The sequence below is a fragment of the Rahnella sp. AA genome, assembly GCF_002834385.1.
Classification (GTDB): Bacteria; Pseudomonadota; Gammaproteobacteria; order Enterobacterales; family Enterobacteriaceae; genus Rahnella.
On the sequence record NZ_PITQ01000001.1, the window covers coordinates 461,371 to 576,713 of the forward strand.

The window sequence follows — 115,343 nt, forward strand, 5'->3', positions numbered from 1 at the left end:
ACTGATAAGAGATTGCCGTCACCGCCCCCATTGCCAGTAACTCAAGAATGGCCGGTAATTTCAGGCTGATCCGGTTCGATGAATAGGTGAAATACAGCACCCACAGCACAGCACCGGTCGCCAGCAAAAACAGCGGCAGCACGCCTTTGCCTTTACACAGTATGCGGACCAGATTGGAATACAGTGCCCACGACACCGCCGCGCCCAGCGCCAGACTGTAGGCTACCGGATTGCCACGCACATTACGCATCAGCTGATGAATATCCAGCCCGTGACCGCCACTGATCGCCCATAACACACCGATAAAAGCCAGCACGACGCCCGGCCAGATCCACCAGCGCACCCGCAGTTTTAATAACGGAACGGCAAAGAGCAACGTCAGGCTCGGCCAGAGATAGTTGATAAGCCCGAGTTCCAGCGTTTGCTGGCGGGTATGCGCCAGACCAATCGCCAGCGAAAACGCCACCATATAAAAGACAAACAGCAGGCCACAGACGATCAGATAAGACGCAGATTCTCCGCGCAGCGACGGTTTCCCGCCCGCCATCCAGACCATAATTCCACTGACGGTATAAATTGACGCGGCGGCACCGAAAGGCCCCAGCGATTCAGACAGGCTGCGGGTGAGCGCCACGCTCATGCTCCACAGCAAAATAGCGAGAACGCCAAATAGCGTAGCAAAACGATCCATCGGAAAGGGTAGCCTCAGAAGAAGAAGGCTTTAAAGATAAGCGATTGTTGCGTTGGTGGAAACCGCAACAATCGACTTAACAGGCTCTTTAGGAGAATGCATTAAAAATAGAAACCGACTTCGAGACCCAGTGTGGACGTGGTGGTCGCAGGCTGGTAATAGCCGACGGTGCTTCCGTTCAGGTCGCCCTGTTTCTCGTCCGATTTACCGTATTTCTGGTGCACATAGCTGGCTTTCACAAAGACATCTTTGTTGATATTCCAGGTCAGGCTGGTAAAGGGCGCAAGCTTTGATTTCGGCTCCAGCCAGACCGCGCCCTGATTGCTGTGCGTCCAGGTTTTAATCGGGTACAGCGCGCCGCCTTCCAGGCTCAGTCGTGAATCGTCGGTCAGTTGCCAGTTTGCACCGAGCGAGGCTTTGGCATATGGCTGCAAAGACACTTCAACCGCGGTGTATTGTCGTGTGGCGTTTTCAGAGGCTATATACACGTTGTCAGAACGGATATTTCGCAACCAGACCTGGCCACCGAGCGCACCTTTCATATCGAAAGAAACGCTGTCGGATGCCCGGTAACGGTAGCCGCGAGTCATGTCCGCGCTGTAGCCGGTGTAATAGGTTTTCCCTTTCAGCGTTCCGTTCGGCACATTGGCCTGATCGTCAAGCGTACTGCCTTTATAATTGACGATCCCGAACATAACGCTCATGTCCCAGGCTTTTAATAAACCTTCTTTGGCATCGAGATAATTATTAGATCCGAAATTAACGCGCAGGCGCGGGCCATGTTCAGCAACATATTTACCGTCCATATTATCGACGGTTTCGTCCCACTTATAATATTCAGCACCATAACTGACATAGTGCCGCATCCCTTCAGTATTATTGCTTAACAAACTTTCCCCGGCCCGGGAAACCCCGGAAACCAATAAAGAGCTCGTGACCAGCAGGCTGGATACGGTCTTTAATTTACTCATTGTCATTTTTTATTTCTACTTGCAGGTGGATGGAGCTGGTTGCTTAGTAAGCAATAAGGCGATGCTAATGAACCGGAGGGGATAGATAAAGTAATTTATCGTTTTTTAAGAAAAAATCGATCTTTTGATCTGTGTTAAGTCAAATTAATGGATATATATAAGATGTATTTGATTTATAGTCTGTATATTAGTTTTGTTATTTGACTTAATTTGTAGATCTTTGATCGGATAATTTGACTTAAATAAGGTTTTTATTGCTGGTTAAATATTAATTTGTCTTAAGGAGTATAGCCGGTTTTCACACCGGCAAATATATTTTACTTAAGTAATGCTTATTGAGTCACAAGGACGCACCGCCACAAATGACTAATTGTTGACCGGTAATGGCGGCCGCTGAAGGAGTGAGCAAATAGCAGATTAAATCGGCGACTTCCTGTGGCTGAATAAAGCGCCCAATCGGCGGTAATTTAGGGGGGGAGCTTTTGCGCTGTGGATTATCCAGCATGGGCGTTTGCGTCGCGCCGGGTGCCACGATATTCACGGTAATTCCGCGCGGTGCCAGCTCCGCCGCCCAGCTTCTCGCCATCCCGATCATGGCCGATTTGGTCGCGACATACTGGCTGCGACCGGCAACGCCTGCAGACGTGCGGCTGCCAAGCAATACGATGCGACCGCCATCGGGCATCTTATCCACCAGCCGGTCGGCCAGTACTTCGGCAACGCCAATATGCAACTGCCACAGCGCCGCGCTGGCCTGCGTATCCAGCTGCCCCAGCGGTGCCGCTTTCATCATGCCTGCCGCGTGGATCAGCGCGTCAACGGCGGGCAGTGTTTCCAGCAGTGCGGTCAGTTTTGCCGTATCGGTGATATCGAGCGAGATTCCGCTGAAATTAGCGTGCGGGAAACTCACCTCCCGGCGCGCAAGCCCGGTGACCTTCCAGCCCTGTGCCAGCAATGTCAGGCACACCGTTTCGCCGATACCGGAACTGCAACCGGTCACCAGCGCATGTCTGACGGGAGTCTGATTCATGATTTATCCCCTGAATGCGGAAGCCGGAACTTTGAACACCGCTTTGCGCACAACGGCGGGGCGGCCCGTGCAGCACAACGCGCGGTGGGGTTCGCCGGGGGCGAAAGTCACAAAATCACCGTTGCGCAGCAAAATCTCTTTCGATAACTGAGGATCCGCGAGGATAAACAGATCAGGTTTACGCTCGGTGGCAGGCTGCCCTGTTACATTCCGCGTATCAAAACCAATGATCTCTTCGCCTTCCAGCACGACCTGAATATCCAGCCAGTCGTGATGAAATTCCGTGTGCCGCTCAGCCGCAGGCGACGTATTCGCGTTGCCTATTGTGCAAAACCAGTCAGCGCCCTCCGGCTGAAAACGCCCGTCTTCCCGTGCGCACAGGGCTTCCAGTGAGCACTCCGGTAAGGTCAGGATCTGACGAAGCGCATCGGGTAACGTGGCGAGTTCCAGCGCCTGTAAATGACCTGCAATCATGATTAGCTCCTAATTAAAAAGGCCCGCGGTAAGCGGGCCTGCGGGGATCAGCCTTTTACCCAGGATTCATCGACGCAGACGTATTTGATCGCCTGACGGTAGTAGGTGAAGGCGATATGCAGTTCACCGTTCAGCCCCTGTTTGATGCTGGGATAAGAGAATTCGCGGTTCAGTTTTTGCTGCGAATTGTTGGTCATGCAGTAGCCGTCGCCGGTTTCCAGGTCCCGCTGGTGCGGCCATGTGCGGCCACCGTCCTCAGAAATCGCCAGCGTCATCGGCGCACGCGGTGCGCCCCAGAACGCGCTGCGACCGCCGGTTTCCACCGGTGTTTCAGCCCGCGCATCGTCTTCTTCATCTTCAATTTCATCATACAAAGACGCACGACGTTCACTGGCATCTGCCGCGCTCATCTTGTTAAACACCAGCGCCAGATGGCCGTTGGCGAGCGTGGTCACCTGTATGGACGAATTATTATTGGGCAATTCCGTTGGCTGCGGCGCACTCCACGTATTGCCGCCATCGACCGACCTGCTCTGGTAGATAAAGTCTGCCCAGCGGCTGCGGTACAGCGCCAGCAGGCTGCCGTCGTGCAGCGGCGTAATATTCATGTGTACGCAGCCGGTGCTTTGCAGCACAGCGACATCGCGCCAGCTTTTGCCTTTATCGCTGGAAATTTTGACCGCGCTGTCATCATTGTTGCCGACCCATTTTTCACCGGGTTGCGTCCGGCAATAAAACACCGGCAGCAGCCAGTCGCCGTTCGCAAGTACCGTTACCGGCTGGCGAATAAACGTGCCGGGCTGACCGAGCAGCGTGCCAATTTCGCCCCAGCTTTTGCCCAGATCCTGCGACTGACGGAAACGCACAATCGCGGTGTCCTGATTCCCCGATTTCTGCGCGGTGTACATCAGCCAGAGCACATTATCAGGGGCGAGAAACAGCACCGGATTCTGTTCGGAACGGCTGGCATCCTCGGAGAGTTTTACCGGTTGGCCCCAGACCTGCGCACCTTTTTCCAGGCGTGACAGATAAATCGAGATATCCGCAATCCCTTCCTGAGTTCCGGCAAACCACGTACACAGCAGGCTGCCGTCGGGCAAAGGCAGAAGATTGGCGGCATGATTTTGCGGACAATCAGACGGCAACATGGCGTCCCGACGTGCGGTGTCGTTTTCCGGAATGTGGACTCTTCCGCTGCGTTCGACGGTTAGCGTTTCAGTGGTCATCTTTAAGCTCCAGACTTTTGAATAATTTGTGCATTTTTACTTTTCACGTTGCGCTGAGGGATCAAGCGGTCAATCACCATGATGGCGGCCGGAGTGACCAGCGCGATGTACATATTGTTGATACCAAAAGGATCACCCAGCACGTACCACACTGAGGTTACGACGCAGGCACCAATCAGGCCGGCATTTGCACCGCGTGCACTTTTGAAAAACGGCAGGTAGAAAGCCATGACCGCGACCACGGAAATTGAGAGGCGGATTGCGCGGGTGAAGAAGGAGAGTTTCAGCACTTCCGGCACCAGCAGTACAAAAATCAGCGGCAGGAAACCAATCAGCAGCGACAGCCAGCGGGTCATTTTGAATTCGCGCTCAGGCGTCGGATTGCGGTAAGGCACATAGAAATCTTTCACAATCAGCGAAGCGATAGCCAGCGCCACGGTACTGACGCTGACGAAAATCGATGCCACCAGCGACGTGGTCACCAGGCCCGCCAGCCACGGATTCATGTCCTGAATAAAGACCGGCAGCGCGTACAGGCTGTTCATGTCCGGATGCAGGAATTTCGCCGCCACGCCGATCATGCCAATCGCCAGCGCAATCGGTACGCAAAAGAAGAATGCGACCCAGGTTGCACGCTTGGCGGATTCCGCGCTTTTGGTGGAGGAAATGGCCTGAATGACGAATTGCGTACAGAAAATAGAACCGATGGTGCCGATCAGCCAGGCGAAGATGGTGCTGGCGCCGACGCTGCCGTCCCATGTCCAGTAGAAGTCAGGCATCTCTTTGACCATCGGCATTACGCCACCGGTCATGTGCAACGCGATACCTAAAATCACCAGTACGCCGATGTACTTGATAGCGCTGTGCAGCATCGTCACCCACGCCATGCCTTTCATGCCACCGAACGCGAAGTAGAACGTACTAACGACTGCGGTGATAAAGGCTGCCACCGGCAGATTGACTTTCAGCACCGTGGAAATAGCCGCAGCGCCGCTCACATAGTTCCCGACGTTCACCAGCAGCAGGGCGTAAATCATGATGATCGAAATGATATTTTTGGTGGTATTGCCGTACTTCTCGGCGATCGCACCGGAAATCGTGATTTTGCCGGTGTTATAAATGCGTTTGACCAGCAAAATCCCAAAAATCGGGAAGCCGATGGCCGCACCCAGAATCGACCATGACGCCGCAAAACCGGTTTCGAAAGCCGCCTGCGCCGTCCCGATGGTAGATTTTGCGCCGATATATTCCGACATCAGCAGCACGCCGACGATAAACGCCGGCATCGCCCGCGAGCCTTCCATGAAATCGCCGCTGGTTTTGCTGCGTAACCGGTACGTCAGCCAGGTAGTGAACAGGATGTAGGCGAGCACAATGCCAATAATAATTAACGTATCTGATGAGCTAAATTCTTTCATTTTTTCCTCACACAGCGCGTAGGGGACCCTGCCTGCGCACTTTCATGCGCAGGTGATCGGTAGATTCGTTCGGTAAGGCGCGTTTAGCCGCGCAAATTAAATGCTTTTATGACGGTCAGGATCTTCTGTGTATCGTCCTGCGTGAATTCCACCGGATACCGGCTTTCACCCACGTTAAACCCGAGCAGATTCACGGCTTTTTTAACCACGGCCGGCGAAAACGCAATGCTGTACAAATCAGTGCGGATCTTATTGATGTCTGCCTGCACCGCTTCGGCGGCGGCAGCGTTGTTTTCCTGCAGATGGCGGTAAACGGCGTTCACCTGTGCGGGGATAATATTGGCGATACCGGAAATACAGCCGGCGCTGCCTTCGGTGAAACCACGATAAATCAGAGAGTCCGGCCCGGTCAGTACGTCAAAATCAGTAAACTGGCGGCTGACTTCATGGAAACCGTGCAGGCTCTCATAAGAACCAGCGCTGTCTTTAATCCCTCTGATATTAGGGTGATCGGCCAGTACGCGTACCACATCTGGCGTCAGCGTATTGCCGGTTCTGGCCGGAATGTTGTAGAGATACACCGGCACTGTCAGCGCATCCGCGACGGCGCGGAAATGCGCAATCAACTCCTGCGGACGCAGCGCCGCAAACCACGGCGTAATCACTGACACGGCGCGCACGCCGAGTTTTTCAATCTGTTTTCCCAGACGAATGGTGTCGCGGGTAGAAATCTCGCCGACATGTGACATCACGCCGGTGTCATCACCTGCGGCCTCGAGACAAATCTCTGTGACCTGAATTTTTTCCTGCTCGCTGAGCATAAAAAATTCGCCGTTGGTGCCGTTACAAAAAATATTATTCCCTGCCTGTTTCTGGCGTTTTACCTGCTGGCGCAAGGTGTCGCCGTCGAGTTTTCCGTTAGCGGAAAAGGGCGTCACAATGGCGGTATAGACTCCGGTAATATTATTCATTTTATTCTCTTTACGTCGTTGTAATCGGATACGAAATAAGGGGTTAACGAATGCTGCGGTAAATTTCCGCTATTTGATTTTTGTCGACCGGCATCGGTACATTTTTAATTAAACGTTGTACCTCTATTGCCCCCTGCGACAAATAAGGAATGTCGTCAGGTGTGATATTCAGCTGGCTTAATTTGACCGGCAAATCCAGGCGATGGACCAGCGCGTCAAAATACTCCACCAGCGCATGGGATTTTTCTTCTTCACGTAATGTCGGGTCAGCGCCGGGAATTAAGTCATAGGCTTGCGCAAATTTATTCACGGCGGAAGGCCTGACAAAAGCCATACAAGGCGCGAGCAGAATGGCATTCGCGACCCCGTGAGGAATGTGATATTTGCCGCCGAGCGGATAGGACATAGCGTGAACCAGATGGGTGCCCGCATGGGCAATTGATGCGCCGCCGTAATATGACGCCCACAGCATATTCAGCCGCGCCTCCAGATTTTCCGGTTCGGCAACGGCCGTTTCGAGGCTTGCAAACAGCTTCTTCATGCCGACCAGCGCGAAGTTATCACTGACCGGGTTAGCAATGACCGACGTGAAGCATTCGAACAGATGGCACAGAGCATCGATGCCGGTAGACGCCGCGATGCGCGCGGGCATGCTGGTGGTCAGTTCAGGCACCAGCGCAACATAATCGGGCAGCATGACCGGCGTGATAATGCCTGTTTTGGTTTCCTTTTCGGGGATCGCCAGAATCGCGTTTGGCGTGGCTTCTGAGCCGGTGCCTGCGGTGGTTGGGATCAGTAACGACGTCGTACGGCGTTGCGGTTTTTCGCCCGCCAGCAGAGTGTCGAGCGTGACGGTTTCATCACCGGCGCACAAAATCGAAAGCAGCTTTGCGACGTCCAGCACGCTTCCGCCGCCGACGCCAATCACCAGATCGACCTGCGGCTGATTCAGCGTTTTCAGGATGGCGGCGACGTCATGCTGGCTCGGTTCCGGCGGCACACTATCAATAATGCTCACCTCGCAGCCTGCGTTATTCAGCTGGCCTGTCAGCGATTGCACCGGCGGCAGGCCAATAATGTTTTTGTCGCTGACCAGCAGAACCTGACGTTTCCCGGCCAGCAAGTAGCCGATGTTCTGTAATGACTGATAACCGCTGATGATCGTGCTGTCTATATTCATGCCTGTTTCCTGCCGTCTGAGTCTTTAGTAAGAGTGAGTTCAATCATTAAAGATCGACACTCCTCACATCGTCAGGGCAATTTATAGGCGAAATTGAAGTTGAATAATTTGAACTTGCTCACATATAATCAATCATGATTGAATATAATCATATCCAGCAAGATTAACCTGACCTGAATTTTTCACGGAGCCAAGATGGCCGAAACAGCAGCACCCGCAGACTCTCATCACACAGCCGGATTGCTGGTGATTGCCGACGATTTTACCGGCGCGAATGACACCGGCGTAGCGTTGGTGGCGCAGGGTATGGCGGTTTGCGTGCAGCTTGATGTCACTGATAGCGCGGCAGAAGCCCGCGCCGGTCGCGCTCTGATTTACAGCACGGACAGCCGGGCCATGAGCGCAACTGATGCCGCGCAGAAAGTTACGCAGGCAGTGCAGGCAGGATTACCCGTTCCCGGTGGGAAAGGTTGGGTATTCAAAAAGATCGACTCCACGCTGCGTGGGAATCTGGGGGCAGAAACCGAAGCCGCGCTGATGGCGCTTGACTGCCCGCTGGCGATTATCGCGCCCGCCGTGCCGCAACTCGGGCGTGTGATAAAAGACGGGCTTTGCTACGTGAATGACCGTTTGCTGACAGAAACTGAATTCGCCACAGACCCGAAAACGCCGGTCAGCACCGCCAGTGTCGGCGGGCGTCTGGCGGAGCAAACGGCGCTGCGCCAGCATCATGTCAGCCTTGAGGTGCTGCGCTCCGCTGATTTTCAGGCACAGCTTTTTGCACTGGCGGCCTCCGGTGTGCGCATTGTCGTGGCCGACTGCCAGACCCCGGAAGATTTAAATCTGATTATCCGGGCCGCAGAAAGTTTGCCATTCAGACCGCTGCTGGTCGGCGCTTCCGGCCTGAGCCACGCGCTGGCGCAGCATTGCCTGGCGCCACAAATTTTGCCCCGGCAAACGGCTACACGCACAACCGCGCCGTTACTGGCGGTTGTCGGCTCAATGAGTGAAATCGCTGCGCAGCAGATTGCTTTTGTACAACAACGCCGCCCCGTTTCGCTGGTTGATATTGACGTACTTCGGCTCTTTTCTGCGGATTCAGGCGAACTACTGGCGGCGCTTTCTGCTGAAATCCGCCATGCCGTCGGGGAGGGCAAACATTGTTTTATCCGTACCCGACAGAGTGAAGAGCAGCGGCATTCCGTTGCCCTGTTTTGCCAGCAAAAAAACATCAGCCGCCTGCAAATGGGTGAGCGCATTGCCGCCTTTCTCGGACAACTGATTCAGCACGTTTTACAACAACCGGAGACAAAACCGGGCGGCCTTTATCTGTCCGGCGGAGATATTGCGCTGGCCGTCGCCCGGGCGCTGGGTGCGAAAGAATTTGAAATCAAAGGACAGATCGCAGGCTGTGTTCCCTGGGGATTTTTGCCCGACAGCCCGTTTCACCGGTTGCCGGTCATGACCAAAGCGGGCGGGTTCGGTACTGAAAATACGCTACTTGAAGTTTTACGCTTTATTGAGGAGAAGTTGAGTGACTAAAATTATCGCAGTAACCATGGGTGATCCTGCCGGTATCGGCCCTGAAATTATCATTAAAGCGTTAGCTGAAGGTGAGCTTTCCGGCACACCGGCGGTGGTGGTCGGGTGTGCGGCGACTTTCCGCCGGATCCTGGCGCTCGGCGTCACGCCAGCCGCTGAACTGCGCATTATCGATGAAGTTTCACAGGCGCATTTCGCGCCGGGTGTGATCAACGTGATCGACGAGCCGCTGGCGGATCCGCAAGCGCTGGTACCCGGGAAAGTGCAGAAAGAAGCGGGAGATCTGGCGTATCGCTGTGTGAAACGCGCCACCGAACTGGCGATGGCCGGGCACGTTCATGCCATCGCCACTGCGCCTCTGAATAAAGAAGCCCTGTATTCTGCCGGGCATATTTATCCGGGCCATACCGAGTTGCTGGCAAAACTGACCCACAGCCGCGACTACGCGATGGTGCTTTACACCGATAAACTGAAAGTCATTCATGTCAGTACGCACATCGCCCTGCGTAAGTTCCTTGATACGCTGAATCACGAGCGCGTGGAAACCGTGATTCAGATGGCAGACACGTTCCTCCGTCGCGTGGGTTATGAAAACCCGCGCATCGCGGTGGCGGGTGTGAATCCGCATGCCGGTGAAAACGGACTGTTCGGCGATGAGGAAATTAAAATTGTCGGGCCGTCGGTTGAAAAAATGAAAGCCAAGGGCATTAATGTCACCGGACCTTGCCCGCCGGATACCGTGTTCCTGCAAACCTACGAAGGGATGTATGACATGGTGGTGGCGATGTATCACGATCAGGGGCATATTCCGCTGAAACTGATGGGGTTCTATGACGGCGTGAACATTACGGCGGGCCTGCCATTTATCCGGACGTCGGCAGACCATGGCACCGCATTTGATATTGCGTGGACAGGAAAAGCCAAGTCTGAGAGCATGGCAATCTCCATACAGTTAGCCGTACAGTTGGCGTAATCTTACGCCAGCGGCGCAAGGAAAAAGGAATCACGTTGACCGGACAAAGCCGTCTCGATCAGATTATGGATTATCTGAAAAGCCATAATCTGGTCACCGTCGAACAGCTGGTTGCCGCCATTGCGGCATCACCCGCGACCATCCGCCGCGACCTGATAAAACTGGACGAGCAGGGCGTCATCAGCCGCAGCCACGGCGGCGTGACGCTCAACCGTTTCATCCCCAGCCAGCCGACGACCAATGAAAAGCTTCAGCGCAGCCTGCAGGAAAAACAGGCTATCGCCGAAGTTGCCGCTGCCATGGTAAAACCGGGCGATGCCGTTGTTCTCGATGCGGGTACCACAATGCTCGAACTGGCACGCAATCTGACCCATTTGCCTTTGCGGGTGATCACCGCCGATTTGCGTATCGCACTGTTTTTGTCGGAATTTAAACAAATCGAAGTGACCATTATTGGCGGGCGTATCGACGACAGCAGCCAGTCGTGCGTGGGCGAACATGGCCGCCGGTTGCTGCGCAGCGTCTATCCGGATATCGCGTTTATCAGTTGTAACTCGTGGAGCCTGGACAAAGGCATCACCACGCCGACAGAAGAAAAAGCCGGGCTCAAGCAGGATCTTGCCGCTAACGCGCGCCGCCGGGTGTTGCTGGCTGACAGCAGTAAATATGGTGCGTACTCGCTGTTTTGCGTCATGCCGCTGACCGGGATGACTGACATCATTACCGATAAAGGTCTGAACGTCGAAATCCGGCAATCGCTCGACGATCAGCCGTTTACGCTGACGCTGGCCTGAAACCCGCCGCGGATTCGCGATAAAACAAAAAAAGGCCGGACATCCCGCGATGCACGGCCTTTTCTTTTATGCGACGATCAGACGGCAGGGAGGTTCCGGCCGTAGTAGATTTCCTGCATTTCTTTGTACAGCAGATCGGTGATTTCCTTGCGCTCCTGCGCGCTCAGTTCTTCCGGATTTGCATTGAACAGGTAATGCTTCAGATCGAATTCTTTCAGCAACATCTTGGTATGGAAGATATTTTCCTGATACACATTCACGTCCATCATCTTGTACAGCCCTTTCATGTCCTGCGACATAAAGTTCTGAATCGAATTGATGGAATGGTCGATGTAGTGCTTCACGCCATTAACGTCACGGGTAAAACCGCGAACGCGGTAATCGATGGTGACGATGTCCGATTCCAGCTGGTGGATTAAGTAGTTCAGCGCTTTCAGCGGTGAAATCACGCCACAGGTGGAGACTTCGATGTCGGCGCGGAACGTACACAGCCCGCCTTCTGGATGGCTTTCCGGATAGGTATGCACGCAGATGTGGCTTTTATCGAGATGCACCACCACGGAGTTAGGCAGCGGGCCCGGATGTTCGGTGGTATCGACATCACTGGGGTCAATCGGCTCTTCGCTCACCAGAATCGTGACGCTGGCACCCTGTGGTTCGTAATCCTGCCGCGCAACGTTAAGAATGTTTGCACCAATAATCGAACAGGTTTTGGTGAGGATCTCGGTCAAGCGGTTGGCGTTATATTCTTTGTCAATGTAGGCAATGTAGCCGTCACGATCGGCTGCGCTTTTGGCGTAGCAGATATCGTAGATACAAAAACTCAGGCTTTTGGTCAGGTTATTGAAGCCATGCAGTTTTAGTTTTTGCAATTTAGTTCACCCCCTTACGGATGCGTATCAGCGCGCAGCTGACAGGGCATTCAGTAAATACTGCGGCAAGGCAAAGCTGCCGTGATGAATCGCCGGATTGTAATAACGACAGGTAATGCCTGCGGCATCGAAGCGTGCCTGCAATGTCTGGCTGTCGATCTGGCGGTAAGCCGGGTTATTGGTCGCCCAGGCGAAGGTCATGATGCCGCCGTAATAGGTCGGGATCGCGGCCTGATAGAAACTGACATCACTGAAATAGTGGCTCAGTTTGGTGTGGCTGTTAACCGCTTCATCCTGCTGAAGGAAGCAGACGCCGTTTTGCGCCACGAAAATGCCGCCCGGATTCAGGCAACGTGCACAACCTTCGTAGAAGGCCGAGGTGAACAGGCTTTCTCCCGGACCGATCGGATCGGTGCAGTCGGAGATGATCACATCAAACGTTTCGGTGGTCTGATTCACGAAATTTACGCCGTCTTCAATCACCAGATTGAAACGGCCATCGTCGTAAGCACCGGCATTATGGTTGGGCAGATACTGGCGGCAAAATTCCACCACGCCGGCATCAATCTCCACCATCGTGACCGATTCCACGCCTTTATGACGGCAGACTTCGCGCAGCATTCCGCCGTCGCCGCCGCCGATGATCAGCACTTTTTTGGCATCGCCGTGCGCCAGTAGCGGGACGTGCGTCAGCATCTCGTGATAAATGAATTCATCACGTTCGGTGGTTTGCACCACGCCGTCGAGCGCCATCACGCGGCCCAGCGCCGCATTCTCAAAAATCACCAGATCCTGGTGTTCGGTTTTCTCACGGTACAACTCTTTTTCGACGCTGAAGTACTGGCCAAAATGGGCGTGCAGCGTCTCATACCATATTTCTTTGGGTGACGAGTTCCGGGACATGTCGTTGTTTCTCCTGAGCATTCGCAGCCATAAAAATGGGCGCACATGATAGCTAACTCTGCCTGCGCATGCACGGTTGAATTTCAAACAGATGAGTTTAGGTTAAGTGTAGCTGAGTCAGGTGTGGTGCGGATTACAGCGGGGAGGGGATAAGCTCCGGCATTATTTCGACGGAGCGATAACATGAAGATTTAGTTGGTATACGCCAGCAAACTCAGGGAATCACGCGCCAGAGACTTGCATTTGGTCGGTTTGGGAATAGCAATGCCGCTCAGATCACGGTAGCTGTCTTCGCCCATCGCCTGCATATTAAAACTATTGTAGTTAGCCAGATCCCAGCGGTTTTGCTGCGCAAAAAACACGATCGCCCGTTTGATTTGCGTATTCGGCAGTTGTTCATAACCACAATTATTTTTCAGATAGACGAAAACCGCGGTCAGATCCGCCAGATCTTCCGCTTCGGATTCGCTCAGCGCCTGACTGGCCGAAGAAAAACCGAGAAGTGACAGTAACAGCAAACACAGTGTTGTTCTTTTCATGGACGTGTTCTTGTTCTTTTAGATAGAAAGTTAAATGACTTGGCTCAAAGAATTAAAATGACGTTACCATATTTACATTGAGGGGCACCAAATTTCTTTTCCCGCGCTGGTGGCTTGACCTTCCCCTAAGGAGAGGGTTTAGGCTGTCCTGCTATTATGGCATACCCGCGCCATTTGTCTGATTATTACCCACCATAAGGACTGAGAATGAACCGTCGCGATTTCGTGAAGTGGACGACCCTGATGGGCGCGGCCACCACGCTCCCTGGCTGGAGCTGTTTTGTCCTCGCCGCCGAACGTCCTGCATTGCCTATTCCTGCTCTGCTGGAACCGGATGCGCGTAACGCCATTTCTCTGACGCTGCAGCGCGGGCAGAGCCAGCTTCTGCCCGGCGTGAATACCGAAACCTGGGGTGTGAACGGTAATCTGCTCGGCCCCGCGCTGCGCATCCGTCGCGGCAAACCGGTGAATGTCACCATCAATAACCGACTGAGCGTGGCCAGTACGGTTCACTGGCATGGTTTGGAAATTCCGGGTGATGTCGATGGCGGCCCGCAGGGCGTGATTGAGCCGGGTCAGGATCGTAAGGTCAGTTTTCAGCTCGATCAGCCCGCATCAACCTGCTGGTTTCACCCGCATCCCCATCAGACCAGCGGCTATCAGGTGGCGATGGGGCTGGCCGGATTAGTCCTCATTGAAGACGAAGACAGCGACGCATTACAGATCCCCAAACGCTGGGGCGTGGATGATATTCCGGTGATTTTGCAGGATAAACGTCTGAACGATGCCGGGCAGATTGATTACCAGATGGATGTGATGACCGCCGCCGTCGGCTGGTTCGGCCAGCATATGCTGACTAACGGCGCAGTGTATCCGCAGCACGGTATTTCGCGCGGCTGGGTGCGTTTTCGTCTGCTCAACGGCTGCAATGCGCGCTCGCTGCACATCGCCACCAGCGATCAGCGGCCAATGTACGTGATTGCGAGCGACGGCGGTTTTCTCCCTGAGCCGGTGAAAGTCAGCGATTTGCCGTTGCTGATGGGCGAACGATTTGAAGTGCTGATTGATTGCAGCGACGGTAAAGCGTTTGATCTGGTCACATTGCCGGTGAAACAAATGGGCATGACGCTGGCACCGTTCGACAAACCGTTGCCGGTGTTGCGTATCCAGCCGACGCTGACGCAAAGCGGCGGTGCGCTGCCCGATTCCCTGATCAAACTGCCGGCGCTGGTGTCTGTCGATAATCTGCCTGCGCGCTGGTTGCAACTGATGATGGATCCGCAGCTGGATCAGCAGGGCATGGCCGCGCTGATGAAACGCTACGGGCACAACGCGATGGCCGGAATGAGCATGGATCACGGCGGCGGTGATATGGATATGTCGGCGATGCCGGGGATGTCCGGTTCAGGCCATGACGGCCACGGCGGTATGGCCGGAATGGATATGGGCAAAGCCGCCGGAAGTTACGATTTCATGCAGGGCAATAAAATCAACGGTAAAGCCTACGACATGAACGTTCCGGCGTTCGATGTGAAACAGGGGCAATACGAGAAATGGACGATCTCAGGCGAAGGCGACATGATGCTGCATCCGTTCCATATCCACGGCACGCAGTTCCGTATTCTTTCTGAAAACGGCCAGCCGGTCGCGCCGCACCGTCAGGGCTGGAAAGATATCGTCCGCGTCGAAGGTGCCCGCAGTGAATTGCTGGTCCGCTTCAATCATCTGGCTGACAAACAACACGCGTATATGGCGCACTGCCACCTGCTCGAACACGAAGATACCGGCATGATGCTCGGGTTTACGGTGTCGGCGTAAGCGGCGTCCCTGATTTTCTTTCTGTAATTTCTTAAAAATCAGTGGCCCGGAGAGTCTGCTCCGGGCCATTTTTTTCTCCTGCCATTCCCGCGCTTTTCACTCTTCTGCTAACACTTGCTTATCAATATTTCACTTTGAAAGATAAATCTTTCAAAGTGTGATCAATATGGAATTATTATAAATTCATAATGATTATGTTTTCAGCGTGGAGTGACAAAACATGAAAGCTTAAATCCCACGTATCCCTACAGGAGAACAAAATGATTGAAGTGATTACACACGGTGCCGAGTGGTTTATCGGCCTGTTTCAAAAAGGGGGAGAGGTTTTTGTCGGGATGGTCACCGGCATTTTACCGCTCTTAATCAGTTTACTGGTGGTCATGAATGCGCTGATCGTTTTTGTGGGTCAGCGCAGGATCGAACGTCTGGCGCAGCGCTGTGCCGGAAACCCGGTTTCACGTTATCTGTTGTTGCCGGTCATCGGTACATTTGTTTTTTGCAACCCGATGACGCTGAGCCTCGGGCGCTTCATGCCTGAAATCTACAAGCCGAGTTACTACGCGGCGGGTTCATACAGCTGCCATTCCATGAACGGATTATTCCCACACATTAACCCGGGCGAACTGTTCGTTTATCTCGGCGTGGCCAGCGGGCTGACCACCCTGGGATTACCGCTCGGGCCACTGGCGGTCAGCTATTTCCTGGTCGGCATGGTGACCAACTTCTTCCGGGGCTGGGTGACCGATCTCACCACGCGCATCTTCGAAAAGAAGATGGGTATTCAGCTTGATCGTCAGGTTCAACTTTAAACGCGGAGCAGAAAATGAGCGTTACCATTCGAATTAACCGGGGTGAAGGTGGCTGGGGCGGTCCGTTACTGATTGAGGCCGTACCAGGCAAAAAAATTGTGTATATCACGGCGGGCACGCGCCCGGCGATCGTCGACAAACTGGCGGAGCTGACGGGCTGGGAAACCGTTGATGGTTTTAAAGAAGGTGAGCCACCGGCGGAAGAAATCGGCGTGGCGGTGATCGACTGCGGCGGAACGCTGCGCTGCGGTATTTATCCAAAACGTCGGATCCCGACCGTGAACATCCATTCGACCGGCAAATCCGGCCCGCTGGCGCAGTTTATTACGGAAGACATTTATGTCTCCGGTGTGCGGGAGCACGACATTGTTTTCGACACCGCTGAACGCGCTCCAGCGGATGCGAAACCCGCGCCAGTAGCGGCGGGACGCGACTATGACACCACCAAAAAAATCACCGAGCAAAGCGACGGACTGCTGGCAAAAGTCGGGATGGGCATGGGGTCGGGCGTCGCGGTGCTGTTCCAGGCGGGGCGCGATACCATTGATACCGTGCTCAAAACTATCCTGCCGTTTATGGCCTTCGTGGCGGCGCTGATCGGCATCATTATGGCGTCCGGTCTTGGCGATTTGGTGGCCCATGGTCTGACGCCGCTGGCGAAAAGCCCGGTCGGGCTGGTGATGCTGGCGCTGATTTGTTCCTTCCCGCTGTTGTCTCCTTTCCTCGGCCCCGGCGCGGTGATCGCGCAGGTGATCGGCGTGCTGGTGGGTGTTCAGATCGGGTTGGGTAACATTCCTCCGCATCTGGCTTTACCGGCGCTCTTTGCGATTAACGCGCAGGCGGCTTGCGACTTCATTCCGGTCGGGCTTTCACTGGCAGAAGCCAAGCAGGACACCGTTCGCGTCGGTGTGCCGTCCGTGCTGGTCAGCCGTTTCCTCACCGGTGCCCCGACGGTGCTTATCGCCTGGGCCGCGTCCGCTTTCATCTATCAGTAAGGAGCCACCATGCAAACTATCTATCAAACCACGATTACACATATCGGTGACTTTGCCCGCGAGGCGTTATCCGAGCAGATGCTGATTACCTTCCGCGAAGGCGCACCGGCCGATATTCAGGATTATTGCTTTATTCATCAGCACGGCCAGACCGAAGGCGAACTGCATCGCGGAGCCTGCATGGAACTGGCGGATGTGCGTTATCCGGTGACCGCCGTGGGCGAGGTGGCGATGCAAAACCTGCGCGAACTCGGGCATATCACGCTGCGTTTTGACGGCAGTGCGGAAGCGGAATATCCCGGCTGCGTTCATGTAAAAGGCGTGACGCCTGAAGACATTCCGCTGGGCAGCATATTGAAATTTATCGATTAACACTAAAGTCAGGAGTCAGTTATGGAACAGGTTGCAGTCGTGATCGGCGGTGGTCAGACGCTGGGCGCATTTCTCTGTCAGGGGTTGGCTGAATCCGGATATCGGGTTGCGGTGGCAGATCTGAATGAAAAGAATGCCGCAGAAGTTGCGGCGCAGATTAATCAGCAGTTTGGAGACAAAAGGGCATTTGGATTTGTGGTCGATGCCACGAATGAAAGCAGTGTTGAAGAGCTGGCGAAGGCGGTGGATCAGATGTTTGGCGGCGTCAGTTTGCTGGTCTATAGCGCGGGAATGGCGAAGGCCTCGCCAATTACCGACTTTGCCCTCAATGATTTTGATCTCTCACTTCAGGTGAACCTGGTCGGGTATTTCCTTTGTGCCCGCGAGTTTTCACGTCTGATGATCCGCGACCGCATTCCGGGGCGCATCATCCAGATCAACTCCAAATCGGGCAAAGTGGGCAGCAAACACAACGCCGGTTACAGCGCGGCGAAATTCGGCGGCGTGGGGCTGACGCAATCTCTGGCGCTGGATCTGGCGGAATACGGTATTACCGTCCATTCGCTGATGTTAGGGAACCTGCTGAAATCGCCGATGTTCCAGTCATTATTGCCGCAATACGCAAAGAAACTCGGTATTCAGGCCGACGAAGTAGAACAGTATTACATTGATAAAGTGCCGCTCAAACGCGGTTGTGACTATCAGGATGTGCTGGATATGCTGTTGTTTTACGCCAGTGATAAAGCGTCCTACTGTACCGGCCAGTCAATCAATATTACCGGCGGGCAGGTCATGTTCTGATGCCATCCGCCCTTGTCTGAGACCGGGGCGGATTTTTTAAGGAGAAAACGATGACCCCGACTTCAGCACTGATTGTTTGCGCCATTCTGGCCTGGGCGGCTCAGATTGTTTTGGGCTGGTGGCAGTTACAACGTTTCAACCGCGCGTTTGATGAGTTGTGTTTACGCGGTTCGGTGGGTGTCGGGCGTTCGGGGGGCCGCTTCAAACCACGCGTGGTGCTGGCGCTGGCTTTCGACAAAGAAGAAAAAGTCTGTGCCGGTTTTATTCTGCGCGGGCTGACCATTTTTGCCCGTCCTCAGTCTTTTACAAGCCTCAACGGAATGAAACGGGAACAATTGATGACAGGTGTGATCTTCCCGAAAGATCCGAATATTCAAACTGCACTATCATTAGCGATTGAACCGAAATCATGATATTTTCACTTTAAAAGCTATTATCTTTCAAAAAGAATGATGGCGAGTGAATTTATCTGAAAATTTGAGCGGAAATCGTGATGAAACCTAAGCAACGGCAGGCGGCGATACTGGAGCATTTGCAGCAATTTGGTAAGACGGCGGTGGAAGATCTGGCAGCGCATTTTGCCACGACCGGCACCACCATCCGCAAAGATCTCACGCTGCTGGAAGAGGAAGGTGCCGTGATCCGCACCTACGGCGGCGTGGTTCTGAGCCGCGAAGAAGGCGACCAGCCTATCGACCGTAAAACACACATTAATACCGGTAAAAAGCTGCGCATTGCCCGCGCCGCGATTAGCGAAATTCAGGACGGCGATTCACTGATTTTCGACGCAGGCAGTACGGTCATGCAGATGGTGCCTTTCCTCAGTCAGTTCAATAACATCACGGTTATGACCAACAGCCTGCATATCGTCAATGCACTGGTCGAGCTGGATAACGATCAAACCATTCTGATGCCGGGCGGCACCTACCGTAAAAAATCCTCTTCTTTCCATGGCAGCCTGGCGGAAAGCGCTTTTGATCAATTCAACTTCGACAAACTGTTTATCGGCGCCGATGGTGTTGATCTGAACGGAGGTGTCACGACGTTCAACGAAGTTCACGGCGTCAGCCAGGCGATGTGCAACGCCGCCGAACGTATTTTCCTGCTGGTGGATTCCTCAAAATTCGGCCGTAAAAGCCCGAATGTGGTCTGCAATTTGGGTAAGGTCGATACGTTGATCACGGACAGCGGATTAACGACTCCTTATCGTGAGGCCATCGAAAAACTGGGGATCCGCATTATTTTAGTCGGGGAAGACGATGAATGATTCATTACTGAACTACGCACGCGAAACATTGGAAATTGAGATTGAAGAAGCGAAACGTTTACTGACGCGGCTTGATGATAATTTCCTTTGCGCGTGCCGCTTATTGCTGAACTGTACCGGCAAAGCGGTGGTTTCTGGCATGGGGAAATCCGGCCATATCGGTAAGAAAATCGCGGCATCGCTGGCCAGCACCGGGACGCCTGCGTTCTTTGTCCATCCCGCTGAAGCCTTGCACGGCGATCTGGGGATGATTGGCAGCAATGATGTGCTGATTTTCATCTCTTATTCCGGTCGTGCAAAAGAGCTGGATACGATTTTGCCACTGCTGAAAGAAAATCAAATACGCCTGATTGCCATCACTGGCGGGAAAGATTCCCCGCTGGCGCTGGCGGCAGATTGTGTACTCGACATCAGCGTTGAACGCGAGGCCTGTCCGATGGGGCTCGCACCGACGTCCAGCGCGGTGAATACGCTGATGATGGGTGATGCACTGGCGATGGCTCTCATGCGCCACCGTGGTTTTGGCGCTGAAGATTTCGCGCGGTCACATCCGGGTGGGAGTCTGGGCGCTAGATTGCTCAACCGCGTCCATCATCTGATGCGCACCGGCGACCGATTGCCGGTTGTCGACAGCCAGAAAAACGTCATGGATGCCATGCTGGAACTGAGCCGCACCGGTCTGGGGCTGATTGCAGTGTGCGATGCCAGTCTGCATGTCGTGGGCGTTTTCACCGACGGTGATTTGCGCCGCTGGCTGGTGAAAGGAAATAGCCTGAATGATCCGCTGGTGAGCGCGATGAGCCGTCCGGGATATCAGCTTCCTGCCCAATGGCGGGCGGGTGAAGCGTTGGAAGCCTTGCACGAACAGCACATCAGTGCCGCACCGGTTGTCGACAGCGAGGGCATTTTGGTGGGCGCCATCAACCTGCATGACCTGCACCAGGCGGGTATTGGCTGACACCGGCGTTACCCATCGCCGGGTTCTTTGATATAATCCTTACCACTATATGGTCGCCGTTCTTTCCAAAAACGGCGATAAATATTCTTAAATCAGGTGGTTAGTCTTTATATGAAACATCGTGTTGACGTCATGATTTCCGAGCAGGAAGTCAAAACCCGAATTGCCGAATTAGGCCGTGAAATCACCGAACATTATCGCGACAGCGGCAGTGAGATGGTGCTGGTTGGGCTGCTGCGCGGTTCCTTCATGTTTATGGCTGATCTGTGTCGCGCCGTTGATGTCCCGCACGAGGTGGACTTCATGACGGCATCCAGCTACGGCAACGGCATGTCCACTACCCGCGACGTCAAAATTTTGAAAGATTTAGATGAAGACATTCGCGGTAAAGACGTCCTGATCGTCGAAGACATTATCGATTCCGGCAACACGCTGAGTAAAGTCCGTGAAATCCTGCAACTGCGCGGCCCGAAATCACTGGCGATTTGTACCCTGCTTGATAAACCAGAGCGCCGTGAAGTTGACGTGAAAGTGGAATATGTCGGTTTCCCTATTCCTGATGAATTCGTCGTGGGCTACGGCATCGACTATGCCCAGCGCTATCGCCACCTGCCGTACGTCGGCAAAGTGGTCATGCTGGACGAGTAATTCAGCGGAAAGCTGACCGGCACCTGGAGAGATTGTTGTTGATGTTTGTCCAGGTGCAGCAGCGCAGCATGAAGCGTTCCTGGTTCAACAATGATGCCAGCAATGTGCCCACGGGTTTTGAACATACACCTGCAAGGCGACCTTCTCCGCAAATTAATACAGCTGGAATTACAGTTTTTTCATTGCAACATAATAGTAACAACCCTATAAAGAATAACTCTGCTTATTGAATGGGATGTTTTATGACGGTTTTGATTAAAAAGTTGCTTCCTTCAGAATGGGAACGCGCATTCCCGGTTGTTTCTCAACTAAGAAACATTACTAAAGACGAGTTTTTAAAAAGCGTTAGAATTCAAACTCTGAATGGGTATGAACTTATTGCTGCGGTACTTGAAGAGAGAATTATCGGTGTGATGGGGATAAGGCCTGTACACACGCTTGCACGAGGTTCTCATTTACATATTGATGATCTTGTCGTTGATGAGAATCAGCGTCATTCAGGAACAGGCAGATTACTTCTCGATTTTGCTGTCAGTGAAGCTAAAAGCAGGCAAATGAATTTTGTCTTCCTTGACGCAAGGAAGGAAGCCATTCCATTCTATGAAAGAAATGATTTCATTTTTCACCCTTCTCCTTCTATGAAAAAAATCCTCTAATTTTACCTGTTCGCTGACATGTTCATTCCGTACTGCCACAATGGAAGCGAACATGCCTGATTTCATGTGCTGCGTTGTTGTTTAGGGAATGCCGCATTATGGCCCACATCTGGCAGCAACACCTCCACGCTTACATGTAGATTGTATGTAAATTGCTCTATAAGATAAATCCTGGTCGTTGTAAATTACGCCGATGCCTAATCATTACCGTCAGCGTGATGAACTAATAATCCCGGACAAGTTATTAGAAATCTAATGAATGAAGTGGCATAGAAGATCATCGAAGGATATTCCCCGGAAGTGGCTAGTTCAGACCCTTTAAATATCTGTTTAATCTGAACCGCACTATTCGTATCTGACACCAGCCAGATGATGAAGATGCAGGATATTGAAGATAGTTTTGAGCAATTGCGTCCATTAGCCGTTGGCAGCGAAGTCTTCGCAACAGTAATTTGCTTTGCCGTACTGGTGCTCACGGATGTATCCACGGCATCCCGTTATAGCTCTACATTTTCTGCCTGATAGAAGCCACCGCGACTTATCTTACCTACAAGTCCACGAATACCCAACAGTTCTGGCTAACCGGTTTTCTGCTGGTTTGCTCCTGAGCCGCGTGCCTGGGTTCGTATGCAAACGTTATTGGCAGCCCGGTTTTCTGGTTTTTACCGATAGGTATGGTCATTAGCCTGCCAGTGTCGGTCAGCATCGGGTTGGTAGAGCGTGAAGTTGATGAGTCTGTTTTCAGCCTGATGCGCCGGGCCGACAGGGCCCTGTACGATGCGAAAAGCAGTGGCAAGAACCGCTACGCAATGGCTGCTCCCCTGTGGTCAGTTGAAGAAGGTGCTTTGGCTAATTTTAATGCCGTTATTCCGGTCGGGCACCACACTTGAATTACTGAATTCTTTATGGGTTTCGCTGACGTTTCCTACCTGAAACTCCATTGCACGCTGACGACGAACACTGACGGGATAATGATCCCGGTTTCTACGCCGAAGTAGCTGGTGAAATTGTACTGGAAGGCATGGTAGATATACGGGGAGAATCCGACGCCGGTGACTTTCTTGAAATCGTTATAGGAACCTTCATCACCGCAGTGCTTGAAGGCATCAAAAAAGAACTCGCCAGTATATCCGTAGACGCCTTTAAATACCCAGTTGGAATCCCATTGGATCCAGTCCCTCCGCAGCCCGAGTGCAATACAGCGGTCACCGAAGCTGTTGTTCATGGTACCGATCAGTGCGCTGTATTTGGAGTCTTCGGAGAATTTACGCTCTACCGACATAAACTTATTATCGAAAAACTCGTTATATTGCCCGTAGTTGCCAGTCAGATGATAAACAAACGAACCTGTGTTGAAGGAGTATAAATTGATTTCATCTGCGTGGAGGCAAACAGAAATAAGAAGTAAAAAGAAACACAGAACCCGGCTTGAATGTTTTAGCACTTATATAATCTCTGTATTTAATTAATATGCTTACATAGAAATTCTGCCAGCAATGAACTTCTATATAGGGAATAACTTCCGGCGATAAACCCAGTAAAATTATCCTAATTGCACAAGCATTTAATCCATGAGTGACTTTTATCTATGCCGTTATAAATGAAATTATAGCCCGTTTTATTCAGTGCACCACCGCCGTGATTTTTGTGCGAGTGGCTTCGGGAGCCAGTCGTACCGCCACTGTTCAAATGTTGTGGATCACATAGTGTCCACACCTGAGTATCTTTATAGGGTTTGTAGCGGCTTACACCGAATATAACTCATTGATTTATAGTGATCGCGTTGTAAGTACAGGAAAAATAAATGGGTAAAAAGGCACATTTTTGTGCCTTTTGTTTTTTGAATTTCTGTAGAGTGGGGCGGCTTGTTATAGCGGATGGCCGTTCAGCAGGGCAGAAACACCCTGACGGTAACGTTGTTCCAGCGTTTCGCGGCTGGTCGCATCGACTTCAAGGTTGCGCAGCCGTCCGTCCTGAATGCCGTAGACCCAGCCGTGCAGGGTGACTTTCTGGCCGCGTTTCCAGGCCGATTGCATCACGGTGGAGTGGCCCAGGTTATAGACTTGTTCCACCACGTTCAGTTCGCACAATTTATCGAGACGCTGATCGGGGGACAGTTCGCCCAGCAGGGAGCTGTGTTTGTACCAGATGTCCCGGATATGCAATAACCAGTTATTAATCAAACCCAGTTCAGGGTTTTCAACCGCCGCCTGTACACCACCGCAACCATAGTGACCGCAAATGATGACATGTTCCACTTCCAGCACGTCGATTGCATATTGCACAACGGACAGGCAATTGAGGTCAGTATGGATAACCAGATTGGCGACGTTACGGTGAACAAACAGTTCGCCCGGCTCAAGCCCGGTCAGTTGCTCAGCGGGAACGCGACTGTCGGAACAGCCAATCCAGAGAAAGCGGGGTTTTTGGGATTCGGAAAGACGCTCAAAGAAACCAGGATCTTCTTCGATCATGGTTTTAGACCACAAGGCGTTGTTACTGATGAGTGCGTCAATGTCTTTCATGGAGCTAATAACCTGTAACGGGCAAACTGCGATGGGGTAATATAGGGTAATACCCCGTATTTTCAAACCGATTCAGCACTCTCATTCATTCTTACAACAGGGTTTTCACTACAAGGTACGCTTCCTTTATGAACTATGCATTGGAACTGGAAAAGTTAACCAAAACTTACGCCGGTGGTGTACAGGCTTTGCGTGGTATCGATCTGCGCGTAGAAGCCGGCGATTTCTATGCCCTGCTGGGGCCGAACGGTGCGGGTAAATCGACGACGATTGGCATCATCAGTTCTCTGGTCAATAAAACCGCCGGTAAGGTGCAGGTTTTTGGCTATGACATTGATAAAGATATCGTCAACGCAAAGCGTCAGCTTGGGCTGGTGCCACAGGAATTTAACTTCAACCCGTTTGAAACGGTGATGCAGGTTGTCGTCAATCAGGCGGGTTATTACGGCGTGCCGCGCCCGCTGGCGCTTCAGCGTGCCGAAAAATATCTGACCCAGCTGGATCTGTGGGGTAAACGCAACGAGCGTTCTCGCATGTTGTCCGGCGGTATGAAGCGCCGTCTGATGATCGCCCGCGCACTGATGCACGAACCGAAACTGCTGATCCTCGATGAGCCGACGGCCGGTGTAGATATCGAACTGCGTCGTTCCATGTGGGGCTTCCTGAAAGAGCTCAACGCGCAGGGCACGACCATTATTCTGACCACGCACTATCTGGAAGAAGCCGAAATGCTGTGCCGCAATATCGGCATTATTCAGGGCGGTGAACTGGTGGAAAATACCAGCATGAAGGAACTGCTGTCTAAGCTGAAATCCGAAACCTTTATTCTGGATTTAGGGGCGAAAAGCCCGCTGCCGGTGCTGGAAGGATACCGCAGCCAGCTGACAGATACGTCGACGCTGGAAGTAGAAGTCATGCGCGAACAGGGCCTGAATTCCCTGTTCAGCCAGCTGAGCAAGCAGGGCGTGCAGGTATTGAGTATGCGTAACAAAGCCAACCGTCTGGAAGAGCTGTTTGTCACGCTGGTGAACGGCAGCGGGGAAAAGAAATAATGTCGCAACTGTATTGGATAGCACTCAAAAGCATCTGGATGAAAGAGATCAACCGGTTTGGCCGGATTTGGATCCAAACGCTGGTTCCGCCGGTGATCACCATGACGCTTTATTTCATCATCTTCGGTAATCTGATTGGTTCACAAATCGGCAGCATGCATGGTTTCACCTACATGCAGTTCATCGTGCCGGGCCTGATCATGATGGCGGTAATCACTAACTCTTACGCCAACGTAGCGTCGTCTTTCTTTAGCGCAAAATTCCAGCGTAATATTGAAGAGCTGCTGGTTGCTCCTGTACCCACGCATGTGGTGATCGCCGGCTATGTCGGCGGCGGCGTGGCGCGTGGGATCTGCGTGGGGATCCTGGTCACGGCGATTTCACTGTTCTTCGTGCCGCTGGTGATCCATTCCTGGTGGGTGATTGCGCTGACGCTGCTGCTGACTGCGATCCTGTTCTCGCTGGGCGGCCTGCTGAATGCGGTGTTTGCCACCACGTTTGATGATATCAGCCTGATCCCGACGTTTGTGCTGACGCCGCTGACGTACCTGGGCGGCGTGTTTTACTCGCTGTCGCTGTTGCCGCCCATCTGGCAGGCGATTTCGAAGCTGAACCCGATCGTCTACATGATCAGCGGCTTCCGCTACGGATTCCTGGGGATCAGTGATGTTCCGCTGATCTTCACGATGAGCGTGCTGGTGGCGTTTATCGCGGTGTTTTACTTGCTGGCGTGGTATCTGATTGAGCGCGGGCGTGGTTTACGTAGTTAATGCCGTTAGGATTATAAAATGAGAAACGGGGCAATCCATGCCCCGTTTTTTTGGCCTGATTCGGGCTCAAGCCACCTGAACCGGCACGGCTTTCGCGGTGCGTTTCAGCTGGTTTTCACCTTCAAAATAAGCCACTTTCGGTTTGTGCTGGCGGGCATCAGCGTCAGACATCTGCACGTATGAGCAGATGATCAGCAGATCGCCGACACAGGCGCAGCGCGCAGCAGCGCCGTTGACCGAAATAATACGCGAACCGCGTTCTGCCGCGATGGCGTAAGTTGAGAAACGCTGACCGTTATCAACGTTATAAATATCAATCGCTTCGTACTCTAAAATGCCTGAAGCATCGAGAAAGTCCTGGTCGATGGCGCAGGAACCTTCGTAGTGCAAATCTGCCTGAGTCACGTGAACCCGGTGCAGTTTGCCTTGCAGCATAGTGCGGATCATCACATATACCTTACTTGCGTAAAAAATCAGGGTGCCCGCCGGGCGGAGATAATAAAATTCCGAGATTTCCGGCGGCCAACATAGTTGCCGATTTGAGCAGCGCTGTCTACTGCGTCAGATCAACCTCCTGGTTATCAATCAGACGGGCTTTCCCTAACCATGCCGCCATCAGGATCACCGCAGACGTGCTGTCGACGGATAAATCCTGCAAGGTTTTCGCATCACGGATAAACAGTTCATCCGGTGTAAAACCTGCTTCGCGAAGCTGCTGTGCGGTTTCCTGCAGCATCTCTTCGATGTGACGCTCGCCCTGGCTCAGACGTTCCGCCAGCGCGTTCATGATTTTGTTCAGCTGTGGCGCGATTTTACGTTCTTCAGCCGTCAGATAGCCGTTGCGTGAACTCAGCGCCAGGCCATCTTTGGCGCGCACAATCGGTACGCCAACGATTTCAATGTCGTAGCCCATGTCTTCCACCATGGTGCGCAGCAGCGCCAGTTGCTGGAAGTCTTTCTGACCAAAGCAGGCCACCTGCGGTTGCACCAGATTGAACAACTTGCTGACAATCGTCGATACGCCACGGAAATGTCCCGGACGGCTCGCGCCTTCCAGAATGGTGGAAATCACCGGCACATCGACCTGGGTTTGCGTTGCCAGGCCTTTCGGGTAAACCTCTGCCGGAGACGGTGCAAACACCAGATCCACGCCGCGTTTGTTCAGTTTTTCGCAGTCTTCCTGCAAGGTGCGCGGATAACGCTCGAGGTCATCCGGGCGTTCGAACTGCATCGGATTGACGAAAATCGTCACTACCACTACGTCGCCGCGCGCTTTCGCTTCTTCCACCAATGTCATGTGGCCTTCGTGCAGATTGCCCATCGTCGGCACCAGCGCGATACGCTTATTGTTTTTGCGAAAATCACGGATTTCGCGACGCAGCAGCGCCACGCTGTCAATTATTAACACCAGCTTTCTCCCGATTATTTAAAGGAATGCTCTTCGCCCGGATACACACCCTGCGCGACCTGATCGACATAAAGGCGTACGGCACTGCGGATATCGCCCGCTTCGGCTAGGAAATCTTTGGCGAATTTTGGCGTATGACCGCCGGTAATGCCGAACGCGTCATGCATCACCAGAATTTGTCCGTCGGTCACGTTACCGGCACCGATGCCGATGACCGGAATGCTCAGTTCTTCCGTCACGCGGCGTGCCAGATCGACCGGGACACATTCCAGCACCATCAGTTGCGCACCGGCTTCTTCGAGCATCATCGCATCTTTGATGAGCTGATTGGCCGCCACTTCATCGCGTCCCTGAACTTTATAACCGCCAAAAATGTTCACTGACTGTGGCGTCAGCCCCAGATGGCCGCACACCGGCACGGCGCGCTCAGTCAGCATTTTAACCGTATCACATAACCAACTGCCGCCTTCGAGTTTGACCATATTTCCGCCTGCGCGCATCAGTACCGCAGCGCTGTCAAACGCCTGTGCAGGCGTGGCGTAACTCATGAATGGCAGGTCAGCCAGCAACAGCGCATGAGGCGCGCCGCGGCGCACACAGCGTGTATGGTAAGCAATTTCTTCGACCGTGACGGGCAGGGTCGAATCCTGGCCCTGAACGACCATGCCCAGCGAGTCACCAATGAGCATGACGGTAATTCCCTGCTCAGCAAACAGCTGCGCAAAGCTGGCGTCATACGCGGTAATGGTCGCAAATTTATGTTTTTCCTGCTTCCATTGGCGAAGCTGGCTCAGCGTTGTTGGTTTCATGAACACTTTCCTTTGAATAATTCATCGGATGAATATGATGCGGGTATTCTACTGTATGAGCCGAAATGCAGACAGCAAGATCCGCAACGGACTCCTTGATCAAGGTCTTAAGAAGTGATTAAGAAGCTTCGCCTATAATGGAAAAAACGGAGGGCATCATGCGAATTTTATTAGTCGAAGACGACAAAATGATTGGCGACGGCATTAAAGCCGGGCTGACAAAGCTGGGTTTTACGCTTGACTGGTTTACCGACGGGCTGACAGGCAAAGCGGCTATCGACAGCGCGCCGTACGATGCGGTGATCCTCGATTTAAGCCTGCCAGGCATGGACGGCATGCAGATGCTGCGCGAATGGCGGAAAGCCGGCCGTGACACACCGGTGTTGATCCTTACCGCGCGTGATGCGCTAGAGCAGCGTGTCGGCGGCCTCCAGGCGGGAGCCGATGATTACCTGTGTAAGCCTTTTGCACTGGTCGAAGTGGCGGCGCGTTTACAGGCACTGATCCGGCGGCGTCACGGTGTGGTGACGCCGAAAGTCACACACGGTGCTGTGGAATTTGATCCCGCTGCGCGCAGTGTGACGCTCAACGCAGAGGCCGTTACGCTGACCCCGCGGGAAGTCGCCGTGCTTGAATTGCTGCTCAATAACAAAGGCCGTGTGCTGGCTCGCACCCTGATTCAGGAAAAACTCTACAGCTGGGATGACGATGTCAGTAGCAATGCGGTAGAGGTACATATTCATCACCTGCGCAGCAAACTCGGCAAAGGTTTCATCCGTACCGTGCATGGTGTGGGATATACGTTGGGTGACGAAATCAAACCGAATGAAGGGGCGGTGGAGTGAGGCAACTGAAGAAACTGAACAGTTTTAAAAATCTGAGCCTGCGCCTGCGTCTGATCCTGCTTTTCTCTGTGCTTGCGTTACTGACCTGGCTGATTGCCAGCGGCGTGGCATGGCACCAGACCCGTAAACACATCAATGAAGTTTTCGACACCCAGCAGATGTTGTTCGCCAAGCGTCTTTCCGCCACGGGGCTCGGCGACCGCCTTAATCAGCAAAAAGATACAGAATTACCCGATACCAGCAAGCTGGTGCGTAAAGGCTCACGCGGGCATACCGATGATGACGCGCTGACGTTTGCCATCTTTAATCTTGAAGGCAAAATGCTGCTCAATGACGGTGAAAACGGCAAACGTATCCGTTTTGACGGTGAGACGCAGGGGTTTAACGATGTGGAGCTACGGGGAAACAGCGATGCCTGGCGTATGGTCTGGCTGACCTCTCCTGATGGCCAATATCGCGTGGCGGTCGGGCAGGAATATGATTACCGAAATGATATGGCATGGAGTGTGGTCAGCGGCCAGCTGACACCGTGGTTATCTTCGTTGCCGGTACTGCTGCTTGCATTGATTATCATGGTGACGCTGGAGCTTCGCCCACTGCGCCGCGTGGCAGAAGGGCTGCGCCAGCGTTCACCGGAAGATGCGACGCCGATTGTGACCGACCAGTTGCCCGGCGAAGTGCTTCCTCTGGCCAATGCGCTGAACTCCCTGTTTGGCCGCACCAGTGAAATGCTGGTGCGTGAACGCCGGTTTACCTCCGACGCGGCGCATGAATTACGCAGTCCGCTGGCGGCATTGCGCGTTCAAACCGAAGTCGTACAGCTTTCCGGTGACGATACTCAGATGCGCGAACATGCGCTGGAAAACCTGACGACCAGCATAGACCGGGCGACCCGGCTGGTGGATCAGCTGCTGACGCTTTCCCGGCTGGAAAGCTTTTCCACGCCTGAAGAACTTGAGCGTATCGACTGGCCTTCTCTGGTCTCACAAAGTCTGGCTGAGCAGGATTATCGTGCGCACAGCAAGGGTATTGAACTGCGTTTCGAAGAGCAGGGCACACCGCCTGAAATGCGCGGACAGTCGCTGCTCCTTTCTCTGATGGTTCGTAATTTGCTGGACAACGCGATTCGCTATTCACCCGCAGGAACCCGTGTCACGGTGCGGCTCGATACGTGGGGCATTACGGTGGAAGATCAGGGCCCTGGCATAACCGAAGAGCACCTGGCGCGGCTTGGGGAGCGTTTTTACCGGCCACCCGGGCAGGAACAAACCGGCAGCGGTCTGGGGATTTCGATTGTGCAGCGGATCGCGCAGTTACACCATTTGCGGGTGGTCTATCGCAACAGGGCAAAAGGCGGTTTAGAAGTGCGGGTAAGTCGCTAAGCGACTTACCATTTCGTCAGGCCATTAAGCGGAACGCGCAACAGCAGGTTTTGCAGCTTTTCACCATCCGGGAAGACCAGTTCGGGGGCCAGATCCGCCAGCGGGTACAACATAAACTCGCGATTCTTCATGTCGTAATGCGGCACGGTCAGGCGTTCGGTGTTGATCTCCTGATCGCCATAAATCAGCATATCAAGATCTAACGTTCTCGGCCCCCAGCGTTCAGCCTTGCGAACACGTCCCTGATTTTGCTCAATTGCCTGTGTGCAATCGAGCAATTGTTCCGGTGGCAGTAAGGTATCAAGCGCCACGACGGCGTTGAGATAGTCTGGCTGATCTTGTGGCCCCAGCGGTTTACTGCGGTAAAACGGCGACGCGGCCACAAACCGGGTGCGCGGCAAATGTGCCAGCGCTTCCAGCGCACAATTTACCTGGTCAAGAGGGCGGGCAAGATTACTGCCCAGAGCCAGGTAAACGCGGATCACTGACCGCCATCCTTACGCGGAACCCGTTTGCGCGGGCGACGTGGTCGCGCACGACGGGCGGGCGCAGCATCATCGCCAAGCGTACCGAGCATGCTTTTCTGTGAAGCCGGCGTGGCTTCCTGGAACTCGCCCCACCATTGCGCCAGGCTCTGCAATTCACGGTGTTGCTCCACTTCAGCACGCAGCACCAGTAAATCATAAGCTGCACGGAACTTCGGATGTTCCATCAGCTTGTGAGCCCGTTTGCCCTGACGACGTGACAGGCGCAGTTGCAGCGCCCAGATATCACGCACCAGCGTGGTAATTCGTTTTGGAATTGCCAGCGTACGGCACTGTTCATCCAGCACATCGTTCATGGCCAGCGCGAAAGCGTCGTAATACGTCAGGCCGCCTTCTTGTGCCAGTTTCTGCGCATGTTCAATCACCGGATACCATAACATTGCCGCGAACAGGAACGCCGGATTGACGCGCTGATCGTTTTGCAAACGCTGGTCGGTATTTTTCAGAACCTGCAACAGAATATGTTCCATCGGGCTGTCACCCTGCTCAGTAAACTGGCGGGCGATTAGCGGGAACAACGGCTGGAACAACTGGTATTCACAAAGCTTTTTATAGGTCTCGTAACCGTAACCGGCCTGCAAGAGTTTCAGGGATTCTTCAAACAGACGCGCGGGCGGGATTTCCTGTAACAGGGTCGCCAGACGCGGGATAGGTTCGGCCGTTTCCGGGCTGATTTTCATATCCAGCTTGGCGGCGAAACGCACGGCACGCAGCATACGGACCGGGTCTTCGCGGTAACGGGTTTCCGGATCACCAATCAGACGGATGATACCGTTTTCCAGATCACGCAGACCGCCGGTGTAATCACGCACCGTAAAATCGGCAACACCGTAATACAGGCTGTTGATGGTGAAGTCGCGACGCTGGGCATCATCTTCAATCGTGCCGAAGATGTTATCCCGCAGCAGCATGCCGTTCTGAGCCTGTTGGGAGACATTTTTGTCTTCAGTCTCTTCATGCTGTTCATGATGCCCACGGAATGTGGCCACTTCGATAATTTCCGGTCCAAACATGACATGAGCCAGGCGGAAACGACGGCCAACCAGACGGCAGTTACGGAACAGTTTACGCACCTGATCCGGCGTGGCATTGGTAGTGATATCGAAATCTTTCGGTTTTTTATCCAGCAGCAAATCACGCACACCGCCGCCGACCAGGAAGGCTTCAAAGCCAGACTTGTTCAGGCGGTACAGGACTTTCAGGGCGTTTTCACTGATATCACGACGAGAGATGTTGTGCTCATCGCGGGGAATAATGGTCATCGCACGGGTTTCGCCCGCGTAATCAAAGGACGGACGCGGTTTCTGTTCGTGTTCGACAAAGGGGCGCGGTGTGCGCTGTTCGTTGCGGTCGCTGCGTTGTTCGTTATTACGATCGCCACGTGAATCGCTACGTTCGCCACGCGCCTGATAAGGCGAGGAGGAACGGCGGTTGCTATTGTTGCGGCGTTCGCCTCTGTTCGCGTTGTCTTCCCGACGGCCGCGATTTTCACGGCGTTGCTCGTAATCACGACGTTCAGGATTTTTTGCCTTCACATTGCCTTCGGCCACAGGAGACGGATCACGTTGGGAATTTCCCTCGCGATTAGCTTCTCCGGGAAGCGCGGCTTCGTTATGAACAGCCTTTTCTTCACGAACGACTTTATCTTCACGGACCAGCACCTTACGGCAAAAATTGGCTACTCGGGTAAAAATGGTACACCTCGATAGTGACTGAAAAAAATGGCGTGACGCAAAAACAGCGGCTAATCATAGCTCACGACAGGCGCTTTGAGAATGCCGAAGTCACATCTGCCGCGCATTAGCGCACTGGCGCGGTATCTCTGACGGCGTCCAGCGTGTTATCGCCCAGCGTAATAATAAAGGCAAAGTGTAATCCTGCCAGTTTTCTGGCGGTCTTTGGCCTAAAAATTTCAGTGCGTTAATGATAACCGGCCGCGGATCGCCTTCAGGCAGCGCCGGTGCATGATTTTGTTTGGAAAGCTTGTCGCCATTTTCATTTACTGCCAGCGGCAAATGCAGGTAGCCCGGTTGCGGATATCCCAGATGCCGGTACAGCGAAATCTGGCGCACGGTCGGCTCGATGAGATCTGCCCCGCGCACAATATGATTTACGCCCTGAAAATGGTCATCGACGACCACCGCCAGATTGTAGGCAAACAGCCCGTCGCGGCGGCGGATAATAAAATCTTCTTCAGCCAGCTGGCTGTCGGCCTGCAAATGCCCCTGGAAATCATCATCAAAACCGTAAACCGGCAAAGTCTGATGCAAGCGGATCGCCGCGTTCTGCGCACCCAAATTCAGGTCACGGCAGTGCCCGTCGTAGAACCCGCCGGTTTGCGAAATCCTCTGGCGGGTGCAGGTGCAGTAATAGCTTTTTTGTTGCTGATACAGCCAGTCCAGCACGTCGCGGTAGGCATCATGGCGTTTGGACTGCCAGACGACTTCACCGTCCCATTCCAGCCCGTAGCGTTCGAGCGTGGCTAAAATACGATCGGCAGAACCGGGGATTTCGCGTGGTGGATCGATATCATCGATACGAACTAACCATTGTCCGTTTTGCGAGCGGGCATGCAGATAACTGCCGAGAGCGGCAATCAGCGAACCAAAATGGAGGTCACCGGAAGGTGAAGGGGCGAAACGACCTGTGTAGAGTTCTTGTGGCATATCAAGTGGGATACTGCGTTAAAAGGGAACGCGGTGCATGACACACCGCGTAGAACCCGGAACTTAGCCAGCCATCTGCTTTTCGCGGATTTCTGCCAGAGTCTTACAGTCGATACACAAATCAGCGGTAGGACGTGCTTCAAGACGGCGGATGCCAATCTCAACGCCACAGGAATCGCAATAACCGAAATCCTCGTCTTCCACTTTTTTCAGTGTTTTTTCAATCTTTTTGATCAGCTTACGTTCACGGTCACGGTTACGCAGTTCGAGGCTGAATTCTTCTTCCTGAGCGGCACGGTCGACCGGATCAGGGAAGTTTGCAGCTTCATCCTGCATGTGCGTAACGGTACGATCTACTTCATCCCTGAGCTGATTGCGCCATGCTTCAAGAATCTTTTTGAAGTGAGCCAGCTGAGCGTCGTTCATGTACTCTTCGCCCGGCTTCTCTTGATACGGCTGCACCCCAGCGATAGCGAGAATGCTCAAGGACGACGTCTTACGGGTTTGGCCTTCTTGCATGATGCTTCTCCTACATAACACGCACTATGCTCATCCACCTGCAGGTTTGCGATGTTGCTACAACTTGCAGGGTTTCGAGCATTTCGATCCCCAAAGGGGAAAAATCAGGCCGCTATAAATAACAGAAGGCAACGAAGTTGGCAATTATTCCTCGCAGGTGCTTGACAAGGCTGTGAGGAAAAGCGTATTCGCGACCTGTTTTTTATGCCGCCGACGGCTAATAACAGGGTTATCCGAACTGGGTTTATCCGTTAAGTGTTTTCGTGACCAGCGGTAATCGTTCTGTGAGGCGGATACCCTCAGCAGAAAGTTCAGCACCGTAGCACATCACTTCTACACCTTTTTTCTGAACCTGCGTCAGCAATTCTGTGTAACGGGGATCAATATGGTGTGCAGCGGACACGCTTTCAATGCCTGAATGTAAAACAGCGAAGAAAAGTACGGCTCGCTGCCCCTGTTCTGCCATCGACTGTAACTCGCGTAAATGTTTCTGACCGCGCAGTGTGACTGCATCCGGGAAGAAACCCAGCCCGGATTGCAGCAACGTGACAGATTTCACTTCAATATAGCAGTCAGGTTGATTTTCTGCCTGTAACATCAAGTCTATACGGCTATTTTCGGTGCCGTATTTTACTTCTGCGGTCAATTTACTGTAACCGGATAATTCCGCTATACGCCCTTCTTCTATCGCTTCACGAACCAGCTGATTTGCCCGCAGCGTGTTCACGCAAATCCAGTGCTTTTGTTGCGTTTCGGTAAGCTCCCAACTGTGAGCATATTTCCGTTTAGGGTTATCGGATGTGGAATACCAGACGGTATCGCCCGGTGTGGCGCAGCCGGTCATTGCGCCGGTGTTGGCGCAGTGCAGCGTGAGCTCGCGGCCATCGGGGGTGATGACGTCAGCGAGAAAACGTTTGTAACGTTTGATCAGGGTCGCGGGTTGAAGCGCTGGCTCGAAATGCATGAGAGTTTCCGTATTAAAAAGTTCAGGTGGCCGGAACATCAGCCAGAGGCCAGCTTTGCAGGCAGCGGTAACGGGTTCGCCCGCGTTCATAAGTGGATTCGTACAGACTGAATTCTTCGGCGTCGAGTTGCCAGTTGGGCGTGGCGGGCGGGATCGCCACCGGCCGCGTGGCGCTGCGGTACAGCGATACGTGCGGATGAAACGGCAGCGTACTTTGGTGGCAACCGTTGCGGGCGGCGTGAGAACGCAGCACGGAAGCCAGCTGCAGCAGCGCATTCGGCGCGCGTTTCGTGCCAATCCATACCACCCCGGAACCCGGCCAGTGGCCGATATCGTCCAGACACAGGCTGAATTTCTGCGCCTGAATACGTCCGGCCACGCGGGTCAGCGCCTCTGCCTTGAGCTCGCTGATTTCGCCCAGAAACGCCAGCGTAATGTGCAGGTTTGCCGCCGCGACGGGGCGGCCGGTGTCCTGGGGGAAATTATCGGCACGCCATTTGATAACCTGCTTTTGCAACTTTGCAGGTAACGATAAAGCAAAAAACAGGCGGCGCTCGACAGACATATTCATTCCTGGTTGAAAAAATCACGACATACCGGATCTGGCGCTAAATGCTACAATGCCCGCCGTTTAAAGTTAACTCTCATGGAGAATTCATTGTCTTCTTTGCCGGTCAGCGCCGTACTTGAACCGCTTTTAATCGCCCTTAAGCAGGCACCGCAAGTGTTACTGCTCGCGCCGACCGGTGCCGGTAAATCGACCTGGCTGCCGTTGCAGTTGCTCAAACAGGGCAATCTGCCGGGGAAAATTCTGTTGCTGGAACCGCGTCGTCTGGCGGCCAAAAATGTCGCTTTCCGTCTGGCACAGCAGTTGGGCGAAACGCCTGGGCAAACCGTCGGTTACCGTATGCGTGCCGAAAGCAAAACCAGCGCGGCGACGCGGCTTGAAGTCGTGACCGAAGGCATTCTCACCCGTATGGTGCAGGCAGATCCTGAACTGACCGGCGTTTCGCTGGTGATCCTCGATGAATTCCATGAGCGCAGTTTGCAGGCCGATCTGGCGCTGGCGCTGCTGCTCGATGTGCAAAATGCGCTGCGCGATGATCTGAAATTGCTGATCATGTCCGCGACGCTCGACAATCTGCGTTTGTCGCCGCTGCTGCCCGACGCACCGGTGATCGTCTCCGAAGGCCGCAGTTTTCCGGTTGACCGGCAGTATCTTTCCCTCGCCACCCACGAACGGCTGGACGAAGGCGTAGCCCGTGTGGTCAGCCGCCTGATGAGTGAAAATCACGGCTCAATGCTGCTGTTTTTGCCCGGCGTTGCTGAAATTACCCGCGTACAAAATTTGCTTTCGGGCAGGGTGGCAGACGATGTCGATCTCTGCCCGCTTTACGGCGCGCTCTCTTTAGAGCAGCAGCAAAAAGCCATTCAGCCTTCACCCGCCGGACGTCGCAAAATCGTGCTGGCGACCAATATTGCGGAAACCAGCCTGACCATTGAAGGTATCCGGCTGGTGGTCGACAGCGGTCTGGAACGCAGCGCGCAGTTTGACCCGCGCAGCGGCCTGACGCGTCTCGTTACGCAGCGTATCAGCCAGGCGTCCATGACCCAGCGCGCAGGCCGCGCAGGGCGTCTTGAGCCGGGATTGTGCTGGCATCTTTTCAGTAAAGAGCAGGCGGAACGCGCCAGTGCGCAGGCAGAGGCAGAAATCCTGCAAAGCGATCTGAGCAGTTTCTGGCTGGAGTTGTTGCAGTGGGGTTGTCAGGATCCGGCGCAGCTTCAGTGGCTTGATACACCGCCCGCGGCGGCGTTGTCGGCGGCAAAACACCTTTTACATCAGCTTGGCGCGACCGACGCGCAGGGCAAACTCACCGCAGCCGGGCAGCGCATGGCGCAACTCGGTTGCGAACCGCGGCTGGCGGCGATGCTCATTTCTGCGGCGCAACAAAGCCCGGATGCGCTGGCGACGGCGGCGCGGCTGGCGGCCATGCTCGAGGAACCGCCACGCGGCGGATTACCGGATATCGATTACTGGTTCAGCCGTCCGCAGGGCAACTGGCAGCGGCGCGCAAAACAGCTGGCGCAGCGCACCGGCGGGAAAAACGGTGATGCCGATGCATCTCTCGCGCCGTGGCTGCTGGCGCAGGCCTTCAGCGACCGTATTGCCCAGCGGCGCGGCGAAGATGGCCGTTATCTGCTGGCGAACGGGCTGGGTGCGTCTTTGCCGCAGGACGACGGATTAACCCGCGCGCCGTGGCTGGTTGCGCCGCAATTATTACAGGGAAACAACAGCCCGGACGCCCGTATTTTGCTGGCGATTTCGCTGGATATCGCGCAACTGCCTGTGCGGTTGCCGGACGTTGTGAAAGAGCAGACTGCGGTCGAATGGGATGACGAAAAGGGCACCCTGCGCGCATGGCGGCGCTGGCAAATCGGGCGTCTGGTGCTGAAAGCGAATCCTTTGGCAAAACCGGAAGATGCCGAGCTGCAACAGGCGCTGATCGACTGGATCCGCATGCAGGGTTTGCAGGCGCTGACCTGGTCGGTGGCCGCCGAACAATTGCGGTTGCGCCTGACCTGTGCGGCAAAATGGCTGCCGGAGGCTGACTGGCCTGCGATGGATGACGAGGCTCTGCTCGACGGGCTGGAAAGCTGGCTACAGCCTTCTTTACAGGGTGTACGTTCGTTAAAATCGTTGCATCAGGTTGATTTGCATGATGCCTTATTAAGGCTATGCGACTGGCAACAGCGTCAGCGTCTTGACACCGCTTTGCCGACACATTACACCGTGCCGACTGGCAGTCGTCTGCCGATCCGCTATCATGCTGACCAGCCACCGGCGCTTTCGGTACGGATGCAGGAAATGTTCGGTGAGCAGCGCAGCCCGCAACTGGCCGAAGGGCGCATCAGCGTTGTGCTGGAGCTATTGTCACCCGCGCAGCGCCCGCTACAGATTACCGCCGATCTTGCGGCATTCTGGCAGGGTTCGTACCGTGAAGTGCAAAAAGAAATGAAAGGACGTTATCCGAAACATCCCTGGCCGGATAATCCGGCAGAGGCCATACCGACGCGCCGGACCAAAAAACATTCAGCGCAATGACGAAATGTGCAGGAAAAGAACAATTTTTCAGACATTTCTTCTGGGCGAAAACCAAAGCGGGGCACAGAGTAAGCGCCTTGCTGCCCGGACTTCGGGCTATATAAAGTATCTGTATGAAATCGATATGAAAATGACTCAGAAAAATAGAATCATTATGCAAAAACACTCTATGACGAACACAGCAGCACGTTGGGAGAATGACTAATGTCTGGCGATGATCGCGAGCCAATAGGCCGTAAAGGTAAACCCGCCGCACGCAAACCTGCGCGGGCTCGTCCGGTTCGCCGTAGCCGCCGGGAAGACGACTACGACGAGTACGAAGAAGAAATCGATGACGAGTATGAGAATGACGATGATGACGAAGAAGAACGGGGTTCTCGCATGAGCCGCAAAGCACCGCCGCGCAAAGCGAAAAAAGGTGGTAAGAAGAGCCTGAAACGCCGTCTGTTCTGGTTGCTGTTCAAACTGTTTATCGTTTTCGCCATTCTGCTTGCGATTTATGGTTGGTATCTCAACAAGCAAATTCACGATCGTATTGATGGTGGCAAAGTCTGGCAGTTGCCTGCGGCGGTGTATGGCCGTCAGGTTAACCTTGAGCCGGATATGCAGATCAACAAAGCCGAAATGGTCGGATTGCTTGAAGGCACACAGTATCGGGAAGTGACGCGTATTACCCGCCCTGGCGAGTTTACGGTTCATGCAAACTATATCGATTTGCTGCGCCGTCCGTTTGATTTCCCGGAAGGTAAAGAAGAGCAGGTGAATGCCCGTCTGATGTTTGACGGCAATTCACTTTCAGAAATTAAGAACCTGGATAATCAGCGTGATTTCGGGCTGTTCCGCCTGGATCCGCGGTTGATCACCATGCTGCAGGCTTCTAATGCTAACGGTGAGCAGCGCCTGTTCGTGCCGCGTTCCGGTTTCCCGGACTTGCTGGTAGATACGCTGCTGGCAACGGAAGACCGTCATTTCTATGAGCATGACGGGATTAACTTCTATTCCATCGGCCGTGCGGTGGTGGCGAACCTGACGGCAGGTCATGCGGTGCAGGGCGGTTCTACGCTGACTCAGCAGTTGGTCAAAAACCTGTTCCTGACCAATGAACGTTCCCTGAGCCGTAAAGCGCGCGAAGCGATCATGGCAATCCTGCTGGATGCGGATTACAGCAAGGATCGCATTCTTGAGCTGTACCTGAATGAAGTATATCTCGGCCAGAGCGGCTCTGATCAGATCCGGGGCTTCCCGCTGGCGAGCCTTTATTACTTTGGCCGTCCGGTGAACGAGCTGAGTTTGGATCAGCAGGCTTTGCTGGTGGGTATGGTCAAAGGGGCTTCGCTGTACAACCCGTGGCGTAACCCGGAAATGGCGCTACAACGCCGTAATCTGGTGCTGCGTTTGCTGGTTGAACAGAAAGTTATCGATCAGGAACTGTATGACATGCTGAGTGCCCGTCCGCTCGGTGTACAGCCAAAAGGCGGGGTGATTTCACCACAGCCGGCGTTCATGCAGATGGTGCGTCAGGAGCTGCAGGCCAAACTTGGCGACAAAGTGCAGGACATGTCCGGGGTGAAAATTTTCACCACGCTGGATCCGGTTTCTCAGGACGCAGCGGAAAAAGCGGTCGAAGAAGGTATTCCGTTACTGCGTAAGAAAAGCGGTCTGAACGATATCGAAACCGCGATGGTGGTGGTTGACCGCTATACCGGTGAAGTGCGTGCGATGGTCGGCGGAGCGGAAACGCAGTTTGCCGGTTTTAACCGCGCCATGCAGGCACGGCGTCAGGTCGGTTCTCTGGCGAAACCGGCGACGTATCTGACGGCGCTGTCCCAGCCGGATAAATACCGCCTGAACACCATTCTCGCCGACCAGCCGCTGACGCTGAAACTGGCGAACGGCCAGACATGGTCACCGAAAAACGATGACCATCAGTTCCGTGGTCAGGTTCTGCTGGTGGATGCGCTGGCGCGTTCCATGAACGTTCCGACCGTTAACCTCGGTATGGCGGTGGGCCTCGATAACATCACCAAAACGCTGATTGATTTGGGGATCCCGAAAGAATCCCTGAACCAGACGCCGTCAATGCTGCTGGGTGCTATCGCACTGACGCCGATGGAAGTGGCGCAGGAATACCAGACCATTGCCAGCGGCGGCAACAAAGCGCCATTGTCAGCGGTGCGTTCGGTCATTGCGGAAGACGGCACGGTCTTGTACCAGAGCTTCCCGCAGGCAGTACGCGTTATTCCTCCTCAGGCCGCTTATCTGACGTTGTACGCAATGCAGCAGGTGGTGCAGGAAGGGACATCGCGCGCGCTGGCCAACAAATTCCCGAAACTGCATCTGGCGGCGAAAACCGGGACATCGAACGAACTGCGTGACAGCTGGTTTGCCGGGATCGACGGTAATCAGGTGGCGATCACCTGGGTTGGCCGTGATAACAACGGCCCGTCGAAGCTGTGGGGATCAACCGGTGCGCTGGTGCTGTATGGCCGCTATCTGGAAAACGGCACGCCTCAGCCGCTGGATCTGCAAATGCCGGAAGGTATCAGCCCGATGAATATCGACGGCGCCGGTAACTTTGTGTGTGGCGGCGGCGGTATGTTGGGCGGTGGCACCGTGCGTTCAATCCCGGTCTGGACCGATTCACCGGATGCCATGTGTCAGGCTTCTGTTAGCGCGGTTCAGCAGCAGCAACAGCAGCAGATTCAACAGCAACAACAACAGCAGCCTCAGGGACAGCAGCAACAACAACCTCAGGCGCAGGACGACAAGAACAAGAAAGACAGCAACGGTGTTGCCGGTTGGATCAAAGATATGTTTGGTTCCGGCAACTGATAACTGTTTGATTCAATAAACGTAAAAAGGCGCAATGAGAGTTGCGCCTTTTTTATTTGTCATACTTAACTCAAATTTCATCGTGCGACGTTACATTCCCCGCAAGCGTATTACATCCGCTACCGTTTAATTCATAAGCATTTTTACCCATACTTAACATGGGGATGCTTTTTATTCATTCAGCCAGTCTATGTGTTAAATAGTGTTGCAGGCGGGCAAGCATTGCGCATAATATGCGACGGTCATAATAATAATTATCGTTTACATTCCCATTACCACTCCAGAGATAATGCAATGGCTTTTCAATGCTCGCTTTCAAACTCAGTCCAAAAAGGCGCATTTAAGCGCCGGACGCTCGCATTAACCATTACCGCCGTTCTGAGCTCCACCGCGTTTTACGCAGGTGCAGCAACCACAGCAACCGCGAAAGAAGATACGATTAATGTTACCAGTTCGGCATCTGCTCAAGCCGGGCAAGAATCTGCATGGGGCCCTGCGGCGACCATCGCGGCAAAACACAGTGCAACCGGGACAAAAACCGATACGCCACTGGTGAAAACCCCGCAGTCTGTTTCCGTGGTCACCCGCGAAGAAATGGACATGAAGCAGCCTGTGACGGTCAAAGAAGCTCTGGGTTATACGCCGGGTGTCTTCGCCAGTCGTGGCAGTTCCAACACCATCGATGCTATGGCAATCCGTGGCTTCACCTCTGTGAATACCAACCAGTATCTCGACGGTATCAAACTTCAGGGTGATAACTATTCTGAAGTGTCGATGGATCCGTACATGCTTGAGCGTGTTGAAGTGCTGCGCGGGCCGTCTTCCGTTTTGTACGGTAAAAGCAACCCGGGCGGCGTTGTCAGCATGGTCAGCAAGCGCCCGACCACTGAACCTCTCAAAGAAGTGCAGTTCAAAATGGGTACGGATAACCTGTACCAGACCGGTTTCGATTTCAGCGATGCCATCGACGATGCGGGCGTGTATTCCTACCGTCTGACCGGTGTGGCACGTAGTCAGGATACGCAGCAGGAAATGGCGAAAGAAAAACGCTATTCCATTGCTCCGTCTTTCTCATGGCGTCCTGATGATAAAACTGATTTCACCTTCCTGAGCAATTTCCAGAACGATCCGGATGCGGGTTACTACGGATGGTTGCCACGTGAAGGCACCGTTGTGCCGTATTACGACGCCAATGGTAAAGCGCATAAACTGCCGACAGATTTCAACGAGGGCGAAGCGGGTAACCGCATGTCCCGTACTCAGAAAATGGTCGGTTATAGCTTTGCGCACGAATTCAGTGATACCTGGACCGTGCGTCAGAACCTGCGTTACACCAAACTCGATACGGAATATAAATCGGTTTACGGCTTCGGCTACCTCGGCAACGGCAACATTACGCGCAGCTATGTTCAGTCCAAAGAGAAGCTGGCGAACTTTGATGTCGATACGCAGGCACAAGCTAAATTCGGTACCGGTGATGTCGATCACACCGTGCTGATGGGTGTCGATTATATGCGTATGCGTAACGATATTGATGCAGATTACGGTAGCGCAAGTAATCTGAATCTGGCGAATCCGCAGTACGGTAACGGCAATGTCTCGCTGTATTTCCCGTATGAGATCCTCAACCGTCAGGAACAAACGGGCCTGTACGTGCAGGATCAGGCGGAATGGAACCAGTGGATCCTGACTCTCGGTGGCCGCTATGATTTCGCGAAAAGCTCAACCTTTACGCGTTCAAGCAATACCTCTGCGCAGATCAACAATGAGCAGTTCACCTGGCGTGGTGGCTTGAACTACCTGTTCGACAACGGTATTTCTCCGTACTTCAGCTACAGCGAATCCTTTGAACCGACTGCCGGAGCGACCAAAGAAGGGAAACCGTTCGATCCTTCAATGGGCAAACAGTATGAGGCTGGGATCAAATACATCCCGAACGATCGTCCGATCAGCCTGACTGCGGCGGTATACCAGCTGACGAAAGACAAAAACCTGACGGTCAATCCTGCTGATGCCGCCTTTAGCGTTCAGTCTGGTGAAATACGTTCGCGTGGTGTGGAACTCGAAGCTAAAGCAGCGATTAACGCCAACATCAACGTGACGGCGTCCTACACCTACACAGATGCAAAATACACGCATGACACCAATTTCGAAGGCAAGCGTCCTGTTGAAGTGCCTGCGAATATGGCCTCCCTGTGGGCAGATTACACCTTCCACGAAACGGCGCTTAGCGGCCTGACAGTAGGCTCCGGTGTGCGTTATGTCGGTGCCAGCTCCAGCTTCTACACAACGAACGGTGTGAATGCAGACAAAGCGAATGAAGCATTCAATGTCTCTTCTTACACACTGGTGGATGCAACGGTGAAATACGATCTGGGTCGTTTCGGCCTGCCGGGTTCTTCTGTGGGCGTGAACATCAACAACTTGCTGGATCGTGAGTACGTTGCCAGCTGCTACCGCGATTACGCCTGCTACTGGGGTTCAGATCGCCAGGTTGTGGCAACAGCAACCTTCCGTTTCTAAAAGTTTTAAGCAGTTAAATCCGGGCACGCTGGTCGTGCCCGTTTCCTATTCACGTCCGGACGTCAACGTAGAAAATCCTATGCCTGATAACAACGTACACCCGTCTTCGTCGCTGCCTGACAGCGTCTTTCGCCTGCAAGATGTCAGCTTTTCAGTGCCGGGGCGAACGTTGCTCGCGCCGCTGTCGCTGACCTTCCCGCAAGGAAAAGTGTGCGGGCTGATTGGCCATAACGGCTCCGGGAAATCGACGTTGTTAAAAATGCTGGGGCGACATCAACCGGCGACGTCCGGAACGATTTATCTGAATGAAACGCCGCTGGCCCAGTGGGACAGCAAAGCGTTTGCGCGTCAGGTGGCGTATCTGCCGCAGCAACTTCCGGCCGCAGAAGGCATGACGGTGCAGGAACTGGTGGCGATTGGCCGCTATCCGTGGCACGGCGCGTTGGGGCGTTTTAAACATCAGGACAAAGAAAAAGTCGAAGAAGCCATTGCGCTGGTGGGCCTGAAACCGTTCGCCCAGCGTCTGGTCGACAGTCTCTCCGGCGGCGAGCGTCAGCGTGCGTGGCTGGCGATGATGGTCGCACAGGACAGCCGTTGCCTGTTGCTCGACGAACCGACTTCCGCGCTGGATATCGCGCATCAGAAAGATGTGCTGGCGTTGATCCAGCGCCTGAGCCGTGAGAAAGGCTTAACCGTGATCGCGGTATTACATGATCTGAATATGGCAGCGCGTTACTGCGATGAGCTGATGGCATTACGCGGCGGTGAGATGATCGCGCAGGGCGCGCCGGAAGACATGATGCGCGGTGACGTGCTTGAACAAATTTATGGTATTCCGATGGGCATCCTTCCGCATCCTGCGGGTGGTGCGCCGGTAAGCTTCGTATACTGATATGTCTGATATTCAACGTTATTCAGGGCTGACGCGCCGTCGTCTTTTACAGATGATGGCGCTGTCCCCGTTACTGACTTCCCTGCCAGCGCTGCCTGCCTCGCGTCCCGATCTGAGCCGTATTGTTACCCTCGAGTGGTTGCCTACCGAGCTGCTGATTGCGCTCGGCGTGATGCCGCTGGCGATTGCTGATATTCCCAATTACAACCTGTGGGTGGCGGAACCGCCGCTGGCGCCCGGCGTTATCGATGTCGGCCAGCGCACCGAGCCTAACATGGAGCTTATCCAGCAACTGAAACCTTCTTTGTTGCTGATAACCGAAGGTTATGGCCCGGACACCCAACAGCTGGAAACCATCGCGCCAGTGCTGGGTGTGAAAGCCAATGACGGCAGCGCGAAGCCGATGCAGCTGGCGATCAAATCGCTGCATAAGCTGGCGGATTACATTGGTTTGCAGGATCGCGCTGAACAGCATTTGCAGGTTTATAACGACGCAGTTGCGAAAACGCGTGAACTGATGAAACCGGTATCCCAACAGCCGGTTCTGCTGATCACCTTTATCGATCCGCGCCACGTTCTGGTGTTTGGTCAGGGCAGCATGTTCCATGAAATCATGGGCGATGTCGGGCTGACCAATGCGTGGGGGGGCGAGGGCAGCTTCTGGGGCAGCGTGTCGGTGGGCGTTGAGCGCCTGACCAGCATCAAAAATGCCCGTGTGCTGTGCTTTGATCACGGCAGCGCCGACATCATGGACGCGGTTGCCAAAACGCCGCTGTGGAAATCGATGCCATTCGTGCGTGCTAATCAGTTCAGCGTTGTCCCCGCCGTCTGGTTCTACGGCGCAACGTTCAGCGCCATGCATTTCTGTAAAATCCTGAACAGCACTCTGGGGAAACCGGTATGAACCGCCGCTCACTCAGCGTTTCGCTGATCCTTCTTTTGGTTCTGGCGCTGGCGGCCGGTGCGCTCAGCATCTACAACCTGCATCAGCAATTGCCTTATCACTTATGGCGCGGCGCGCTCTGGCAGCCGGATATCGACGATGTTCAGCAGATGCTTTTCCATTACAGCTCACTACCGCGCATCGCCGTCGCGCTGCTGGCCGGTGCTGGTCTGGGGCTGGCCGGTTTGCTGTTCCAGCAGGTATTACGTAATCCGCTGGCCGAACCCGCGACGCTGGGGGTTTCGGCGGGCGCGCAGCTCGGCCTGACGATCGCCACGCTCTGGGCGCTGCCGGGCGGCATGATCACGCAGCAGTTTGCCGCGATGACTGGCGCGGTAGTGATCGGCGGGCTGGTGTTCGGGATTGCCTGGGGCAAACGTATGTCACCGGTGACGCTGATCCTTGCCGGTCTGGTGCTCGGCCTTTACTGCGGCGCGGTGAATGGCCTGATCGGCATCTTCAATTACCAGGGCCTGCAAAGTCTGTATATGTGGAGCAGCGGTTCGCTGACGCAGCAGGACTGGGACGTCGCGACATTTTTACTGCCGCGCGTGATTATCGTCTGGCTGCTGGCGTTCCTGTTACAGCGCCCGATGACGCTGCTCGGGCTGGATGACGGCGTCGCAAAAAACCTCGGTTTAGGCTTATCGGCAGCGCGTCTGGCGGTGCTGACGCTGGCAATTTTGATGAGTGCGCAGCTGGTGAACGCCGTCGGGATTATCGGTTTTATCGGTCTGTTTGCGCCACTTCTGGCAAAAATGCTCGGCGCACGTCGCCTGACCGCGCGTCTGGTGATGGCTCCTCTGATTGGGGCATTGCTGCTGTGGCTCACCGATCAGGTGATGCAGTACGTGACGCAAATCTGGATGGAAATCCCGACCGGTGCCGCGACCGCGTTAGTCGGTGCGCCGCTGCTGCTGTGGCTGCTACCGCGCTTGCGTAACAGCATGACGCCGCCGCCGATGAATCAGGGCGACAATGTGCCCAATGAACGTCAGCATCTGGTGCGTTGGGTTGCGCTGGCTTTACTGGTGCTGCTTGCCGGGCTGGTGGTGGCGCTGATGGTCGGGCGCAATGCGACAGGCTGGAGCTGGGCGACGGGCGCAGATTTACAGGCGCTGTTGCCGTGGCGTTTACCGCGCGTGCTGGCGGCGCTGGCGGCGGGAATTATGCTGGCGTCTTCCGGCGTGCTGATCCAGAAGCTGACCGGCAACGCGATGGCGAGCCCGGAAGTGCTGGGGATCAGCTCCGGTGCGGCGACCGGCGTCGTGGTGATGATGTTTATCGTTCCCGGCGATGCGTTTGTCTGGCTGCTGCCTGCGGGCAGTGCCGGTGCCGCGTTAACGTTGCTGGTGATTATGGTCGCCTCCGGCCTGCGCAGTTTCTCGGCGGAACGGATGTTGCTGACCGGCATTGCGCTGAGTACCGCTTTCACCACGCTGATGACGCTGCTGCTGGCCAGCGGCGATCCGCGTATGGGCGGTTTGCTGACCTGGCTTTCCGGTTCGACCTATTCAGTGACTGCGCCGATGGCGTGGCGAACGCTGGCGCTGGCTGCCGTGCTGATGGTCATCGTGCCGTTCTGCCGTCGCTGGATAAACATCTTGCCGCTCGGCAGCGTGACCGCGAAATCCGTCGGGCTGGCGCTGACGCCAACGCGTGTGGCGATCCTGCTGCTGGCCGCCGTAATGACGGCGGCCGCAACGCTGACCGTCGGGCCGCTGAGTTTTGTCGGGCTGATGGCACCGCATATGGCGCGCATGATGGGATTCCGCCGCGCCGTTCCGCAGTGGATGGTGGCGAGTATTCTCGGCGGTCTGCTGATGGTCTTCGCGGACTGGTGTGGCCGTATGGTGATCTTCCCGAATCAGATCCCTGCCGGTTTGCTCGCGACCTTTATCGGCGCGCCGTACTTTATCTATCTGCTGAGAAAGCAGGCGAGTTAACGTGTTTTGCTAATAAAAAAGGGGCCAGATGGCCCCTTTATGCTTTCTGCCAGATAGCGGCTTAAAGCTTAGCGAAACAACGGCGCGCGGCGTCAATGGTGCGCTGAATGTCTTCCTGTGTGTGGGCCAGAGACATGAAGCCCGCTTCGAACGCGGAAGGTGCCAGATAAATGCCTTCTTCCAGCATCATGTGGAAGAATTTCTTGAAACGCTCAACGTCGCATTTCATCACGTCCTGATAGCCGGTGACGGTTTTGGCATCGGTAAAGAACAGGCCAAACATGCCGCCGACGTGGTTCACCACGAACGGAATGTTCTCATCTGCTGCGGCTTCACGTAAACCTTCAGCCAGCTGTGTGGTGCGTTCGGTCAGGGTCTGATGAACGCCCGGTTGTGCCACCTGCGTCAGGCAGGCGATACCGGCGGCCATCGCAATCGGGTTACCGGAAAGCGTACCCGCCTGATACACCGGGCCGGTTGGCGCCAGCGCTTCCATCACGTCACGGCGTCCGCCAAATGCGCCCACCGGCATACCGCCGCCGATGATTTTTCCCAGACAGGTCAGGTCAGGCGTTACGTCGTAATAATCCTGAGCACCGCCCAGCGCGACGCGGAAACCGGTCATCACTTCGTCGATAATCAGCAGTGCGCCGAACTCATCACAAATTGCACGCAGGCCCGGCAGGAATTCCGGCAGTGGCGGCACGCAGTTCATGTTGCCCGCGACCGGCTCAACGATGATACAGGCGATATCGTCCGGGAACTGTTCAAACGCCGCGCGGACAGAATCCAGATCGTTATAGGTACAGGTCAGGGTATGTTTGGCGAAATCAGCGGGCACGCCCGGCGAGTTTGGCTGGCCGAGAGTCAGCGCGCCGGAACCGGCTTTCACCAGCAGGCAGTCGGCGTGGCCATGGTAGCAGCCTTCGAATTTGACGATTTTATCGCGATGCGTGAAGCCGCGCGCCAGACGGATAGCGCTCATGGTCGCTTCTGTACCGGAGTTCACCATGCGAACCATGTCCATGCTTGGCACCAGTCCGGTGACCAGCTCGGCCATTTTGACTTCCATTTCGGTCGGTGCGCCAAAGCTCAGGCCGCGTTGCGCTGCTTCAATAACCGCGCTGCGGATATCCGCGTTGTTGTGGCCAAGCACCATCGGGCCCCACGAGCCGACATAGTCGATATAGGCTTTGCCATCGGCATCAAACAGGAACGCGCCGTCTGCGCGCGCAATGAATAAGGGGACGCCGCCGACGCCGGAGAAGGCACGTACCGGCGAGTTAACACCGCCCGGGATTAGCGCTTGCGCCTGCGTGAACAGACTTTCTGACTTACTCATTATTCGGCTCCTGAATTGCTGGGTTCTGTATGTAATAAGAATGTTGATGCGCCCATTCTAGTGAACTGAGCGGCGTTATCAAACCGTAAACCGTGCGGCATATTGTTGCAGATCCTGTCAGGCGGGCATTTTGTATGATTAAATCCATCAATATTTCCTAACTCTTTCCGAATCACCTTTCCTGCCATGAATGAATCAGAGACTGAAATGTTAGAACGCCCGCCTTTGCGCGGCCCCCGTAAACGCAGCGAAATTCTGCGAATTTTCCTGCGGCGCGATAAAACGCCGGTAACGATTTTGATGGTCGCCGCGGTGGCCGGTACTGTCGCCGGGCTGCTCGGCGTGGCGTTCGAAAAAGCAGTGAACTGGGTGATGCACCTGCGCCTTGCCGGTCTGGGCATTTTCAGCGATTACTGGATCCTGCTGTGGCCGCTGACCTTTGTGGTTTCCGCCGTTCTGGCGATGTTTGGCTATTACCTTGTGCGGCGTTTTGCCCCGGAAGCGGGCGGCTCCGGAATTCCTGAAATTGAGGGCGCGCTGGAAGAATTACGGCCCGTTCGCTGGTGGCGCGTGATCCCAGTGAAATTTTTTGGCGGGATGGGCACGCTCGGCGCGGGTATGGTACTGGGCAGGGAAGGGCCGACTGTGCAGATGGGCGCAAACGTCGGGAAAATGATGGTGGATATTTTCCGGCTGCGCAGCGCCGAAGCGCGCCATTCTTTGCTGGCAACCGGCGCGGCGGCGGGGCTTTCGGCCGCTTTCAACGCACCGCTGGCGGGGATCCTGTTCATTCTCGAAGAGATGCGCTTGCAATTCCGGTACAGCCTGATTTCCATCAAAGCGGTGTTTATCGGCGTGATTATGTCGAGCATCGTCTTCCGCATTTTCAACGGCGATGGCGCAGTGATTGAAGTCGGGAAACTGGCGAACGCACCGCTCAACACGCTGTGGCTGTATCTGGTGCTAGGTATGGTGTTTGGCGTGGTGGGCGTCAGCTTCAATGCGCTGATTTTCCGTACGCAGGATATGTTTGCGCGCATTCACGGCGGCAGTCTGAAAAAAATCCTGATTATCGGCGGCATACTGGGTGGTTTTTGCGGGCTGCTCGGGCTGGTTCAGCCGGAAGCGGCAGGCGGTGGTTTCGCGCTGATCCCGCTGGCGGCGGCCGGGAAATACAGCCTGCTGATGCTGCTGTTTATCTTTGTTGTCCGCGTTGCAACTACGTTGTTGTGTTTTGCTTCCGGTGCGCCAGGCGGGATTTTCGCACCGATGCTGGCGCTCGGCACCTTGCTGGGCACCGCATTTGGCACCGCCGCGATGTACTTTTTCCCGCAATACGGCATCGAGCCCGCGACCTTTGCGATTGCCGGAATGGGAGCGTTATTTGCGGGCAGTGTACGTGCGCCGCTCACCGGAATTGTGCTGGTGCTGGAAATGACCGATAACTATCAGCTCATTTTACCGATGATTATCACCTGTCTCGGCGCAACGTTGCTGGCGCAGTTTTTGGGGGGTAAGCCCTTGTATTCCGCCATTCTTACCCGCACCCTGCAACGGCAGGAACGTGAAAATGCCGAAAAAGCGCAGGCAGAATCTGAGACGGAAGGCACCAATAGTCAGGACAGCGCGACCAAAACATCCCATACTTGAAGCATTAACTCATGTATAAGATAATGAGTACATTATTCAGACAGTCAATCCGGCGGCCTGAACAAATACGGATTGGGAGCGAGAGATTATGAGCGAAGCATTGTTGAATGAAACTGCTGCGTTGCCGTTACAGTTTACTGAAAACGCAGCGAAGAAGGTGAAGAACCTGATTTCTGATGAAGAAAACCCGAACCTGAAACTGCGTGTTTATATCACCGGGGGTGGTTGCAGCGGTTTCCAGTACGGTTTTACCTTTGATGACAAAATCAACGACGGCGACATGACCATTGAGAAATCCGGCGTGGCGCTGGTGGTCGATCCGATGAGCCTGCAATATCTGGTAGGCGGCTCCGTGGATTACACCGAAGGTCTGGAAGGCTCACGTTTTGTTGTGACGAATCCAAACGCTAAGACGACGTGTGGTTGCGGCTCTTCTTTCAGTATCTGATTACCCTTCATCCTTCAAGACGCCTCTGCGTTGGCTGCCTTTACTCACCCCGGTCACTTACTCATGTAAGCTCCCGGGGATTCGTTCAGTTGCCGCCTTGATGCAACATGAATGATTTTGGGTATACAAGGACTGAACAAAAAAAAAGCCCGTTTGCTGATGCAGACGGGCTTTTTTAATGCTTGATAGCGGGGCGCTGGAGTAAGTAAGCATTCACATGCAACTTACCATTCCACTGTCACCAGTTTGGAATCTGTGCTGATGCCCGGCACTGAGGCGAGCATCATTTCGCTAATGTGCGGCTGCATCATCGTGCGGCTGGCGCAGGTGACGGACGTGCCGGAGTGCGCGATATCGACTTTGCAGGTCGGTAAAATGGTCAGGCTGATATGGATCTCGCCACTTGTCATGCCCGCGACCGCGACCAACGGGCTCAATGCCAGCAGCACGCTGAGTAAGAGTACTTTCATTAATATTTTTCCTGCTGGTGTAATGACAATAAAAATCAGCCGGGGGCTGAAAAGGTTATCGGTAATGTTTTCGTGGCCTTTAATCCAAATTTCTTATGATTTGGATGCCAGTCATGCCTTTTTGTGACGTTATTTTTAACGTTCTGGCGTGACTTTTATTATTTCGTTTGTACAACAAAGAGATAACGTTAAAGCGGGGAAAGTGCACGAACCGTATAATTCTACGTCAGGCATATTACCAGATGACAGGGCTGAATTCTTGACTTTGGTTAATAAAAGAACAATTCAGAAAAATGCGACACGGCGCCTGTTTTGGGCAGAAACTTTTTTGTTAGTGAGCATTTACCTTTGAGGCAAGGCGGCGAGCTGAGGGCAGAGCTGTTGTGCGGCCAGCAAAATACGGGGGCCCGCACGGCTGAACCAGTCCGGCTCAAGAGCGATAACCTGCGCGGTGAGCAGGGAATGCCAGTATCCTTCAATGATCGTTTTTTGCGATTTCCCACCTGATATAACAATAACCTGTGGCTGACGGCTTAAAACCTGCTCCCGGCCGACCTGAGGCCAGGGAACCGGGCTGTCAGCGAAAACGTTTTTAGCGCCACAGACTTCCAGAACCTCACTTTGCATTGTCGCCGATGAGGCGGTAAAAAGCGGCAGTGTACCGAACTGAATAAAAGCGGGGATCGGTTTTTCACGATGATATTTCAGTTTCAGCGCCTGCCATTGCTGGCGAAATTCTCCGGCTGCCTGCTGAGCGAGGGAGGGATTGGGGCTGTAGGCGGCCAGCTGCTCCAGAGCCCCCGCCACCTGCTCTGCATTTTCCGGATCCAGATAGAGAATTTTAATGCCAAGAGATGCCAGTTGCTCCAGCGGGCGCTGCGGATTGCCCCCGCGCCACGCGAGGATCAGATCCGGTTTTAGCGTAACAATGCGTTCCACGTTTATCCCCTGCCAGTTAGCCACCTGTTCAATCTTGCCGGCCTGCGGAGGGAAATCGGAGTAAGCACTTACACCAACGAGCTGGTTGCCCAGCCCGGCGGCGAACGCCAGTTCTGTCAGATTGGGCGCAAGGCTGATAATTCGCTGCGCCGGGGATGCTGCTGCCACCAGAGGCAGCGACAGAGCCGTCAGCAAAAGACAGAACCGGCGCATTATCACTCTTCGGAAGCTGCCAGCGCTTTCAGCATGGCATCAACCATCAGCGTGGATTGCTGTGCGGCGACCACCAGGAACTCTTCAAAGCTCAGGTGAGATTCGCTGTCCGCAACGTCTGAGATGGCACGTACAACCACGAAAGGCGTATCGAAAAGATGGCAAACATGGCCCACTGCGGCGGCTTCCATTTCCACGGCAGCGACGTTCGGGAAGGTGGCGCGGATACGGGCCAGAGGCGCGGCACCGTTAATGAAAGCATCGCCGCTGCACACCAGACCGCGCACGGCGTTCAAATCCAGTTCGCGGATACAGGTTTCAGCCAGTTCGACCAAAAACGGAGCGGCGACGAAAGCCGCCGGGCAACCGGCCATCTGGCCCGGTTCGTAACCAAATGCGGTGACATCCGCGTCGTGATAGCGAACTTCATCGGAAACCACGATATCGCCGACTTTCAGCGTTTTCGCCAGACCACCGGCAGAACCGGTGTTGATTACCACATCCGGGCGGCAATGTTCCAGCAACAACGTCGTCCCCATCGCCGCAGACACTTTACCGATACCGGATTTCAGCAGCGCCACGTCTACACCGTTCAGCTGACCGGTATAGATTTCGCAGCCCGCACGTTCGATAGTCTGGCGGTTGATGATTTTGTCTCGCAGCAGGGTCACTTCCTGCTCCATTGCGCCGATAATGCCTACTTTCATATAAATACTCGCAGATGTGTGTGGAATGAACCGCAGCTTGTGCGGAATTGACGGTTTAATAACGAAAACAATGTGCGATAGTCTATCATGGCTAAAGGGAAGAGATAATGCGTTTGGGGTGCGGGTTTTATCACGCAAAAGCGTGCTGGTTTTACGCGTGAGTGGCTGAAAAGGTGGAAAATCATGTCCGGGATCGATTTTAAAGCGAAATTCAATTTTCAGCGTCCTTTCAGCGCGCCGATTGAGGTGCGTGATGCTTACGACGTGGTTCGCCAGTTTGAGAGCGATCGCGGGCGAATCATCAATTCTGCGGCAATCCGCCGTCTGCAACAAAAAACACAAGTCTTCCCGCTGGAGAAAAACGCCGCCGTCCGCAGCCGCCTGACGCATTCACTCGAAGTTCAGCAGGTGGGGCGCCACATTGCCAAAGAAATCCTGCATCGCCTGAGCCGTCAGGGAAAACTCGAGGCTTACGGGCTGAGCGATGTGACCGATCCGTTCGAAAGCGTGGTTGAAATGGCCTGTCTGATGCATGACATCGGCAATCCGCCTTTCGGGCATTTCGGCGAGTCGGCGATTAATAACTGGTTCAAAAAGCGCATGGATATCGAAAGCTGTGGCGAAACGCCGCCGGAAACCGATTCCTGCCTGGTGGCCTGTTTGCGGCTGGTAGCGGACGAGGCGGAGCTGAATCAGCTGCGCAGCAAAATCCGTTATGACCTCAGCAATTTTGAAGGTAACGCGCAGGCTATTCGCCTGGTATTTACGCTGCTGAAACTCAATCTGACCTACAGCCAGACGGCCTGCATTCTGAAATACACCCGCCCGGCATACTCGCTGACTAAGCTGTCCTCACATGATTATCTGATGAAAAAACCGGGTTTTTATCTGGCTGAAGAACCGTTCATCAAAGATTTGCGCAGTGAGCTCGGACTTGGGGAATTCAACCGTTTTCCGCTGACCTACATTATGGAAGCCGCAGACGATATTTCTTATTGCATTGCCGATCTTGAAGATGCGGTCGAGAAAAGCATATTCAGCGTTGAAGAACTCTATAAATATCTGATGCGTGAATGGGGCGACATTGAGAAGAATGACATCTTCGATAAAGTGGTTCGCACCGCGTATGAAAAAATGGATAAAGCGAAAACGTTCCGTAATCCGGTGGATTATTTCTTTATGGAACTTCGTGTTCAGACGGTTAAACAGCTGGTGCCTCACGCGGCGCGCAGATTCATTGATAATATAGACGATGTATATCAGGGAACCTTTAATCACGCGCTGCTCGAAGATGACAGCCAGGCGAACCGGCTGTTAGAAATTTATAAAGCTGTCGCTTTCAAACAGGTATTCAACCACCCTGAAGTCGAGGAGCTGGAATTACAGGGGTACCGGGTGATCAGCGGATTGCTGGATATTTATAGCCCGCTGCTGGATATGCCATTGGCTGATTTTAGCCAGCTGGTTCGCGAGGATACACACCGGGAATATCCTATAGAAACCCGTTTGTTGCATAAGATTTCTGCCAAGCACCGGCTGGCGTATAACAATGCCGTCGTGGGGCTGGAGGGGGTAGAAGACGCAGAGTTCGCAGCCCAGGAGTTTTATTACCGGGCGAGAATGATTCAGGATTATATCAGCGGCATGACAGACCTTTACGCGTATGACGAATATCGCCGTCTGATGGCTGCTGAATAATTTAGGGTAAAAGTTAAGAGCTAAATTTAAACGTCTTTAATTTACTTTACGGAACTGGCTGAAAAAGCGTCATTTGTAAATACTGACAATAATTTTTTACCATTGTCAGTGTGACCCTGATGAACTTCACGCTATTAATACTCTCTCAGTATCACGACTACCAAGCAATGCGACTATTTTGGTTGCCACAATAATTTTAAGAGATCCTGAAAATGAAAAAATCGAGTTTATTCCTCAGCGCATTAGCGTTAAGTATCGGTATGGCAATGGCCCCGGTTTCTTCTGCACTGGCTGCTGAAACTGCATCATCCAGCACCACTCAGCTTCCAAGTCTGGCCCCTATGCTTGAGAAAGTGATGCCATCCGTGGTGAGTGTGAATGTGGAAGGCAGCGCGCCGGTGAAAACCCCGCGCATGGGCCAGCAGTTCCAGCAGTTCTTTGGCCAGAATTCGCCACTGTGCCAGGATGGTTCTCCGTTCCAGGGTTCGCCTGTTTGCCAGGGCGGCGGTCAGGATGGTCAGCCAGCACCTGAACAAAAAGAAGATTTCCGCGCACTGGGTTCCGGCGTCATCATTGATGCGGACAAAGGCTATGTGGTGACCAACAACCATGTGGTCGATAACGCGACTAAAATCAGCGTACAGCTGAATGATGGCCGTAAGTTCGATGCGAAAGTGATCGGCAAAGATCCTCGTTCTGACATTGCGGTGATTCAGTTACAAAATGCGAAAAACCTGACAGCGATTAAGATCGCCGATTCCGAACAACTGCGCGTGGGTGACTACACCGTGGCTATCGGTAACCCCTATGGTTTAGGCGAAACCGTGACATCCGGTATTGTTTCTGCACTGGGACGTTCCGGCCTGAACATTGAAAACTACGAAAACTTCATCCAGACGGATGCGGCGATTAACCGTGGTAACTCCGGCGGTGCGCTGGTTAATCTCAATGGTGAGCTGATTGGTCTGAATACGGCGATCCTGGCACCGGACGGCGGCAACATCGGTATCGGTTTTGCGATCCCAAGTAACATGGTGAAAAACCTGTCCAAACAGATGATCGAATTCGGCCAGGTTAAACGCGGTGAACTGGGCATCATGGGGACTGAGCTGAACTCTGAGCTGGCGAAGGCAATGAAAGTTGACGCACAACGCGGGGCGTTCATCAGCCAGGTCATGCCGAAGTCAGCCGCTGAGAAAGCGGGTATTAAAGCCGGTGATGTCATCCTCAGCATGAACGGTAAATCTATCAGCAGCTTTGCTTCGTTCCGTGCCGATATTGGTACTCTGCCAATTGGCACAAAAGTGACGTTAGGCCTGCTGCGTGATGGTAAGCCTATGAATGTGGATGTCACCATCGAGCAGAGCACTCAGACACCGAAAGTGGAGTCCGGTAATATTTATACGGGTATCGAAGGTGCTGAGCTGAGCAATGGCGCTGCCGGGGATCAGAAAGGCGTTAAAGTCGATGACGTGAAAGCCGGTTCTACCGCTGCGCGCATTGGCCTGAAAAAAGGTGACGTCATTCTGGGTGTGAACCAGCAGAAAGTCAGTAACCTCGGCGAACTGCGTAAAATCCTTGATACCAAGCCATCAGTGCTGGCACTGGATATTCAGCGCGGAGATACTTCAATCTACCTGCTGGCACAGTAATTTCCTGCCGCAACTCCCTGCACAAAGCACGCTCCGGCGTGCTTTTTTTTATGCCTTTTGTTGGGCATTTGCTTAAAAATGTGACCTTAACCACAACTTCAATAGGTGCTTTCGCTCTTTGGGCATTTGCATAATGAATGGCGACAGCCTGCTGAGTATGCTGTTCTGACAACGATAAAACAGGCAAGGCAGGGTTCCATGTCGGCGTATCATCTCGATGCAAAGCTGGCGCAGCAGATTGTTGCCCGCACAATGCAAATTATTGATAGTAATGTGAATGTCATGGATGGACGTGGAAGAATTATTGGCAGTGGTGACGACCAGCGTCTTGGCGAATTGCACGAAGGTGCTTTGCTGTCTATTTCGCAGGAACGCATTGTCGATATTGATGAAGGCGTTGCGCGGCATTTGCATGGCGTGCGCCCCGGAATCAACCTGCCGTTGCGGATAGACGGACAGATTGTCGGCGTGATCGGCCTGACGGGCAACCCGTCACAGCTGCGGCAATATGGCGAGCTGGTCTGCATGACGGCAGAAATGATGCTCGAACAGGCGCGTTTACTGCATATGCTGGCGCAAGACAGCCGCTTACGCGAAGAGCTGGTACTCAATCTTATACGCGTGGATGAGCTTTCTCCGGCGCTGATGGAATGGGCGCAGCGGTTAGGTATTGATCTCAATCGGCCGCGGGTAGCGGCGGTGGTTGAGGTGGATAGCGGGCAACTGGGTGTCGATTCTGCAATGGCGGAATTGCAGCAGTTACAAACGCTGCTGACAACGCCTGAGCGTGACAACCTGATTGCTATCGTTTCGCTTACGGAAATGGTGGTGCTGAAGCCCGCGTTAAACAGCTACGATCGCTGGGATCCGGATGGTCATCGCCAGCGTATTGATCATCTGCTTTCCCGCATGACGGAGACCGGGCGTCTGCGCGTGCGTATTTCTTTGGGCAACTTCTTTACCGGCCCGGGCAGCATTGCCCGTTCCTACCGGACGGCCAGAACCACCATGACGGTCGGTAAACAGCGGATGCCGGAACAACGCTGCTATTTCTATCAGGATCTCATTCTGCCTGTGCTGCTCGACAGCCTGCGCGGCGGCTGGCAGGCCGACGAACTGGTGCGGCCTCTCGCGCGGCTGAAAGCGACGGATGGTAACGGATTACTGCGTCGTACGCTGGCCTCATGGTTCCACAATAACGTGCAGCCGACCGCAACGTCCAAGGCGTTGTATATTCATCGTAATACGCTGGAATATAGACTAAATCGTATATCCGAATTAACCGGACTGGATTTGGGGAATTTTGACGATCGTTTGTTGCTGTATGTGGCATTACAGTTAGATAACGACCAGTTGTGATTTTCAGCATTAATTCGGGTTGCCGGGCTATTCACCGGCAGCCCGGATAATGTTGAGCATTTCTTATTAAATATTCAGTATTTTTATGAGCGTGACACGGGTCACAGCTGTTTCACTTTTTGTGAAACAACTCGCACGACGCTGGGCATTCGCCTCAAGATAAATGCAAAGCGCTGTCTATGCTTGTTGTTTTGCCTAATGAGTGGCCAGTTGATACTCCATATACTGGCTCCATTCCTTCCTCTGTGAACCCTACAGTTCTGTGGCTGGAATGACTTATACCGCCGTGTATATGCACTGCCAATAAATCTGGAGAACACCATGGAAACTACCGTTTCGGCCGCCAGTGCCGTAAAAAAAAGAACAAATGCGCGCTACTGGATTGTGGTGATGTTATTTATCGTCACTTCATTTAATTACGGCGACCGTGCGACATTGTCTATTGCCGGTTCAGCGATGGCAAAAGACATCGGGTTGGATTCAGTCGGGATGGGATATATTTTCTCGGCATTTTCCTGGGCCTATGTTATCGGTCAAATACCCGGTGGCTGGTTGCTGGATAAATTTGGCTCCAAGAAAGTTTATTTCTACAGTATTTTTATCTGGTCTTTATTCACCTTGCTGCAAGGTTTTGTCGATATATTCAGCGGTTTCGGCATTGTGGCTTCCCTCTTTGCATTGCGGTTTCTGGTCGGCCTGGCCGAAGCGCCCTCATTCCCTGGTAACAGCCGTATAGTTGCGGCCTGGTTTCCTGCACAGGAGCGCGGTACGGCAGTGTCGATTTTCAACTCTGCACAGTATTTCGCGACGGTCATTTTCGCCCCGATTATGGGCTGGCTGACGCACGCGGTAGGCTGGTCACACGTCTTCTTCTTCATGGGCGGGCTCGGGATCATTCTGAGTTTTATCTGGATGAAAGTGATCCACGATCCTAAAGATCATCCGGGCGTCAACCAGGCCGAACTTGATTACATGGAAGCGGGCGGTGCGCTGATCAATATGGATCAGAAAATCGCCCATAAAACGGCAGTTAAAGGCGAAAAGCTTTCTCAGATTAAACAATTAATGAAATCACGCATGATGATTGGCATCTATATCGGCCAGTACTGCATCAATGCGCTGACCTACTTCTTTATCACCTGGTTCCCGGTTTATCTGGTCCAGGCGCGCGGTATGTCAATCCTTAAAGCCGGGATGGTGGCCTCGGTTCCGGCGATTTGCGGGTTCCTGGGCGGGGTGCTGGGCGGGATTATTTCCGACTATCTGATGCGCAAAACCAACAACCTGACGTTCTCCCGCAAAGCTCCGATTGTGATCGGCATGCTGTTGTCTATATCGATGGTGGCGTGTAACTACGTCAATACTGAGTGGATGGTCGTCGGCATTATGGCATTCGCCTTCTTCGGCAAAGGTTTGGGCGCGCTGGGCTGGGCAGTGATGGCCGACACAGCGCCGAAAGAAATCAGCGGGCTGAGCGGCGGGTTGTTCAACATGTTCGGTAACGTCTCCGGCATCATCACACCCATCGCCATCGGCTACATTATCGGTGCGACCGGTTCCTTCAATGGCGCACTGGTTTACGTCGGGATCCACGCTCTGCTTGCCGTTATCAGCTACGTCTTTATCGTCGGCAAAATTGAACGCATCCAGTTACAGCCTTTCGGATCCGCAAGTGCAGGAAAAGGAGTATCACGATGAGTACGCAATCTTCGCCGGTTATCACTGACATGCAGGTCATTCCTGTGGCAGGGCATGACAGCATGCTGATGAATATCGGTGGCGCACACGGCGCTTACTTCACCCGCAATATTGTGATTTTGACCGATAGCGCCGGTAACACCGGTGTCGGAGAAGCGCCAGGCGGGGAGGTTATTTACAATACGCTGGTTGAAGCCATCGCGCAGGTCAAAGGCCAGGAGGTCGCACGGATGAACCGGCTGGTGCATCAGGTCCACGTGGGCAATCAGTCGTCAGATTTCGATTCGTTTGGTAAGGGCGCGTGGACGTTTGAACTGCGCGTAAACGCGGTCGCAGCGCTGGAAGCCGCGTTGCTGGATCTGATGGGCAAATTCCTCGGGGTGCCGGTGTGCGAACTGCTCGGGCCGGGCAAGCAGCGTGATGAAGTCACGGTGCTTGGTTATCTCTTCTATATCGGTGACCGGCAGAAAACGGATTTACCGTATCAGGAAGGGGCGCGCGGCGTTCACGACTGGTATCACCTGCGTCATCAGAAAGCGATGGACAGTGAGGCTGTGGTGCAACTGGCGGAAGCTGCGCAGGACCGCTACGGTTTTAAAGATTTCAAACTCAAAGGCGGCGTACTGCCGGGCGAGCAGGAAATCGACGCAGTAAAAGCGCTGGCAAAACGTTTCCCCGATGCGCGCATTACCGTTGATCCGAATGGCGCGTGGTTGCTCGATGAAGCGATAGAGTTGTGCAAAAACATGCAGGGGATACTGAGCTATGCGGAAGATCCGTGCGGGGCTGAGCAGGGCTTTTCTGGCCGCGAAGTGATGGCGGAGTTCCGCCGGGCTACTGGTTTGCCCGTGGCGACCAATATGATTGCGACCAACTGGCGTGAGATGCAGCACGCGGTGATGCTGCAGTCGGTAGATATCCCGCTGGCAGATCCGCATTTCTGGACGATGCACGGTGCGGTTCGTGTCGCACAGTTGTGCAACGACTGGGGCCTGACCTGGGGCTGCCATTCAAATAACCATTTCGATATTTCTCTGGCGATGTTTACCCACGTTGGCGCGGCTGCGCCGGGTAAACCGACGGCAATCGATACGCACTGGATCTGGCAGGAGGGCAATCAGCGCCTGACCAAAGAGCCGCTGCAAATCGTCAATGGCAAAATCAAAGTTCCTGAAAAACCGGGGTTAGGCGTGGAGATCGACATGGATCAAATCCGTCGTGCTCACGAGCTGCACAAAAAACTGCCGAGCGGGGCGCGTAATGATGCCGTCGCGATGCAGTATCTGATCCCCGGCTGGAAATTCGATCGTAAGCGTCCGGCAATGGGGCGCTGATTACAGAATTTGAATTCACTAAGGAGTACGCATGACCTCTTCATCGACACCCAAAATTATTTCCATGCAGGTGATCCCGGTCGCCGGGCACGACAGCATGTTGCTTAACCTCAGCGGTGCACATGCGCCGTTTTTCACCCGCAATATTCTGATCCTCAAAGACAGCAGCGGCAACACCGGCGTCGGTGAAGTGCCGGGCGGCGAGAAAATTCGCCAGACGCTGGATGATTCCGCGTTACTGGTGATCGGCAAAACGCTGGGCGAATACAAAAACGTCATGACCGCCGTGCGCGAAAAATTTGCCGACCGCGATGCTTCAGGCCGCGGGTTGCAAACCTTCGATTTGCGCACCACAATCCATGTTGTCACCGCGATTGAAGCCGCGATGCTGGATCTGCTTGGCAAACATCTTGGCGTCAGCGTGGCATCCCTGCTGGGCGACGGTCAGCAGCGCGACGAAGTCGAAATGCTCGGTTATCTGTTCTATGTCGGCGATCGCAACAAAACGTCGCTCGGCTACCAGAGCCAGCCCGGCGACAGCTGCGACTGGTATCGTCTGCGCCACGAAGAAGCCCTGACGCCGGCTGCCGTTGTGCGTCTGGCCGAAGCCGCGTATGAAAAATACGGCTTCAATGATTTCAAACTCAAAGGCGGCGTGCTGGCCGGTAGTGAAGAAGCCGAAGCCGTGACCGCGCTGGCGCAGCGCTTCCCGCAGGCGCGCATCACACTGGATCCAAACGGTGCCTGGTCGCTGAATGAAGCCATTTCACTCGGCAAACAACTGCGCGGCGTGCTGGCGTACGCGGAGGATCCGTGTGGTGCTGAGCAGGGCTTCTCCGGACGTGAGGTGATGGCGGAATTCCGTCAGGCGACCGGTTTACCGACCGCGACCAACATGATTGCCACCGACTGGCGTCAGATGGGCCATACCATTCAGCTGAAATCGGTGGATATCCCGCTGGCGGATCCGCATTTCTGGACCATGCAGGGCTCAGTGCGCGTGGCGCAGATGTGCCACGAATGGGGCCTGACCTGGGGTTCACATTCCAATAACCACTTTGATGTTTCGCTGGCGATGTTTACTCAGGTTGCCGCTGCGGCACCGGGTAAGATCACCGCCATCGATACGCACTGGATCTGGCAGGAAGGCAATCAGCGCCTGACCAAAGAACCGCTGCAAATCAAAGGCGGTAAAGTGCGTGTGCCGGAGCAACCGGGTCTCGGCGTAGATCTGGATATGGATCAGGTGATGAAAGCGCATGAACTGTACAAAGGCATGGGGCTGGGCGCGCGCGATGATGCGCAGGGCATGCAGTTCCTGGTTCCGGACTGGAAATTCGATCCGAAGAAACCTTGCCTGGTGCGGTAGCCGTCAGATTCAAAAAAATTGGTGCAGTCATGACCACCGCCCTGACGTTGCCGTCAGGGCTTTTTTGTTTTTACGTCAGGTGATTACAACCCTCAGCTCCGCGCGTGCGTTGCCGCGGCTTCGATCAGTTCGTCGGACGGGCGTTTTCCCGTGTAGAGCACAAACTGCTCGACGGCTTGCAATGCGGCGACTTCCGCGCCCGTGATGACCTTCTTACCGTGCTCGCGCCCGTAGCGGATAAGCGGCGTTTCGACCGGCAGGGCGACCACGTCAAAGACAATGCTGGCGCGGTCTATCACCTGAGTTTTAAACGCCAGCGAGTCCGCTTCCACCCCGCCTGCCATACCGATTGGCGTGACGTTCACGATCATATCGACGGCCAAATCACCGATATCGGCTTTCCATTGGTAACCGTATTCTTCAGCCAGCGCCCGGCCATTCGCTTCATTGCGCGCAATGATATAACCGGTTTTGAAACCGGCATCACGGATGGCCGCGACGACGGCTTTACCCATTCCGCCGCTGCCGCGCAGCGCAAACACCGCATCACGCGGAACTTTATGGCTGTCGAGCAGTTTGGCGACGGCAATATAGTCAGTGTTATAGGCGCGCAGGAAGCCGTCGTCGTTGACAATGGTATTCACGGACTGAATCGCCGTAGCGGAAGGATCCAGTTCATCCAGGAACGGAATGCAGGCTTCCTTAAACGGCATGGAGACCGCGCAGCCACGGATGCCCAGCGCACGGACACCTTTTACGGCGGCTTCGATATCTTGAGTGGTGAAGGCTTTATAGATGAAGTTCAGATCCAGCGCCTGGTAGAGGTAGTTATGAAAACGGGTACCGAAATTCCCGGGACGACCGGAAAGGGACATACATAACTGCGTGTCTTTATTGATTTCCCGACTCATTGCGTTCTCCTTTTAAGTGGGGCCGATAGTTTGCAGAGGTTGTTAAACCTTAGCTGAAACGATAAAACCCGACAATTATCGCGTTCCTTCTTCTTTCCGCCTGTTCAGCCATATTGAATAATATTGAAACCTTCTTCTGCTTCCGGCACGGCGAAATGGCGGGATATCAGTTCAAACTGTTCATCCGTGACCACAAAATCATGCAGGCCCGTCTGATTACGGGCATGCAACCGGGATTTGCACACCTCTGCGGGCACGTTCAGATAATGCAGGCAGTGGTTTGCGCCTGAATCCTTGATAATACTCATCATCCACTGCCGGTTTGCGCGGGTATTGGCCGGGAAATCGAGCACAACGGATATACCGGCTTTGAGCAATGAAACCACATGCGGTGCCATGGCATCTCTAAGCTTTGCCGTGCAGCGGACATAATCTTCGATTGTGCGCATTTCGTCTTTATATAACTGCGATAACCATCTGTCTTCGCTGATGATCACTGTCGCCGGTTGCCTGACCAGTTCAAGCGCAAGGGTCGATTTTCCTGATGCTATTTTGCCGCATAAAATATGCAGCATTGTCTGGTTTTCCAGCATGTTAAAACATCCCGTTGATTTCAGAATAAGGCGCTGCGTTTTCGAACATCGGCGTCATGGCGTCGTTATCTAAAAAACCGCTGACTAACCGTGCATTCACCGCCCACAAGGTTTGTGGCAGCCAGGAACCGGCACTGAGACGGCGCACGCCTGCGCAGGCGAGTTCTTGCAAGGGGGGAAGCCCCGGCCAGGCAGCAACGTTGAGCAATAATGCGCTGCGGTCAGTGATAGCGCGCATTTCACCGGTATCCGTTAATCCCAGTACAAAAAGCCCGTCAGCGCCGGCATTGCTGTAACCCTGTGCTCTTGTTATCACTTCGGCCACTTTGTTTTCCGCCGGGGCCAAATGACGGACATACACATCGGTACGCACGTTGATATACAGATCAGCCCCTTTGCGGGCACACGTTTCCCTGATTGCTGCAATTTTTCTGCACAGCAAGTCAGGCGCCCCGGCGCCGTCTTCTATATTAATACCGGCAATACCGGCATCGATCAAACGCGAAACGGTCAGGGCAATTTGGGCAGGGTCATCACTATAACCACCTTCAATATCCGCAGAAAGGGGCACCGAAATGATCCGCGCAATAGACGCTGCACGGGCAACGTATTCATCGACCGGCAGGGCGTTGCCGTCGCGATATCCCAGAGACCAGGCCACGCCTGCGCTGGTGGTGGCAATCGCCGCCGCGCCAAGGCTCTCTATCTGACGTGCGCTGCCCGCATCCCAGGCATTGGGTAATTTCAAAGGTTTATCTTGCAGATGAAGTTCACGAAATGCGGATTGAGAAAGCGTTTTCATAAAATATTCCTTAAAAAAGAAACATTCTAATCATGCTGAATTTTCTTGATAATAGCCTGAAATAACATTCATTGATTCTTTGTGAGCAATAATGAGCGAGCCTTCGCTGCACCTGGTGCAAACCTTTGTCGCTGTCGTTGAACATCATAGCTTTGCCCGCGCCGCCCATGCGCTCGGGGTGACACCTTCCTCTGTCAGCCGTTTTATCAGAACGCTGGAGCAGGAACTGGGCACCACACTGCTAAACCGGACAACGCGGGCGATGTCTTTGACTGAAACGGGAAAACGTTATTTTTCACAATGCAATCAGGCGCTGTTGCAACTGAAAAACGCCGCTGAAATGGCGCGTGATGAGCAGGATCTTCCGTATGGCCCGCTGGTGGTCAGTGCGCCCGTAGCGTTTGGCCACACGCATATTGTGCCTTACTTGCGTGAATTTCTGGCGGCTTATCCGCTGGTACAGCTGGATCTGCGTCTGACCGATGACTACGCTGATCTGGTTGCGGAAGGCATCATGCTGGCATTTCGTATTGGTCGTATGAAGGATTCCTCCCTGATTGTTCATAAGATGCTGGATAACCGGCGGATCCTGGTGGCTGCCCCGGCATATCTGGAAAAACACGGCGCGCCGCAGGTGCCGGAAGACCTTAATCAGCATGAATGTATTGTCTCCTCGGCCAGTCAGGACGGCGTGCTCTGGCGGTTATTTTCCGGCGGTGAAGAGCGCACGCTGGCACCCAAAGGGTCCGTTAAAGTCGATAATGCTGATGCGGCGCGGCGGCTTTGCATCGATGCCCATGGCATTGCATTTCATTCTGCGGTCACGATGGCCGCAGCGATTGAAGCGGGCAGCCTGATGCAGGTGCTACCGCAGTGGGCGGGGCGGGAAACCGGTGTTTATTGCGTGCGACCAAACCGGCATATCGGCCCGGCAGCCCAGGCGCTTCTCAGTTTTTTGTCATCACGCTGGCAGCACAAATGACGATCAGGCGACATCCGTTATACTTATCTGACAGGCAATGCGGAGGCTGATATGAATTTGGATCTTTTTGATCATCCCGATTTTCACCCGCACTGGCGTGAAGATCTTTTTCCCGGCGCAGTGGTGCTGCGTGGTGCGGCGCTTGAAAACGATACGGCGCTGCTGGCGGAGATCGACCGGATCGCCGGGCTGGTGCCGTTTCAGTATCGCGCGACGCCGGGCGGGTATGCGATGTCCGTAGCGATGACCAACTGCGGCGATGTCGGCTGGGTTACAGATGATGCCGGTTACCGCTATCAGGCGGTTTCCCCCGAAAGCCAGCAGCAGTGGCCAGCAATGCCGGAACTGTTTCGTGATATCGCGGTGAATGCCGCAGAGCAGGCCGGTTTCCCGGGGTTTAATCCGGATGCCTGCCTGATTAACCGCTATCAGCCGGGCGCAAAAATGAGCCTGCATCAGGATAAAGACGAGCATGACTTCGGGCAGCCGATTGTCTCGATTTCCCTCGGATTACCGGCGGTGTTTCAGTTCGGCGGGCTGGAACGTAATGACAAAACGCAGCGCATCACTCTGACGCATGGCGATATCGTGGTGTGGGGCGGCCCGTCGCGGCTGCGCTATCACGGCGTTTTACCGCTGAAAGCGGGCGAACATCCGCTGACCGGGCAGTACAGGTTTAACCTGACATTCCGGAAAGCGACATAGAATGGGGTGAACAGGCCGTAAAGCACAGGACTTTGTCCGCATTCTGCTTTACACTGCCGCCCTGAAAAAACTGACATGTTGAACGAATAATTACTTAGGCGGTAAGCGATGAACGGCGTAATCACAACCTGGTTTGAAGATAAAGGTTTCGGTTTTATCAAAGATGAAAACGGCGATAACCGTTATTTCCACGTGATTAAAGTCGCAAACCCTGAGCTGATTAAGAAAGATGCGGCAGTCACTTTTGAGCCAACCACCAATAACAAAGGCCTTTCCGCCTTTGCGGTTAAAGTGGAGCCTGAAAGCAAATACATCTTTATTGCCGGTGAGCGTATCAAAATCACCAGCATCAAATCTTTCCTGGCCTTCAACGAAGAAGTGCCGGTTGAAACCAAAATCGACAAAGAAAACGCCGTGCTTTCTGTCGGCCTGCTGATGAACCGTATCCGTCCGCAGGAAGAAGAGAAAAAAGCCGCAACGCGTACCATGAAAAAGCTGCTGATCACCACCTTCCAGAACAGCACCTATGTATTCACGGAAGATGAAATTGACGTGGACGCCACGATTAAAACGCTGAAAGCGTTATAAGATCTCAAAACCGGTGCGCATTCGTTGCACCGGTTCTGTTCTGCCCCTTTAGTACGTCACCGTCACCAATATCGTATCGCTGTAACTGCCCGCGGGCACGTTCGCCTGTGAGGCATTGACCGTCGCCGTGTAGGGAATACTTTGCGATAAACCGGTGCCTGTCAGTGACGCGTTGGTGGCTGCCGTCCAGACCGTGGTATCGGCTTTGAACAGCTGGTATTGCAGATAACTGGTCACAGAATTGACGGTCGAAGACATCTGCCGGTACTGCCCGTTGCTCGCATTGCTGCTGGCCAGGTTGACGGTGTATGTCGCGCTCAGCGTGCAGCGAACGCTCAGGGCATTTGAGGTCACGGAGGCGAAGCCTGCCGGAAATGCGGCAGAACCGAAGCTGACATTCGGGGCATTGTCGATATAACAATAATTGGTGACTATCAGCGTCACGGCGATGCTGGTTGTGGCCGTACCGTCGGTATACACGCAGGCACCTAACACGCCGATAAAGCAAATATGGTATGCCCAGTTAATGTTGATGCTATCCGTATAGGTGCCGGCCGCCAGATTCGAGCCGGTAGCGGTTTTCAGATACAGCGGCAGGCTGCCATCACTGGCGTTGAATAAGCCCAGCAGGCCCAGCAGCGTGGTGCTGCTCCAGGTTGTGGAAGACCCGACGTTAACCGGCACGTTGCATCCGTTGTCCTGACAGATGATGTAAGGCAGATACTGTTTTGTGGTGGCGTTATACAGCCGTGCGGTGGTACCTGTGGCATTGGTGGTTGAGGCGATGGTCGCCGTGACTGTGTTGGTGCTGAGCAGGGACAGCACGCTGCCGGAACAAACAAACCCGCTGGTCGCCGTGGCCATTTCAGACGTGGTACCGACGGTGAAGGAATTGTTGGATGTAAATGTGCCTGCGCCGGAAGAACTGGTACAGGCCGCCTGAGCCGCCTGAATGCTACCGAAAAGGGCACTAATCATCAGCAAACCGGAGAACACCCTGTAAATCCACTTACCCTTTCTGTTCATTTTTCTCTCCTGTGACTGCGCCATTGCGACACACCAGCGGCCCGACCTGCTCGATGCTATGTTTGTTCACGTTAAGGTCGAAGCCGATCCGGCAAAGTGAGCCGTCTTCCTGGCGAATACTCAGCATGTTGTGTGGCGTAAGGTTGCTGAAGTAGGCCAGACCGCCATAGCCGACGACGGTGGTTTGCTGGCTATTTTGCTCAGTGACGACCGTGCCCAATTTCAGTGGCTGGCCCTGAACATCCTGCAGGGTGATATTCGCTGACAGTACTTTCTTCACATGAAACTCCACCACAATGCCGCTGCTCTGGCGTACGGAAATTTTGTCGGAGACTTTGGTTGCCACCACATCGGCAGGCAACGGCAGCGTATCGATATCGACTTTGGCCGGATAATACGAGCTGACGGTTGGGATTAGCAGATGGCCGTTTTTATCGGTCACCCCCTGTTTCTGGTTTTCAAACATCACGGGGACACCGGCGTAATTGCCGGTATCAACCACGATAAAGGCGTCATTGATTTTGTCTGAGAGGAAGAAGTCATTCGCCATAAACACCACCGAACCGCTGAGATCGGCCCAGTTGGTGTACTTGCCGGTTGCACCATATATTCCCCCTTCAAGCGTGGCGTAGCGGGTTTTCCAGGTGGCATCTGCCTGCTGATAAGGATCTCTGCCGCCGGTATAGGCCAGATTCCAGCCCAGCCCGCCTTCGGTCGGTGCTGTTTTGCTGGCGCTGAGCTGTTCCTGATAGTTTCCTGCGCTGTCACGTTGCATGCCTGCCGTGACGCTGGCCCCTGAATCCAGCGGCACAATAAATTGCAGCTGTGCGCTATAACCGCTGTCGCTCAGCGTTTTGTTCAGTGATAAAAACATACTGCTTTGCCCCCACAGCGAGCGGCTGTAGGAGAAATTCAGCAGCCGGGTATGACTTTTGTCGTAAGCCTCTACGTCGTAATAGCCAATCCCGACGGTGCCGTTGGACGGGCCGAACGGCGAGGTGCTGAACGTCACCTGATCGGCCTGACGGCTCAGACGGGTGTCACTGGTGTAAGAAGTCAGGTCCTGAAATCCCGGGCTGCGGCTTGAGCGTAAAGCCGAGAGGCTGAAGCGGTTGGAATAATAGGAGTAACCGACCGTGTACTGATTGCCACTTTTTTTGTCGGTATCCCCGTCAGAATTGGGTGAGGCGCTGATCTGACCGCTATTATCGGGAATGCCGTTGGCATTAAAATTCGGATTTACGTTACTGTTATTGGCAGGCAAATCGCCGCTGTCCATTGGCGCACGATTAGCACGGCTCTGGCTGGCAGACAGGCTGAATGTTCCCCAATGGCCCACGGCAACATCCGCCCCCAGGCCGCCCAGCGCCAGCCCCTGCGTGGCCTCCGCGTGTGAGGAAAGGGTCAGATAGTTATTGATGCCGTAACGGTAAATGCCGCTGAACGCCGCGTCCGAGTAATCCCCGCTGGTGATGCCATAGTTTTGCCGCACGGCACCCAGCGACAGATCGAAATCGCTCAGCCCTTTGCGCAGCAATGTGTTCGAAACATAAAACGGCACGCTGGTAGAAACCTGCCTGCCTAAGGCATCGGTGGTCACAACCGTCGCCTCACCCGCGCCGTTAATGTAGGGCACATTTGTGAGGGTGAACGGGCCCGAATTCAGGTTATTACTGCTGGCCTTATACCCGTTGAGGAACAAATCGACCGTCGTTGGCACGGCGGCTGTCCCGCTGTATTGCAGCAAAGGATACGTCACCAGATCCGGCCGGACGCCGAAATCGCGGCTGATGCGAAGCCCCGCCATACGGGCTGAATTGCTCCAGGTCAGCGAGTTACTGACAAAATCCCCGACCTGATAGCTGACCAGCTGCTGCTCGTCGTTGTAGCGCCAGTAGGTGTCATAGCGCAGGTAGCCGCTTTGCGCCCCGGAGTCACTGCCGTTGCTGCCACCCAGATTCTCGCGCAGCGTGCCGGTATTGGTGAGGATCCCGACGCTGCTGAACAAACGCTGTTCCAGCCAGGTGGCCACCGAGCGCTGTCCTTCATACGGATCGGTATAATATGCGTCGTAGTTGAACAGCAAACCGGTACTGCTCTGAGAGGGCGTAAATCCGATCAGATTATCGCTGCTGACATCCTGCCTCGGCAGCCAGTCATCAGGAACCTGAATAACCATCTGCTGCACCGCAGCGTTGTAGGTGGCTTTCACGCCGGGCAGGGCGGAAACGTTCACTAACCCCTGATCCTGACCATTCGTGCGCACATGGTTTTTCGCCAGCACGCCGGACTCAATAAAATAAGCATTGTCACGATACAGCACCGGTACAACCTGATTGTCCGTCTGCCCGTTAACCACCAGCGACAGATAATAGGTGACATCCTGAACGGCCGGCGCGGCGCGCGGTGCATCCGGCAATGCCCCGTACTCATCCGCGAGCACGGCCACGGGAAATCCCGAGAGGCCGAGGCTTCCTGCGTAAATCAGGTACAGGCCGTACTCAGGACGGCAAGCACGTCTGATAAAAGTGGTCAGGCGCTGTAATGGCATTTTTTGCAACGGACCTTACTCTGCGCGTGGGATCACAATAGGCCGGGTGTTATCCGCAATTTGCGCGTTCAGTTGCCCGCCCGGAATAATCCCCGCAGGCACGGGCCAGCGCATTTCCTGGCCGGGCAACACGTATCCCATAAAACCGGCGACCATCGTTTTTACCCCTTGTCTGACGTTACCGCTGGCTGACCAGAACACATTGCTCAGACGGGCGTGAACCGTGCCGGTATTGCGTACTTTCAGAAACATTTTTCCTCCCTCTGTGTCGATACTCCATTTCAATACGGGTTTGGTTGCCGAAGCCGGATCACGCTTTACATCGGTGCGGTCGTTGGTCCAGAGCCCCTCACCATCGAGAAATAACGGCAGCAGATAGCGCATCTGCAATTGCAGCCCGACGACGGCTTTTTTCTGGCTTTCCGGTGCCGCATTCAGCGGAGAAGGGATCTCATCGACAATGATCCGAAACGCTTTTTCTGTCTTAGGTGGCACGGTCGTATTGCGGATTAAACGAATAAGCTGGCGCTGGCCCGGTGCGACAGTGGCAAATGGCGGGCTGGCGACCACGTCTGTCTGGGTGGCGTAGCGCTCATTAAAATTCTCCTGCTTCCAGGCCATCACCCGAACCTGAAGCGATACCGGATCCGCCCCGCGGTTTTCCAGCCACAGGGCCGAACCGTTCTGGTCAGATTCGATGATCTGATAGACCGGCCAAACCAGCACCGAACTGGCCGAAAAAGCCTGTGCGCTGAACAGCAGGGCGAGCAGAAGCAGCAGGTGAGAAACAAAGCGATTAAAGGGTTGTGTCATATTTCATATCCTGATGATTCAATAAGTTAACGTCACGGTCACCGTGTCGGTGTAAGTGCCCGCAGTGGGTGATGTCGTGAATGAAAGTAGCCGGGCGTAAACCGGGTAAGTTTGTGTTGTGGCGGGAAAACTGCTGATGCTCATTGCCTGCGTACCGGTCCCCCAGACCACGCTGTGCGCGGCGTTCTGGTAAAGCTGGTAAGCCAGCGTGGCGGTTGCGCCGCTGTTTGCCATATAACGTTGTGTGGCCGAGCCTCCGTGTATGCCATAGTCCATGGCTATCGAAACCGTCGCTCCGGGCGTGCAGGTCACGACGACGGAGCCGGCACCGGCGCTGCTGACAACGTCGACGTTGGCCGGCACAGAGGCAAAGGATCCAAAGTTAATGGTGCCGAGATTGGTTATCGGGCTGGCGAGTGAATTACCGAATGCACAACCGTTGGTGACGGTGGCGGTCACGGAAAAACTGGTCGTGGCAGTGGCCGCTTGCACGGCAGGCGTCAGGAGCAGGAACGCAATGGTCAGCGGGGTGAGGCAGCGTTCAGGCATCATGTGGCCCCGCTACCAGCTGACGGTAACATTGACCGTATCCGTATACGAGCCCGCGGCGGGCGTGGTTTGCGACGGCACACGGCCATAAACCGTATACCACTGATCGGCGCCGTTGCCCGTACCAGTCTGGCCGGTCGTGTTATCCCAAATGGTCGTGCGGCTGGCCGTGGTGTAGAGGTTGTACAAAATCGTCAGTGCGCTGTTGGTGGTATTGGCCATTTTGCGGCTGGCGACGGTGCCGCTGACGCCACCATCCATCAGTATTTTATAGCTCAGGCCGTTAACGCAGTTCACCCGGATGGAACCCGCAAGCTGTGAGCTGGCTGCGTTGATGGTGCTGGTAAGCGTGGCGTAGTTGCCGAAATTGAAAGTGCCGAAGGAAGTATTTCCGGACGTCGTTGTACCCGCCGCACAGGCAGGCAGTAAGGTTGCGGTTATCCCAATCGTCGCGGATTGAACGGACGGGATCGCCGCCTGAAATGACAGCGCTATCAGGGCTGGCAACAGCGGTACCTTGATGTCCATAACCTTTCCTTCCATGTATAAAATAAGTCGTACAGGGCCGTAGCAGGCCCTGACGCTTTAAGGCATTACCAGGAAAGTGTTGCGACTACGGTATCGTTATAGGTGCCCGCAGCGGGTGTTGTGCTGGTTTGGTCTGAAGGTAATACGCGCCCGTAAATCGGGATATTTTGCGCTGTGGTACCCGTTCCGAGGGTAACAGGCGTATTAATCGCGATTTCGGTGGTACGTGCGGCGTCAGAATAGAGGCGATAAGGAATGCTGTTGCCGCTGGAGGTCATGGTACGCACGCCTCCGGTGGCTGCCAGCCCGCCGTTGAGTGACAGCGTCGGGCTCAGGCCGGTGCTGCATGTCACGGTGACCGCGCTGGTCCCGTTGGCACCCAGGACGGTGCCGTTGATAACACTGGTCAGATCGGCATAGTTACCAAAATTCAGGGTACCCCACTGGTTGGTCCCCCCGGTTGCGGTACCATTGCCGACGGTACAACCCGTGCTGATGGTCAGCTGAACGCCCACTTGCCCTGTTAAGGTACCGGCCGCTTGTGCGCCTGTGGCTAATGTCAGCGTGACAGCCGCGAGAATTGCCAGTAATAAAGAATTTTTTTCGCCCATGATGACTCCCAATAACAACGTACACAGATGTGTATTCATGCAACGTGATTCCGGTTGCATGTGGAAATCCTCTGGTGGTTAATAATCAACGCTAAAAACTGCAAGAAAAGTTGGTAATAAACGGCATTCAGGCTGGGACTTATGTTTTTCAGCTACAACCGAAGACATCCCTGACCTTAAACACATGATGAAACACGCCGTTATGGTTAAATATAAGTTAATAAATTTACCTTAAGGGGATCTTTTCTGCATTTTCTCTAATAAGGATAAAAATTCTATAAATTAACTGTTATCAATTTTTTATTCTTATAATTTTGTTTTTGTGATGATTAGTGTCTTGTTAATCAAGTGTAAGGATGAGGTTTTTTAACCATTTTGACTGTGATGTTATTGGTTTTTCGTAAGGTAACTGTCCAACGGAGCTTCTGATGTTTTCTGATCCTGTCATGAATGATATGAACCGGCTGGCGCGTTTTCTCTCCTTCGACCAGACCGGGGGAAATGGGGTGACTGGTACGCCCTCTTTGCTGATCTTGCTGGGTAACGCGATTTTGCCCACCGCTGAAGCGGCGTTTCAGGCGCTGGCGCAGGGGCGCGTTGCACGCCTGCTGATTGCCGGTGGCATCGGGCATTCGACCCGTTTGCTGTATGACGCGGTGCAGCAGCACCCGGTTTACAGCAATATCGCCACCGAAGGCCGCAGTGAGGCGCAAGTGTTGTACGACATCGGCTTACAGCATTTCGGGCTTTCCCCGGAACATATCCTGCTGGAAACGGCGTCGACCAACTGCGGTGATAATGCGTTACAGGCGCGGCGTGTGCTTGAAGAGTACGGTGACCAGCATACGGACATTATCCTGACGCAGGATCCGCTGATGCAATTGCGTACCGACGCCAGTTTCCGCCACGTCTGGCGCGATCGCCCTGACGTCCGCTTCACGAGCTGGCCAGTTCTGGTGCCGGAACTGGTGCGCGAAGGCGAAAGCGTGAAATTTGCCGGAACCACACAGACCGGCCTGTGGACGCTGCCGCGCTTTATCTCCCTGCTGCTGGGCGAAATCCCGCGTCTGCGTAATGCGCCGGGAGGCTACGGCCCGCGCGGGGCGGGCTTTATTGCCGAAGTTGAAATACCGGCAGAGATTGAAGAAATTTATGCGCGGCTGCTGCGCCCGGTTCTTGAAGCCGGTTACGGCGACAGATCCTTCTGACAGACGGCGGTGGTTTCTGCCGTTTCCTGATGATTGCCGCGCAGCGCCAGCAAAACCACCAGCGCGGAAAACAGCGTAATACCCGTCAGGCACAGCAACAGCGGGTGCAGCGAGGCGGCATAAAGCGCCTGAAGCTGCGCAGTGCTGGCTTGCGGAATGAGCTGCTGCGCGACCGCCAGATTGCCGGTCGCCAGCCGCTGCGCCGCCTGACTGATTTCCCCGCCGGTAAATTGTGCCGCCAGCGCGTTATGAGTGAGTGCTGAGAGAATGGCGCCGACAATCGCCAGCGAAATCCCTTCACCGGCCACGCGCGTGGTGCTGAAAATTCCGGTCGCCATGCCTGCCCGTTCTTTTGGTACAACGCTGACTGAAAGCCCGTCCATCAAACCCCAGGGTAAACCCGTACCAACGCCGATGATCAGCATCGGCGCGATCATGCCCGCCAGATCCTGCGCCAGCACCGCTTTGCTGAGCCAGCCCAAACCGGCGGCGGCAATCACTAAGCCCGAAGTGCACAATATGCCTGCGGATATCCAGCGCGTCAGCCACGCGGCCAGCAGCGGCACGACCAGCATCGGCACCGAAAGCGCCATCATCATCAGCCCTGCACGCTCTTCGCTCAGCCCGGTGACGCCGATAAACAGCATTGGCAGTACCACCAGCAGCACCACAAAACAGAAACCGGTCGCCAGCGGCAGCGCCTGCACGCCGATAAAACGCACGTAGCGGAACAGCGATAAATCCAACATCGGGTTTTTCACGCGCAGCTCAACCGCCACGAAAATCCCCAGTAACACCGCCGCACCCGCCAGCATCGCCAGCACCTGCGGGCTGTTCAGGCCGGACTGCGGAATTTCCATCAGCGCCCAGGTCAGCAGCGCCAGCATGGCGGTAAACGACACCGTGCCCGGCCAGTCGATACCGGCGGCCTGCGGATTTCGCGTTTCGTGCATTTTCGACGTCCCGCTCAGCAGCGAAATCAGCGCGATGGCGGCGGCGGAGAAAAAGACCGAACGCCAGCCGAAATGCGCGATAAGCAATCCGGCCAGAAACGGCCCGAACGCCAGCCCGACGCCAAAACTGCTGCCCATCAGGCTGAACGCGCGGGTTCGCGCAGCGCCATCAAATTCCTGCGCCAGGGCCGCTGCACCGCCCGCCAGCGCACCGGCGGCGGCAATCCCCTGTGCGCCGCGCAGTAAATCAGTCCACAGCAAACTGCTGCTGAAGGCCTGTAACAGCGAAAGCAGGGCGAACAGTGAAACGCCGCTGATAAACACTTTTTTGCGCCCGATTTCATCGGCCAGCGCACCGGCCGCCATCAGAAAACAGCCGAATGTCAGCATGAAGGAATTGGTTATCCAGCTCAGCGCCTGCGCGCTGCCGCCGAGTTCACGGGCGATGGCGGGTGTGGCAACGGCACCGCTGACAAAATTGAGCGGCAGGATCACCGCCGCCAGGCAGACGGTGAACAAAACCCTGAGGTTGCCTGTGGCCTGTGTGGATGATGTGTTCATTGATTTCCCCAACGGAAAGAGTCGTGACATAGATGATAAAATGTCGGTAATCTTGCGGAAACAGGCTGTGAGTCCGATGATTAAGGACTAAAACGCTCGAATAGCGGGGGGAGTGAAGTGGAGAATCTGAACGGTTTGCTGGCGTTTGTCCGCGCGGCGCAAAGCCAGAGTTTTGCGGCGGCGGCTGAACGCATAGGCATTTCGGCGTCGGCGGTGGGGAAAAGCGTGGCGCGCCTGGAGGAAAAGCTCAACGTGCGGCTGTTTAACCGCAGCACGCGACGCATCAGCCTGACCGACGAAGGCCAGCTTTTTTTCGAACGCTGCCAGAATATCGTCACGCAGCTGGAAGAAGCCGAGCAGGAGCTGGTGCGGATTTCCGCCGTGCCGCGCGGCAAATTGCGCATCACCGCGCCGGCCATCGGTTACCGCATGCTGTTGCCGCATTTGCCGGAATTCCGCACCCGCTATCCCGACGTTGAGCTGGATCTGGATTTCAGTGACCGCATGGTGGACGTCATTGATGAAGGGTTTGATATTGCTATCCGCAGCGGCGAGCTGAACAGTTCGCAGATGATGTCGCGCCGTCTCGGGCCCTTCCGGTTTGCCATTGTCGGCAGCCCCGGTTATTTTGCCCAACACCCGGCTCCGCTGACGCCGGGCGATTTACGTCATCACGCCTGCCTGCGTTACCGGTTCCCGGGCAACGGGCAATGGCAGGCGTGGGAGCTGAGTGAAACGCCGGAGGAACTGCCGCTGGCGCTGAGCAGCAATAACATGGAATCGATACTTCAGGCGGCGGTGCAGGGGCTGGGGCTGGCGTATGTGCCGGAGTTTATCGTGCGCAATTATCTGGCCTCCGGTGAGCTTATTTCGGTGCTGGACAGCTTTCAGAAAGAAGGCGGCAAGTTCTCGGTGGTCTGGCCGAGCAGCCGCCATATGCTGCCTAAGGTGCGGGTATTTATTGATTTTCTGGCCAGTAAAAAAGTACTGGGATGATCACCGGCGATCCAGCCATTTGCCCGTTTCCGTCAGCGCCTGTTCCAGATTTTCGCGGCCAAAGCCAATACGCAGAAAATCTTCCGAAACCGGCGTCAGTTCAGAGGCGTAAGTCACGGAAGGAATGACCATCACCCCGGTTTCTTCCACCAGTGTGGTGGCGAATGCTTCTGCGCCTTCCGACCCCAGATAACGCGGAAACGCCAGCACACCGGCTTTTGGCACGGAAAGCCGGAACAGATGCGGATAGCGCGCCAGAAACTCTGTCAGCGCGGCGAGCTGGCTGCGCGAACGCGTCATGACTCGCTCAAGGATCGGCGCGCGGGCGTTGAGCGCAATCGTCGTCAGGAACTCGCCGGGCATGGAATTGCAGATCGACAGATACTGCTTCATGCGTTCGAGTTTCAGCATCCACGCGTCATCCTGACACGCCACCCAGCCGATACGCAGGCCGGGCAATCCGTAGGCTTTAGACGTCACATTCAGCGAGATCCCGCGTTCGTAAATATCGGCCAGCTGGGGCAGACGATCCGCCGGATCAAACTCAGTCAGCCGGTACACTTCATCGGAGAAAATCCAGATCCCGCGTGCGCGGCACATGTCCACCAGATCCGTGAGTTGCTGGTGGGAAATCAGAGCGCCGGTCGGGTTGTGCGGGAAGTTAATCGCCAGCACTTTGGTATTTTCACGCAGCGCAGCCCGCACTTTTTCCACGTCCAGCGCCCAGTCGTTGTTTTCATCGAGCGCCACGCCGGTGACGGAACAGCGCGACAGCGGCACGCTTTCCAGCGACTGATAATTGGGCGTGATCACGACCGCGTGATCGCCTGGTTCGAGCAGCATCTGAAAACTGGCATAAATCGCTTCGTCGGCACCGGCAAAACTGATGACCTGCTGCGGCGTAATGTGCCGGTACGTGGACGCGATGGCCTCGAGAAGTTCAGGCGTTCCGCGCAGCGGCGGGTAATCCAGCACGGTTTGCATGAAAGGCGCGCGGTGCTCGTTTCCCGCCAGTTCAAACAGCGTATCGATGCTCATTGATTCCGGATAAGAGGACGACAGCGGAAAACGGACGGCGTGTTCCAGCCGTGAGAGGTAGCTGATTAAACGAAAATCTTCTGGAAAGGACATGACGCACCCGTTAATAAAATTTGAACATCAGCGGCGCTGGCCCTGCGCAAAACGGCGCTCAAGGCGGCTTTGCAGCAGCTCTAAAACAATCGACATAATCCAGTATATCGCGGCTGCCGTCGCCAGCATTTCCATATAACGATAGGTGCTTCGCCCGTAGGATTGCGCGAGAAAATTCAGCTCCCACAGCCCCATCAGCGAGACCAGCGACGAGTCTTTCAGCATGGAAATAAACATCGAACCGGCGGGCGGAATAATAATGCGCAGCGCCTGCGGTGCGGTGACGTGAACCGCCACCGTCCAGCGCGAAACGCCGAGCGCCAGCGCGGCTTCCTGCTGGCCGCGCGGCACGGAAAGCACGCCGCTGCGGATGGTTTCCGCCAGATACGCGCCATAGTTCATCGACAGCGCGATAATGCCGGAGCTGAGCGCGCCGAGCACAATCCCGACCTGCGGCAGCGCCAGATAGATAATTAACACCTGAACCAGCAGCGGTGTACCGCGAAACAGCGAGGCGTAAAACGTCGCGCAGCCAAACGCCAGCGCGTTTTTGGACATCCGCCCGAGCGCGGTGATCAGGCCAATCAGCAGACAGAAAAACATCGAGCAGGCGGTGATCATAATGGTCAGCGCCGCGCCCTGAATAAAGCCGTCCGGCGACAGACGCAGCCCGAGCAGGAACGGCAATTTCTGACCGATCAGGCTCCAGTCCAGCCCCATTTTACTGAAAGTGCCGAGCAGCAGGCTGAGCAGAATCAGCCACGTCAGCCCGGTTTTAAATTTAAACGCGTGCGCGTGGTGCCAGCGTTCCGGGGTTTCCACCTTCGGCTGGCTGTCCGGGATTTGTGGCATCACGGTACCTCGTGCGTAATATCTTCACCCAGCCAGTGCTGGGAAATTTTGGCCAGCGTGCCGTCGTCGCGCAGCGATTTAATCGTGTCTGCGACTTTCTTATCCCATTCGGCGTCGCCTTTGTCCGTCGCCACCCAGTTCGGTTCGGCGTACAGCTCGGTGACAATTTTGAACACCGGCGCACGCTTGATGCGGGCATTGGCGGTGGCTAAATCAGACACCACGCCGTCCAGACGCACGCCCGGCCCTAACGCCAGATTCTGGAACGCCACCTCTTCGTCACTTGGGATCACCTGCACGTTATCAAACGGGAAGTTCAGCGGTTTTGTGCCCGGAATAACCAGCGCCTTTTGCAGGTACGTTTCATAGGTCGAACCGATGCCGACACCGATTTTCTTATTGCTCAGATCCGCTGCGGATTTGATGCGGTCATCTTTCTTATTCACCACCAGCACCGCCGGAGAGTTGTAGTACGGCGTCGGGAAATCCAGCACTTTGGCGCGCTCGGTATTTGGCGTCATCGAGCAGATACAGGTATCCCAGCGCCCCTGCCATTTACCGCCGACAATCGTTTCCCAGCCCGGCGCAATAATTTCCAGCTTCACGCCCATGCGCTGTGCCACGGCTTTGGCGACATCCACGTCAAAACCCGCCAGCTGATTATTGTCATCAATAAAGCCGAAAGGCGGATAGTCATTGACGATGGCATTGCGCAAAACGCCGGTTTTGGTCACGCGATCGAGCGTCGACCCGGCAAAGGTGGTGGCAGAAAACAACGTGGAGGCCAGCAGGGTCAGGGCAACGAACGAAGTGCGCATAAGCAAAGTTTCCTTAAACGTAACCAAATTGGGGGAATATTGTGAAAACCTACACTAAGTTTTAGACGTATAGAAGTCCAAGGTGCGCCTTTTTGGACTTACAGTGAACTCTGCCGAAAATCCCCCGAAATACAGCGTATTACTTCAATCGCTAAGTCAGTAATTAGCTTAGCAATCCCGCGCCGACGTTAATGGAAAACCCGAGAATAGCCAGATTGAAGACGAAGGAAATCACCGACTGTAACAACGCAATCTGCCGCATATCGGTGGTACCGGTCGCCACGTCAGCGGTTTGCGACGCCACGGCAATGGTGAAAGAGAAGTAGAGAAAATCCCAGTAACCGGGTTCGTCGGGCTTTTCCGGGAAGATCATTGGCGTGCAGTCTTTGCTGCGCCGCAGATAGTGATGATGTGCGTAATGCATGGCGAACGACGTGGGCAGCAGCGCCCAGGAGGCAATCAGCGTGGTGGCGGTCAGCAGAATGTGCAACGCCCGCGCGCTGCCGGTGAGATCTTTAAGCGACCCGAGCTCCATCAGGATCGCCAGAATGCTCACCAGACAGGTCAGCGTCACCAGCGTCAGCACGATGCTGGCACTTTCATCCTGCGTTTTGGCGATGTGCGGAATATCTTTCGGCTCAGTGCGCAACATCCGCAGCCACAGGAAAAACAAATACAGCCACGCCAGTACGTTCCAGCCAATCATCAGACGCTGCAAAATCCCGAGATGGGCGGGAAGGGTGAAAAAACAAACCAGCCCGGCGATGATAGAAATCACCAGCCGGGAACGGGCATGCAGGTAATGGCGAAGGGAAAGGCTCATGGTGTCAGGCGCTTTGCGAAAAGGAATGGATACGTTAAGGGTAGACGCAGATGGCAGGCTTGTAATGGCGGCAATTTTTACTTCTTTACCTTTGCGCAATTTCTTCCAATACCCGGTTTCGCGGGAGTGATTTAGTAGGTTGTCTCCATTGCGCTTAAGGGTCTGAAACTATGTTTACAACGTCATTTTGGCCAACTGCGGCGGCATATCAGGTTTCAATGATGGATCTGGATGCTCCGGAAAACTTGAGCCCTAAAGCTCTGCAAATCATTCATTATTGTCTGCGACTGACGGAAGCGATCAATCAGCTGGAACCAGCCTGTGAAAGCCGTTTGCTGGATGCGCTGCGCGAAGAAATGTCGATTCAGTGTTTTCGTTTAGCGCCGCTGTTTGACGATCCTGATACCCGGCGCGGGCTGTTTTTACGGGCGGAAATGCTGGCGGATGAGAGCTGCGGGAAGAGCGTTCTGCCGCAGATTGCCGGTCTGAGCGAGCAGCAACTGGTACTCGGTATCGGCAGCACGTCGACGTGGGTCGGAAAATCCAAACAAAGCTTTTACTCTTCGTGGTTTGGCGAACCCGCACCGATGTTGCAGGAAATCTCAGACGTGATGGACGGCCTGTTTCCTGAAAGCTTGCTGTATCTGCAAAAGGAAATCGCTGCTGATTTGCTGGCGATGCCCGGCTGTGCGTACAAAATTATCAACCTGTTTGGCATTGCCGGTGAGGCCAATACCTATCCGAAGCATTTCGCGTATTTCTTCCCGGAAGACGAGGGGCTGAAGTATTCACCGGTGAAACGCACGGTGGTTTTCGCCAACACCTATCTGCAACTGTTTGAGCTGTTTTCGCGCACCGAAGCGGTGAAAATGGGCTGGCCGGAAGACCGGCTGCCGGACAGCCGCGTGTGCCAGCGCTATCTCATCGCCTGGTTTCGCGGTCACGATCTCGGGCATTCGCTGGTGCGCAACGAGAACGTCTTCCCGAAACTCAGCAAGATTGATCGCTGGGGATCGATGATGGTGCAGGAAGCGCTGGCCGATCAGTTTGGCCTGCTGATGTGCCTCACGCCGCAGGTGGCCGATGGTCTGCAACTCGACCGCACCGTGCTGGCGCGGATCTACTTCCTTGAAATGCTGCGCTATCTGCGTCGTGGCCCGTCGGAATATCCGGACGCCGGTGCGGCCTGGATCCAGTTTAACTATTTGCGCGAACACGGCTGCATTGAGATGACGGCTGATTCTATTGAATTCCACCCTGAGCTTTTTTACGTCCAAATGGCGGATCTGACCCGGCTGATGAGCGAAGAACTGCTGGGCGGTGACGTGGAACGGGCGAAAAGTTTCATGCAGGAACGTTGCCCGCATACCCATCCGGAGGATGTCAGCGTGCTGATGGCGCGCCTGGGCACCACCAATGACATGATTGAATACAACCAGTTAATCAAGAGAGTTCCGCTATGATGCCGTTTTCAAATGGATTTTTGCTCAGCCTGTCGCTATGTCTGGACATCGGGATTGCCAATATCGCCATGATTACGCTGGCGATGCAACGCGGCTATTTTCATGGATTCTGGCTGGGGATCGGCACCTGCATCGGCGATCTGATTTACGCCGTGCTGGCGCTGGCAGGGATGACGCTGTTGCTGCAATACCAGAGTGTGCGCTGGGTGTTGTGGGTCGGCGGCTCGCTGATGCTGATGTGGTTTACCTACAAAATGATCCGCGCGGCGCTGGCTCCGGCGGGCGATCTGAACTCCGGCGATAACGGGCAACCGCGTTCGGTTATGCGCAACTTCGGTCGTGGCGTGTTGCTGGCGATGTCCTCTCCGACGGCGATCCTGTGGTTTGCCGCCGTCGGCGGGGCGCTGATTTCCCGCATGGGGCAGGGCGGCACAGTGGAAGCGTCGTGGTTCCTGAGCGGATTCTTTATCGCCGGTGTGTTCTGGACGATCGTGCTGTGCTGCGTCGGCAGCTGGGGCGGAAAAATGCTCGGCACCAGAATGCTGAAATACTCTTACGTGGCGTCGGCGGCGATATTCTCGTACTTCGCGCTGTACGTGGTGATCACCGGCTACCGCGAATTTATCGTATAACCGCCTGGCTGTGCGTTCCGTGCAGCGACAGTGAATAAAGATGGGGCGTGATCCCCATCATTTTGCGGAACGTATTGATGAAATGGCTTTGATCGTAAAAGCCCAGACGGATTGCCACGTCCAGCGCGTTATTGTTTTTGCGCAGCTGGTTGCGGGCTTCGAGCAGCCGCAGCTGCATATGGTATTGCAGCGGCGGCATGCCGATATGCTGGCGGAAAAGCCGGACAAAATGGAATTTACTCAGCCCGCTGATTTGCGCCAGCGTATCGAGATGAATTTTGCGCGTCAGGTGCTCGCGCATAAAATCCAGCGCCAGCGTGATGGGGCGCAGCGACTGCTCCTGCTCTTTTGCCGGTTCCTCCAGCAGCGCGCCGAGCAGCCACAGCAGATTCTGTTCCTGATCTTCATCATTGAGCGTGCGTTTGTAATGGCACAGTGCGGAAAACAGCGCGGGATTACTCAGAACGCCTTCGGTCAGCACCGGCGCGTGGTGGTCTGAACGCAGATTATGATCGACAGACACCTGACGCAGCAACGCCTGCGGAATATGCACGCTGAGGAACTCGACCTTTTCATCGCCGAACAGCGAGGACTGCACCGTTGACGGGTTATAAATCGTGATATCGCCGCCGCGCACCAGCTCAGTTTTACCGTGCAGCCAGATTTCTTCCGTGCCGGTGAGGTTGGCGCTGATGACGTATTCGTCGTGGGTGTGACGCGGAAACGATGAATTACTCGCGGTCAGATGCGAGCATTCAATGTCGTTAGCCATCGTCCATTCAGAAATAGAAAGAGACACGTCACCCCCATAAATCATTGCTGAGCGAAAAAAAACGAACCAACCCTTTTTCTTATGCAAAATTTATAGCACAAACCTTTAACACTGAAAGCGAGGAAAATTCATCACGTACGAAGGGGAAAAGCCTCCGTTCCCAGCATGACGCCATTCTTTCCGTGATGCTTTATCGCATACATCGCCCGGTCGGCGAGCAAGCATTTTTCATCGCCGCCAGTTGCTGCTCGTCATTTTTCTCTTTGGTCATGTCAGGTTTCAGACGTGCGTTATGCTTTTTCAGGTTCTGGAGTTGTTGGTTAAATGAGGAATCAGACATTTCTTATTTTATGAGCAAATAATCTTCATTCTTGCCACTTGTAGGGATTTTGTAAACATCAGGTGTGAAAAAGACGTCAGAGGAGCGGGTTTTCGGAATTTGCCCATAAGTAAAACCGGGAAAGTACCGCGGCGTTCCGGGGCGGTAAATGTTAAATAAGAAGCGCACTCGTTATTTTTAAACATGGGTTGTCGATATATCTCCAGATGCAATAACGGCGTGTTTAATTATTTTCACATTATAAAAACATTTCATTCCACCCCTTCGAAAGCGCTTTGACAATACGTGCCGGTTTTGGCGGATTATTTTATTTATTGCCTGTGTTTATCCTGAGCAGCCTTGTCAATTCGCTACGTAATCAGGCAAAATATGCGGCCCGCAAAACGGGCTGATTCACTCTTTCTTCATTAACGAAATCATTCTTCGTACAAGAAAACATTCAAAAACCAGAGGCCGGGCTTAGTACCGGATAGATATTTACTTTCAGAAATCGACAGTCTTGTCGCAAGGAAACATAAATGGTGCACCACTCTTTTTATGTGACGTCATCCGTCATGGGAAATTCACATCATGTCGGATAACATCGCAACAGGTACCCCTTCCCGCGTGGAACTGCGTAAAACCCTTACGCTGATTCCGGTTGTCATGATAGGCCTGGCCTATATGCAACCCATGACCTTGTTCGATACGTTCGGTATTGTCTCCGGCCTGACCGACGGCCATGTGCCGACGGCCTATGCCTTCGCGCTGATCGCTGTTTTATTTACGGCGCTGAGCTACGGCAAACTGGTGCGCCGCTATCCTTCTGCGGGCTCCGCTTATACTTACGCGCAAAAAGCGATTCATCCGGTTGTCGGCTTTATGGTGGGCTGGTCTTCGCTGCTCGATTACCTTTTCGCGCCGATGATTAATATTCTGCTGGCAAAAATCTATTTCGAAGCGCTGGTGCCTTCCGTGCCGTCGTGGATATTTGTCATCGTGCTGGTCGGCTTTATGACGCTGTCGAATTTACGCAGCATCAAAACCGTCGCCAATATTAATACGCTGGTCGTCGTCTTGCAGATTGTGCTGATTGTTGTGATTACCGGCATGGTGATTTACGGCGTTAACCACGGCACCGGTTACGGTACGCTGGCCAGTTCGAAACCGTTCTGGGGCGAAAATACCCATACTGTGCCGCTGATTACCGGCGCAACCATTCTGTGCTTCTCGTTCACCGGTTTTGACGGCATCAGTAATTTGTCGGAAGAAACCAAAGACGCAGAACGCGTGATCCCGCGTGCGATTTTCCTGACGGCGTTAATTGGCGGTGCCATCTTCATCGGCGCAACCTATTTCCTGCAACTGTATTTCCCGGATATCTCCAGCTTCAAAAACCCGGATGCTTCGCAGCCTGAAATCATGTTGCAGGTTGCCGGACGTGCCTTCCAGTTTGGCGCGCTGATTTTCTCCAGCATCACGGTTCTGGCTTCCGGCATGGCGGCACACGCGGGCGTTTCGCGCCTGATGTACGTCATGGGCCGCGACGGCGTATTCCCGAAACGTTTCTTCGGCTACATTCATCCGAAATGGCGTACGCCGTCTTTCAACGTATTGCTGGTCGGCGCGATTGCCCTGATGGCGATTAACTTCGATCTGGTGACTGCGACGGCGCTGATTAACTTCGGTGCGCTGGTGGCATTTACCTTCGTGAACCTGTCTGTGATTTCGCAGTTCTGGATCCGCGAGAAGCGCAACAAAACCTTGCTGGACCACTTCCAGTATCTGCTTTTACCAATGTGCGGCGCGCTGACCGTTGGTGCGTTGTGGGTGAATCTGGAAGAAGGTTCGATGGTGCTGGGGCTGATCTGGGGCGCAGTCGGCTTCATCTATCTGGCCTGCGTGACCAAAAGTTTCCGCAACCCGGTTCCGCAGTACGAAGACGTTGCGTAACAAATTCATGAATAACGATGGCTCCTCCGGGAGTAATGCCAGTCAGTTAAGCCACTGACTGGCATTTTTTTAGCTTATGAATACTTCAGGGCTGTCGCCGAATATCGCAACTTTTTCATTCATGTTCAGTCTTCCTTAACGTCCACCGTGTTTATAAATTTCCATTTGTTTCATTTTTGCGAGTTCGTCTGGTCCTATGCCCCCCGCGCTTTCGGCAACCACTTGAGCCGGGCGGGTATAGTGGGGATGTTCACCGCTTGAAAAATAAGGATCCGATATTTGCCAGTCCGCCAGCCTGCGGTATTTTTCCAAATCGCTTTTGTTGTTTGAGCACTCGCAAAAGCCAACGGGTAAATCGTAAGCTACGATTTGGCTCATAAATTCGGCATATAGTGGCAATGTACTGTGATCGCTGGGTTGCGAGATAAACTTACCGATCCGGGCATCTTTTTGTTCGCGGGTTTCACGGCACCGGGTGAGTTGCCCTCGCGTATCGTCATGTGAGCCCGGCAAAGACCAGCTTGATGAAGAGGGTACGGATATCCACTGCTCCTCATATAGGGAAGCATAGTAGGGGAAAGTATCATCATGAATTGCCCAATCCCCAGTTATTTCGTCTTTAGAAAATTGCCCCCAACCATCCCCGTTTCTGCCATCTACAGGATTTTTACCTACTCGCGTACCGTCAAAATCCAGTGGTATGTCGAACGGTAAAGGGACCCTTTCACCATTGATGAACAGTGTTTGATTAGCCGGAGGGGCGGGATAAATAAATTCGCCACCGTCATCCCAAAACGATGCACCTGCAGGAGGAAGTGTTCCAAAAGGGGTGTGAATCTGAGGATCGCCCCCACAATGCAGGCCTCGGGCCATCATCCGTTGGAACAGATGGCCCTGATGGTCAGTAAGCAGTTTATTAATATTGCCATCAGGGGTGTTGGGGATGCCTTGCCAGCCGATACTACGAATGGCTTTCATGCCCATCACACGGTCATGAGCGTTACAGTAAACCCAGGTACGGCCATGATTGTCGCGCTCATAGGTCTCATTTGGTCCCATTCCGGTGGGTTTCCAGCTCTTATTATTGGCATCAACTCCGACAACCAGACGGCTATAGTCCGCAGGCGTCATCCTGCTGGTTTGTTGGGCGACTTTCTTAACCACATTCTCAAACGTGGCAACCCTGGCTTTAGTCGATATGCATTCATTAAATGGGTAGGCGAACCTGTCCATCGTTTTATGTTCAAGCGCATAAGGTGAATTCATCACAAATAAAGCATCAGGGCCGGTTTTGGCAAGCAGGGTCGCCGCCATCGCAATCATAGTGCCCTGACTGTGGGACATCAGCGTTATGGTATCGTTAGGATAATCATTTCTGATGGTATCCATTAAATTAGCCAGCCTTGTTGCAGCGTGGGCATAATATTGTCTCGCAGGAGCGTCTGAAACCAACCGGTCTAACTCAGTATTTGCGGCCTGAACGCTGAACGGGATCGGCATTTCCTTCAGCCATTTGCTAAAACCTTCTTCACTCCATAAAGACACCAACTGGTCACAGCCATTTTGAAATGCGCCGCCGCCCCAATAGAATGGCCCCTTAGCTTGCAATTCACTGTCAGAAAGCTTTTGGTATTTTTTCAGGTCATGATAATCATCGCCTTCAGCATTTCTCAGGGGGATTCGGCATTTAACATCTGCATGCTTCCCAGCGGAGTATCCCCAGTAAAAACGAACAACCGGAGATCTACCTTCTTTAATTACGCCACGAATATTACTTTTGCCATCAGAATACTCATTTTCTTTTAAATGATGTTCCTCAGGTAAATTAAGACGTGCATTTAGTCCACGACAAAGGTTACTTTCGGCTGTGCTATACCACTCACCTTCAGAGTTAACCCCATGCACAAAAATAATAATCCCTGGAAGTTGAATTGGATAGTTACAAGCAGCCCTGACTTTATTATTGGATGGAGAACACATGCTGGTCCATACATGTTTACCGTTATCATCAATATGCAAAGATGCTGAGCGTAAAGGTTCTCTGGAATGATCAGTCATTGTCTTGTATCCCTGTTGCTTTTGGATCAATCTCTTGCTGTGCGGTATTTTTCTGGCTAGATGGAATTATTTGCGAATCGCAAGAGAAAATCGTTGTTTTTGTTGAGGAATTATTGGATTCTGGTGCGCTCAATAAATATGTGAAATCGCTGTAAGAGTTAGGGATACTGAATTTACGTGTTTTATATTTGTATGGGGTTTTATTATCAGTGAAGTAAACTGCATCATGGGTTATTTGGATGGATGTATCCTTCCCATCGTTCATATCTCCAGCAATATTCAGAGGATATCTAATTCCGTTCTTGATATATATAATATAAGCGCCGTTGTTTGTAGCTCTATCGCTAAGAGAGCGAACCCGAACTGGGTAAGCCAGCACTTCGTCGGATGCTGAGTAGATAATTTGACCTTTCCAGTAAAGGCTGGAGTTAGCCGTCAAAATATCATTTGTGCTTGAACCTCCATTGAGATAAACCTTTTTACCCAGCTTAGTATCATTGTAATAAATAATGCCACCATGATCACAATCTTTGTAATTTTCCAGCGTGAAAAATCTGTGCTCATCAATCCGATAAACAACTTGTGGTGGGACATCATAAACCATGTACTTCATATCACCAGACTGCCCAGTCAATCCTGCTCCACCGCTTGTCATAGCAAAGCCGTCTGCCGTGGTAGGGATATGGCAGGCCGTCATTGACAGGCAAGAAAAAATTGTGGCTGAAGCACACGTAAACTTGTTAAATGCTTTCATTCTCTCATCCTTAAAGTAATTCAAAACTCATTCCGTCGAGTAATGTGCTCTGAATAAGGGCTGTTTTACCTGCAGCGTCGGTCATGCCTTCCTGCACAGAACCATCGGGCAATGTCATCCGATATTTGGCGTTAGCGATGGGCTCGCCGCTGAGAGGGTGTACGAGTGCGAATTTCTCATCGAAATTCTCTGGCTCGAAGGACTTCATCGCGCTCTGTATGCTGGCCGCACCTTGTTTGACGATACCGCCATTTTTCACCCGCAATTTCCCCGGCCCGCCAATCTCAACGTTACCGCCTTTCAGTTTGATGTAGGCTCCGCCGCAGATCAGAACCAGCTCGTCCTGTGCGGTCACCGTCATTTTTTTGCCACTGGCAATATGCGTATCGTCCGTTGACCAGGTGGTGAATTTCCCGCCCTGCGCCTGAACGTCGATATCGCCTTTGGCGGCAAACATTTTTGTACCCTGACGGCTGTAGAGGCTGATTTGCTCACCGGCCGCGACGGTGAATTTCTTCGTCGCGCCGATATCCACCTGCTTACCGGCGGTCAGCGTCAGGCTGTCTTGCGCGTACAGCTGCATGCTGTCCCCGCTGACAATGCCCACGCCTTTGGGTGCGCTTAAAAGCAAAACGGCCTGCTGAAGCTTGTCGAGTTTCTGCTGTAACAAAGTCTGTTGCCGGTCGATGTCGGCGGCTAATGCCTGAGCCTGTTGAGCACTGGCCGACAGACTCTGCATTTCTACCCTTGCACTGGAAATCAGGGCATTGGCCTGTTGCATATCCAGCTGCTGACCTCCGGCGGAGGCCTGCACGTCGGCAGAAATAAACACGCCTTTGCCGCCGCGAACGGACACCCAGTCGTCGGTGCGCAGCTCGGCGCCGTGTCCGCGGTCTTTGCGCTTATCATCGACCAGCGCACCGAGGTTCAGCTGGCTTTTGCCGCTGGCCGGTGTCGAAAGCTTGATGTGCTCTTTGCCACGCGTGTCGTCGAGACGCAGTTTGTTATTGGCCTGAGTGCGGATTACGTTCCGCTTGTAATTCGGTAACGCCACGTGGTCCGGGTGCGTTGAGTCATGCAGCGCGTAAGCGATGTAAGGCCGGTCAACGTCGCCGTTCTCGAACGCAATCGCCACGCCGGTAGAATCCAGCAGCGGCATATGAAAACCGTAAGTATCACCGGAATAAGGCCTGGCTAAACGCAGCCAGCAGCTTTCAAAACCCTTTTGCCATCCGGTGCGGTCAAAGCCAAACCGGGCGCGGTATAAACCGTCGGCGTTGATGTGTGCATAAGGTTCATCCGGATGGGCACTGGAGATGCGGGCGGGCAGTGTGCCGGTGACGGTGGGCCACGGCAAAAGAGCAGGGCGGTACGGATGCTGGGTATTGCGCGGAACGGCGGTGAAGGTGACGAAATACGCCGTGTCGCGGGCGACATTTTTAGACGTGGTAGACACAATCAGCAGGCCGTCCGGCGCTTCCGGCCAGTCCTTGCCCGGCGTGGTGATGACCATCCCCGGCCGCAGCGTCATGCAGTTGGATTTACCCTCAAACGTGATTTGTTCACTGAGGTAACGCTCCTGACGGCGCTTCGCGTACCACATGCCCTGACCAGGCTCACTGCTGTATTCCTTGCCCGGTTCGGGGTAATACTCACCCCAGCGGTAATATTCGGCAACCAGCGCCGGATAGTCCGGGTTAGTGGCGGCTGTGGCGGTCATATCGCTTTGCGCAGCCGGGTAATAATCGTCGTTTACCGTCACCGACTTGGGAATCGATTTACGGCTGACCGACATCTCCCAGACCGACTCCAGCCCGCCGTCGAACAGTCCCGCCGGATTGCGGAACGGAATGGTCACCGGTTCCGGCCACGCGTAAGAATGGTCGGCCAGCACCATCACATCGCAGTTATTCTCTTCATCGTATTCAAAGAAGTACGAGATACCGCTGTCAGCCAGACGTCGCGCAATGTGTGCGTATTCGCTTTCGCCGAACTGCATCATGAATTTCTTCAGCGGGTACTGGTCGTTCAACGCAAACCGAAAATCCAGCCGGTCCATGTTGTAACGCAGGAAGGTGTTTTCGGTCATGCTGATGACGCTGTCGTTCTGGTAAACCGCGTTGTTGCTGCCCTGATTCAGACGGGTGAGGCGGTGTTCCAGCGTCACGACATAATGGGTTTCATCGGCAGACGTGCTGCACTGGCGAAACTGAGTAATGACGCCGGGGATGATGCGTGGTTTAACCGGTTCCCACGGCTTGCCGTCGGGGTACATCAGGAACAGGGCGGAATAGTTGATGATGTGCTGGGCGGGAATGTCTTTTACCGCGCTGGTGAATTCGATTTCATAGCGCAGGATATCGCTGATGGCCTCAGTGCCGCTGAACTTGAGCACCGAAATATCGACGCCGGGCTGTTGTGATTCAAGTCGTTTAAGCCGCAGCTGGTAATGGTTATGGATCGGTAATTTACTGCCGGCAAGAATGTATTCCTGAATGCCCATCGTTTAATTCCCTTTTACACAGTCTGTAAACCGGTGACTCCCTGTGAATTATTCCGTTATCCCGCCACCGTTCGCGGTGAGTTAACTTAAGGTGGACTTAAGTCAAATTTAGATAAAGTGAGTTTACTCAGTAACCGGATTAACGAAAGGGAGAAAATTCGGGAATGCGTTCTTTTACAGAAATTAAGTATTTCTGAATGTTAATCAGGATCGTGTTAGGAATATTCATTTTAATCATAGGGATAAGTCTGATCAGTAAATGTGTACTGAAAATCCGGAAACGAAGAACGTTTCTGGATTTTTACACAGCCACTGGATCGTTCAACTGATCCTTAACTGATCGGCATTACTCCTTCGGGAGCCATTTTTGTTTCTGTTCAGGCGATCCCCGCCCAGCGCATCAGCGCCGTTACGACCGCCGCCGCGATAATAATGACGATCAGCGGTGCCTTTCGCCACGCTAAAAACAGCGCTACGCCGACGCCTGTTACCCGTGCAAATCCGCCAAAGTGATGGCCTTCAAACAACGCTGACGTGGCCGCAACGGCCAGTAACAGAATCGTGGCGGAATCCGACAACATTGTTTGCGTTGCCGGTGACAAATTCAGGCGCGAGCCCAGCCGGTAACCGGCCACGCGCATCGCGAAAGTTCCGGCCGCCAGAACGACGATCCCGGCAATCCATAACGTGTGCTGTGTCATTTTTTGTTTCTCCAGGCCAGTAATCCCAGCAGTGAAAACAGCACCGGCATTCCGGCGGGCACAAAAGGCACGGCGGCGACGGAAATCAGTGCGCCGGACGCCGCCGGGATCAGCGTTCTGCGCTTTCTCAGTGCCGGGAAAATCAGCGCCAGCAAAATGGCCGGGAACACGGCATCCAGCCCGATGGCTTTGATATCCGGAATAAACTGCCCGATGTACGCCCCGGCAATCACGCTGACCGGCCAGAACAGCGCAATGCCCGCGCCGCACAGCCAGTAGGCTTTTTTGCGTTTCTCATAGGTGGGCTGGGAGATGCCGAATACCACGCTTTCATCGTTCATGATGTGGCATCCGAGCCAACTGAGCGATTTACTGCCCACCAGATCTTTCACGGCGATACCGAACGGCAAATGGCGGGCATTCACCAGTAAACCGGCAGCCGCTGCGGCGAACGGGCTTCCGCCACCGCCGACAATCGCGATAAATAAAAACTCCGAAGCGCCGGCGAGCACCAGCAACGAGAGCATCAGCGGCACCCACAGCGGGAAGCCTCCGGCGACCGCCAGTGAACCGTAAGAAATCCCCACCAGGCCGTCGGCGAGACAGACCAGAAAGATGGCTTTCACCACATCTTTTCCCAGCGGTGAAAAGAAACGTGCTTGCATAATTCAATCCCATAACGAACGAGTATTCATTATAATGAACACTTTTGAATCGTTCTTCAAGTCGAACGATCGTTCGTTATACTGTTCGGAGTGCCGCAATGTCTCAACCTATCAGCGTTATTTCCAAAGGTCTGGTGCGTGAACGTCAGCGCGCGGGCTTGTCTCTGGCAGAAGTCGCCCGCCGCGCCGGTGTGGCGAAATCGACGCTTTCACAACTCGAAGCGGGCAACGGTAATCCGAGTCTGGAAACGCTGTGGGCGCTGTGCGTGGCGCTGAATATTCCCTTCGCGCGGCTGATGGAGCCTGAAGTGAATAAAATGCAGGTGATCCGGCGCGGTGAAGGCCCGTCGGTGGTGGCGGAACTGGCGGATTACAAAGCGGTGCTTCTGGCGACCTGTCCGCCGGGCGCGCGGCGCGATGTCTATCTGCTGACCACGCAGCCGGGCAGCGACCGCGTTTCCAGCCCGCATCCGCTAGGTTCTGTCGAACATATCATCATCACGCAGGGGCGTGCGCTGGTCGGGCTGGTGGATTCTCCGGTTGAGCTGAACGCCGGTGACTACATTTCATATCCCGCCGACGTTGAGCATATTTTCAGGGCGCTGGAGCCGGACACGATGGCGGTACTGGTTTCGGAGCAGAGCTGAGCGCGTTTTTCTCCCCCTAAGTCACAGCTAAGAAACCCGTGAAATACTCGCCTGACTTATTCTTAACAGGGCGGGTTTTACCATGACGTATCCGGCGACAAAAGAAACGATTAACTGGGCTAACAAAGTCCCTGAAGTCACGCTTTTCTTCTGGCTTATCAAAATGATGTCTACCACAGTCGGAGAAACAGCCGCCGACATTCCTGAATGTGAACCTGAATTTTGGGCTGACCTATACTTCTGTTGTTACCGGTGTCTTGCTGGTGATTTCCCTGTTCTTCCCGATCAGGGCCAAACGCTACGTGCCTTCGCTTTACTGGCTGTCGGTTTTGCTGATCAGCGTTTTTGGTACCCTGCTGACCGATAATCTGACCGATAATTTCAATGTACCGCTGTCTTTTTCGACCGTGATGTTTGGTGCGTTGCTGATTATCACGTTCAGTGTCTGGTATAAAAAAGAACATACCTTATCCATCCACGAAGTGGATACCGTCAAACGTGAGCTGTTTTACTGGACGGCGATCCTCTTTACTTTCGCGCTGGGGACCGCTGCCGGTGACTGGGTCGCTGAAGGCATGCAGTTCGGGTATTCCACGGCGGCGCTTGTGTTTGGTGGCCTGATTGCGGTGACGGCGGCAGCGCATTATTTGCTGAAGGCGAATGCGGTGCTGTGCTTCTGGATTGCATATGTCCTGACCCGGCCGTTCGGGGCCTCCTGCGGTGATTTGCTGGCCCAAACGCCTGATAACGGCGGGCTGGGATTGGGCACGACCGGGACAAGTTGCCTGTTCCTGATCGCCATTGTGGTTCTGGTCGGCTATCTCACGCTCACGGAAAGAAAAGTGGCGACTGACCAGTAAATTGCCATTAAAGAGGGACTGATGCGGATACTGCTGGTTGAAGATGATGTGATGATTGCCGAAGCCGTGCGGGACACGTTGAAAGACGCGGCCTATGCGGTTGACTGGGTCAGCAACGGCACGGCTGCGTTATCGGGCGCGCTTTGCCACGGTTATGACGTCGTATTGTTAGACCTCGGATTACCCGGCCAGGACGGATTCTCCGTTCTGGCCGGTATCCGCAGGAAAGGGCTGGATGGCGGTGCAGATGATTACATCCTTAAACCGTTTGATATGAGCGAACTGATGGCCCGGATCCGGGCCGTTTTGCGTCGTAAAGGGGGGAGCAGTGAACCGGTGTTAACTAATGGCGTCATTACGCTGGATCCTGCAACCCATGAGGCCGGTCTTGCCGGCACAGCCGCCACTTTTCAGCTTTCAAACCGGGAGTTCGCTTTGCTTGAGGCGCTGATGCTCAGGCCGGGGAACATTCTCTCGCGCAGTGATCTGGAAGAGCGGATCTACGGCTGGGGAGAAGAGGTAGAAAGTAATGCTGTGGAGTTTCTCATTCACGCCTTGCGCAAAAAATTAGGCAGCGACGCCATCAGAAATGTAAGGGGAGTGGGATGGCTGGTTTCAAAGAACGGATAAAAAGCTCCATTCAGCTTCGTTTATCGGTGGTGCTCTGTTCAGCCATTTTTATCGTAGCGCTGGCATCAGGCGCATTTACTTTTCTGTCTGCGCTGGATGAGGCCCATGAATTGCAGGATTCTACGCTGACACAAATCACGCAGGTTTTGAAAAAAACCACGCCTGCGCTGGCGGGCAGCAGTTATATCAGTCCGGCGATTGCCGGTGACGACGACGCCAATGTGATTGTCGAGTTTATTGGCGGAAAAACCACGTTACCTTCCGCCCGTTTTCAGTTAGCCCCGCCGTTAACTGAAGGGTTTCAAACCGTGACTTCCGGGCAGAACGACTATCGTGTTCTGGTCACGGCGCTGTCGCCGGATTTGCATGTGGCGGTGGGGCAGAAAACGTCTGCCCGTGATGAAGTCGCCTTCGACAGCGCGGTGCGCACATTGATGCCTTTTCTGATTTTATTGCTGGTTTTACTGCTGATCGTCTCCGACCTGGTGCGCAAAGTTTTCCAGCCTGTTTCACGGCTGGCGAACGAGGTTTACCGGCGTGATGAGCAGGATCTGACGCCGCTGACTTATGCGGATATTCCTAATGAAGTCCGCCCTTTTGTGACGGGCATAAACCGGTTACTGGGTAAAGTCGAAGGGGCAATGGAAACGCAGCGGCGGTTTGTGGCTGATGCGGCTCATGAACTGCGTTCGCCACTCACGGCGCTTTCACTCCAGGCTGAGCGGCTGAGCCATTCCACGATGTCCGCCGAGGCTCAGGAGCGCCTGGTCACGCTGCGTCTGGGCATTAACCGGGCGAAAAATTTACTGGAGCAGCTACTCTCGCTCGCCCGCGCCCAGCAGCTGGTTTCTTCTCAAATCGCGTTATCGCACGTTTCGGTACAATCTGTTTTCCGTCAGGTGATTGAAGGGCTGTGGCCACTGGCGGCGGAGAAAAACATCGATTTTGGGGTGGCGGATACACAAGACGTCACGCTGCATACTGATGAAGTCGCGCTGTCCACGGTGGTTAAAAACCTGGTGGAAAACGCCGTTCGCTATACCCCGTCAGGCGGCCGCGTAGACCTGCGGCTCAGCGCCGAAAGCGGACGGGTCATTATTGACGTTGAAGACAATGGCCCCGGCATTGCGCAAGAGAAATACGACCGGGTGTTCGATGCATTTTACCGGATAGAAGGTTCCGGCCAGGAAGGATCCGGGCTTGGCCTGTCGATTGTGAAATCGACAATATTGCGGTTGGGTGGGGAAGTGAGCCTGCATCCCGCACCTCACTTTCCGACGGGATTACTGGTCAGATTGAAATTTGAACAAAAGAAATGACCGGCTGCATATTTTCTCAGACAAAAACCGTTAAAACGTAATCAGCTTTTTCGTCAGATTGTTTTTGAGCAGCAGCAAGGATGACAACACTGAAAGCAGGAACGTCAGCAGGATGACCAGCAATTTGGCCGTCAGGGAATGGATCGGGATCCACTCGATTAACAGATTAAAAAAGGTGTAGTGGAGGATATAAACGCCGGTCATGGTTTTACCGAGCGAGCTGACCATTTCACTGACCGGCAGCCGCGTGGCGTCCGGTTTAACGCCGTTCGCCGCAATGATAATGAGCAGCACCAGAATGTAGACCTGCGATCCGGTCAGAATAAAGCTGTTGCGCTCGACGTTGAAAATAGAGAGAAAAAAGTGCTTCTCATAAAACCAGGTGAAGGTATAAACAAACGGAATCGCGATGGCGGCAAATCGGGCGATGCGCGGGCGGCTGTAGAGCGAGGAAACCACCGGGTCGTAAAGTAGTTGTCCGGTCAGATAATAAAGCACCCAGGTCCAGATGCGTAACTGCGCGGGCGCGGAGAGGCTTTTACTTTCAGTGAAATAAATTGCCAGCAGGTCATAAGCAAAAGAGAAAATCAGCAGCGCCAGAACCAGCGAGGCCAGGATCACCCGGCGTTTCGCCAGCCATTCCACGGCCGGGTGGAAGGTGTAAATGATCACCAGTGAAAAGATGAACCACGGCTGGATCAGATAACCTTTCTGATACGGTCCCCACAGGTAATAAACCGAGAACCAGAAGATAAATATCGTCAGGATCCCGCGTATCTTTTTCATCTGCCATTCCGGCGTGTGCTGGGAACCGGCATCCATATAGCCGGTCACGACAAAAAACAGCGGTGTGGCGATGGTGGAAATAAAGGTCAGGAAAGCCAGGATCTGGTCATAGTTATAATTGTAATTATCGTACGTGTTATAGACGGTGAAAAATGTCACGGCGGTCAGGCAGCCGAGCGTTTTAATAATGTTCAGTCCCGTTGTGTTCATTGTTGAATTCGTTGTCCTTCACGATGGAAACAGTTGTAAATCACCGGCAGAACCAGAAGCGTCAGCACGGTCGCAAACCCCAGACCGAACATGATAACAACCGCCATGCTCTGGAAAAATACATCAAGTAACAACGGCGCGAGCCCGAGCACGGTGGTAAACGCCGTCAGCAGGATAGGGCGCAGGCGCGATGTGGCCGCGTAGATAATCGCTTCCGTCTGGTTTTTCTCTTTCTTCTGCTGGCCGATTTCTTCGACCAGCACGATACCGTTGCGGATCAGCATGCCGCTCAGGCTGAGCAGGCCAATCAGCGCCATAAACCCGAACGGAATGCCGGTCAGCAGGAAACCAAACGTCACGCCAATCAGCGCCAGCGGCACGGTCAGCCAGATGGCAATCGCATTTTTCACCGAACTGAACATCAGCACCGTGATGATAAACATCATCAGGAAACCAATCGGCAGCGTGGTGAACAGCCCCTGTTGCGCCTCGGCGGAATTCTCCGCATCGCCGCCCCATTCAATGCTGTAGCCGTGCGGCAAGGTCAGCGCTTCGACCTGTGGTTTTATCCGCGCGAGCATATCGCCGGACGTTTCGCCGGTGGCCGCATCGGGGTCGGTCTGCACGGTGAGCATGCGGATACGGTCGCGGCGCATGATCAGCGGATCTTCCCATTCCACTTTGAAATCACTGACCACGTTACTCAGCGGAATAAACTGCTGGCGCGTCTGGCTCCACACCATGATGTTCGCCATGTGATCGACATCCAGCCTTTCAGAGGCGGGCGGACGCAACACGATGGGCATCAGCGTGGAGCCATCGCGATAAATCCCCACTGTACTGCCGCTGAAATTCATCTGTAATGCGCTGTCGATTTCGCCTTTATCCACGCCCAGTTCGCGGCCCAGATACGGGGAAAATACCGGCCTGACCATTTTGCTGCGATCCTGCCAGTCGTTGCGTACGCCGTCGGCCGCGCCGTCATCGAGGATGATTTTATCCACCCGGCTGGCGATGCTGCGCAGCGTATCCGGGTCGGAGCCTTTAATGCGCACTTCAATGGCGCTGTCGCCGGAAGGCCCGAACATGATGCGTTTGAGCCGCGCGTTGACCTCGGGGTAATTTTTCTGGATATCCTGCTCGGTACTGTGAACCAGCCCGGCGATTTTCCGCTGATCGTCCATCCGCACCATAATCTGCGCGTAGTTGGAATACTGTCGCTGGCCGTTGTAAGTCAGGATGAAGCGCATGCCGCCCTGGCCGATAGTGGTGACGGTGTTTTCCACGCCCTCCTGTTTGCTGATGTTCTGTTCTATTTCGCGGGCGACGCGGGCGGTGTGGTTGATATCGGTGCCGTAAGGCAGCCAGAGATCGACGAAGAAAATCGGCGTGTTGGAAGACGGGAAAAAGTTCTGCCGCACAAAGCCGAATCCCCAGACGGACGCCGCGAGCAGCGCCGCCAGTATTACCAGCGTGACCGTCTGGCGCACCAGCAGCGCCGACAGCAAACGCCTATAAACGCGGAAAATCCAGCCGCCGTACGGGTCAGTCTGTTCATCCGGTTTTTTCTCCGGCACCGGCATATTGGCAAACGCCCATTTGACCAGCACCGGCGTGAGGGTCAGCGCCGTCACCCAGCTAAGCATCAGCGAAATCAGCAATACCTGGAACAGCGATTTACAGTATTCGCCGGTCGAATCCTGCGACAGCCCGATAGGCGCAAACGCCAGAATGGCGATAACCGTCGCGCCCAGCAGCGGCAGGGCGGAGCGTTTGATAATGTGAGAAATCGCGCTCATCAGCGGATTGCCCTGCTGCCGGGAAATCAGCACGCCTTCCACCACCACAATCGCGTTATCCACCAGCATACTCAGTGCAATGATTAGCGCGCCGAGCGAAATGCGCTGAAGCTCGATGCCAAATAAATACATGATCAGCAACGTGCCGAGTACGTTCAGCGCCAGCGACACAGCGATGATAATCCCGCTGCGTAATCCCATGAAAATCAGCAAGACGCCGACCACAATCGCCAGCGCCATCAGGAAGTTAATGATGAAACCGTCAACAGACTTCTTCACTTCGGCAGCCTGATCGTAGAAGACTTTCAGCTCGATCCCTGCCGGTTTGTCGGCGCTGAGCTGCTTCATTCTGGCTTCGATGGCGTGACCGATATTCATGACATTCACGCCGGGAATATAGGAGACGCCAATGGTCAGCGCATTGCGGCCATTGGCGTGATAAATATTGCCGGGATGATCCGTCACGCCCTGTGAGACGGTGGCGATATCGCGCAGATAAACACTGTGTGTGGAACCGGCCGGGCTAATGAGGACATTATTGAGTTCATCGATATTCTGAAAACCGCCGGTCGGATGCAGACGGATGGATTCACTGCCGACCGTCATACTGCCCGCGTCGGAAACCATATTTTGCCGGTTCAGCACATCGGCCAGACGCGCCAGCGTGACGCCGTAAGCCGCCATTTTCGCCCGTGAAATCTCAATGTAAACCTGCTCGGGAATGACGCCGCCGATCGCGACTTTGCCCACGCCGGGCACCAGAACCAGTTGCCGGCGAAGCTGCTCGGCATACGCACGCAGTTCGGGGTTGGTAAAACTGTCACCGTAGATAGAGAAAAAATACCCGTAAACGTCACCGAAATCATCGTTAACGAACGGCGGACTGACGCCGGGCGGGAATTGCAGCGTCGCGTCATTGACCCGGCGGCGCAACTCATCCCAGATTTGCGGCAGCTCGGAAGAGTGGTAGCGGGCATCGATATTCACGGTGATTTGCGATAAACCGACGGCGGAAATCGACGTGATGTTATCGACGTAAGGCAGGCGCTGAAGCGCGTTTTCCAGCGGAAGCGTGACTTCTTCTTCCACCTGTTGCGAGGATGCGCCGGGATACTGAACGGAAACCACCGCCGTTTTGATGGTAAACGCCGGATCTTCCAGACGCCCGATATTGAACAATGCAATCAGACCGCCCACGCCGAGCAGCAGGATCACCAGCCAGACGCGCGTCGGATTGCTGATAAAACTCTCGTTGATCCCCATTACAGGCCCCGTTCCCGTGTCCAGATGCGAACCGGCTGTTGCGCATGTAATTCACCGACGCCGGCGGCGACAACGCGATCGCCCTGTTTTAATCCGGCGGTGATTTCAATGCCCTGCGAGGTGAGTTTGCCGACGGTGACTTTGCGATCTTCAACGTGCAAGTTGTCGCCTTCTCCGGCGATCACCCAGACGTGCGGGTCGTTGCGCTGCGTGTTGTCCGGGTTAAACACGGCTTCGACCGGAACCACCAGCGTGGAGTCCGGCGTGGCCGTGGCGAGATTGGCCGGGTTCACCGTGACGGTGCCGCTCAGCCCGGCTACCGCCGGGAAGTTTTCCGGACGCGGCATGGTCAGCGTCACCTGCCAGGTCAGCGTGTTGGCTTCGCTGCTGGCGGTGTGTTCTTTATAAGTCGCAGTGAATTCGCGGTCGGGAAGCTGGTTGATACGCACCCGCGGGCGATAATCGGCGTTACGCATATCAAGGCTGGTGAAAAGGTTTTCCGGCACGCTGAAAATAACGTCCAGTACGTCTGAGCGGCTGAGTGTTGCTACCGGCTGACCGGCGGAAACCACCTGATGATTACGCACATTCAGCCGGGCAATCACGCCGCTGAACGGTGCCACCAGGTTGAGATCGTTGAGTTCTTCCTGCGCGATTTTCAGCGCCGCCGCCGCGGAATCCCGGCTGGCTTTATGCACTTCGAGTTCGGCCTGAGAAACGACGTTGCGACGGGCGAGGGTCTGATAACGTTCGAACTGGCGTTGGGCGAGTGTCGCGGCGCTGCGGCGATCGTTGAGACGCTGGCGGGCGTCGTTGTTAGTGAGGCGGGCGAGAACTTGCCCCTGTTTCACAGCTTCGCCTTCGCGCACGTCGAGAGTCTGCAACTGACCTGCGCGCTTAAAAGAAATTTCGGTGTTATCGCCTGCAAGAATGCGAGCCGGGAAAACGCGGGTACTTAACGGGCTGGCGGCTTCTGCCGTGGCTATTTTGACCTGACGCGGCGGCGCGGGAGTGTCCGCCGTTTTCTGGTCGCAGGCGCTCAACGCTAAAGCGAGGGCCAGAACGAGAGAAAAACGAATCTTCAAAATACTTCCCCTCATGAAACAACACGCGAAATGATAAATTCCGGCGGAATATATAAGGGCTCTTAAGAAACAGGCGCATCCATATTCTGCCTTAGACGTATTTTCAGTGAGACTATTAGTGACTTATTGTTTTTCTTTGTTTAATTGTTTTTTCAGGTAACCCGTTAACACTATTTAACACGGTATATTATAGTTTATACAGCTTTAGGTATCTTGCCAGAATCAACATGACAATTAATTCATTATCCGCTTCATTCATGAACCATTTCAGGGATCAAGGAGTCAGGCATCATGAATAATCCAGCACCACTTTCCGGGACGAAAACAACGGAAAAACTGTGGTATCAGCAAACCGTCGAAGAGAGCCTGGCCGGGCTGCAGTCCGGACCAGCCGGGTTGTCACCCGAAGAAGCTAAAAACAAACTGCAGCATTACGGCCCTAATGTTCTGCCGCAAAAAGAAGGTAAGTCTTTATTTATTAAATTTATATCCCATTTTAAAGATATCCTGATTTATATATTGCTGGCCGCTGCCGTTGTCACAGCAATAATGGGGCATTGGGTCGATACGCTGGTGATATTAGCGGTCGCGGTCATCAATGCGCTAATCGGCTTCATCCAGGAAAATAACGCTGAAAAATCATTGAAGAGCATTCAAAATATGCTCTCCAGCGAGGCGCTGGTATTACGCGGCGGGCAGCAGATCACCGTAGGCACTGATGAAATCGTACCGGGGGATATTGTGTTGTTGCGCCCCGGCGACAAAATCCCTGCCGATTTGCGGCTGATTGACGTGCATAACCTGCGCGTTGAAGAAGCAATTCTGACCGGCGAATCCACTGTCGTGTCGAAAAAAACCGATTCGCTGGAAGGCGAGAAATCCATCGGTGACCGTAAAAACCTCGCGTTCTCGGGCACCACCGTCAGTTCCGGTACTGCCAGCGGGGTGGTGTTTGCCACCGGTGGTCAGACGGAACTCGGCCATATCAATGAAATGCTCTCCTCGATTGAAGACAACAAAACGCCGCTGCTGGTGCAGATAGATAAACTGGGTAAATCCATTTTTATCATCATTCTGTTCATGATGGTGGCACTGCTGATCTTCGGTTTCCTGCTGCGTGATATTCCGTTTGGCGAACTGCTGCTTTCGGTTATCAGCCTGGCCGTCGCCGCCGTGCCGGAAGGGCTGCCGGCAATTATCTCGATCATCTTGTCGCTCGGCGTGCAGGCGATGGCGCGTTCGAAAGCCATTATCCGCAAGCTGCCGACGGTCGAAACGCTTGGCGCGATGTCAGTGATTTGTTCGGATAAAACCGGCACGCTGACCATGAATGAAATGACCGTGAAAGCGGTGATTCTGGCGGATAACGTCTGGACCGTCGAAGGCAGCAGCTACGAGCCGATGGGCAGTTTTTCTCTTGCCGGTTCTGCGGCGCAGGTGCCGCCAGATTCCTCGCCGCTGCTGACGCAGTTTCTGCGCACGGTCGATATCTGTAACGACAGTACTTTAAAACAGGATGCGCAGGGTCACTGGGGCATTACCGGCGGGCCGACGGAAGGCGCACTGAAAGTGCTGGCGGCGAAGGCGCATTTGCCGGAATTGCCGTTTACCCTCAGCAGCAAAATTCCATTCGATTCGCTCTACAAATACATGGCGGTGGCTGGCGATAAAAACGGTGAGGCGCAGATTATGCTCACCGGCGCGCCGGACGTCTTGCTGAAACTTTGCCAGTTCCAGCAGACGCCGGAAGGTGCCGTTCCGCTGGACCACGCATACTGGGAATCGGCGATTACGCAATACGCCAGCGAAGGGTTGCGCATGGTGGCGGCGGCCTGGAAGCCGGTTGATCAGCCAGTGACGGCGCTCGATCACCCGGAACTCAGCCACGGCATGGTGCTGATTGGTATTGCGGGCATGATGGATCCGCCGCGTCCGGAAGCGATTGTGGCGATCGGTGAATGTCAGCAGGCGGGGATCCGCGTCAAGATGATCACCGGCGACCATCAGGAAACCGCGATGGCGATCGGTAAAATGCTCGGCATCGGCAACAGCGAAAACTCCATCACCGGGTATGAACTGGAACACATGAATGACGATCAGCTGCGGGTTGCCGCGACGCAGTTTGATATCTTCGCCCGCACCAGCCCGGAGCATAAACTGCGGCTGGTGAAAGCGTTACAGGAAACCGGTGAAATCGTCGGGATGACCGGCGACGGCGTGAACGATGCGCCTGCGCTGAAACAGGCGAACGTCGGCATTGCCATGGGGATTAAAGGGACGGAAGTGACCAAAGAGTCGGCGGATATGATCCTGGTGGATGACAACTTTGCCACCATCGCCAACGCGGTCAGGGAAGGGCGGCGGGTTTACGACAACCTGAAAAAAACCATTCTCTTTATTATGCCGACCAACCTTGCACAGGGGTTGCTGATTATTATCGCCATCCTGATGGGTAATCTGCTGCCGCTAACGCCGGTACAAATTCTCTGGATGAACATGGCGACGTCGGCCACGCTGTCGTTCGGGCTGGCGTTTGAAGAGGCAGAAAGCCGCGTAATGCGCCGCCCGCCGCGCAATGTCAGCGCGCACGTCATGGATAAATACGCCATCTGGCGCGTGGCGTTCGTCGGGTTGCTGATTTCCATCAGCGCCTTCCTGCTGGAAGCGTGGCTGCAACCGCGCGGTTATGAACCGGAATTTATCCGTACCGTGCTGCTGCAAACGCTGGTAACCGCGCAGTGGGTTTACATGATCAACTGCCGCGATTCGGATAACTTCTCCCTCAGCCGTGGCCTGCTGGAAAACAAAGGGATCTGGATTGTCACCGTCGTGCTGTTCGGTCTTCAGGCGATCATTATTTATGTGCCGCTGATGAACACGCTGTTCGGCACGCGTCCGCTGCCGTTCATCTACTGGATCATCGGGCTGCTGATCGGTGTCGCGCTGTTCGTGATTGTGGAGATAGAAAAAGTACTGACACGGAGCTGGCGTAAGAGCTAGAGAGACACAAATATCCTGAACGGCGGGCAGGCCGTTCAGGATGGTTTGTTGAAAATCAGATTTCACATTACAGCTTAAATACCGTCACCGTCTGGCGTAGCTGGTGTGCCTGCTGATCCAAAGAGGCAGCGGCGGCGGCGGCCTGTTCCACCAGCGCGGCGTTTTGCTGTGTTACGCCATCCATCTGCGTTACCGCCAGATTGACCTGCTCGATGCCGATGCTTTGCTCTGACGACGCTGAGGCAATCTCATCCATAATATCGTTCACCTGCTGGATCGATTGTACGATTTCGTTCATTCGTTCTCCGACCAGTGTCACCTGGCTGGAACCTGCGGTGATCCGGGTAACCGACTCGCCAATCAGGTTTTTGATGTCTTTGGCGGCGGTCGCACTGCGCTGCGCAAGGGTGCGCACTTCGCTGGCCACGACGGCAAAACCGCGCCCGGCTTCACCCGCACGGGCGGCTTCGACGGCGGCATTCAGCGCCAGAATGTTGGTCTGGAACGCGATGCCTTCAATCACGCTGACGATTTGCACGATGTCCTGTGATTCGGTGGAAATGCGCTGCATGGTGTTCGTCAGCTGGCCCATCGCTTCGCCACCGTGTTGCGTCGCGGACGTTGCTTTGACTGCCAGCTGGCTGGCCTGACGGGCATTTTCGGCGTTCATTTTGACCGTCGCGGTGATCTCTTCCATGCTGGCGGCGGTTTCCTGAAGTGACGCTGCCTGCTCTTCGGTGCGCTGCGACAGGTCGGTATTCCCCATTGAGATTTCGCTGGAGCCGGTGGCAATGGCATCGCTCGAGAGCTGAATTTCCTGTACCAGTTCGCGCAGCTTCTGTTTCATCTCGTTGAGTGTGTACATCAGGCTGGAACGGTCGTTATCCGCGATTTTTACGTCGATGTTGAGATTGCCGGCGGCAATCTGTGCGGCAATATTGGCCGCGATATCCGGCTCACCGCCCAGCGTGCGGCGGATGCTGCGGGTCATCACCCCGGCAATAATGCTGACCACCACGAAAATAGCCAGCGAGATCGCCAGCAGTTCCCAGGCCATTTTCCAGAAACTGGCGTTAATGTCGTCGTAGAAAAAGCCGGTACCGAGCATCCAGTTCCATTCAGGGATGGAGACCACGCCCTGCAATTTTGGCTGTAACGGCTCATCGGCGCTGCGCTTGACCAGTACATCGACCAGCCCGAAGTGGTTCTCTTTTACTGCCTGCTTGTAGGCTTCGTTATCTACCAGGCCGGAAGGCGTATGGTTTCCGCCTGAACGTTTGCCGATGAGATCAGGGTTCGGGTGAACAATCGTTAAATCTTTATCATCGTTGGCCCAGTAGTAACTTTTCGATTCGCTGTTCAGCTCGGAAAGCATTTTCTTCGCGCCTTCCTGTGCTGCGGCCTGACTCATTTTCCCGGATGTTTGCTGCTGTACATAATAACGGGCGATGTGCTCGGCTTTCGTCAACAAGTTGACGACCTCAGCCTTTCTGCTTTCGATCAGGGAATAATTTAATGAATACAATGCTGAGCCCACTACGCAGGAAACTCCAAGCAGGGCCGAGCCAACAAGGACAAATAATCTTGTGGAGATTTTCATAGTTAACCTTTTTATTTATGAGTCATAGCACAAGGGAATTATCGGCATCGGATTGTTATTACTTTAATACGAAGTTGTAAAATTCATTTCCTGTTCATTTTTAATTTTGGTTAAATGTAATATCGGGGATCTTAAGAGTGGTGATGCCCACTGATTAGTAATGTTTAATTATTAAGATGAGGTGGATGGATCCCGTGGGGGAAATCTGACTTTATTTACAGATGAATTTGCATCAAATTTGATATTTTATTGGTTTTTTATCAATGCGTTAGGTGTTGTGGTGATGAGTGCTTTTTGATAAAAAATGCCACTCATTGGCTAGTGGCATCCGGGGGTTAAAATATTCAGAAAATAAATATCTCACAGATCTTCGTATGAAATTCCACCGCGGGACTTATTCGATTCAGGTGTTTCGACCAGCGAAATAATAATGTGGTCTTCAGGTACGGATAACGTGTCTTTAACTGCCTGCGTGAGATTTTTATCCTCATTTCAACCTGATGCTTATTGCATTAATCCGGATGCGTGATTTGCACTTTCAGTGCGGAAACGTGATGCCCCTCGCGTTGCAGTCATACCATCCGGAACATTCCCCGTACAGAAAGTACCTGAAGGAACCTATTTAAGCCGGGAATACTCAGCTTGTGATTTATTGGGACGGGATGACGTTCACGAACGACAAAAAATAATCTTAGAAAAAACAGTCAGTCATCATTTTATTCAGGTCATATTTAACCTGCTATTTTTTAAAACTCTGAAACTGGCACAGGCATTGCCTTATGAAATCCGTACGGTTTTTTATTTCACGTTGTTCAGAGGGTTTTTTAATATGACACGTAAATTGGCAATATACGGTAAAGGTGGGATTGGTAAGTCAACCACAACGCAAAATACGGCGGCGGCGCTGGCTTATTTTCATGGCAAAAAAATATTCATTCACGGCTGTGATCCTAAAGCAGACTCCACGCGTCTTATCCTTGGGGGGAAACCTCAGGAAACGCTGATGGACGTATTACGCGACATGGGCGCAGAAAAGATTACTAATGAAATGGTGGTGAAAAAAGGCGTTTTTGATATTAACTGCGTTGAGTCTGGTGGCCCGGAACCTGGCGTGGGTTGTGCGGGGCGCGGTGTTATTACGGCCATCGATCTGATGGAAAATAATAAAGCATACAGCCCTGATCTGGACTTTATTTTCTTTGACGTATTGGGTGACGTTGTGTGTGGCGGTTTCGCCATGCCAATCCGTGACGGCAAAGCCGAGGAAGTTTATATCGTAGCCTCAGGTGAAATGATGGCGATTTATGCCGCCAATAATATCTGTAAAGGCCTGGTTAAATACGCCAAGCAAAGCGGCGTCCGCCTCGGCGGCATCATTTGTAATAGCCGTAATGTCGATGGCGAAAAAGACTTCCTTGAAGAGTTTACCGCCGCGATTGGGACAAAAATGATCCACTTTGTCCCGCGTGACAATATCGTTCAGAAAGCCGAATTCAACAAAAAGACCGTCACTGAATATGATCCTAACGCCAACCAGGCCAGGGAATACAGCGAGTTAGGTCGTAAAATTATCGAGAACAAAGATCTGGTTATCCCGCATCCTCTGACAATGGATCAGCTCGAAGCCATGGTAGTGAAGTACGGCCTCTCAGACTAAATCCGGTCCGCCTTGTGTGGCTGCAAGGCGGTGGATTAGTTAAACCAATGGATGTCAGGAAAAAGTCAGTAACCTGAAATATGACGGGTATATACCCATTGAGATGAGGAATAAACCATGCCTTACCATGAGTTTGACTGTAGTAAATGTATTCCCGAAAGAAAGATGCATGCGGTAGACAAAGGCCCTGATGAAAATATTACCTCAGCTCTGCCGTTAGGGTATTTAAATACCATTCCGGGAACTATTTCTGAACGTGGTTGTGCTTATTGTGGTGCCAAACATGTTATCGGTACGCCAATGAAGGATGTTATTCACATCAGTCATGGCCCGGTCGGTTGCACCTATGATACATGGCAAACTAAACGTTATATCAGTGATAATGATAACTTCCAGCTTAAATATACCTTTGCCACCGATATGAAAGAAAAACATATCGTGTTCGGCGCGGAAGGCGTATTGAAGAAAAACATTATCGAAGCGTTTGACGCACATCCTGAAATTAAGCGCATGACGATTTATCAGACCTGTGCTTCGGCATTGATCGGTGATGATATTAGCGCGGTTGCGCAGGATGTCATGGATGAAAGGCCAGAGGTGGATATTTTTGTTTGTAATTCACCGGGCTTTGCGGGCCCAAGCCAATCCGGCGGTCACCATAAGATTAATATTGCCTGGATTAATCAAAAAGTCGGGACCGTTGAACCTAAAATTACCAGTGACCATGTGATCAACTACGTCGGTGAATATAATATTCAGGGCGATCAGGAAGTGATGGTCGATTATTTCAAACGTATGGGTATCCAGGTGCTTTCTACCTTCACCGGTAACGGCTCATATGACGACCTGCGTTCCATGCAGGGGGCACATCTGAACGTGCTGGAATGCGCCCGTTCGGCTGAATATATTTGTAACGAATTGCGTGTCCGCTACGGCATCCCGCGTCTGGATATCGATGGCTTCGGTTTCGAACCGCTTTCCGATTCATTGCGTAAAATCGGCATGTTCTTCGGTATCGAAGACCGCGCAGAGGCGATTATCGCTGAGGAAGTGGCGCGCTGGAAACCTGAACTGGACTGGTACAAAGAACGCCTGAAAGGCAAGAAAGTGTGCCTGTGGCCCGGCGGTTCCAAACTCTGGCACTGGGCGCACGTCATCCATGCAGAGATGGGCGTTGAAGTGGTGTCGCTCTATACCAAATTTGGCCACCAGGGCGATATGGAAAAAGGGATTGCCCGTTGCGAACCCGGCACGCTGGCTATAGACGACCCGAACGAACTCGAATCGCTCGAAGCCATGTACAAACTGAAACCTGACGTCATCTTCACCGGTAAACGGCCGGGGGAAGTTGCGAAGAAAATCCGCGTGCCTTACCTGAATGCACATGCGTACCACAACGGCCCGTATAAAGGCTTTGAAGGCTGGGTGCGATTCGCCCGCGATATCTATAACGCGATTTATTCACCGATTCATCAGCTGGCAAAACTGGATATCAGCCAGGATCCGATCCCGGTTGATAAAGGCTTTCTCACCGCAAAAATGCTTTCTGACAGCACGCTCAGCCCTGAGATCACGGGGTCAGGTGAAATGCGCGAATACACCGGCGGTTTCGACAGCGTGTCAAAGTTGCGTGAACGGGAGTACCCGGTCTTTGAACGTAAAAACATTCCGGCCCCGGTTGCAACTGAGGAGGGCGAATGATGGCAACTTCAGAAGAGTCACAGGTCGGGCTGATGGTCGACTACATCATGAAGCATTGCCTCTGGCAGTTTCATTCCCGCAAGTGGGATCGCGAAAAGCAAAATGCCGGGATCCTCGGCAAGCTTGAACAGATCTTATGTGGCGAACCGCTGGAGCTGGCGACGCCCGCCGACCGCTGTTATTGGGTAGATGCGGTCTCTCTGGCTAATGCCTACAACGCCCGCTTTTCCTGGCTGGCAGGGATGGATACAGAAGCGAAACGCAGCCTGGTCAGGGCACTTCATATGCGTATTGATTATCTGACCATCACCGCTTCGCTCAATGCAGAACTTACCGACGAACGTTATTAAGGGGCCGGATATGTCTTGTGAATTAAAAGCCAAAGATCGCGCCGGGGTTATTAACCCGATCTTTACCTGCCAACCGGCCGGGGCGCAGTACGCCAGTATTGGCATTAAAGATTGCATCGGCATCGTTCACGGCGGGCAGGGGTGCGTAATGTTCGTCCGCCTGCTTATCTCACAACATCTGAAAGAGAGTTTTGAGATTGCCTCGTCGTCCGTCCATGAAGATGGTGCGGTATTCGGTGCGCTGGATCGCGTTGAAACGGCGGTCGATGTCCTGCTGATGCGTTACCCACACGTCAAGGTGGTGCCGATTATCACCACCTGTTCGACGGAAGTTATCGGGGATGACGTGGACGGGGTGGTGCGCAAGCTGAATGAAGGTTTGCTGAAAGAAAAATATGCTGACCGCGAAGTGCACCTGATCCCAATCCATACGCCAAGCTTTGTCGGCAGCATGGTAACGGGATATGACCTGACCGTGCGTGACTTCGTGAAATACTTTGCGAAGAAAACTGAACCGAACGGCAAAATTAATCTGATCACCGGCTGGGCCAACCCGGGTGATGTCACCGCACTGAAAGCCCTGATGGCTGAAATGGAAGTCGATGCCACGGTATTGTTTGAAATCGAGGATTTCGATTCCCCGCTGATGCCTTCCGGCAATACCGTTTCGCACGGTAACACCACTATTGAAGATCTGACCGGCACGGCCAACGCTGTCGGGACGATTGCGCTGAACCGCTATGAAGGCGGGAAAGCGGCGCGTTATCTGGAAGAAAAGTTTGATATTCCGACGATCATTGGCCCTTCGCCGGTTGGCATCCGAAACACCGATACCTTCCTGCAGAATCTTAAGCAAATGACCGGCAAGCCTATCCCGCCCTCTCTGGTGCGTCAGCGCGGTATCGCGATCGATGCGTTAACGGATCTGGTACACATGTTCCTGGCCGATAAACGCGTCGCGATTTACGGCAACCCTGATTTAGTCGTCGGGCTGGCAGAGTTTTGCCTTGATCTGGAAATGAAGCCGGTTCTGCTTTTGCTGGGTGATGACAACTCCACCTATGAAAATGATCCGCGCATTATCAACCTTCAGCAGAATGTGAAGGATGAGATGGAAATCATTACTAACGCTGATCTGTGGGAGCTGGAGGATCGTATTACCAACCGCGACCTGAAGCTGGACCTGATCCTCGGACATTCCAAAGGGCGGTTCACGGCGATTGATAACCAGATCCCGATGGTTCGTGTCGGCTTCCCGACCTATGACCGTGCCGGTCATTATCGCCATCCGGTGGTCGGTTACGCCGGTGCTATCTGGCTGGCAGAACAAATGGCTAACGCACTGTTTACCGATATGGAATACAAGAAAAACAAAGAGTGGTTGCTGAACGTCTGGTAACCCCGGTGTGTTTTTTCTGCAAAAGAACGTTCGTTAAGTGGCCGGGGATTTCCCCGGTTTACCCACCTGACCGGAGCCGGAAAAATGTCTAAACACCTGTTTGAAAGTGACGAGAAAAAGTTTGCCCGCTGTTATCAGGATGCCCTTGGCTACCACCGGCGGGCGCAAATATTTTCTGACCAGCAACAGGCTGTCAGCCTGGTGTTTAACGTGGCGGCGATTGCGGTGGAAAGTTACCTGATTGCCATCTGTGCGCATTACGCCACCATGCCGTTTAATCACAATTACGCCAGCCTGCTTTCTTCCGTTGAAGAGGTGATGCCACTAGAGCCGTCACTGAGCGCCAGCATTCTCGCGCTGGACACCATCTTTGGCATTTGCTCCGTCGATGACTACCACCACGGCACTCCGGGTGTGTCAGATAAAGAATCGATTCTGACGATTTGTAATCGCCTTTGTGCTCTGACGGAGTCGCTGGCCTGAATTATTTAATTTTGAGGATAATCCATTGTTTAGCGCCAAAACTATGCCGCAAGGCCATCCCCACGGCGCGATGCGTCGGGATGAACGGGAAATCACCGATCCGCAGGAAATAGAGAAAATTATTCAGGCAGGCAAAGTCATGTATCTGGCGTTATCCAGCGATGACGTGCCTTTTGTCGTGCCGGTGTTTTATGCCTGGGACGGCGAGGCCTTCTATTTTCACTCTGCAAGAAGCGGCACCAAGATCAACATCCTGAAGAAGAACAATAAGGTGAGTTTTGCGATCTCTCTTGATCACGGCGTCGTTGAAGATGAAAAAATCTGTGATTTTGAAGCACGCCACCGCACGGTTATCGGGTTTGGCGAAGCTGAATTTATCGAAGATATGCAGGAAAAGTCTGCGGTACTGGACAGGATCGTGGCAGGTTTTACCGATCAGAAATTTGAATATCCGCAAGCCAATTTAAAAGCGACGCTGGTGACGCGGATTAACGTTCTGTCGATAAAAGGGAAATCACACGGTTTATGAGGCTTTCAGCCAGCTAAACGGGAGTGACTGATGAAAATTGCGGTATTTATCAATCTGCGTGGGGAGATTGCCACGTTATTTGAAGCCGGTAATCTCACACTTTTTTCAGATAACAGCGGCGTCTGGCTGCCAGTGAATGAAATTCCTTTTCAGATAAGCGAGGACACCGATCTTCAGCAAATCCGCCAGCAAACCTGGCAACTGCGTGAGGCCATCCGCGATTGCCGCCATCTGGTGGTACAGAAAATTCACGGTGCGCAGATCGCCTGGTTTGACGGCCTTGGCGTCCAGCTCTGGCAGGACAAAGGGACCGTTCAGGCGCTGTCGGGAAGCCTGGATGCTATTCGCGAGCAGGCGCATCGTCAGGAGGTTGAAGCATTGCCTGCTTTATCAACCGCATTTATTACACCGGGTAAGCAGGCCGGAGAATTTCATGTTGACCTGATCACGGCGCTGAAAAGTGATGTGAAAATGACGTCAAAGCAGATCCTGTTACCGCTTTTTACCAGCCGGGCGTTTCGTCAGGTCGAGGTTATTTGCGATCATTTGCCTAAATGGTTTGCGCGTGAACTGCCAGCCCTGCAACTCAGGGTCGCAACGCAAACCGATGACAAGGGGCTCATCAGCGCTGTTGTCTCACCCGCGTCGTCCTGATCGTTTTCCTGGCTTTGTTCCAAAATGTACAGCGTTGCGCAGCGTTGTTCCTTTTCGTACAAAATAATCCGTCATGCTTTGACGTGGCGGGTTATTTTATTTTGAATCAGATGGTTAGCTTTATTCCCCCTTCGTGTCGATCTGGCCTTGTTATTGCAATAGTTTTTAATCCTCATTGCGACGGAGCTCGGGAATATGAACAGGATCCACAAGCTGGAGAAAGAAAAAACCGGCGATTTTGATCACGGGTTATTCGAACCGTTATCATTCACCTGCCGTCTGGGCGAGTGTCGTTCCGAATTGCTGCCTTTATTGTCGGAGGTCAGCAAAGTCGTCAGCAGCGAAGGTTCGTTGTCCAAAACGCTGAAGCTGGTGCTGGAGCTCACCCAAAAACACCTCCAGGTCACCCGTGCGATCATCTCTTTGTATGATGCGAGCTGTGATCAGATCTTTATCCATGAGAGTTTTGGCTTATCGAAAGAGGAAGCTGAAAAAGGCGTTTACTACCTGGGCGAAGGTGTCACCGGGAAAGTCGTGGAAACCTGCCAGCCCATCATTGTGCCGTTAATTGGTGAGAGCCCGTTGTTTCTTAACCGGACCGGCAGTTGGGATAAAACCCGCGATCAGCATCTTTCATTTATTTGTGTTCCGATCGTTCGTGGCCTGAAAGTTATGGGAACCGTCAGTATTGAGCGACTCTACAATAACGATCAGCTGTTATATCTGGATCTGGAAGTGCTGCGCATTATTGCGGCCACGATTGCGCAGGCGGTAGAGCTCTATCTGCTGGAAGGTGCGCATAAAAAAGCCCTGAGGGAACAGGATAAACGTGCGCTCAGCACGCTGCCGGAAAAATTTAAACCCAGCGATATTATCGGTAATTCCCGGGCAATGCAGGCGGTGTACCGGATGATTGAAAAGGTCAGCCGGGCGCGTACCACGGTTCTGATCCTGGGCGAAAGTGGCGTCGGTAAAGAGCGCGTTGCCAGCGCAATTCATTATCACAGCCATTGTTCGCAAGGGCCTTTCGTGAAGTTCAACTGTGCTTCTTTGCCGGAAAGCGTCATTGAGAGCGAACTGTTCGGCCATGAACGTGGCGCTTTTACCGGTGCGATTTCACGCCGGGTCGGGCGCTTTGAAGAGGCCAACGGCGGCACGATATTTTTGGATGAAGTCGGGGAATTGTCGCCTTCCGCACAAGCCAAATTGTTACGTGTTCTACAGGAGCGTTGTTTTGAGCGCGTTGGCAGCAATGAAACCATCAGTGTGAATGTGCGCATTATTGCCGCGACCCACCGCGATCTGCGCGAAATGGTGTCAAAAGGAACCTTTCGTGAAGACTTATTTTACCGCCTGAACGTCTTCCCTCTGCTCATCCCGCCGCTGCGGGATCGTGGCAACGATATTCTGATCCTTGCCGACTATTTTAATGCCTATTTTGCCCGTGAGCAGAATGTGGATGTACCGACGATTTCCACGCCAGCGTTAAACCTGCTGCTCAGCTACGACTGGCCGGGCAATGTGCGCGAATTGGAAAACATGATGGAACGCGCCGTCTTGCTGGCGGAGGAAGGGTTTATTCATAGTTATCATTTGCCAATCAATCTGCAGCCGGTTTTTGGTACAGACGCTGAAGCGATGACCGGCATTGAGGCCCGTCTGGCGAAAATCGAATACGACATCATTGTCGAATCGCTGGTGAGACATCGTGGAAATATCTCCAAAGCGGCAGCGCAGCTGTGCACTACACGGCGCGCCCTGGGGATCCGAATGTCCAAATATCAGCTGGACTATAAACAGTATCGCGGGGACGGGAATTAACCGATGGCAAGAGATAAGTCTTCCCACAGCAAACATGAGGTCAGCGAAATTGTTGCACATTCGCAGGCAATGCGGCGGGTGATGGAAAAAACGGCGCGTCTGGCCCCGATGTCATCACCGGTATTGCTGCGGGGCGAGCCGGGGACCGGCAAGGATGTGATTGCGAGGGCGATTCATGCGCAGTCCGCCTGTGCGGCAGGGCCATTTATTAAATGGAGCTGCGACTATGCGGCCAGCGAGCAGACGCTGCTAAATTTATTGCAGCAGCAACAGGAAACGGCAGGAATAGCGGAGAAACGCCACGGAACTCTTTTTCTCAGTGAGATCGGGCATTTTAGCCTCCCGATGCAAAAGTGTTTGCTGCACCTGTTGCTGGAAGACGAATACCGCTCACTGGATGGCCGTTTCCAGCTTCCGTGTTCCCTGCGCATTGTCTGCGCGACGGAGCGGAATCTGGAGCAAAGTGTGGCAGAGGAAAGCTTCTTGCCGGAACTCTATTACCGCTTACACGTAGCCACCATTAATCTGCCGTCTTTGCGGGATCGTCATGACGATATTCCGCAACTGGTGGCGAATTTTCTGCAACGTTTTAACCGTAAAAATCACCTCAATTTGTCGATCACCCGCGATGCGCTGGCCCCGTTGTATTTATGCCGCTGGCCGGGGAATGTCAGGGATCTGGAAAACTGCCTGGAATATGCCGTGCTGAACCGGGAAGGGGATGAAATCCAGCAATTGCCGTGTTTAGGTGAGCGGTGCCTGCGTCAGCAACTCAACGATAAAGTCAGCCACTACAGCCGGCAGATGAAGGGGTATCCGCAGGGAAAGGGCCATATCATCCCTGTAAAACCTGAACCGGATATGACCTGGGATCCCTGCGCACCATTGCCGCAGGTTCTTTTACCGGCGGCGGTCACTGAAGGCCGTTTCGCTAACCATGACGCGATCCGCCACCGTTTTATTGTTGCGCTGGAAAAAAGTGGTTGGGTAAAAGCTAAAGCGGCGCGCCTGCTGAACATCACTCCGCGTCAGCTTTATTACGCTCTGGAAAAACTGCAAATTGAGGTGAAAAAGTTCTGAAACCGGTGCGGATAATGTCAGCGTACCGACAAGTTGCTAACAAAAGTGTGCCGAAGCATTCAATTCCTACAGACACCTCTCGCAGGATAATCAAATTAATTTAACTAATTCAGCGTATTAGACTGATTTTTCAGTCTG

Annotated in this window: 106 protein-coding genes (1 of these 106 running past the window's edge); 55 read left to right on the plus strand and 51 right to left on the minus strand. The window is 53.8% G+C overall.

The features are described from left to right. The 8 genes from yddG to CWS43_RS02065 form a co-directional block, all read right to left on the minus strand. Positions 1-691, minus strand: the 5' portion of a protein-coding gene (gene yddG / locus CWS43_RS02030; protein WP_101075193.1) for an aromatic amino acid DMT transporter YddG. Its footprint begins 188 nt before the window's first position; 691 of the gene's 879 nt are visible here — the first part of the coding sequence; it begins with the start codon at positions 689-691; the stop codon falls past the left edge of the window. A gap of 101 nt (positions 692-792) precedes the next feature. Continuing rightward, entirely contained in the window at positions 793-1,662 is an 870-nt protein-coding gene (locus CWS43_RS02035; RefSeq protein ID WP_232776611.1) for a hypothetical protein, read from the minus strand. 340 nt (positions 1,663-2,002) lie between these two features. Next, entirely contained in the window at positions 2,003-2,692 is a 690-nt protein-coding gene (locus tag CWS43_RS02040) for an SDR family NAD(P)-dependent oxidoreductase (RefSeq protein WP_101075195.1), read from the minus strand. 3 nt (positions 2,693-2,695) lie between these two features. Next, positions 2,696-3,166 (minus strand): YhcH/YjgK/YiaL family protein, encoded by a 471-nt coding sequence (locus CWS43_RS02045; RefSeq protein ID WP_101075196.1) that lies wholly within the window; start codon positions 3,164-3,166, stop codon positions 2,696-2,698. A 47-nt stretch (positions 3,167-3,213) separates the two neighbouring features. Then, entirely contained in the window at positions 3,214-4,392 is a 1,179-nt protein-coding gene (locus CWS43_RS02050) for an exo-alpha-sialidase (RefSeq protein WP_101075197.1), read from the minus strand. Positions 4,393-4,394: 2 nt separating this feature from the next. After that, entirely contained in the window at positions 4,395-5,810 is a 1,416-nt protein-coding gene (locus CWS43_RS02055) for a sodium:solute symporter family protein (protein ID WP_101075198.1), read from the minus strand. Between the two features lie 83 nt (positions 5,811-5,893). After that, positions 5,894-6,781: a dihydrodipicolinate synthase family protein gene (locus tag CWS43_RS02060; protein ID WP_101075199.1), complete on the minus strand. Its 888-nt coding sequence runs from the start codon at positions 6,779-6,781 to the stop codon at positions 5,894-5,896. Positions 6,782-6,824: 43 nt separating this feature from the next. Then, a complete protein-coding gene (locus CWS43_RS02065) occupies positions 6,825-7,961 on the minus strand; it encodes an iron-containing alcohol dehydrogenase (protein ID WP_101075200.1) in 1,137 nt (378 codons plus the stop codon). Between the two features lie 195 nt (positions 7,962-8,156). On the opposite strand from CWS43_RS02065, the gene CWS43_RS02070 reads away from it, so the two are divergent. The 3 genes from CWS43_RS02070 to CWS43_RS02080 are packed head-to-tail and all read left to right on the plus strand — an operon-like array spanning position 8,157 to position 11,270. Then, positions 8,157-9,503 carry a four-carbon acid sugar kinase family protein gene (locus CWS43_RS02070; protein WP_101075201.1) on the plus strand — a complete coding sequence of 449 codons (1,347 nt, stop codon included), beginning with the start codon at positions 8,157-8,159 and terminating at the stop codon, positions 9,501-9,503. After that, on the plus strand, positions 9,496-10,476 hold the full coding sequence (locus CWS43_RS02075; RefSeq protein ID WP_101075202.1) for a D-threonate 4-phosphate dehydrogenase: 981 nt from the start codon (positions 9,496-9,498) through the stop codon (positions 10,474-10,476). Before CWS43_RS02070 ends, CWS43_RS02075 begins: the two co-directional genes overlap by 8 nt. 35 nt (positions 10,477-10,511) lie before the next feature. Then, entirely contained in the window at positions 10,512-11,270 is a 759-nt protein-coding gene (locus CWS43_RS02080; protein ID WP_101075203.1) for a DeoR/GlpR family DNA-binding transcription regulator, read from the plus strand. A 77-nt stretch (positions 11,271-11,347) separates the two neighbouring features. Here CWS43_RS02080 and speD read toward each other — a convergent pair whose 3' ends face one another. From speD to CWS43_RS02095, 3 genes are all read right to left on the minus strand, one after another. Next, positions 11,348-12,142, minus strand: a complete 795-nt coding sequence (speD, locus tag CWS43_RS02085; RefSeq protein ID WP_101075204.1) for an adenosylmethionine decarboxylase — start codon at positions 12,140-12,142, stop codon at positions 11,348-11,350. Between the two features lie 27 nt (positions 12,143-12,169). Beyond that, positions 12,170-13,045 carry a polyamine aminopropyltransferase gene (speE, locus tag CWS43_RS02090; RefSeq protein ID WP_101075205.1) on the minus strand — a complete coding sequence of 292 codons (876 nt, stop codon included), beginning with the start codon at positions 13,043-13,045 and terminating at the stop codon, positions 12,170-12,172. A 191-nt stretch (positions 13,046-13,236) separates the two neighbouring features. Then, positions 13,237-13,584, minus strand: a complete 348-nt coding sequence (locus CWS43_RS02095) for a YacC family pilotin-like protein (RefSeq protein WP_101075206.1) — start codon at positions 13,582-13,584, stop codon at positions 13,237-13,239. 207 nt (positions 13,585-13,791) lie between these two features. Here CWS43_RS02095 and cueO point away from each other — a divergent pair, with 207 nt between their 5' ends. The 12 genes from cueO (at position 13,792) to CWS43_RS02155 (ending at position 22,798) form a co-directional block, all read left to right on the plus strand. After that, complete coding sequence (gene cueO / locus CWS43_RS02100; protein ID WP_101075207.1) at positions 13,792-15,402, plus strand: multicopper oxidase CueO; 1,611 nt, start codon at positions 13,792-13,794, stop codon at positions 15,400-15,402. A 260-nt stretch (positions 15,403-15,662) separates the two neighbouring features. Beyond that, positions 15,663-16,211 carry a PTS glucitol/sorbitol transporter subunit IIC gene (locus CWS43_RS02105; protein ID WP_101075208.1) on the plus strand — a complete coding sequence of 183 codons (549 nt, stop codon included), beginning with the start codon at positions 15,663-15,665 and terminating at the stop codon, positions 16,209-16,211. 14 nt (positions 16,212-16,225) lie between these two features. Continuing rightward, the gene (locus tag CWS43_RS02110; RefSeq protein WP_101075209.1) at positions 16,226-17,206 is read left to right on the plus strand and encodes a PTS glucitol/sorbitol transporter subunit IIB; all 981 of its coding nucleotides are present in this window, start codon (positions 16,226-16,228) and stop codon (positions 17,204-17,206) included. 9 nt (positions 17,207-17,215) lie between these two features. Further along, on the plus strand, positions 17,216-17,578 hold the full coding sequence (gene srlB / locus CWS43_RS02115; protein ID WP_101075210.1) for a PTS glucitol/sorbitol transporter subunit IIA: 363 nt from the start codon (positions 17,216-17,218) through the stop codon (positions 17,576-17,578). 21 nt (positions 17,579-17,599) lie between these two features. Next, positions 17,600-18,379, plus strand: a complete 780-nt coding sequence (gene srlD, locus CWS43_RS02120; protein WP_101075211.1) for a sorbitol-6-phosphate dehydrogenase — start codon at positions 17,600-17,602, stop codon at positions 18,377-18,379. A gap of 50 nt (positions 18,380-18,429) precedes the next feature. Further along, on the plus strand, positions 18,430-18,792 hold the full coding sequence (gene gutM / locus CWS43_RS02125; protein ID WP_101075212.1) for a transcriptional regulator GutM: 363 nt from the start codon (positions 18,430-18,432) through the stop codon (positions 18,790-18,792). 80 nt (positions 18,793-18,872) lie between these two features. After that, the gene (locus tag CWS43_RS02130; protein ID WP_101075213.1) at positions 18,873-19,646 is read left to right on the plus strand and encodes a DNA-binding transcriptional repressor; all 774 of its coding nucleotides are present in this window, start codon (positions 18,873-18,875) and stop codon (positions 19,644-19,646) included. After that, complete coding sequence (gutQ, locus tag CWS43_RS02135; protein WP_101075214.1) at positions 19,639-20,604, plus strand: arabinose-5-phosphate isomerase GutQ; 966 nt, start codon at positions 19,639-19,641, stop codon at positions 20,602-20,604. The genes CWS43_RS02130 and gutQ overlap by 8 nt, the downstream gene beginning before the upstream one ends. Before the next feature lie 111 nt (positions 20,605-20,715). Beyond that, positions 20,716-21,252 carry a hypoxanthine phosphoribosyltransferase gene (hpt, locus tag CWS43_RS02140; protein ID WP_101075215.1) on the plus strand — a complete coding sequence of 179 codons (537 nt, stop codon included), beginning with the start codon at positions 20,716-20,718 and terminating at the stop codon, positions 21,250-21,252. A gap of 242 nt (positions 21,253-21,494) precedes the next feature. After that, positions 21,495-21,908: a GNAT family N-acetyltransferase gene (locus CWS43_RS02150; protein WP_101075216.1), complete on the plus strand. Its 414-nt coding sequence runs from the start codon at positions 21,495-21,497 to the stop codon at positions 21,906-21,908. A 378-nt stretch (positions 21,909-22,286) separates the two neighbouring features. Beyond that, the gene (locus CWS43_RS27470; protein ID WP_232776613.1) at positions 22,287-22,430 is read left to right on the plus strand and encodes a hypothetical protein; all 144 of its coding nucleotides are present in this window, start codon (positions 22,287-22,289) and stop codon (positions 22,428-22,430) included. Positions 22,431-22,582: 152 nt separating this feature from the next. Continuing rightward, the gene (locus CWS43_RS02155) at positions 22,583-22,798 is read left to right on the plus strand and encodes a diguanylate cyclase (protein WP_101075217.1); all 216 of its coding nucleotides are present in this window, start codon (positions 22,583-22,585) and stop codon (positions 22,796-22,798) included. A 35-nt stretch (positions 22,799-22,833) separates the two neighbouring features. Here CWS43_RS02155 and CWS43_RS02160 read toward each other — a convergent pair whose 3' ends face one another. Then, positions 22,834-23,328 (minus strand): hypothetical protein, encoded by a 495-nt coding sequence (locus tag CWS43_RS02160; protein ID WP_101075773.1) that lies wholly within the window; start codon positions 23,326-23,328, stop codon positions 22,834-22,836. Between the two features lie 448 nt (positions 23,329-23,776). Beyond that, on the minus strand, positions 23,777-24,433 hold the full coding sequence (can, locus tag CWS43_RS02165) for a carbonate dehydratase (RefSeq protein WP_101075218.1): 657 nt from the start codon (positions 24,431-24,433) through the stop codon (positions 23,777-23,779). A gap of 128 nt (positions 24,434-24,561) precedes the next feature. Between can and CWS43_RS02170 the strand changes: the two genes are divergently transcribed. Together CWS43_RS02170 and CWS43_RS02175 are read left to right on the plus strand one after the other, a co-directional pair. Continuing rightward, the gene (locus tag CWS43_RS02170) at positions 24,562-25,485 is read left to right on the plus strand and encodes an ABC transporter ATP-binding protein (RefSeq protein WP_101075219.1); all 924 of its coding nucleotides are present in this window, start codon (positions 24,562-24,564) and stop codon (positions 25,483-25,485) included. Then, a complete protein-coding gene (locus tag CWS43_RS02175) occupies positions 25,485-26,255 on the plus strand; it encodes an ABC transporter permease (RefSeq protein ID WP_101075220.1) in 771 nt (256 codons plus the stop codon). The genes CWS43_RS02170 and CWS43_RS02175 overlap by 1 nt, the downstream gene beginning before the upstream one ends. A 66-nt stretch (positions 26,256-26,321) precedes the next feature. On the opposite strand, the gene panD is transcribed toward CWS43_RS02175, so the two are convergent. The 3 genes from panD to panB form a co-directional block, all read right to left on the minus strand. Next, on the minus strand, positions 26,322-26,702 hold the full coding sequence (gene panD / locus CWS43_RS02180; protein ID WP_101075221.1) for an aspartate 1-decarboxylase: 381 nt from the start codon (positions 26,700-26,702) through the stop codon (positions 26,322-26,324). Between the two features lie 106 nt (positions 26,703-26,808). Next, the gene (panC, locus tag CWS43_RS02185; protein ID WP_101075222.1) at positions 26,809-27,663 is read right to left on the minus strand and encodes a pantoate--beta-alanine ligase; all 855 of its coding nucleotides are present in this window, start codon (positions 27,661-27,663) and stop codon (positions 26,809-26,811) included. A 14-nt stretch (positions 27,664-27,677) separates the two neighbouring features. After that, positions 27,678-28,472 carry a 3-methyl-2-oxobutanoate hydroxymethyltransferase gene (panB, locus tag CWS43_RS02190; protein ID WP_101075223.1) on the minus strand — a complete coding sequence of 265 codons (795 nt, stop codon included), beginning with the start codon at positions 28,470-28,472 and terminating at the stop codon, positions 27,678-27,680. Positions 28,473-28,630: 158 nt separating this feature from the next. Between panB and qseB the strand changes: the two genes are divergently transcribed. After that, positions 28,631-29,317 carry a quorum sensing response regulator transcription factor QseB gene (gene qseB, locus CWS43_RS02195; protein WP_101075774.1) on the plus strand — a complete coding sequence of 229 codons (687 nt, stop codon included), beginning with the start codon at positions 28,631-28,633 and terminating at the stop codon, positions 29,315-29,317. Continuing rightward, positions 29,314-30,699, plus strand: coding sequence for a quorum sensing histidine kinase QseC (gene qseC / locus CWS43_RS02200; RefSeq protein WP_101075224.1), 1,386 nt, complete (start codon positions 29,314-29,316; stop codon positions 30,697-30,699). Before qseB ends, qseC begins: the two co-directional genes overlap by 4 nt. Before the next feature lie 5 nt (positions 30,700-30,704). Here qseC and folK read toward each other — a convergent pair whose 3' ends face one another. The 6 genes from folK to thpR form a co-directional block, all read right to left on the minus strand. Then, positions 30,705-31,184: a 2-amino-4-hydroxy-6-hydroxymethyldihydropteridine diphosphokinase gene (folK, locus tag CWS43_RS02205; RefSeq protein WP_101075225.1), complete on the minus strand. Its 480-nt coding sequence runs from the start codon at positions 31,182-31,184 to the stop codon at positions 30,705-30,707. Beyond that, the gene (gene pcnB, locus CWS43_RS02210) at positions 31,181-32,506 is read right to left on the minus strand and encodes a polynucleotide adenylyltransferase PcnB (protein WP_198555771.1); all 1,326 of its coding nucleotides are present in this window, start codon (positions 32,504-32,506) and stop codon (positions 31,181-31,183) included. Before pcnB ends, folK begins: the two co-directional genes overlap by 4 nt. Positions 32,507-33,028: 522 nt before the next feature. Then, entirely contained in the window at positions 33,029-33,910 is an 882-nt protein-coding gene (gene gluQRS / locus CWS43_RS02215; RefSeq protein WP_101075227.1) for a tRNA glutamyl-Q(34) synthetase GluQRS, read from the minus strand. A gap of 63 nt (positions 33,911-33,973) precedes the next feature. Then, positions 33,974-34,429 carry an RNA polymerase-binding protein DksA gene (dksA, locus tag CWS43_RS02220; protein WP_095924702.1) on the minus strand — a complete coding sequence of 152 codons (456 nt, stop codon included), beginning with the start codon at positions 34,427-34,429 and terminating at the stop codon, positions 33,974-33,976. A 244-nt stretch (positions 34,430-34,673) separates the two neighbouring features. Beyond that, positions 34,674-35,393: a DNA/RNA nuclease SfsA gene (sfsA, locus tag CWS43_RS02230; RefSeq protein ID WP_101075228.1), complete on the minus strand. Its 720-nt coding sequence runs from the start codon at positions 35,391-35,393 to the stop codon at positions 34,674-34,676. A gap of 22 nt (positions 35,394-35,415) precedes the next feature. Continuing rightward, positions 35,416-35,958, minus strand: coding sequence for an RNA 2',3'-cyclic phosphodiesterase (thpR, locus tag CWS43_RS02235; RefSeq protein WP_101075229.1), 543 nt, complete (start codon positions 35,956-35,958; stop codon positions 35,416-35,418). Positions 35,959-36,051: 93 nt separating this feature from the next. On the opposite strand from thpR, the gene hrpB reads away from it, so the two are divergent. The 6 genes from hrpB (at position 36,052) to fhuB (ending at position 47,632) form a co-directional block, all read left to right on the plus strand. Next, positions 36,052-38,496: an ATP-dependent helicase HrpB gene (gene hrpB, locus CWS43_RS02240; protein WP_101075230.1), complete on the plus strand. Its 2,445-nt coding sequence runs from the start codon at positions 36,052-36,054 to the stop codon at positions 38,494-38,496. A 204-nt stretch (positions 38,497-38,700) separates the two neighbouring features. Next, positions 38,701-41,328, plus strand: a complete 2,628-nt coding sequence (mrcB, locus tag CWS43_RS02250) for a bifunctional glycosyl transferase/transpeptidase (RefSeq protein ID WP_101075232.1) — start codon at positions 38,701-38,703, stop codon at positions 41,326-41,328. 294 nt (positions 41,329-41,622) lie between these two features. Beyond that, a complete protein-coding gene (fhuA, locus tag CWS43_RS02255; protein ID WP_101075233.1) occupies positions 41,623-43,851 on the plus strand; it encodes a ferrichrome porin FhuA in 2,229 nt (742 codons plus the stop codon). 79 nt (positions 43,852-43,930) lie between these two features. Next, the gene (gene fhuC, locus CWS43_RS02260; RefSeq protein ID WP_101075775.1) at positions 43,931-44,743 is read left to right on the plus strand and encodes a Fe3+-hydroxamate ABC transporter ATP-binding protein FhuC; all 813 of its coding nucleotides are present in this window, start codon (positions 43,931-43,933) and stop codon (positions 44,741-44,743) included. Between the two features lies 1 nt (position 44,744). Further along, positions 44,745-45,647 (plus strand): Fe(3+)-hydroxamate ABC transporter substrate-binding protein FhuD, encoded by a 903-nt coding sequence (gene fhuD, locus CWS43_RS02265; RefSeq protein WP_101075234.1) that lies wholly within the window; start codon positions 44,745-44,747, stop codon positions 45,645-45,647. Continuing rightward, complete coding sequence (fhuB, locus tag CWS43_RS02270) at positions 45,644-47,632, plus strand: Fe(3+)-hydroxamate ABC transporter permease FhuB (RefSeq protein ID WP_101075235.1); 1,989 nt, start codon at positions 45,644-45,646, stop codon at positions 47,630-47,632. Before fhuD ends, fhuB begins: the two co-directional genes overlap by 4 nt. A gap of 61 nt (positions 47,633-47,693) precedes the next feature. Here fhuB and hemL read toward each other — a convergent pair whose 3' ends face one another. Continuing rightward, positions 47,694-48,974, minus strand: a complete 1,281-nt coding sequence (gene hemL / locus CWS43_RS02275) for a glutamate-1-semialdehyde 2,1-aminomutase (RefSeq protein ID WP_101075236.1) — start codon at positions 48,972-48,974, stop codon at positions 47,694-47,696. Positions 48,975-49,160: 186 nt separating this feature from the next. Here hemL and clcA point away from each other — a divergent pair, with 186 nt between their 5' ends. Both clcA and erpA read left to right on the plus strand, forming a co-directional pair. After that, on the plus strand, positions 49,161-50,624 hold the full coding sequence (gene clcA / locus CWS43_RS02280) for a H(+)/Cl(-) exchange transporter ClcA (protein ID WP_101075237.1): 1,464 nt from the start codon (positions 49,161-49,163) through the stop codon (positions 50,622-50,624). A gap of 88 nt (positions 50,625-50,712) precedes the next feature. Continuing rightward, the gene (gene erpA, locus CWS43_RS02285) at positions 50,713-51,072 is read left to right on the plus strand and encodes an iron-sulfur cluster insertion protein ErpA (RefSeq protein WP_369825840.1); all 360 of its coding nucleotides are present in this window, start codon (positions 50,713-50,715) and stop codon (positions 51,070-51,072) included. Positions 51,073-51,296: 224 nt separating this feature from the next. Here the strand turns inward: erpA and CWS43_RS02290 are convergent, their stop codons facing one another. The 3 genes from CWS43_RS02290 to mtnN form a co-directional block, all read right to left on the minus strand. Further along, positions 51,297-51,542: a hypothetical protein gene (locus tag CWS43_RS02290; RefSeq protein WP_101075238.1), complete on the minus strand. Its 246-nt coding sequence runs from the start codon at positions 51,540-51,542 to the stop codon at positions 51,297-51,299. 342 nt (positions 51,543-51,884) lie between these two features. Beyond that, the gene (btuF, locus tag CWS43_RS02295; RefSeq protein WP_101075777.1) at positions 51,885-52,697 is read right to left on the minus strand and encodes a vitamin B12 ABC transporter substrate-binding protein BtuF; all 813 of its coding nucleotides are present in this window, start codon (positions 52,695-52,697) and stop codon (positions 51,885-51,887) included. Beyond that, entirely contained in the window at positions 52,697-53,401 is a 705-nt protein-coding gene (gene mtnN, locus CWS43_RS02300; protein WP_101075239.1) for a 5'-methylthioadenosine/S-adenosylhomocysteine nucleosidase, read from the minus strand. The genes btuF and mtnN overlap by 1 nt, the downstream gene beginning before the upstream one ends. A 183-nt stretch (positions 53,402-53,584) precedes the next feature. Here mtnN and dgt point away from each other — a divergent pair, with 183 nt between their 5' ends. The 6 genes from dgt to gudD all read left to right on the plus strand — a co-directional run bounded on the left by dgt (position 53,585) and on the right by gudD (position 62,511). Beyond that, on the plus strand, positions 53,585-55,099 hold the full coding sequence (gene dgt / locus CWS43_RS02305; protein ID WP_101075240.1) for a dGTPase: 1,515 nt from the start codon (positions 53,585-53,587) through the stop codon (positions 55,097-55,099). Between the two features lie 212 nt (positions 55,100-55,311). Further along, positions 55,312-56,751: a serine endoprotease DegP gene (gene degP, locus CWS43_RS02310; protein WP_101075241.1), complete on the plus strand. Its 1,440-nt coding sequence runs from the start codon at positions 55,312-55,314 to the stop codon at positions 56,749-56,751. A gap of 198 nt (positions 56,752-56,949) precedes the next feature. Further along, positions 56,950-58,110, plus strand: coding sequence for a CdaR family transcriptional regulator (locus tag CWS43_RS02315; RefSeq protein ID WP_101075242.1), 1,161 nt, complete (start codon positions 56,950-56,952; stop codon positions 58,108-58,110). A gap of 321 nt (positions 58,111-58,431) precedes the next feature. After that, positions 58,432-59,808: an MFS transporter gene (locus CWS43_RS02320; RefSeq protein ID WP_101075243.1), complete on the plus strand. Its 1,377-nt coding sequence runs from the start codon at positions 58,432-58,434 to the stop codon at positions 59,806-59,808. Further along, complete coding sequence (locus tag CWS43_RS02325; RefSeq protein ID WP_101075244.1) at positions 59,805-61,142, plus strand: enolase C-terminal domain-like protein; 1,338 nt, start codon at positions 59,805-59,807, stop codon at positions 61,140-61,142. Before CWS43_RS02320 ends, CWS43_RS02325 begins: the two co-directional genes overlap by 4 nt. A gap of 31 nt (positions 61,143-61,173) precedes the next feature. Then, positions 61,174-62,511, plus strand: coding sequence for a glucarate dehydratase (gene gudD, locus CWS43_RS02330; RefSeq protein WP_101075245.1), 1,338 nt, complete (start codon positions 61,174-61,176; stop codon positions 62,509-62,511). A 92-nt stretch (positions 62,512-62,603) separates the two neighbouring features. Here gudD and CWS43_RS02335 read toward each other — a convergent pair whose 3' ends face one another. The 3 genes from CWS43_RS02335 to CWS43_RS02345 form a co-directional block, all read right to left on the minus strand. Next, on the minus strand, positions 62,604-63,422 hold the full coding sequence (locus CWS43_RS02335; RefSeq protein ID WP_101075246.1) for a shikimate 5-dehydrogenase: 819 nt from the start codon (positions 63,420-63,422) through the stop codon (positions 62,604-62,606). Between the two features lie 104 nt (positions 63,423-63,526). Next, positions 63,527-63,997, minus strand: coding sequence for an ATP-binding protein (locus CWS43_RS02340; RefSeq protein WP_232776616.1), 471 nt, complete (start codon positions 63,995-63,997; stop codon positions 63,527-63,529). Between the two features lie 19 nt (positions 63,998-64,016). Next, positions 64,017-64,817: an isocitrate lyase/phosphoenolpyruvate mutase family protein gene (locus tag CWS43_RS02345; RefSeq protein ID WP_101075248.1), complete on the minus strand. Its 801-nt coding sequence runs from the start codon at positions 64,815-64,817 to the stop codon at positions 64,017-64,019. Between the two features lie 91 nt (positions 64,818-64,908). Here CWS43_RS02345 and CWS43_RS02350 point away from each other — a divergent pair, with 91 nt between their 5' ends. The 3 genes from CWS43_RS02350 (at position 64,909) to CWS43_RS02360 (ending at position 67,092) form a co-directional block, all read left to right on the plus strand. Then, a complete protein-coding gene (locus CWS43_RS02350) occupies positions 64,909-65,799 on the plus strand; it encodes a LysR family transcriptional regulator (RefSeq protein ID WP_101075249.1) in 891 nt (296 codons plus the stop codon). Positions 65,800-65,850: 51 nt separating this feature from the next. Then, on the plus strand, positions 65,851-66,504 hold the full coding sequence (gene alkB, locus CWS43_RS02355; protein ID WP_101075250.1) for a DNA oxidative demethylase AlkB: 654 nt from the start codon (positions 65,851-65,853) through the stop codon (positions 66,502-66,504). Between the two features lie 108 nt (positions 66,505-66,612). Further along, positions 66,613-67,092: a cold-shock protein gene (locus tag CWS43_RS02360; RefSeq protein WP_101075251.1), complete on the plus strand. Its 480-nt coding sequence runs from the start codon at positions 66,613-66,615 to the stop codon at positions 67,090-67,092. Positions 67,093-67,140: 48 nt separating this feature from the next. Here CWS43_RS02360 and CWS43_RS02365 read toward each other — a convergent pair whose 3' ends face one another. The 6 genes from CWS43_RS02365 to CWS43_RS02395 form a co-directional block, all read right to left on the minus strand. Continuing rightward, positions 67,141-68,118: a spore coat protein U domain-containing protein gene (locus CWS43_RS02365; protein ID WP_101075252.1), complete on the minus strand. Its 978-nt coding sequence runs from the start codon at positions 68,116-68,118 to the stop codon at positions 67,141-67,143. Next, positions 68,102-70,669, minus strand: a complete 2,568-nt coding sequence (locus CWS43_RS27475; RefSeq protein WP_232776618.1) for a fimbria/pilus outer membrane usher protein — start codon at positions 70,667-70,669, stop codon at positions 68,102-68,104. Before CWS43_RS27475 ends, CWS43_RS02365 begins: the two co-directional genes overlap by 17 nt. A 15-nt stretch (positions 70,670-70,684) precedes the next feature. Continuing rightward, positions 70,685-71,482, minus strand: a complete 798-nt coding sequence (locus CWS43_RS02380; protein ID WP_101075253.1) for a molecular chaperone — start codon at positions 71,480-71,482, stop codon at positions 70,685-70,687. A gap of 18 nt (positions 71,483-71,500) precedes the next feature. After that, positions 71,501-72,031 (minus strand): spore coat U domain-containing protein, encoded by a 531-nt coding sequence (locus CWS43_RS02385; RefSeq protein ID WP_101075254.1) that lies wholly within the window; start codon positions 72,029-72,031, stop codon positions 71,501-71,503. Between the two features lie 12 nt (positions 72,032-72,043). Further along, entirely contained in the window at positions 72,044-72,559 is a 516-nt protein-coding gene (locus CWS43_RS02390) for a spore coat U domain-containing protein (protein WP_101075255.1), read from the minus strand. A gap of 65 nt (positions 72,560-72,624) precedes the next feature. After that, positions 72,625-73,230 (minus strand): spore coat U domain-containing protein, encoded by a 606-nt coding sequence (locus CWS43_RS02395; protein WP_232776624.1) that lies wholly within the window; start codon positions 73,228-73,230, stop codon positions 72,625-72,627. 368 nt (positions 73,231-73,598) lie between these two features. Between CWS43_RS02395 and CWS43_RS02400 the strand changes: the two genes are divergently transcribed. Continuing rightward, entirely contained in the window at positions 73,599-74,378 is a 780-nt protein-coding gene (locus CWS43_RS02400) for a YdcF family protein (RefSeq protein WP_101075256.1), read from the plus strand. Here CWS43_RS02400 and CWS43_RS02405 read toward each other — a convergent pair. Beyond that, the gene (locus CWS43_RS02405) at positions 74,357-75,892 is read right to left on the minus strand and encodes an MFS transporter (RefSeq protein WP_101075257.1); all 1,536 of its coding nucleotides are present in this window, start codon (positions 75,890-75,892) and stop codon (positions 74,357-74,359) included. The two genes, CWS43_RS02400 and CWS43_RS02405, sit on opposite strands and share 22 nt — an antisense overlap. Before the next feature lie 117 nt (positions 75,893-76,009). Between CWS43_RS02405 and CWS43_RS02410 the strand changes: the two genes are divergently transcribed. Further along, positions 76,010-76,888: a LysR substrate-binding domain-containing protein gene (locus CWS43_RS02410; protein WP_101075258.1), complete on the plus strand. Its 879-nt coding sequence runs from the start codon at positions 76,010-76,012 to the stop codon at positions 76,886-76,888. Here the strand turns inward: CWS43_RS02410 and CWS43_RS02415 are convergent, their stop codons facing one another. The 4 genes from CWS43_RS02415 to CWS43_RS02430 form a co-directional block, all read right to left on the minus strand. Beyond that, positions 76,889-78,019 carry an aminotransferase class I/II-fold pyridoxal phosphate-dependent enzyme gene (locus CWS43_RS02415; RefSeq protein ID WP_101075259.1) on the minus strand — a complete coding sequence of 377 codons (1,131 nt, stop codon included), beginning with the start codon at positions 78,017-78,019 and terminating at the stop codon, positions 76,889-76,891. A 27-nt stretch (positions 78,020-78,046) separates the two neighbouring features. Then, positions 78,047-78,871, minus strand: coding sequence for an amino acid ABC transporter permease (locus CWS43_RS02420; protein ID WP_101075260.1), 825 nt, complete (start codon positions 78,869-78,871; stop codon positions 78,047-78,049). Beyond that, complete coding sequence (locus CWS43_RS02425) at positions 78,871-79,689, minus strand: transporter substrate-binding domain-containing protein (protein WP_101075261.1); 819 nt, start codon at positions 79,687-79,689, stop codon at positions 78,871-78,873. Before CWS43_RS02425 ends, CWS43_RS02420 begins: the two co-directional genes overlap by 1 nt. Positions 79,690-79,852: 163 nt before the next feature. Next, complete coding sequence (locus CWS43_RS02430) at positions 79,853-80,512, minus strand: DUF1345 domain-containing protein (protein ID WP_101075780.1); 660 nt, start codon at positions 80,510-80,512, stop codon at positions 79,853-79,855. Positions 80,513-80,682: 170 nt separating this feature from the next. On the opposite strand from CWS43_RS02430, the gene CWS43_RS02435 reads away from it, so the two are divergent. Further along, the gene (locus CWS43_RS02435) at positions 80,683-81,975 is read left to right on the plus strand and encodes a hypothetical protein (RefSeq protein ID WP_101075262.1); all 1,293 of its coding nucleotides are present in this window, start codon (positions 80,683-80,685) and stop codon (positions 81,973-81,975) included. Continuing rightward, the gene (locus CWS43_RS02440; RefSeq protein ID WP_101075263.1) at positions 81,972-82,607 is read left to right on the plus strand and encodes a LysE family translocator; all 636 of its coding nucleotides are present in this window, start codon (positions 81,972-81,974) and stop codon (positions 82,605-82,607) included. The genes CWS43_RS02435 and CWS43_RS02440 overlap by 4 nt, the downstream gene beginning before the upstream one ends. On the opposite strand, the gene CWS43_RS02445 is transcribed toward CWS43_RS02440, so the two are convergent. After that, the gene (locus CWS43_RS02445; protein WP_101075781.1) at positions 82,597-83,406 is read right to left on the minus strand and encodes an AraC family transcriptional regulator; all 810 of its coding nucleotides are present in this window, start codon (positions 83,404-83,406) and stop codon (positions 82,597-82,599) included. The two genes, CWS43_RS02440 and CWS43_RS02445, sit on opposite strands and share 11 nt — an antisense overlap. Before the next feature lie 163 nt (positions 83,407-83,569). After that, positions 83,570-83,719 (minus strand): hypothetical protein, encoded by a 150-nt coding sequence (locus CWS43_RS27135; RefSeq protein ID WP_157825343.1) that lies wholly within the window; start codon positions 83,717-83,719, stop codon positions 83,570-83,572. A 570-nt stretch (positions 83,720-84,289) separates the two neighbouring features. Between CWS43_RS27135 and CWS43_RS02450 the strand changes: the two genes are divergently transcribed. After that, entirely contained in the window at positions 84,290-85,651 is a 1,362-nt protein-coding gene (locus CWS43_RS02450; protein ID WP_101075264.1) for an APC family permease, read from the plus strand. A 135-nt stretch (positions 85,652-85,786) separates the two neighbouring features. On the opposite strand, the gene CWS43_RS02455 is transcribed toward CWS43_RS02450, so the two are convergent. The 5 genes from CWS43_RS02455 to CWS43_RS02475 form a co-directional block, all read right to left on the minus strand. Then, the gene (locus CWS43_RS02455) at positions 85,787-87,709 is read right to left on the minus strand and encodes a hypothetical protein (RefSeq protein ID WP_101075265.1); all 1,923 of its coding nucleotides are present in this window, start codon (positions 87,707-87,709) and stop codon (positions 85,787-85,789) included. Further along, complete coding sequence (locus CWS43_RS02460) at positions 87,702-88,463, minus strand: hypothetical protein (RefSeq protein WP_101075266.1); 762 nt, start codon at positions 88,461-88,463, stop codon at positions 87,702-87,704. The genes CWS43_RS02455 and CWS43_RS02460 overlap by 8 nt, the downstream gene beginning before the upstream one ends. Positions 88,464-88,473: 10 nt before the next feature. Continuing rightward, the gene (locus CWS43_RS02465) at positions 88,474-90,966 is read right to left on the minus strand and encodes a type VI secretion system Vgr family protein (RefSeq protein WP_101075267.1); all 2,493 of its coding nucleotides are present in this window, start codon (positions 90,964-90,966) and stop codon (positions 88,474-88,476) included. Between the two features lie 377 nt (positions 90,967-91,343). Continuing rightward, on the minus strand, positions 91,344-91,667 hold the full coding sequence (locus tag CWS43_RS02470) for an AzlD domain-containing protein (RefSeq protein WP_101075268.1): 324 nt from the start codon (positions 91,665-91,667) through the stop codon (positions 91,344-91,346). Then, on the minus strand, positions 91,664-92,332 hold the full coding sequence (locus CWS43_RS02475; protein WP_101075269.1) for an AzlC family ABC transporter permease: 669 nt from the start codon (positions 92,330-92,332) through the stop codon (positions 91,664-91,666). The genes CWS43_RS02470 and CWS43_RS02475 overlap by 4 nt, the downstream gene beginning before the upstream one ends. A 98-nt stretch (positions 92,333-92,430) precedes the next feature. On the opposite strand from CWS43_RS02475, the gene CWS43_RS02480 reads away from it, so the two are divergent. From CWS43_RS02480 to CWS43_RS02495, 4 genes are all read left to right on the plus strand, one after another. Beyond that, on the plus strand, positions 92,431-92,979 hold the full coding sequence (locus tag CWS43_RS02480; protein WP_101075270.1) for a helix-turn-helix domain-containing protein: 549 nt from the start codon (positions 92,431-92,433) through the stop codon (positions 92,977-92,979). 209 nt (positions 92,980-93,188) lie between these two features. Continuing rightward, positions 93,189-93,839, plus strand: a complete 651-nt coding sequence (locus CWS43_RS02485) for a hypothetical protein (protein WP_232776627.1) — start codon at positions 93,189-93,191, stop codon at positions 93,837-93,839. 21 nt (positions 93,840-93,860) lie between these two features. Then, positions 93,861-94,469 carry a response regulator transcription factor gene (locus CWS43_RS02490; protein WP_101075271.1) on the plus strand — a complete coding sequence of 203 codons (609 nt, stop codon included), beginning with the start codon at positions 93,861-93,863 and terminating at the stop codon, positions 94,467-94,469. Beyond that, a complete protein-coding gene (locus tag CWS43_RS02495) occupies positions 94,445-95,788 on the plus strand; it encodes a HAMP domain-containing sensor histidine kinase (protein ID WP_101075272.1) in 1,344 nt (447 codons plus the stop codon). The genes CWS43_RS02490 and CWS43_RS02495 overlap by 25 nt, the downstream gene beginning before the upstream one ends. A gap of 30 nt (positions 95,789-95,818) precedes the next feature. Here CWS43_RS02495 and CWS43_RS02500 read toward each other — a convergent pair whose 3' ends face one another. Genes CWS43_RS02500 through CWS43_RS02510 form a run of 3 tightly spaced genes read right to left on the minus strand, consistent with a single transcriptional unit; the run spans position 95,819 to position 100,946 of the window. Further along, positions 95,819-96,784, minus strand: a complete 966-nt coding sequence (locus CWS43_RS02500; RefSeq protein WP_101075273.1) for an acyltransferase family protein — start codon at positions 96,782-96,784, stop codon at positions 95,819-95,821. Then, positions 96,781-99,846: an efflux RND transporter permease subunit gene (locus CWS43_RS02505; RefSeq protein WP_101075274.1), complete on the minus strand. Its 3,066-nt coding sequence runs from the start codon at positions 99,844-99,846 to the stop codon at positions 96,781-96,783. Before CWS43_RS02505 ends, CWS43_RS02500 begins: the two co-directional genes overlap by 4 nt. Then, on the minus strand, positions 99,846-100,946 hold the full coding sequence (locus CWS43_RS02510; protein WP_101075275.1) for an efflux RND transporter periplasmic adaptor subunit: 1,101 nt from the start codon (positions 100,944-100,946) through the stop codon (positions 99,846-99,848). Before CWS43_RS02510 ends, CWS43_RS02505 begins: the two co-directional genes overlap by 1 nt. A 276-nt stretch (positions 100,947-101,222) precedes the next feature. Here CWS43_RS02510 and CWS43_RS02515 point away from each other — a divergent pair, with 276 nt between their 5' ends. Next, positions 101,223-103,931: a cation-transporting P-type ATPase gene (locus tag CWS43_RS02515; RefSeq protein ID WP_101075276.1), complete on the plus strand. Its 2,709-nt coding sequence runs from the start codon at positions 101,223-101,225 to the stop codon at positions 103,929-103,931. Between the two features lie 67 nt (positions 103,932-103,998). Here the strand turns inward: CWS43_RS02515 and CWS43_RS02520 are convergent, their stop codons facing one another. Next, positions 103,999-105,531: a methyl-accepting chemotaxis protein gene (locus CWS43_RS02520; protein WP_101075277.1), complete on the minus strand. Its 1,533-nt coding sequence runs from the start codon at positions 105,529-105,531 to the stop codon at positions 103,999-104,001. 829 nt (positions 105,532-106,360) lie between these two features. On the opposite strand from CWS43_RS02520, the gene nifH reads away from it, so the two are divergent. From nifH to CWS43_RS02565, 9 genes are all read left to right on the plus strand, one after another. Next, a complete protein-coding gene (nifH, locus tag CWS43_RS02525) occupies positions 106,361-107,188 on the plus strand; it encodes a nitrogenase iron protein (protein ID WP_101075782.1) in 828 nt (275 codons plus the stop codon). A gap of 117 nt (positions 107,189-107,305) precedes the next feature. Further along, positions 107,306-108,889: a nitrogenase iron-iron protein, alpha chain gene (gene anfD, locus CWS43_RS02530; protein WP_101075278.1), complete on the plus strand. Its 1,584-nt coding sequence runs from the start codon at positions 107,306-107,308 to the stop codon at positions 108,887-108,889. Beyond that, the gene (anfG, locus tag CWS43_RS02535) at positions 108,886-109,239 is read left to right on the plus strand and encodes a Fe-only nitrogenase subunit delta (RefSeq protein WP_198555757.1); all 354 of its coding nucleotides are present in this window, start codon (positions 108,886-108,888) and stop codon (positions 109,237-109,239) included. Before anfD ends, anfG begins: the two co-directional genes overlap by 4 nt. Before the next feature lie 10 nt (positions 109,240-109,249). Beyond that, a complete protein-coding gene (anfK, locus tag CWS43_RS02540) occupies positions 109,250-110,638 on the plus strand; it encodes a Fe-only nitrogenase subunit beta (protein WP_101075279.1) in 1,389 nt (462 codons plus the stop codon). Between the two features lie 84 nt (positions 110,639-110,722). Further along, on the plus strand, positions 110,723-111,121 hold the full coding sequence (locus CWS43_RS02545; RefSeq protein WP_101075280.1) for a hypothetical protein: 399 nt from the start codon (positions 110,723-110,725) through the stop codon (positions 111,119-111,121). Between the two features lie 25 nt (positions 111,122-111,146). Further along, positions 111,147-111,650, plus strand: a complete 504-nt coding sequence (locus tag CWS43_RS02550; protein WP_232776632.1) for a pyridoxamine 5'-phosphate oxidase family protein — start codon at positions 111,147-111,149, stop codon at positions 111,648-111,650. Positions 111,651-111,680: 30 nt separating this feature from the next. After that, positions 111,681-112,304, plus strand: coding sequence for a Fe-only nitrogenase accessory AnfO family protein (locus tag CWS43_RS02555; protein WP_101075281.1), 624 nt, complete (start codon positions 111,681-111,683; stop codon positions 112,302-112,304). 195 nt (positions 112,305-112,499) lie between these two features. Beyond that, positions 112,500-114,125, plus strand: coding sequence for a sigma-54-dependent Fis family transcriptional regulator (locus CWS43_RS02560; protein WP_101075282.1), 1,626 nt, complete (start codon positions 112,500-112,502; stop codon positions 114,123-114,125). Positions 114,126-114,128: 3 nt separating this feature from the next. After that, the gene (locus tag CWS43_RS02565) at positions 114,129-115,205 is read left to right on the plus strand and encodes a sigma 54-interacting transcriptional regulator (protein ID WP_101075283.1); all 1,077 of its coding nucleotides are present in this window, start codon (positions 114,129-114,131) and stop codon (positions 115,203-115,205) included. Positions 115,206-115,343: the final 138 nt, after the last annotated feature.

What these genes read in the sequence shown, in the direction of transcription:
- CWS43_RS02360 (WP_101075251.1), top strand. Translation starts at nt 66,613, where the DNA reads ATGAACGGCGTAATCACAACCTGGTTTGAAGATAAAGGTTTCGGTTTT.
- anfG (WP_198555757.1), top strand. Translation starts at nt 108,886, where the DNA reads ATGATGGCAACTTCAGAAGAGTCACAGGTCGGGCTGATGGTCGACTAC.
- CWS43_RS02170 (WP_101075219.1), top strand. Translation starts at nt 24,562, where the DNA reads ATGAACTATGCATTGGAACTGGAAAAGTTAACCAAAACTTACGCCGGT.
- pcnB (WP_198555771.1), bottom strand. Translation starts at nt 32,506, where the DNA reads ATGACCATTATTCCCCGCGATGAGCACAACATCTCTCGTCGTGATATC.
- CWS43_RS02500 (WP_101075273.1), bottom strand. Translation starts at nt 96,784, where the DNA reads ATGAACACAACGGGACTGAACATTATTAAAACGCTCGGCTGCCTGACC.
- CWS43_RS02385 (WP_101075254.1), bottom strand. Translation starts at nt 72,031, where the DNA reads ATGCCTGAACGCTGCCTCACCCCGCTGACCATTGCGTTCCTGCTCCTG.
- CWS43_RS02130 (WP_101075213.1), top strand. Translation starts at nt 18,873, where the DNA reads ATGAAACCTAAGCAACGGCAGGCGGCGATACTGGAGCATTTGCAGCAA.
- panB (WP_101075223.1), bottom strand. Translation starts at nt 28,472, where the DNA reads ATGAAACCAACAACGCTGAGCCAGCTTCGCCAATGGAAGCAGGAAAAA.
- speE (WP_101075205.1), bottom strand. Translation starts at nt 13,045, where the DNA reads ATGTCCCGGAACTCGTCACCCAAAGAAATATGGTATGAGACGCTGCAC.
- CWS43_RS02390 (WP_101075255.1), bottom strand. Translation starts at nt 72,559, where the DNA reads ATGGACATCAAGGTACCGCTGTTGCCAGCCCTGATAGCGCTGTCATTT.
- qseB (WP_101075774.1), top strand. Translation starts at nt 28,631, where the DNA reads ATGCGAATTTTATTAGTCGAAGACGACAAAATGATTGGCGACGGCATT.
- CWS43_RS02325 (WP_101075244.1), top strand. Translation starts at nt 59,805, where the DNA reads ATGAGTACGCAATCTTCGCCGGTTATCACTGACATGCAGGTCATTCCT.
- alkB (WP_101075250.1), top strand. Translation starts at nt 65,851, where the DNA reads ATGAATTTGGATCTTTTTGATCATCCCGATTTTCACCCGCACTGGCGT.
- erpA (WP_369825840.1), top strand. Translation starts at nt 50,713, where the DNA reads ATGAGCGAAGCATTGTTGAATGAAACTGCTGCGTTGCCGTTACAGTTT.
- CWS43_RS02465 (WP_101075267.1), bottom strand. Translation starts at nt 90,966, where the DNA reads ATGGGCATTCAGGAATACATTCTTGCCGGCAGTAAATTACCGATCCAT.
- CWS43_RS02380 (WP_101075253.1), bottom strand. Translation starts at nt 71,482, where the DNA reads ATGACACAACCCTTTAATCGCTTTGTTTCTCACCTGCTGCTTCTGCTC.
- mtnN (WP_101075239.1), bottom strand. Translation starts at nt 53,401, where the DNA reads ATGAAAGTAGGCATTATCGGCGCAATGGAGCAGGAAGTGACCCTGCTG.
- CWS43_RS02480 (WP_101075270.1), top strand. Translation starts at nt 92,431, where the DNA reads ATGTCTCAACCTATCAGCGTTATTTCCAAAGGTCTGGTGCGTGAACGT.
- dksA (WP_095924702.1), bottom strand. Translation starts at nt 34,429, where the DNA reads ATGCAAGAAGGCCAAACCCGTAAGACGTCGTCCTTGAGCATTCTCGCT.
- CWS43_RS02345 (WP_101075248.1), bottom strand. Translation starts at nt 64,817, where the DNA reads ATGAAAACGCTTTCTCAATCCGCATTTCGTGAACTTCATCTGCAAGAT.
- CWS43_RS02435 (WP_101075262.1), top strand. Translation starts at nt 80,683, where the DNA reads ATGTTTACAACGTCATTTTGGCCAACTGCGGCGGCATATCAGGTTTCA.
- CWS43_RS27475 (WP_232776618.1), bottom strand. Translation starts at nt 70,669, where the DNA reads ATGCCATTACAGCGCCTGACCACTTTTATCAGACGTGCTTGCCGTCCT.
- anfD (WP_101075278.1), top strand. Translation starts at nt 107,306, where the DNA reads ATGCCTTACCATGAGTTTGACTGTAGTAAATGTATTCCCGAAAGAAAG.
- CWS43_RS02545 (WP_101075280.1), top strand. Translation starts at nt 110,723, where the DNA reads ATGTCTAAACACCTGTTTGAAAGTGACGAGAAAAAGTTTGCCCGCTGT.
- CWS43_RS02400 (WP_101075256.1), top strand. Translation starts at nt 73,599, where the DNA reads ATGTTTTCTGATCCTGTCATGAATGATATGAACCGGCTGGCGCGTTTT.
- CWS43_RS02415 (WP_101075259.1), bottom strand. Translation starts at nt 78,019, where the DNA reads ATGTCCTTTCCAGAAGATTTTCGTTTAATCAGCTACCTCTCACGGCTG.
- srlD (WP_101075211.1), top strand. Translation starts at nt 17,600, where the DNA reads ATGGAACAGGTTGCAGTCGTGATCGGCGGTGGTCAGACGCTGGGCGCA.
- CWS43_RS02045 (WP_101075196.1), bottom strand. Translation starts at nt 3,166, where the DNA reads ATGATTGCAGGTCATTTACAGGCGCTGGAACTCGCCACGTTACCCGAT.
- CWS43_RS02335 (WP_101075246.1), bottom strand. Translation starts at nt 63,422, where the DNA reads ATGAGTCGGGAAATCAATAAAGACACGCAGTTATGTATGTCCCTTTCC.
- CWS43_RS27135 (WP_157825343.1), bottom strand. Translation starts at nt 83,719, where the DNA reads ATGTCTGATTCCTCATTTAACCAACAACTCCAGAACCTGAAAAAGCAT.
- hpt (WP_101075215.1), top strand. Translation starts at nt 20,716, where the DNA reads ATGAAACATCGTGTTGACGTCATGATTTCCGAGCAGGAAGTCAAAACC.
- CWS43_RS02290 (WP_101075238.1), bottom strand. Translation starts at nt 51,542, where the DNA reads ATGAAAGTACTCTTACTCAGCGTGCTGCTGGCATTGAGCCCGTTGGTC.
- thpR (WP_101075229.1), bottom strand. Translation starts at nt 35,958, where the DNA reads ATGTCTGTCGAGCGCCGCCTGTTTTTTGCTTTATCGTTACCTGCAAAG.
- CWS43_RS02560 (WP_101075282.1), top strand. Translation starts at nt 112,500, where the DNA reads ATGAACAGGATCCACAAGCTGGAGAAAGAAAAAACCGGCGATTTTGAT.
- dgt (WP_101075240.1), top strand. Translation starts at nt 53,585, where the DNA reads ATGTCCGGGATCGATTTTAAAGCGAAATTCAATTTTCAGCGTCCTTTC.
- gutQ (WP_101075214.1), top strand. Translation starts at nt 19,639, where the DNA reads ATGAATGATTCATTACTGAACTACGCACGCGAAACATTGGAAATTGAG.
- CWS43_RS02040 (WP_101075195.1), bottom strand. Translation starts at nt 2,692, where the DNA reads ATGAATCAGACTCCCGTCAGACATGCGCTGGTGACCGGTTGCAGTTCC.
- CWS43_RS02430 (WP_101075780.1), bottom strand. Translation starts at nt 80,512, where the DNA reads ATGAGCCTTTCCCTTCGCCATTACCTGCATGCCCGTTCCCGGCTGGTG.
- CWS43_RS02070 (WP_101075201.1), top strand. Translation starts at nt 8,157, where the DNA reads ATGGCCGAAACAGCAGCACCCGCAGACTCTCATCACACAGCCGGATTG.
- CWS43_RS02095 (WP_101075206.1), bottom strand. Translation starts at nt 13,584, where the DNA reads ATGAAAAGAACAACACTGTGTTTGCTGTTACTGTCACTTCTCGGTTTT.
- fhuB (WP_101075235.1), top strand. Translation starts at nt 45,644, where the DNA reads ATGAACCGCCGCTCACTCAGCGTTTCGCTGATCCTTCTTTTGGTTCTG.
- CWS43_RS02420 (WP_101075260.1), bottom strand. Translation starts at nt 78,871, where the DNA reads ATGCCACAAATCCCGGACAGCCAGCCGAAGGTGGAAACCCCGGAACGC.
- CWS43_RS02315 (WP_101075242.1), top strand. Translation starts at nt 56,950, where the DNA reads ATGTCGGCGTATCATCTCGATGCAAAGCTGGCGCAGCAGATTGTTGCC.
- CWS43_RS02105 (WP_101075208.1), top strand. Translation starts at nt 15,663, where the DNA reads ATGATTGAAGTGATTACACACGGTGCCGAGTGGTTTATCGGCCTGTTT.
- CWS43_RS02150 (WP_101075216.1), top strand. Translation starts at nt 21,495, where the DNA reads ATGACGGTTTTGATTAAAAAGTTGCTTCCTTCAGAATGGGAACGCGCA.
- CWS43_RS02460 (WP_101075266.1), bottom strand. Translation starts at nt 88,463, where the DNA reads ATGAAAGCATTTAACAAGTTTACGTGTGCTTCAGCCACAATTTTTTCT.
- CWS43_RS02555 (WP_101075281.1), top strand. Translation starts at nt 111,681, where the DNA reads ATGAAAATTGCGGTATTTATCAATCTGCGTGGGGAGATTGCCACGTTA.
- can (WP_101075218.1), bottom strand. Translation starts at nt 24,433, where the DNA reads ATGAAAGACATTGACGCACTCATCAGTAACAACGCCTTGTGGTCTAAA.
- CWS43_RS02035 (WP_232776611.1), bottom strand. Translation starts at nt 1,662, where the DNA reads ATGAGTAAATTAAAGACCGTATCCAGCCTGCTGGTCACGAGCTCTTTA.
- CWS43_RS02350 (WP_101075249.1), top strand. Translation starts at nt 64,909, where the DNA reads ATGAGCGAGCCTTCGCTGCACCTGGTGCAAACCTTTGTCGCTGTCGTT.
- CWS43_RS02520 (WP_101075277.1), bottom strand. Translation starts at nt 105,531, where the DNA reads ATGAAAATCTCCACAAGATTATTTGTCCTTGTTGGCTCGGCCCTGCTT.
- hemL (WP_101075236.1), bottom strand. Translation starts at nt 48,974, where the DNA reads ATGAGTAAGTCAGAAAGTCTGTTCACGCAGGCGCAAGCGCTAATCCCG.
- CWS43_RS02365 (WP_101075252.1), bottom strand. Translation starts at nt 68,118, where the DNA reads ATGAACAGAAAGGGTAAGTGGATTTACAGGGTGTTCTCCGGTTTGCTG.
- fhuC (WP_101075775.1), top strand. Translation starts at nt 43,931, where the DNA reads ATGCCTGATAACAACGTACACCCGTCTTCGTCGCTGCCTGACAGCGTC.
- fhuA (WP_101075233.1), top strand. Translation starts at nt 41,623, where the DNA reads ATGGCTTTTCAATGCTCGCTTTCAAACTCAGTCCAAAAAGGCGCATTT.
- gutM (WP_101075212.1), top strand. Translation starts at nt 18,430, where the DNA reads ATGACCCCGACTTCAGCACTGATTGTTTGCGCCATTCTGGCCTGGGCG.
- nifH (WP_101075782.1), top strand. Translation starts at nt 106,361, where the DNA reads ATGACACGTAAATTGGCAATATACGGTAAAGGTGGGATTGGTAAGTCA.
- CWS43_RS02320 (WP_101075243.1), top strand. Translation starts at nt 58,432, where the DNA reads ATGGAAACTACCGTTTCGGCCGCCAGTGCCGTAAAAAAAAGAACAAAT.
- fhuD (WP_101075234.1), top strand. Translation starts at nt 44,745, where the DNA reads ATGTCTGATATTCAACGTTATTCAGGGCTGACGCGCCGTCGTCTTTTA.
- CWS43_RS02060 (WP_101075199.1), bottom strand. Translation starts at nt 6,781, where the DNA reads ATGAATAATATTACCGGAGTCTATACCGCCATTGTGACGCCCTTTTCC.
- CWS43_RS02405 (WP_101075257.1), bottom strand. Translation starts at nt 75,892, where the DNA reads ATGAACACATCATCCACACAGGCCACAGGCAACCTCAGGGTTTTGTTC.
- CWS43_RS02510 (WP_101075275.1), bottom strand. Translation starts at nt 100,946, where the DNA reads ATGAGGGGAAGTATTTTGAAGATTCGTTTTTCTCTCGTTCTGGCCCTC.
- CWS43_RS02475 (WP_101075269.1), bottom strand. Translation starts at nt 92,332, where the DNA reads ATGCAAGCACGTTTCTTTTCACCGCTGGGAAAAGATGTGGTGAAAGCC.
- CWS43_RS02565 (WP_101075283.1), top strand. Translation starts at nt 114,129, where the DNA reads ATGGCAAGAGATAAGTCTTCCCACAGCAAACATGAGGTCAGCGAAATT.
- CWS43_RS02425 (WP_101075261.1), bottom strand. Translation starts at nt 79,689, where the DNA reads ATGCGCACTTCGTTCGTTGCCCTGACCCTGCTGGCCTCCACGTTGTTT.
- CWS43_RS02450 (WP_101075264.1), top strand. Translation starts at nt 84,290, where the DNA reads ATGTCGGATAACATCGCAACAGGTACCCCTTCCCGCGTGGAACTGCGT.
- CWS43_RS02155 (WP_101075217.1), top strand. Translation starts at nt 22,583, where the DNA reads ATGGTCATTAGCCTGCCAGTGTCGGTCAGCATCGGGTTGGTAGAGCGT.
- panD (WP_101075221.1), bottom strand. Translation starts at nt 26,702, where the DNA reads ATGATCCGCACTATGCTGCAAGGCAAACTGCACCGGGTTCACGTGACT.
- CWS43_RS02175 (WP_101075220.1), top strand. Translation starts at nt 25,485, where the DNA reads ATGTCGCAACTGTATTGGATAGCACTCAAAAGCATCTGGATGAAAGAG.
- srlB (WP_101075210.1), top strand. Translation starts at nt 17,216, where the DNA reads ATGCAAACTATCTATCAAACCACGATTACACATATCGGTGACTTTGCC.
- CWS43_RS02455 (WP_101075265.1), bottom strand. Translation starts at nt 87,709, where the DNA reads ATGACTGATCATTCCAGAGAACCTTTACGCTCAGCATCTTTGCATATT.
- cueO (WP_101075207.1), top strand. Translation starts at nt 13,792, where the DNA reads ATGAACCGTCGCGATTTCGTGAAGTGGACGACCCTGATGGGCGCGGCC.
- clcA (WP_101075237.1), top strand. Translation starts at nt 49,161, where the DNA reads ATGAATGAATCAGAGACTGAAATGTTAGAACGCCCGCCTTTGCGCGGC.
- CWS43_RS02110 (WP_101075209.1), top strand. Translation starts at nt 16,226, where the DNA reads ATGAGCGTTACCATTCGAATTAACCGGGGTGAAGGTGGCTGGGGCGGT.
- CWS43_RS02495 (WP_101075272.1), top strand. Translation starts at nt 94,445, where the DNA reads ATGGCTGGTTTCAAAGAACGGATAAAAAGCTCCATTCAGCTTCGTTTA.
- sfsA (WP_101075228.1), bottom strand. Translation starts at nt 35,393, where the DNA reads ATGCATTTCGAGCCAGCGCTTCAACCCGCGACCCTGATCAAACGTTAC.
- CWS43_RS02395 (WP_232776624.1), bottom strand. Translation starts at nt 73,230, where the DNA reads ATGCAACCGGAATCACGTTGCATGAATACACATCTGTGTACGTTGTTA.
- CWS43_RS02515 (WP_101075276.1), top strand. Translation starts at nt 101,223, where the DNA reads ATGAATAATCCAGCACCACTTTCCGGGACGAAAACAACGGAAAAACTG.
- CWS43_RS02065 (WP_101075200.1), bottom strand. Translation starts at nt 7,961, where the DNA reads ATGAATATAGACAGCACGATCATCAGCGGTTATCAGTCATTACAGAAC.
- CWS43_RS02050 (WP_101075197.1), bottom strand. Translation starts at nt 4,392, where the DNA reads ATGACCACTGAAACGCTAACCGTCGAACGCAGCGGAAGAGTCCACATT.
- CWS43_RS02490 (WP_101075271.1), top strand. Translation starts at nt 93,861, where the DNA reads ATGCGGATACTGCTGGTTGAAGATGATGTGATGATTGCCGAAGCCGTG.
- CWS43_RS02505 (WP_101075274.1), bottom strand. Translation starts at nt 99,846, where the DNA reads ATGGGGATCAACGAGAGTTTTATCAGCAATCCGACGCGCGTCTGGCTG.
- anfK (WP_101075279.1), top strand. Translation starts at nt 109,250, where the DNA reads ATGTCTTGTGAATTAAAAGCCAAAGATCGCGCCGGGGTTATTAACCCG.
- gluQRS (WP_101075227.1), bottom strand. Translation starts at nt 33,910, where the DNA reads ATGCCACAAGAACTCTACACAGGTCGTTTCGCCCCTTCACCTTCCGGT.
- degP (WP_101075241.1), top strand. Translation starts at nt 55,312, where the DNA reads ATGAAAAAATCGAGTTTATTCCTCAGCGCATTAGCGTTAAGTATCGGT.
- CWS43_RS27470 (WP_232776613.1), top strand. Translation starts at nt 22,287, where the DNA reads ATGCAGGATATTGAAGATAGTTTTGAGCAATTGCGTCCATTAGCCGTT.
- CWS43_RS02055 (WP_101075198.1), bottom strand. Translation starts at nt 5,810, where the DNA reads ATGAAAGAATTTAGCTCATCAGATACGTTAATTATTATTGGCATTGTG.
- mrcB (WP_101075232.1), top strand. Translation starts at nt 38,701, where the DNA reads ATGTCTGGCGATGATCGCGAGCCAATAGGCCGTAAAGGTAAACCCGCC.
- CWS43_RS02440 (WP_101075263.1), top strand. Translation starts at nt 81,972, where the DNA reads ATGATGCCGTTTTCAAATGGATTTTTGCTCAGCCTGTCGCTATGTCTG.
- CWS43_RS02340 (WP_232776616.1), bottom strand. Translation starts at nt 63,997, where the DNA reads ATGCTGCATATTTTATGCGGCAAAATAGCATCAGGAAAATCGACCCTT.
- gudD (WP_101075245.1), top strand. Translation starts at nt 61,174, where the DNA reads ATGACCTCTTCATCGACACCCAAAATTATTTCCATGCAGGTGATCCCG.
- CWS43_RS02470 (WP_101075268.1), bottom strand. Translation starts at nt 91,667, where the DNA reads ATGACACAGCACACGTTATGGATTGCCGGGATCGTCGTTCTGGCGGCC.